Source organism: Pollutimonas bauzanensis (assembly GCF_900129885.1).
GTDB classification, from domain to species: domain Bacteria; phylum Pseudomonadota; class Gammaproteobacteria; order Burkholderiales; family Burkholderiaceae_B; genus Pollutimonas; species Pollutimonas bauzanensis.
In genome coordinates this window covers 1-112712 of sequence record NZ_FQXE01000004.1, presented here as the reverse complement: position 1 = coordinate 112712, position 112712 = coordinate 1, and the positions used below count along the sequence as shown (strand labels likewise).

The following is a 112712-nucleotide window of genomic DNA, read 5'->3' as shown; positions in this document are numbered from 1 at the left end:
ACAGGCCGGTCATTTCCCCCGCCGCATACAGGCCGGGTATGGTTTCTCCATCGGCATTCACGACCTCGCTGCGGGTGTTGACCTTGATGCCTCCAAAGGTAAAGCAGTTGCCGCAGATGACGGGGTAGGCGGAATAGGGCGCTTTATCGATGCGGCGCGCCCAATTGGATTTGGGGGGCGCGTAGCCGGCCGCGGTTGCCAGGGCGTCCACCGCCAGGGGGTCGAACTTGCCGGCCATGCATGCCGCGTTGTATTCGGCCAGGGTGGCCGCGAGCGCGGCCGCGTCCAGGCCCAGCTTGCCGGCCAGTTCCGGCAGCGTGGCGGCGCTGATGGGCGGCTGATCGGAGCGCACCGAGCGCTTCCAGTTGGGGACATCGTCTATCCTGGAGTCGAGGATGACCCAGGCGATGCCTTCCGGCTGCTTCAGTATCTGGCGCGTGATGTTTTCGTAGGTGGCGTCCACCGTGCTGGGGGCTTCGTCGATGAAGCGCCGGCCATGTTTGTTGACCAGGATGCCATAGCTGAACACCAGCACGATGGGCTCGGGCGCGCCGGAGCGGGGGTCCAGCGGTTCCGCATGGATCTGGCCATAGTCCCCCGCCGGCGCGGCGCCCGCGGCCAGGGCCATGCGTATGCCCTCGCCCTTGTTGTAATAGCCGCCGCGCGCAACGGGCCGCAAATAGCGCGCGTCGGTGCCCAGATAATGCGTCAGCATTTCCGGGTTGCCCTGGAATCCGCCGCTGGCCAGCACGACGGCCGGCGCGCGCAAGCGTATCCTGCGGTTGCCGGGACCGGCGGCTTCAAGGCCATGGACCGCGCCGTTGTCGTCCTGCAATAGCCGGCGCGCCGTCGTGCGATAGAAGAACCGCGCGCCTTTTTTCTCGGCCTCGGCCGCAAGGGCTTCGACCAGTGCCAGTCCGCCGCCGATGGGCGCCAGGCGGGTGGTGCAGGTGGTGATAAAGTAGCCAGGCAGGCTGTCGAAACGCACGCCGAACTTTTTCAGCCATTGCAGGGTCGGCCCGGCGCGATCGGAAAGCGTGGAAATCAATTCCGGGTCCGTGAAGTTCAGCACCTTGACGATGGACGACCAGTTTTCATAGTCGCCCGCCGCCTCGCTAATGAGTTCGGGGTCCAGGTAATGGCCGGCATTCTCGGCAAAATGGCTTTCCAGATCGTCGGCCACTTCGTCTTCGCTTTTCATGCGCATCATGGCTTCAGTCCAGCGGGTCTGGCCGCCCCGGTCGGCAAGATCGGAGCGCTCCAGGATGGCGACCTTCGCGCCATCTTCCAGGGCCGCCACCGCCGCGGACAGCCCGGCAATGCCGCAACCGACTACGACCACATCGAATTCCAGGGATTCTGCGTTTGTCATTATTGTCTCCTGCATCCTCTGGCGGCCCGCGTCAATAGCGGCGCACAAAGGGATTGGGCATGTCCAGGTCGGTGGAAATCCACACGCTCTTGGCCTCCATGTATTCTTTTACCGCCTCCATGCCGCCTTCGCGCCCAAGGCCGCTGTCCTTGTATCCCCCGAAGGGGGTGGTATAGCTGGTGGAGCGGTAGTTGTTGATCCATACTGTTCCGGCCTTGAGTTTCTCGGACAGCAGCATGGCGCGGTGCAGGCTCTTGGTCCATACGCCGGCGGCCAGGCCGAAACGGATGTCGTTGCCTATCCGTATGGCGTCTTCCTCATCCTTGAATTTGAGCACGGACAGGACCGGGCCGAACACTTCTTCCTGCGCAATGCGCATATCATTGCGCACGTCGACGAAGATAGTCGGCTCCACGAATTGCCCCGCGCCATATTCCGGTCCGGTCAATGCGCGGCCGCCGGCCACGCAACGGGCGCCTTCCTCCTTGGCGATATTGATGTAATTCATCACCTTTTCGAATTGCGGGCGGGTGGCCACCGGGCCTATCTGGGTGCCGCTCTCGGCGGGATTGCCGATCTTGGCGGCCTTGGTGATCTTCAGGATACGCTCAATGAATTCGTCGTGGATGGATTCCTGCAGCAGCAGGCGCGAGCCGGCCATGCAGGTCTGCCCGCCCGCGGAAAAGATGCCGGTGATGACGCCATTGGCGGCCTTGTCCAGGTCGGCGTCGTCGAAAATGATGTTGGGCGACTTGCCTCCCAGTTCCAGGGATACTTTCTTCAGATTTTCGGCCGCGGCCACATACACCTTGCGGCCCGCTTCGTCGCCGCCGGTAAAGGCGATGCGCGCCACCTTGGGGTGGCGGATCAGCGGGTCCCCGACTTCCTTGCCGAAGCCGCTGATCACATTCACCACGCCGGGCGGGAAGCCGGCCTCGGCGACCAGCGTGGCCAGTTCATAGAGCGATACCGAGGTGAATTCGGACGGCTTGCAAACAATGGTATTGCCCGCGCAAAGGGCGGTGCCCAGCTTCCAGGCGGTGAGCAGCAGCGATGAATTCCAGGGCGTGATGCTGGCGACCACGCCCATGGGCTCGTACCGGACCATATTGAATACGCCGGGCTTGTCGATGGGCACGATGGCCCCCTGGATTTTATCGGCCAGCCCGCCGTAATAGTAGAAGTATTTGGCCATGTACTTGACCTGGCCCAGCACTTCGCTCATCAGCTTGCCGTTGTCGCGGCTTTCGGCCACCGCCAGGCGCTGCGCGTCCCGCTCTACCAGAGCGCCCAGCTTGTACAGCAGCATGCCGCGGTCGCTCGCCGACAGCTTCGACCAGGGGCCATCGAAGGCGTCTGCGGCGGCGCTGACCGCTCGATCGACATCAACGGCATCGCCTTGTGGGACCTGCGCCCATGCTTCGCCAGAAAACGGGTCCAGGCTGTCGAACCAACGGCCCGAATTGGGATCGACCCATTCATTATTGATAAATAGCTGGTAACGAGACATGCGCTTTACTCCTCTGAAAACGGCGCGGCAAAATGACTGTCAAGTGGATTATGATGATCCACTAACAATGCGTAAACCGATTAAAAATCAGCAGTTGATGAGTTTTCGGAATTGATCGAAATGCCACTGATTGGGGGAGGCCGATGATAATGAGGCGCAAGATTCCCAGCACGAACACGCTGACGATATTCGAGGCGGCGGCGCGGCACGGCAGCTTTGCGCGCGCCGCCAGCGAGCTTTGCCTGACCGAGAGCGCGGTCAGTCGCCAGATCACGTCCCTGGAAAACTACCTGGACATCAAGCTGTTCGCGCGGGTAAAAAAACAGGTAGTGCTCAATGATGCGGGCCAGGCCTACATCAAGAACATCGCCAAAAGCCTGGCCGACATCGAGGCCCATACCCTGGCGCTCATGGCCAACAAGGGCGATGGCGGCGTGCTTGAATTGGCAGTGATTCCGACCTTCGCCAACCGCTGGCTGCTGCCGAGGCTGCAGGACTTCCGGCGCAAGCATCCGAACATCATGCTGAACCTGTCGGAAAAGCCGCAGCCCTTCATGTTCCGCGATACGATTTTCGACGCCGCGCTGCATTTCGATCACCCCGCCTGGACCGGCGTGGTCAAGGTCGATTTGTTCGAGGAAAGGCTGGTGCCGGTAATCAGCCCGAATTATTTCGACGTCGCCCAGTTGACATCGCCCCAGGCCTTGTTGAACATGCCCCTGTTGCATAAATCATCGCGGCCGAATGCCTGGCAGCACTGGTTCGAACTGGCCGGGTATGCCGATGGCATCAGTGCCCCGGGCATGCATTTCGATATGTACGGGATGGTGATCGAGGCCGCGCGCGCCGGCTTGGGCGCCGGCCTGGTTCCGCGCTTTTATGTCAACAATGAAATCCATCGCCATGACCTGATGGTGCCGTTCGACCTGGAGCTGCGGCACGAAAAGCGCTACTGCCTGGTTTATCCGGAATACAAGCAGGACTCGCCCGTCGTCCAGGCCTTCCGCGACTGGATAGTGGTGATCGAAAAAGAATTCACCGGCGGCAAGCCGGCCCCGGCGCTGCGGCTGCAATACGCCTGACATTTTCCCGCAAGCATCGCCGCGGCGATGCAAGGCCCGCGGCTATGCGCGTTCGTTCAAGTGGCTGATCACGCGGATGGCCACGGCGGATGTCTGCTGCATGTGCTCGACACAGGCCAGCCATGCTTCCTCTTCGTCGTTGGCGCGTATGGCTGCGCCGATTCTGGCCATCTCCTTGAGGGTATTCTTGATGCGGCCCGGGCTGAGGATGGATGTTGCGCGCAGGCGCGAAATCTTGCCGTGCAATGCTTCCAGGCTGCTTTTCAGCACCCGGTTATAACAGCCCTCCAATAAGGCCTCATAGAAACGCTCGATGGCGCTCAACTGATCGGCGACGGCCTTTTTTTCCACCGCCAGCGTCAGGTCCGACAAAGTCCGTTCCAGCTTCTCCCGCTGGGCCGGGGTCGCCATGTTGATGAAGTTCCTCGCCGCCAGGCCTTCGAGCACAGAGCGCACCTGATAGATGTCCGCCGCTTCCTGGACTTCCAGCACCGCCACCCTGACGCCGCGGTTGGGCTGATTGCTGACATAGCCTTCCTGCTCCAGCAATTGCAGCGCTTCCCGGACCGACGAGCGGCTGGCCTGCGTCAATTCGCACAAGGCTTTTTCGGTCAGGCGCTGGCCGGGGCGCAGGTTCCCGGCAAGAATTTCTTCTCTTACTTTTTTCGCGATCTGTGAGCGTTTCAGTGTCATGGTCTGGGCGTGTGGCGGGGAAGAAGACTGCGTATCGTCCGGCGGGTCCGTCCGAATGGCCTGCCGGCAAAGTATAGCCATCCTTGACGGGTTTTGTGTTATAAATTGTCCGACAATCTATATCACATTGCCTGTAATAATTGATGGAGCCGCAAGATGAGCCGCTGGAGAGACCCCAAATACGAAGTGCTTTCGAACGCCGAGATATCGGACGCGCTGGATTTCCTCGGGCTGCCGGGCAGCGCCCACGGGCTGTCGGCGGTGACGGGCGCCCATCGCATCATGGGTCCGGCCTTCACCGTGCGCTTCGCCCCGGTCGACCCGGGGGCGGTGGGCACCGTCGGCGATTTCATCGACGATGTCCAGGAGGGCGATGTGATCGTGCTGGACAATGCTGGGCGCAGCGATTGCACCGTATGGGGCGGCATACTCAGCCAGATCGCCAAGTCCAGGAATATCGCCGGCACGGTCATCAATGGCGTTTGCCGCGATTCGGACGAGGCATTCGAGTGCTCCTATCCCATATTCAGCCGCGGCGTCTTCATGCGCACCGGTAAAGACCGGGTGCAGGTCGAGGCCGTGGGCGGCAGCGTCTCGCTGGGCGACGTGCGCGTCAACCGCGGCGATATCGTCGTCGGCGATCGCGATGGCATCGTCGTCATACCCCTGGCCAGGGCTCAGGAAGTGCTCGACCGGGCGCTGCAGACCCATCTGGCGGAAAAGGCCATCCTCCAGTCGGTGATGCAAGGGTCGTCCCTGAAAGCCGCCCGCGAGAAGCTGGGCTACCACACACTACAACGGCGCAAGTGACGCCGGCACAACTTACCCATACCACACAGGAGATGACAATGAAAAAAGCCCTTCAGAAAAACAATAAAGCCACGCTGCTGGCCACCGCGCTGTTCGCGGCGCTGGCCCTGACGGCAGGCGGTTCGGCATGGGCCCAGAAGCTCGCCTGCCACAACGTGACGATAGTGTCGCCCTATCCGCCGGGCGGCACGACCGACATCCTGGCCCGCATGCTGGCCCCCAGCATGCAGCAGGAACTGGGCGTTCCCGTCATCGTGGACAACAAGCCGGGCGCCAGCAGCAACATCGGCACGGAATTCGTGGGACGCGCCAAGCCGGATGGCTGCACGCTGCTATTGGGCAACAATACCGGCGTCGTGATCAATCGCAATCTGTATAAATTGCGCCTGGATCCGGTCGAGAGCCTGGCGCCCATCGCCGAAGTGGCCGCCGTGCCGCTGGTGCTTTATGTCAACCCGTCCAAGGTGGCGGTCACCACGCCGGCCGAGCTGCTGCAAGAGCTGAAAAAAGACCCGCAGAAGTACAGCTTTGCCTCCGGCGGCAGCGGCAGCCCGCAGCACCTGGCCGGCGAGCTGATCAAGCAGAGCAAGTCGGTCGAAATGCTGCACATCCCTTACCGCGGACAAGGCCCCGCGCTAAGCGACGTGATCGCCGGGCATGTGCCGATCGCCTTTGAAACCACCACGGTGGTGTTGCCCCACGTCAAGTCGGGCGCCGTGCGCGCCCTGGCCACCACCAGCGCGACCCGGACCAAGGTCCTGCCCGATGTGCCGACCATGGTGGAATCCGGCTTCCCCGGCTTCGTCATTGAAAACTGGTATGGTGTATTTGCCCCGGCCAACACGCCGCAGCCCATCATCGAGCAGCTCAACAAGGCGGTGAACACTGCCCTGCGCGCGCCGAACGCCGTCGAAGCCCTCGACAAGATGGGCTCGTCGGACGTCGCCGGCCCGGCCGGGCAGTTTGCCGATTTCATCGCCAAGGAAGCGCCCGTGTGGACCGAAGTCGTCGAGAAGTCGGGCGCGAAAGTGGATTGATTCCAGATCGTCTGGACATATTTTTTGGAGAGAACAGTAATGGATCCTTTAGCCCAGTTGTTCGAGGGCGTGCCCTCGTCCATCATCAGCGACTCGATGCGCAGAATCGCCGGCGCACGCCACCTCGCGCCCCGGCATGCCAGCGGCGGGCTGGCGGGAAGCGCCTACACGGTCAGGGTGCGGTCCGGCGACAACTTGTACATCCATGACGCCCTGCGCAACATCAAGCCGGGCCAGGTGCTGGTGGTGGATGGCGAAGGCCACACCGAGCGCGCGCTGGTCGGCGAAATCATGATGAGCGCGGCCAGGATGCGCGGCGTGGCCGGTTTCGTCATCGATGGCGCCATTCGCGACAGCGATGCCTTCAAAATCCACAATTTTCCTTGCTACTCCAGGGGCGTGACCCATCAGGGGCCGCTCAAGAACGGGCCGGGCGAACAAGACGTGGCCGTGTCCATCGATGGCTGCGTCGTCCATCCCGGCGACATCGTGGTGGGCGACTGCGACGGCGTGGTCTTCATTCCGCGGGCGCGCGCCGAAGAAGTCGCCGCCCTCAGCCGCAAGAAAATCGACGCCGAGACCGAGGTGCTGGCCGGCATCGCCAAGGGCGTCTACGACGACGCCTGGATCGACGCCGCCTTGAAGGCGCAGCTGGTCTAAGCTTCAGGCGCCTGCACAGGCGCATCCATTTTCAGTGAATAAGGCAGTTTTATGACGAATCAATCAGTTTCCAGGCCATTCCAGCGCGTGTTCGCGGCCGCGGCGCTAGGCGCGGGCCTGTGCGCGGGGGCATCGCCCGCCGCGGCGGCAAGCTATCCCGAGCGCCCGATCAAGCTGGTGGTGCCCTGGGCGCCCGGCGGCGCCACCGACGTTCTCGGGCGCTTCATCGCCAAAGGCCTGAGCGAGCGCGTCGGCCAACCGGTTGTCGTGGAAAACCGCGGCGGCGCGGGAGGCAATATCGGCACCGCGGCATTCGTGCGCGAAAAGGCCGATGGCTATACCTTGCTGGTGGCCACCAGCTCCACCAATGCCGCCAACCCCTACCTCTACAAACAGCTGGGCTTCAAGCCGGAAAGCGACTTCGCCGCCGTGGCCTTCGTCGCTTCGATACCCAACCTGCTGGAAGTCAACAAGGACTCCAAATACAAGAGCTTCCAGGAACTGCTGGACGCGGCCAAGGCCCATCCCGGCGCCTTGAACTATGGCTCCGCGGGCGTGGGCTCGTCCCAGCATCTGGCCGCGTCGCTGCTGAAGCACCTGACCAAGATCGACATCGTCCACATTCCCTACAAAGGCAGCGGTCCCGCGGTGTCCGACCTGCTGGCCGGCCAGTTCGATTTCATGCTGGACACCGGCTCCGTCTCGCAGGTGAAGGGCGGCGCCTTGCGCGGCCTGGCCGTGGCCTCCGAAACCCGCCTGGCGACCCTGCCCGACGTTCCCACTTTCAAGGAACTGGGCCTGGACGGCATGAACGCTTCCGCCTGGTATGGCATTATGGCGCCGGCCGGAACGCCGGCCGATGTGCTGGCTTACCTGAACAAGGAAGTCAACGCCGTGGTGCAAAGTCCGGAAGTCAAGGCGCGCCTGGAGGGCATGGGCGCCCAGGTGCCCGCGGCGCAAAGCACCGAGGAGTTTTCAGCGTTCATGAGCAGCGAGCTCAAGCGCTATGGCGAACTGATCAAGCTGTCGGGCGCCAAGATGGAATAGCGGCCGCGGGCCGGGCGCGCGCGTCCGGCCTGTTCAGGGCGATGGACCAGCCGCGCCTCTGCCCATAGCGATGTCGTTTGCAGCGATATTGCGCAGTGTCACCAGCAGCATACCTATCGATCAGCAAAGACAGCGTGGCGACGCCGGGCCGGCCGGAGCGTCACGCTGTCTTTTGTCGTCTTTTAATGAAACGTTTCCATATTTCCTATGAAATCGCAGAATATTTGGCATTGGCAAACCTGATCCAGGCAGATTTCAAGGCGCGACAGATTGATTTTCGTCATTTGCGGTTACTACAATGGCTATGTATACTGCGGCTTTTCAGAATATATATCGCCGCGGCAACCCGGGCTTGCTCGAAGAGTCAATTGGAGTCTTTTTACGAATGGCAAAAATAACGTTTCATAATGAATGGTTGGCCGCTACCGGATGCTTGATCGACGGGCAGTGGATTTCTTCCCCCGTTCAGTTTGCGGTCCTTGATAAATTTTCAGGTCAAAAGGTCGCCGAGGTGGCTGCAGCGGACCGGGATATGGTCGCGCGCGCCGTGCGCACCGCGAAAGAGGCGGTCGATCGCGGCGCGCCGCCGCCCCACGAACGCGGAGTAGCGCTGCGCGAGGCTGGGCGCCTGCTGGAAAAGCACAGGGCGCGTTTTGTGGGGGCGATGGTCGCCGAGGCGGGCTTCGTTGTCTCCGACGCCAATGGCGAGGTGGACCGCGCCATCATCACTTTGAATCTTTCCGCGGAAGAAGCGACGCGCCTTACGGGCGACATGGTGCCGTTCGCGGCCAGCCCGGGCGCGCACAATCGCATTGGCTTCACGATGCGCTTTCCCATAGGCGTGGTGTGCGCCATCACGCCTTTCAACTCGCCGTTGAACACCGTGCTGCATAAAGTGGCTCCGGCCTACGCGGCGGGCAACTCGGTGGTGCTCAAGCCGTCGGCCTATACGCCTTTGACCGCGGCGCTGCTGGCGGAAGTATTGCTTGAAGCGGGCATGCCGCCGGCCTTCCTGGCTGTTTTGCAAGGCGAGGGCGACACGGTGGGAACCTGGCTGCTGCAAGAGCAGGACGTGGCGTTCTATACGTTCACCGGCAGCACCCGGGTCGGCCGCATCATCCAGCAGTCCGCCGGCCTGCGCCGCACCCAGATGGAGCTGGGCAGCATCGCCAGTACGATAGTCTGCGCCGGCACCGACCTCGACCGCGCCATTCCCAAGATAGCCAACGCCACATTCCGCAAGGCCGGCCAGGTTTGCACCTCTGTGCAGCGCTTGTATGTGGAACGGCGCATCGCCGGCGAGGTGGCCGAACGGCTGGTCGAATGCGCCGGCGGCCTGGCGGCCGGCGACCCGCGCGATCCCGCGACCCGCATCGGCCCGCTGATTACCGAAGCGGCTGCGATCCGCGCCGAAAGCTGGCTGCGCGATGCCCGCGCCCAGGGCGCCAAAGTATTGTGCGGCGGGCGGCGCGAGCAATCGGTCCTGACGCCCGCGGTGCTGGTCGACGTGCCCGATGAAGGCGATGTGTGGTGCCGGGAAGCTTTTGCTCCGCTGGCATCGATCCGCCCCTTTGATGATTTCGACGAGGCCATCGCCGGCGCCAACTCGACGCCGTTCGGCCTGTCCGCCGGGGTATTCAGCAAGGATATCGACCAATGCCTGAAAGCGGCTCGCAGCCTGCGCTTTGGAACCATACAGATCAATGAAACATCCAGCGCGCGGTCCGATGTGATGCCGTTCGGCGGGGTGAAGGACAGCGGCTTCGGCAAGGAAGGCCCATGGCATGCCATGAGGGAAATGACCGAGGAAAGGCTGATTACGTTCAATCCTTGATTACTTCGATGGTTGACAACAACTTGTAGGCACTAAAAGGGAATAAAAAGCTATGTGGAAGCACTCTATAAAAGCTGGGGCCGGCTTGCTGGCAGTCTTGGGGCTGATGGGGCAGCCCGCCGTTTCGGCCGAATGGCCCGCCAAGCCCATTACGCTGGTGGCTCCATTCACGCCGGGCGGCACGACCGACCTGATGGCGCGAGCCATCGCTCAGCAACTGCAGAATGAGCTGGGCCAGACTGTGGTGGTGGAAAACAAGCCGGGCGCGGGAGGCACGGTCGGCGCGGCCTACGTGGCGCGATCCGCCCCGGACGGCTACACGCTGCTGCTGGCCAATGTCGGGCATGCGGCGGCGGCCGCCTTGTATAAGACCTTGACGTACGACTTCCAGACCGACCTCGATTCGATAACCAGCGTGGCCTATGTTCCCAATGTGCTTATCGTCAACAAGTCGCTGCCCGTCAATACGGTCGCGGAGCTTGTCGAATACATCAGGCAAAGGCCGGGCGAAGTCAATTACGGCTCTGCCGGCATAGGCAGCACGCAGCATTTGTCCGGCGAATTGCTGAAGTCGTCGGCGAAACTGGATGCGGAGCATGTGCCATACAAGGGCGCGTCCCCCATGATGAGCGACCTGATCGGCGGGCGCCTGGCGTTCGCGCTGGATTCCGCCGGGTCCGCGGCGGCCCAGATCGCCGGCGGCAACGTCAAGGCCCTGGGCGTGACGACGCTCAAGCGCGCGTCGGCATTCCCGGACCTGCCCACGCTGGATGAAGCCGGCGTACCCGGCTATTCCATGACGACCTGGTATAGCCTGGCCGCGCCCAAAGGCCTGCCGCCGGAAGTGGAAACAAAAATATACCAGGCGGTGGTGAAAGCCATGAAGAATCCCGCCATGCAGAAGACGCTCGAAGGCATGGCTGCCGAGCCGGGCGGCACCCCGCCGGACGAATTCAAGAAATTCGTCGTGGACGAAAGCCGGCGATGGGTCGATCTGGTATCGAGCTCCGCTATCGCCAAGAACTAACGCTTGTGCAGCAGAGAACCTTTATGCAAATGACAGACGCCGCCACTTTCTTCTGCCCGACACGTATCCATATGGGGGTGGGCGCTCATGAAAAGATCGTCGATACGGTACGGCAATACAACTGCCAGTGTATTTTCGTGCTTCTGGACGCGGCATTGGAAGACAGTGATTTCTACGCCCGGATCAAAGCCCTTCTACTGAAGGAGGGCGTGGCGATCAGCACGTACACCGAGATCGAGCCGGATCCCAGCGCCCATACGGTGGCAAAGGCGTTCGAGGCATGCCGCGCCAGCAATGCGACAGTATTGCTGGCCATCGGCGGAGGCAGCACCATGGACGTGGCCAAGGCCGTGGGGATACTTGCGACCAACGGGGGCCGCATCCACGACTATGAAGGGATAGAGAAGTTCGTGATTCCCCCCCTGCCGCTGATTGCCATTCCGACCACGGCTGGAACCGGTTCCGAGGTTTCGGGGTCTTGCGTCATTACCGACACGGACAAGAACCTGAAAATGTCGATACGGCACGCGGCGCTCAACCCGGCGGATGTCGCCATCCTGGACCCGCTGGCGCTGCGCACCGTTCCCGGCCATGTGGCGGCGCATTCGGGCATGGACGCCTTCGTGCATGCTTTCGAATCTTATATTTCCAGGCAATCGAACCTGATTACCGATGCGATCAATTTGCAGGCCATGGAATTGATTGCGGGCAATATCCGGCAGTTCGCGGCTGACCGCGGCAACCTGGAGGCCGGGCTGAACATGCTTTGCGGTTCGGCCCTGGCCGGCATCACCTTTGGCCAGACCGGCCTCGGCAATGTGCATTGCATGGCTCGCTTCGTAGGGGCGCGCTTTCATTTGTCGCATGGCCTGTCCAATGCGGTCTGCCTGCCGCATGTGGCGGCGTTCAACATGCCGGCCAATCCCGCGAAGTTCGCGCGCATTGCGCAGGCGATGGGCCGGCATGTGCAGGGCCTGCCCATGCTGGATGCCGCGCACAGCGGCCTGTCGGCGATCGAGGCGCTGTGCGTCGACCTGGAGATTCCCGGCCGGCTGCGCGACGTGGGCGTCGATCCGGACGCCTTCGAGGAAATGGCTGCGCTTTGCACGCAAGCCAACTACAATCGCTGGAATCCCCGGCACACTACCACCCGAGATTTCCTGGCGCTGTTTCAAAAGGCCTTTTGAGCCTCAAGCGGCCGGTCCGCGCTGGTGGCGCGGCGCCGGATCGGCCCTCGAACCAGACAGCGACTACATGGCATTGAAAGAGCTAGCATCCGCATCGAACAAAAAAGCCAAGCGCGTCACCGTCCATGATGTCGCGCGCGTGGCAGGCGTGGCAATAGGGACGGTATCGCGCGTGGTCAACGGGGCTCCGTCCGTCACCGAAGAAGTCCGGTCCAGGGTGTTGAACGCCATTTCAGAATTGGGATGGACGCCCAACGTCGCAGCGCAGGGCATGCGCGGCGTGTCCGCGCGCATGATCGGCTTCATTTTTTCCGATATCCGCAATCCCCTGTATTCCGCAATGGTGAAGGGGGCGGAGGACGCCTTGACCGAGCATGGCTATATGCTGGTGGTCGCCAGCAGCAATAGCTCGCCGGAACGCGAGGTGGCGCTGGTGGAGCTGTTCACCCGCCGCCGGGCCGACGGCTTGTTGTTCACGGTCGAAGAAGAATCCGACGCCGGCATGCTGCAGGCCATACGGGACGCGCGCTTTCCCGTCGTATTGATCGAGCGTGAATTGGCCTTGCCTATCGATACCGTGGGCGCCGACCACTTCAACGGCACGCGCCAGGCGGCGGAATATCTACTGAGCCTCGGCCACCGCCGTATCGCCTTGATCAGCGGCGGCAAGACCAACCGTGTCGGGCGCGATCGCCTCGGGGGGTTTCTGCAGGCTCATCAGCGCGCCGGGGTGCCTGTGGACCGTGATCTCTTGCGTCTGGACAGCTTCGCCTCGGAATACGGCTTCAGGGAAACCCAGGTGCTGCTCGGGCGGGAGCGCCGTCCCACCGCCATCATTTCCTCAGGCATGCATTTATTGAGCGGCGTGCTGGAGGCGGTGCGCATGAAGGGCCTGGATATTCCCGGCGATATATCGCTGATCACTTCGAACGATACCGAATTGGCGCGGCTGGCCACGCCCGCCGTCAGCGTCATCCGTTACGATCCTTACGCGCTCGGGCGCGAAGCCGCCCTGCAATTGCTGCGCAGGATCGCCCGGGAAACCCCGCAAGACCCCATACGCATCGAAATACCCACGGAGTTCGTGCTGCGCCAGTCATGCTCGCCGCCGCGCATGATAGTAAAGTAGCGGTTGCTACGGGGCTGGCGGCGCCAGCCATTCATTGACGCGAGACAACGAGGTTTCTATGGATTTGCACTTGGCGGGAAAGAGCGCTCTGGTTTGCGGTTCGAGCAAGGGGCTGGGCTATGCCTGCGCCATGTCGCTGGCCCGCGAGGGCGTCGCCCTGACCCTGGTCGCCCGGACGGCGCCGGCGCTGGAACAGGCGGCCCAGGCCATCCGCCAGGCCACCGGCGCGCAAGTGGCCGTCGTCGCGGCGGACATCACCACCGCCGAGGGCCGCGCCCAGGCCTTGGCCGCGTCGGGCATGCCCGACATCCTGGTGACCAACAGCGGCGGGCCCAAGCCCGGCGATTTCCGCGATTGGTCCAAGGATGACTGGATGGCCGCGGTGAATGCCAACATGTACACGCCCATCGCGCTGATCCAGAATGTCATCGATCACATGATAGGCCGGCGCTACGGGCGCATCGTGAACATCACCTCGGCGGCGGTGAAAATGCCGATAGACATACTGGGCCTGTCCAATGGCGCGCGCAGCGGCTTGACGGGCTTTGTCGCCGGGCTGGCCCGGCAGGTCGTCGAGCACAATGTCACGATCAACAACCTGCTGCCCGGGCCCTTCGAAACCGACAGGCTCAAGGAAACCGCGCTGAAAGCCGCGCAGAATACCGGACAGACCCTGGAGCAGGTCATGCAGGCGCGCCTGGATTCCGTTCCCGCCAAGCGCTTCGGCCAGCCCCATGAGCTTGGCGATGCCTGCGCCTATTTGTGCAGCGCCCAGGCGGGATTCATCACGGGACAGAATCTGGTCCTGGACGGCGGCATTTATCCCGGCATGCTGTAGAGTCCCCCATCTTATAGCGGCCGCGGCAAGCTGAGGCAGGGAATCCGGGCGATCACACCGTCAGCATTACACACAGGCTGGCGGCCAGGTCTTTCATGGCCTGGGCGATAGGGCCTTCGAGCTGCTCGCGGCTGATGACGGAGCTGGTGCCGCCGCAATTCATGGCAATAACCTGTCTGCCATTTGGCGACACGATGGGTACGCCCAGCGCATTCACGTCAGGATGGTAGCGGCGCAGATTGAGCACGTAGCCATGATCGCGATACATCTGCACCGACTCTTCTATATACCGCCGGTTCGCCTCCCATTCGTCGGGATATGCCTTTTCGATCTGCTCCATCAGGCTTGCGCGCTCGGTTTCGCCGATGGCGGCCAGATAAGCGCAGCCTACGGCAGATCGCTCGATGCGCAAGGCGGTCCCAATGTGAAAGTTCAACTTTAAAACGGCGGAACCGGTTTCGCGCCCCATGATGAGCATTTGCAGCCCGTCGCGGGCGGCGATCGACAAGGAGCATTGGAACGTGTTGGCTATGCGCGCCATTTCAGGCGCCGCAACTTCAGCAATACCCCGCTGCGACAGAGACGCACACCCGAGGGCCAGCACGGCAGGCCCGACCCGCAATCGCTCCGGATCTTTGCCTGGCACCAGATAGCCGCCTTTTTGCAAGGTATGGCAAAGCCGCCAGACGGTCGATTGCGACAAGCCGACCAGGCGCGCGATATCGGTAGTGCCAAGCTCCATGTGCTCCGCCGTAAAGCAGCGCAGCACAGACAATCCGCGTGATAACGCGGTAACGAAATGACGGTCTTCCTTCATTGGGTCCCTATGTGCCCCAGCTGGCGAGGCGCAAGTCTTCATGCATACGACGATTGACAGCCCGATAGCCGTCACCCTATACTTACTCGCACAGTGCATTCAAGAACTGCAGTGCAAATTATAGGAGTATTCAATGCTTATGGCAAGCCGGCATTCCCGCAATGGCGATTCCGATTCTTCTTTCCCGGACCTGGCGCGCTTTTTCGCTCCCCGGGCGGTGGCGATGATTGGCGCCACGGAAGATCTGGGCAAGTTCGGCGGCCGTTGCATGCGGCAAATGATGGACTTCGGCTACAAGGGCGCCATCTATCCGGTCAATCCACGGCGCGACGAGATCTTCGGGCTTCGCTGTTTTGCATCCGTCGCTGCGCTGCCCGCCGCTCCCGATCATGTGGGCATCGTATTGCCGGCTCATCTTGTACCTGCCGCGTTGGAACAGTGCGCCGAACGCGGCGTGCCCTTCGTGACCGTGTTCTCGTCGGGCTTCGGCGAGGTCGGAAGCGCCCAGGGCGCGGCCGACCAGCAGCGCCTCGTCGACATCGCCCGGGCAGGCAACATCCGGCTCATGGGTCCCAATTGCAATGGAATGATCAACTTCGTCGACGGCTTCGCCCTCACGTCCACCGCCACCATTCAAGGCCCCCGGCGCGCCGCGGGCGATATCGGCGTCGTTTCCCAGTCCGGCGGCGCGGGACAGGTCAATATCATGTGGCGCGCGCAACAGTCCGGGCTGGGCATCAGTTATCAGGTCAGCTGCGGCAACGCGGCCGACCTCGACCTGGTCGACTACGCATCGTTCATGCTGGAAAGCGAGAAAACGAAAGTCGTATTAATGCTGGCGGAGAGCCTGGCGGATGGCGGCCGCTTGCGCATGCTGGCCCGCCGCGCCGCCGATCTGGACAAGCCCATCGTCATGGTGAAGGTCGGCCGCAGCGCAGCGGGCAGCAAGGCCGCCGCATCGCACACCGGCGCCATTACCGGCGCCGACGATGTGTGTGATGCCGCACTGCGGCAAATGGGGATTGTGCGGGTAAGCGATTGCAATGAGCTCTATGAAACGGCCATGCTATTGCGCCAGGCCCGCCGGCCTCGAGGCCATCGGGCGGCCGCGATGTCCATATCGGGCGGCAATCTTGTAATGGTCGCCGATCTGGGCGCCTCGGAAGGCATCGAATGGCCAGCCTATACCGGCGAAACGACGCAGAAACTCGCTGAATTGCTTCCAGGCTTCGGCGCAGCCACCAATCCGACGGATCTGACCGCCGCCGCGATTGGGCAGAAGAATGCATACAAGGACGCCGCGGAAACGATATTGGCTGACCCGAACGTAGACATCCTGATTCCAGTCCTGACTATCAACAGCGCGAACGATGTACGCGCAGTGGCGGAGGTGTCGGCTCGCAGCGACAAACCCATGGCCATTTTATGGACGGGCTGCGCCAGCGACGATGCTGCGCTGACACGAGAAGTCCTGGTGGCGGAAGGCCACGCCGTCTACCGCGATGCCTTGCCTTGCCTGAAAGCGGTCCAACGCACAATGCAATACGCCGAGTTTCGCCGCAGGCTAGCCGACGCGCCGGCGGCCAGGCCCGCGGGCATAGACGTGGAAGCAGCGAGATTGCTGCTGGAACAGGCGGATGGCCCGCTGAGCGAACATCGCTCCAAAGCGCTATTGCAACATTATGGATTGCCGGTCACGATGGAGCGGCTGACCAGCTCCGCGGAGGCGGCGTGGCAAGCGGCATCGCATATCGACGGCCCCGTGGCCTTGAAGATTCAGTCCCCCGATATCCTGCACAAGACCGAAGCAGGCGCCATCCGCCTTGGGGTCAGCGGCGAGCTCGCCGTCAAGGGCGCGTACGAAGAAGTCATTTCCGCTGCCAGGGCTTACCGGCCCGACGCCCGGATCGAAGGCGTGCTGGTCCAGGAAATGATCGCCGATGCGCACGAAATGCTTGTCGGGGTATCGCACGACGCCACCTTCGGTCCAGTATTGGCTCTGGGGCTGGGCGGCATCTATGTAGAAGTGCTGAAGGATGTCGTCTTTCGCCTGGCGCCGCTTACGGCCGATGAAGCGCAACGCGCTCTGGCGGAGCTGCGCACCTACAAGCTCCTGGAGGGTGTGCGCGGCAAAGCGCCCGCCGACATGGACGCGCTCATCGACGCCATCGTGCGCATCTCGTGGCTGACAGCCGATCTGGGCGACCGGATCGCCGAGCTGGACATCAACCCTTTGTGTGTGCTTCCCAAAGGGCGCGGCGCTCGCGTGGTTGACGCGCTGATCGTTCCGCGCCGTGCTGCCGGCTGATGCGAGGGCCATTCCGATGATCGATACCGTGGTGGACGCGAATGTGTGCTGGCTTACGATCACGCGGCCTCGCGCCGCCAATGCGCTGGACGCCGGAACGCATCAGGCCCTGGTCGCGGGACTGGGTTGTGCGTCTGGCGACGAGAACATACGGGCTGTCGTGTTGCGGGCAAGCGGCGAGCGGGCTTTCTGCGCCGGAGCGGACCTGAAGGAATTTGCCGAATTGCCGTCCGGCGTCGCGGCCCTGAAGCGCCGCGAGTTGTTGTTGGCTACTTTGCTTGCACTGCTCGAATTCCCCAAGCCTCTGCTCGCCGCCGTGCAGGCCCCGGCCATCGGCGCCGGCGCCATGCTGGCCCTGGCTTGCGATGAAGTGATCATGGCTGACACCGCCTGGCTGTCATTTCCGGAAATCACGCTGGGGCTGCCCACGCCGATGTCCGCGGCGCTTATTTCACCTCGGACGCAATGGCGAACGCTGCACCGCCTGGTCCAGTTGGGTGAACGCATGAACGCTCCGGACGCGCTGGCATCCGGAATGGTCGACAGGGTCGCGCCGCTCGCTGCGCTGGCGCCGGATTGCGCGGCGCGCGCAGCCGAACATGCCTTGCGCTCAGGCCACGCCTATGCAAGCAACAAGCGCTGGATGAATCGCGATGTGCGCCGGAACCTGGCGCAAGCGGCGGCCCTTGCCACCGAAAGTTCCCGCCATGCCTTTACCGCAGGCCAGGCACCTACCTATCGAGCTGACCAGAGATAAACGATGCAATTAGAAATCAATGCCGACCTGGCTGAAATGCGCGCCGCCGTGCGCCGATTCACGCAGGACCAATTGGAACCTATCGCCCACGAGATCGACCTGACCGGCGAAGTGCCGGAACGCACTGTGCCGCTGCTGCGTGAGCACGGCTACCTGGGCATGCGCATGCCCGCGGAGTTCGGGGGAGGCGATTTCGACCTGCCCACCTACTGTCTCGTTCTTGAAGAGTTCAGTCGATCACACCGCATATTCACCCTGATGCTCGATGCCACCAGCGGCCTCAACCCTATCGCCATCGCCCGCTTCGGCACTCGCGGGCAGCAGGAAAGATACCTGACCGGATTATGCACAGGAACCTTGCACGCGTCGTTTGCGCTCACCGAACCCGATGCCGGCTCCGATGCGCAGGCCATCAAGACCCGTGCCGAGCCAAGGGGAGACGGCTGGGTTCTAGATGGGCGCAAGCATTACATCAGCGGCGCGCATCTGGCCGATGTTGTGCTCGTCATGGCGGTCACGGATGCGAAGAAGCGCGGCCGCGGAGGGATTACCGCCTTTCTGGTGGACAAGAATACGCCCGGATTCAGCGTCACCCGGGTCGACACCACGATAGGGTCGGATCCCATCAAGCTTGCCGAGCTGTCTTTCGAAAACTGCGAGTTGTCATCGGCATCGGTGCTGGGCGAGGTAGGGCAGGGCTTCAAGGTCGCCATGGAATCGCTTACCAGCGGACGCATGGGAGTAGCCTGTTCCTGCGTAGGGGCCGCAGACCGTCTGCTGGAAATGTCGGCCGCGTATGCGAAAGAACGATATACCTTCGGCAAACCGTTGGCCGATAGGCAAGCCATACAGTGGATGCTTGCCGATTCGGCAACCGAACTGGCCACGGTGCGCGCGCTGGTCTACGAGACCCTGCGGCGCATAGACGCCGGGGAAGACGTCGGTTCGGCCGCCAGCATGTGCAAGTTGTCCGCTTCCGAAATGGTGGGACGGGTGGCCGACCGCGCCGTGCAGATCCACGGCGGCATGGGCCTGGTTCGCGGTTTCCCCGTGGAGCGTTTCTACCGCGATGTGCGTCATTATCGCGTGGGCGAAGGCTCATCCGAGATACAGCGCATGATGATTGCGCGAGAGGTGCTGCGATGAGCCGGCGGTCACCTCTTAGTGCCGTCATTGTGGGCATCGGCGAGAGCGCCGTAGGGCGTGTCCCGCACTTGGACGCGCTGGGCCTGCAGCGTATGGCGGCATTGCAGGCGCTCGATGACGCCGGCCTCTCCCTGTGCGACGTGGACGGCTTGCTGACAACTCCGGTACGGGTGGAAAACTGGGCTATGCCCTGCGGCGTCGTATCCGAGGGCCTGGGCCTTCGCCCCCGCTACCTCGCCACGCTGGATGTGGCGGGCGCATCCGGCACCGCCATGGCGCATCACGCAGCCATGGCGGTCGCAACGGGGCAATGCGAAACCGTGCTTTGCGTCGCGGGCCAGAACATGCTTTCTTTCAGCTCGCAAGGCGCGGCCGTACAGAAGCTCGCCGACGCCGGGTGGGCCCACCCGGAATTCGAAGCACCCTACGGCCCGCTGGTTCCCACACTTTACGCGCTCGTCGCGCAGCGCCATATGCATGAGTATGGCACCACGCTGGAGCAAATGGCCGAGGTAGCCGTAACGCTGCGCAAGCATGCCTCGCTGAATCCCAATGCGCACAAGAAGGAATTGCTCTCCATTGCCGATGTCATGCAATCGAAAACCATCACTTCGCCTTTGCGCATGCTGGATTGCGCGGTGGTATCGGACGGCGCCGCGGCGTTCATCGTAACGACGCCCGAGCGGGCGCGGGATTTGCGCCAGGCGCCGGTCCGGCTGCTGGGACATGGCTATGGTCATTCGCATACCTATATTGGCGATTACAAGAATGTGACCACGACGGGAGCAGTGCAGTCGGGGAAAGACGCCTTCGCCATGGCCGGCCTCGCTCCCGCGGATATCGATGTGGCCGAGCTTTATGACTGCTTTACGATTACGGTCATTGTCGAACTCGAGGACCTGGGCTTTTGCGCAAAAGGTGAGGGTGGACGCTATGTGGAAAACGGCGGCATCGGCCTGGGCGGCCATTTGCCGGTCACCACGCATGGCGGCCTCCTGTCGGGCGGACACCCTGGCCTGGCGGGAGGCATGTTTCATCTTCTGGAAGGTGTGCGCCAGGTCCGCCACCAGGCCGGCGCCCGGCAAGTGCCCGGCGCCGAAGTCGCACTTGTTCATGGCAACGGCGGCATCGTTGGCCTGCACAGCTCACTGATCATTGCCAAGGCGTAAATACTATGTCGATACAATCCTCCGATGCCGAAAGCGGCCGCTATTGGGATCGCGTGCGAGGCCTTGGATTTGCCTTGCCGTATTGCACGGACTGCGGACAATTTCACTTCTATCCGCGGCCTGCATGCCCGTTTTGCGGGGGGACCCGCATCGCCCCCGCCCGGGCCAGCGGCAAGGGCGAGGTGTACAGCTATTCGGTCGTTCACCGGGCTCCCAAACCGGCTTTCGCCGCCGGCATTCCTTATGCGATCGCCATCGTCGCTACCGATGAAGGCCCCCATTTGCTGACCCGCATTGTCAACGTGGACCCGGACAGCATCCGGATCGGAATGCGGGTCCGTGTGTGCGGACCGGCGGCGATGCCCGAGCCGCTGTTTGAGCCCGACGAGCCTCAAGTGCCCAAGGAGACCCCATGACTGATTCTGTTGTTACACACATTGAAGACGCCATCGCCTGGATAAGCCTCAACCGTCCCGATGCGTTGAATGCAATCAATGATGACATCCGGCAGGCCCTGCCCGCCGCCATCGACGCAGCCGATGCCAACCCGGAGGTGCGGGTCATCGTCCTGCGGGGTTCCGGTCCGCGCGCGTTCTGCGTCGGAGCCGACATAAAAGAATTTTCCGCCGTTGATGCTCCGGTCGCGTACAGGCAGCAACGGGCGCACGGCCACTGGATTGCCGCGTTCGATCGCGCCGTCAAGCCGGTGATTGCATCGATACATGGCTATTGTCTCGGTGGGGGGCTTGAAATCGCGCTGGCATGCGACATCCGTATCGCCGCGGCGGACGCCACCTTCGGTTTCCCGGAAACCGGCCATGGCATCATTCCAGCGGCCGGAGGCACCCAACGCATCAGCCGCATCATAGGGATGGGCGTAGCGCTCGATCTGATCCTTACCGGAGAACGCATAGCCGCGCAGCGCGCCTTGTCGATGGGCTTGGTGTCCCGTCTTGCCGAGCCCGATGCGCTGGATGGATTGGCGCGCGCCATGGCCGGCAGAATCGCATTGCTTCCGCCCCTGGCCGCGCAGTTCGCCAAAGAGGCCGTGCGGGCCGGCGCCGAGGTTCCGCTTTCTGTGGGTATGCGGCACGAAATAGACCTGTTCACCCACTTGCTCAACACAGAAGATCGTCTGGAAGCCGCCCAGGCTTTTCGTGAAAAACGCAGTCCCAGATTCACTGGCCGCTGACAGCCCCCGAATTTTAGATCCCTTACATTCAATACGGAGTTCCCATGACTGCAAAATCCATCTACCTCGTCCTGGACATGATGAACGATCTCGTTCATGCCGACGGCCCCAACGGCAAAGGCCCGCTGGGCGCCCAGGTGCAAGACCGGCAGGTCATCCAGAATACCGCCCGCGCCCTGGAGAAGGCCCGCGCTGCCGGCATGCTGATCGGCTATGTCCGGGTAGGCTTTTCCAGCGATTATCGCGAATGTCCTCCCTCATCGCCCATTTTTTCCAAGGCGCGCGAGAACGGGCTCTTCAAACTCGGAACATGGGGCACCGAAGTACATTCCGAACTCGCGCCCCATGCTCATGACTTCGACATCGTGAAACACCGGGTCAGCCCCTTCTATGGCACTAACCTGGAGCCCATTCTGCGCGCGCATGCGATACGGCACGTCTATCTGGGCGGGGTCTCATCCAATGCAGTGGTCCAGGCGACGGTGCGTGACGCTCACGATCGCGACTACGAATGCGTGGTGCTGGAGGATTGCTGCGCATCGTTTTCCAGCGAAGATCACGATCAGTCCATGGCCGCTGTATCGCGCTTCGCGACGCTCTCGACCTCCCGGGACGTCGACTTCCCGAACCAGTGAAGCAACAGCAATAACCCCACCGCAGAGAACAAGGAGACAAACCATGTATAAGACATTCCAGCCCTCCCGCCGGCCAGTGTTAGCCTGCCTCAGTGCGCTGGCGCTGGCGGCATCCAGCGTATCGTTGCCGTCCGCCGCCGCGGGCAGCTATCCCGACCGCCCCATCACGGTCGTCAATCCCTGGACGGCCGGGGGGCCGGCCGACACCGTGGCCAGGCCCATATTGCAGAAGCTGTCCGAATTGCTGAAGCAGCCTGTGGTGCTCGAAAACAAGGCCGGCGCCAACGGCACTATAGGCGCGGCCTTCGTCGCGCGGGCGATCCCCGATGGCTACACGCTGCTGTTTTCGCACGTCGGCCCCATCACCATCAGCCCGGCCATCCAGAAAAACATACCGTATGACTCCGTCAAAGACCTTGCGCCCATCACCCAGGTAGTATCGGCGCCCACGGTCCTGGTCGTCCGGCCCGACCTCCCTGTCCACAGTATCAAGGAGCTCGTCGAATACGCGCGCGCCCATCCCGGCGAGCTGACTTACGGCTCTGTGGGTCCCGGCAGCACTACCCATCTGGCCGGCGAGATCCTGGCCAATATGGCCGGCGTCAAGCTGCTCCATGTTCCCTACAAAGGGGCCGCGCCCGTCGTTACCGATTTGCTGGGCAAGCAGATCGATATGGCCTTCCTGAATATTGCCGGCGTGGTTCCTTATCTGAAGTCGGGCCAAATGCGCGGCATCGGCGTCAGCACGCTGAAGCGCTCGGCGCTGTTGCCAGATATGCCTGCGATTGCCGAAACCTACCCTGGCTTTGAGGTCAATTCCTGGTATGGCCTGATGGCGCCCGCAAAAACGCCGAGAGCCATTATCGACCTGCTACAGAAAAACGTAGCCCGGATCCTGAGGATGCCGGACATCGTCAAGATGCTCGAGTCCAATGGCCTGGCTCCGGAAGGCACGACGCCGGAACAATACGCCGCGCAGATCGACAAGGACTTGAAGCGCTGGAAACAAGTGGTTGAAACGGCAGGCATCGAGCGCCAGTGAGCCGCTGAAGCCGGATGGCGAAGGCGGCAAGGGCGGCAAGATGCCGCCCTTGCCAGCGGGGTTTCGAGCGGCGCCGGTTGAGCGCCGCCCGCGGGCCGGGCGGCATTTATCCCGGCATGCCATAGAACCCGTCTTTCTTATAGCGGCCGCTCCCCGGCTTCGCGCGCCAGCCGCAACACTTCATTCATCAGCGAATAGATGGCCTGGCTGGCCGCCAGGGACGTGCCATCGACCGTGGGAAGGGCCAGGCCGCTGTAGCCGTCGACCGCGCCCGAGGCGATGGGCGCGGCGATGCTGGCGGCGACTTCTTCCCAGGCCGGCAGCAGTGAAAAGCGGCGGCTGGCCAGGGCTATGGCCGCGGCTATCGCGTAAGCCCCCCAGTTCGAAACGGCCGCGGGAAGCAGGAAGTCCACTTGCGTCGCGTCCAGCAGTCCGCCAGGGCATAGGCAGTCGCAGCCGAAGCCATGGCCCGGATCGGCGTCAAGCTCGTCCCGGATCAGTCCAAAGCCGATCTCGTTGCCGCCGTCGCCCACCCCTATGGTCAGGGCGCCGCGCTTTTGCGCTTGTCCGGCGAGCAGATGCGCATGGGCGACCCAGTCGCTGTCCTTGGGCTTGCCGCTGCTGTTATGGAACACTCCCGCGGCGCCGGGACCGGGCTTCTCGATGAAGAAGGCCGCGGATACATCGGGCAGATCCGCCATCAGCTCGTCAATGAAGGGCGCCGCGGCGTCCGCGCCGGTGGGAAATTCCAGGCACAGCGCGCCATTGGGGCGTTGCAGCCACGCGTCGCGCTCCAGCAAAGGGGTGCCGGCGGCCTGGACCGATGCCATGACGCCGGGCAGGAACCGGGCTTCCGACAGCACGCAGCTGCGCACGCCCAGCGCCGAAAAGATCCGGGCCAGCACGGCGACGCCCGAAGGGCCGTCCGTTTCGCCGCGAGGCAGCCATACGGGATTGCCGGTGCCGGTCACCAGTATCACGGTGCTTCCAGGCAGCCGGGGCAACAAGGCCTGGGCGATCTGGCCGCAGAGCGCCGCATTGTTCTGTTTTTGCCGCGCGATCCGGTAGCGCAGCTCCGTGCCGCCTTGCTGCGCCGCCTTGTTCTTCAGTTCCAGGTTGGCGATCTGGTCCAGATAGTCGTAATACCAGGGGTTGAACGGCTGCCTACTCATCGTCGTATCCGAATTCGATATCCAGCCAGTTTTCCCAAAGCTTGGAAATGGATGCGTAGTCGAGGCGATCCAGTCCTTGGGATTGGGCGATCTCATACACGGTGTGCGATGCCTGCATGGTAAACAGCGGCACTCCCAGGTCGCGCGCCAACTCCAGGATAAGCATAGAGTCCTTGCGCGCATTGGCTGTCGGCATGCCCCCTTCGAAATCCTGGCGGCGTATGCGTTCGCCGACGCGGTGCGTAAGAGGCCTCATCAGGCCCGATTCCCGCTGCATCAGCGTGTAGAACACCTTCATGGGAACGCCGGCTTTTTTCGCGAGGGCCGCGCCCTCCATCAGCATGACCATGGTCGTATGGGCGATCGCGTTATTGACCAGTTTGGCGCGCATGCCGCTGCCTGGCAGGCCCAAGTGGAAAATTTCCTCGGCGGCCGCGTCGAGCACCGGCTTGGCGCGCGCATAGTCCGCGTCGGAGGCGCCCACCAGAAAGGTGGTCTTGCCTTCGCTCAGCTTGTGCACGCCGCCGACGATGGCCGAGTCCATGACGCTCGCGCCATGCTCCTCGGCAAAGGCCTGCAGCCACTGTATGTCGTCGGGCGCGACTGTGCTGGTTTCGATGATCAGGCGCCCGGCAAGGTCGCCTTGCGCCATTTCCCGGGCCGCGGCGCGCGAGGCGCCCGGCGTGGGCAGCGAAAGCAGCACGATCTCGCAGCGCGAAACCAGATCCTGCGCGCTGGCCGCCAATTGCACGCCGGCCTGGCGCGCTATGTCGTTGCGCCGCGCATCGCGGTCATAGCCTGCGACATCGAATTGCTTCAACAAGGGCGCGGCCAGGGCCATGCCGGCATTGCCGAGCCCGATCAGACCGATGACGGGTCTTGTTTGCTTCATATGTTGTCCTGTAGAAGGGGGATGAATCCGGGATGGGAAGAGAAAGCGGCCTCAACGCGCCTCGGGCTGGCGGGCGTCGTCATAGAGGCTGGGGTCGTGTTCCAGCCACCAGGTGGGAAAGAAGGCGACACGGCTGGCCACGACATCGGTCCAGCGCCCGGCGAGCTTGCGTTCCAGCAAGGCCACATGTTCATGCGCCCGCGACAGCACAAACTGTTTATGGCTGGGCAGCAGCGCGTCGATCTTCAGCGCGGCGAGCCGGCGGACCGAATCCAGATACGCCCGAAAATCGGTGCCGGCCGAGACGGTGCCGTGGCCGCCCTCGGCAAAGACGGTGTCTCCGCCGAACAAGACCTTTTGCGTCCCGAATTGCACCAAAAGCGAGATAGAGTCATTGCTGTGCCCGGGAGTATGGATGACTTTCAGGCGCAGGCCGCCCACGGTGATCTCATCGCCGTCTTCCAGGCTGCGCGCGACTGGCGCGCCTTCCGACGGAATGCCGTGCTTGGCAATGTGCGACTCGGCCCACAAGCCGCTTTCCACCGCCTCGCGCCCCAGGCGATGGGCGAGGATGGCCGCCCCGCTGCGGCGTTGCCACCACGCGCAGCCGCGCGCATGGTCCCAATGGGTGTGGGTCAGTATGATCTTGCGGATTCTTTCGGGGGCCAGGCCGTCCTTCTCGAGGTTGGCGCACATCCATTCGGGCTGGATGCCGCTGCCGGCGTCTATCATCGCCGCCTCATTGCCGCCGTCGATCACATAGATGTGGGCGTCGGTGGGGTGGGACACCCCCATGCCGCCCCCGCCTATCATGTAGATGGCATAGGGGCCTGAGCTCAGGATTTTCATCGCCTGTCCTTGGTCTTGTCGTTAATCTATGCGGGCGCCGGAATTCTTGATGACAACGGCCCACTTGTCGAGCTCGCGCCGGATATGGGCGGCGAATTCCTGCGGCGTGCCGCCCACCGGCGTCGCGCCCTGCGCGAGCAGCTTGGCGCTGACCTCGGGCATGCGGACGATTTCGGCAATGGCGGTGCTTACCTTGTCCACGATGGCCGGCGGTGTACCCGCTGGAAGCAGCACGCCGTACCATGAGCCCACTTCATATCCGGCCAGGCCGGTTTCCGCGATCGTGGGCAAATTCGGCAGGGACGGATCGCGCTTGGCGCTGGTGACGGCGAGCGCCTTGAGCTTGCCCGCCTTCACATGGGGCATGGCCGAGGGAAGCGTGTCGAACAGGACCTGGATCTGGCCGGAGATCAAATCCACCTGGGCCGCCGCGGTGCCGCGGTAGGGGATATGGGTTATTTGCGTACCGGCCAGGGAATTGAAGAGTTCGCCGGCCAGGTGATGGGAGCTGCCATTGCCCGAGGACCCGAAATTCAGCTGCCCCGGATGGGCCTTGGCGTAGGCGATCAGTTCGGGCACGGAATCGACCGGCACGGACGGATTGATCATCAGGACGCTGGGCGTGGAGGCCACCAGGCTGACCGGGGCGAAGTCCTTGACCGGGTCGAAGCTCAGCTTCTTGTACAGGCTCGCGTTAATGCCATGAGTCGCCACCGTTCCGAGCAGCATTGTGTAGCCGTCGGGCGCGGCATGCGACACGATATCCGAGCCGATATTGCCGCCCGCGCCAGGCCGGTTGTCGACGACGACCGCGACCTTGAATCGATTGTTCAGCTTCTCGGCCAGGATGCGGCCTACCGTATCGCTGGTCCCGCCAGCGGCAAATGGAACCACCAGCCGTATGGGACTGGATGGATACTGCTGAGCCTGGACGCTCGCGCCGGATACGGTAAAGCATGCCGCGGCGATGGCCATGCCGGCCTGTGCGATAAAGCGGGATTTCATATCTATATCTCCGATTGTTATAAGGTTCGGAGTTGAAGGCTCCGATATGTTCACATTGTGATTTAAATGCTTTCATTATTATGAAATTAATCAGCATATTACGTATAATGTGTTAGCTATACAATCGATATGGACAAATATGAGTTCACATTATGATCAATCCTTCCGATAAGGCCGCCGAAGACCCGGCGGCGCCGGCGCAGGTTCGCCGCGGCACACAAAGCATTCAGCGTGTGGTGGCTTTGCTGCGCGAACTGACCGCTCACAACAAGAAGGGGGCGTCATCGTCCCAGTTGGCGGCCAGCACCGGCATAGACCGCAGCACGGCGCATCGCATGCTGCAATGCCTGGTCGGCGAAGACCTGCTGGCCTTCGACAATGAGACGCGCAGGTATCGCTTCGGCCCGCTTGCCTACGACATCGGATTCGCCGCCTCCGAACGGCTGGATCTGACCCAGCTGTGCAAGCCCACGCTCGCCCGCATCGCGGACGACACGGGCGATACGGTGTTCCTGATGGTGCGCAGCGGCGATGACGCCGTCTGCGCCGACCGCGCCGTGGGCTCTTATCCCATCAAAACGTTCGTGGTGGATGTGGGCACGCGCCGTCCCCTGGGCGTCGGCACGGGCAATCTGGCGATACTCAGCGCGCTGCCTGAAGATGTGGCGGATCTGATCCTGGGGCATAACGCCGGCCGTATCGGCGCCTTTCCCGGCGTCGGGCTGGAGCGGGTGCGGGCCCTGATGGTCCATGCCCGCAAGATGGGCTATGTCGCCATGGACGTGGTGGGCGTGCAAGGCGTGCGCGCGGTGGGCGTGCCGGTATTTGTCGGCGGCAAGCCCGTCGCCGCGCTCAGCATCGCGGCGATCGCCGCCAGGATGACCCCGGAGCGCGAAGAAAAGCTGGTCAAGATACTGGGCCGCGAGTCCGAGGCGCTGGGGCTGGCGCTGGACCGCCGGGTTTCGAGCGACGCCGGTTGAGCGCTTCCCGCCATGTGTTGAGCGCTTCCCGCCATGTGTTGAGCGCTGCCCGCCATGTTATGGTAGCGAGGCGCCGGGCGCAAAAGCCCGCGCCGGAACGATATGCCGCAGCGGCTTCAGGGCCATGGCGGGGCAAGGCAAGGACAATATGAAGTACCTCGGAGGATATTCGCAGGACCTGCAGGACAAGGCCCGGCTGCTGGCCGAGCGCGGACAACTGGCCGAGGTATTGCGCGGTCGCTACCCGGCAGGGCACCTCATACGCACCGACAAGGCCTTGTACGACTACGTCGTGGACTTGAAGAATCTTTATATCCGCAATGGCGCGCCGATCAACAAAGTGGCCTTCGACAGCAAGATACAGGTGATGGCCCACGCGCTGGGGCTGCACACCACGATCTCGCGGGTGCAGGGCATGAAGCTCAAGGCCAAGCGCGAGATACGGATCGCCACGATATTCCGCGAGGCTCCCGAGCAGTTCCTGAAGATGATAGCCGTGCACGAGCTGGCGCACCTGAAGGAAAAGGAGCACGACAAGGCTTTCTATAATTTGTGCGAGCGCATGGAACCGAATTACCACCAGTATGAATTCGACCTGCGCCTGTACCTGACCCATCTGGACCAGCCCGGCTGCGGCGCCCTGTGGGGCGCCGGCCCGCGCTGAAAAGCGCTGGCGCGGCGCGGCATTGCGAGTGAGCTATTGCGGCTTCAACTTGGTGATTTCGGTCGCCGACGATGAAAAGAGGTCGTTCGCCTGGATAATCGATTGTGAGATTTCTTCGACGGTAATCCGCTTGGCCATTGCCTGCCTCCGAAGGATTTCGTAAGCTTCGGCTTCGCTGACGCCGTACATGCGCATCAGAATGGCTTTCGCTTCGGCAAGCTGCATGACGACTTTCAATTTGAACTCCAGCCGTTTGACGCGCTCCGCCTGGCGGCGGGACTCCCGGAAGCGCTGCACCGACACGGCAATGGCCGGCAACAGGCCGGCCGCCCGGATGGGCGTCATGATGACGGACTGGGCGCCCAGCTTCAGCGCATAGTCGATGAATATCGGGCTTTCATAGGTCAATACGGCTATCAAGGGGGTGGATTCGAGCAGACTCCAGCATTTATAGGGATCTTGCTTGTCCGGGAGGCAGGATAAAAATATCAAATCGGCAAAGGTGGGCGGGCTCTTGGGTATGGGCCAGCACACCTGCACTTGAAATCCCATGCGCTTCAAGTGATTGACCAGCGTTTCGCGGTCTTCATCGTCTGGAAGTATTACGACGGTCTTCAACTTCCTGGCAAGAATGGCGCCGGTGACGCTGTAGCTCGGCGTATTGTGGTCATCCTCCATCGGCATATCCCGCTGTCGTCAACTTGGTTACCCAATCGCCAAATGACTGGGTGGACATATAGGGATCGGGCGCTACCATTTCACGCGACTCGCGCAGTACGGTGAACTGGCCCGCCGCATCGGCGCGCCCGATGCGAGGATAGAGGCCGGTATGCTGGTTTTTCCGGTCTATCTTCACACGCCCTTGGGGGGCGGCGTATTCGCTGCCGAGCAATTCAAATTTCAATGGCGCGATGCTGTCCGAACCGGCGGCCGCGCAGGCATTGGCAAACAAGTGGAACTGGTAATAGCTGGCCTCCCAATTCATGTCGGCCGAGATGTCGCTTCCGTAGCGTTTTCGAAAGCCTTCCAGGGCGCGCTGGTTTTCAGCGGAATTGACTGCTTGGAAATACGGCGCCGACGTGTAGTGCCCGGCGCCGAATTCGACACCCATCGCGGCAAGCTCGGTTTCCGAAGTGTTCAGGCTGCCTATGGGTATTTTCATGGGATCCAGCCCGGCCCTTGCGTACGCCTGGTACAAATAGGAAATGGTTTGTCCGATTGCCGAGCTGAAAATGAAATCGGGCTGCTTTTTTATTACATCGTCGATGACCTGGACAAACTCTTCATAGGGCGCATCCAGGCCCAGGTAGCGTTCGCCGATCACCGCGCCATTCTCATTCTGCAAGATCAGCTCCTGCATGTTCCGGTTGCATTCGTAAGGGTATACATAACGCGAGCCAATCATATAAACCCTCGCCCCGAAATTGCCGGCCATGAACTCCGCCAGCTGCACGCCGTTCTGGTTGGGCGCCGCCCCGCCATAAATAATATGCTCGGAAAATTCGAAGCCCTCGTACAGTTGCGGGTAGAAAAGCAGGCGATTGTATTTCTCGACCACCGGAAGCATGATTTTCCTGGCGCTGGACCGGTATCCGCCGAAAATGACGTTGACCTTGTCGGCCAGGATAAGCCGCTCGGCGAACGATCGGAACAGCGCGTCCTGGGATTGCGGGTCGTACCGGACGGCAATGACTTCCCGCCCGTCGATGCCGCCGCTATCGTTGACTTCGTCGAGCGCCTGCATGGCGCCCCGCAATTGAGACGATTCCTGTAAACCCGTTACGCCGGAGCTGGAAAATAAAAAGCCGATTTTAAGTGGTTCGCTTGTGCTCATTCAGTCAGTTGCTCAAAAATCCGATTATGCCTGCCGCGCGGCGGCATGGGCTGCGCCGCGCGGATCTGCCGCGTGTGATTATTCTTGCAGATAATCCTTGCTGATCATCGCGCCCATGGTGTATTTGGGATCGACGAAATTGCCCAGCCTGACCTTGCCGCACTGGCTTAGCAGCATATAGGCATCCCACTGATCAAATCCGAAATCGCTGACCATCCAGCGTATCAGTTCGCGGTAGGCGATGCGGCCCGCGTCCTCGAGCGGGCGGGCGCTGCCTATGCCCATGATAGCGTGGGCATTCTCCATCCGCGGCCAGTCGATTTTCCAGTTCTTGATCAAGTCTACCTTTATCGTCGTCGTGCTCGCGTATTCGACGGCAGTGCCGCAGACCTCGCCGTCGCCCTGGCAGGCATGGGCGTCGCCGATGAACAAGCGCGCGCCGGGGCTTCTTACGGGTAGATAAGTGATGCTGCCCGGGCCGATATCCGGGACATCCATGTTTCCCCCATGATTGTCCGGTGTCAGCGCATTGATGGAGTCGATTTCCGGCGAAACGCTTAGCGTGCCGATATGCGGGCGATAGGGGAGCGTATGGCGCTTGCTCCAATATATGTGCTCGCCGTCGAGCCTTACGCGCTTGACCATTTCGGGCAAGGAGTCATTCAGCGTCGCGGTATATTCGGTGCCCGTCAGCGCGCCGAATTGCGGGATCAGGCAGCATATGCCGTGGGGATCATCGCCGCGCGGGACCATTTTCTCGATATAGACGGCTACGACATCGCCTTTTTCGGCCCCTTCGATCATGATGGGGCCATTCTGGGGATTCAGATAGGGCAGCGTCAGCAATTCGGACGGCTTGTCGGTTTCCGATTTGATGGCGCCTTCAAAGGCATCCCGGGTGTCGACGATCACTCGGTCGCCGGGCTTGATGGTCATCACGGGGTCGGAATACGGCCCTATGGTGTAGTGGAATTTCTTTTGTATTTCTTCGGTCAAATGATGAGTTACCGGATCCCGATCCGCGCCCACTCCGCGCTGCATCATGACGGAATTCTTGATCCATTCGATATACATATGCTTCTCCGTTCAGTTAACTACGTTTCGTGATCATCAAAGAGCCAGATAGCGTCGCATCAATGCCTCGTCCCCCAATTGCGCGCGAGTCAATTCATCGGTAATGCTGCCTTTGTCCATGACAAAGCAGCGGTCTGCGGCCCGTTCGATCATTGCAATATCTTGTTCCACCAGGATGACGGCGACGTTCAGTTCGCTTGCTATCCTGACCAGCGTGTCCGCAATGGCATGAACGATCGAAGGCTGCACGCCTTCGGACGGCTCATCGAGCAGCAGCACCTTCGGCGCGCCGACCAGGGCCCTGGCGATTGCCAGTTGCTGCTGTTCGCCGCCGCTCATCGTGCCGGCCTTTTGCGTCAGGCGTTCCCGCAAGATCGGAAAATAATCCAGCACCCGGCTCGACATCTCCGCGCTTTCCTGCGCCCGGCCGACTGCCGCCTGCGTGCCCACCTTCAGGTTTTCCGCCACCGTCAAGCCGCCGAAAATCTCGCGCCCCTGAGGAACATAGCCCAGGCCCAGCCGTGCCCGGGAATACGGCTCATGATGAGTGATGTCGGTGTCCTGGAGGCGTATGCTGCCTTTATCCACCCTTACGATGCCGATCAGCGAGCGCATGAAGGTGGTCTTGCCCACCCCGTTGCGCCCCATCAGCCCCACCACCTCGGCGGCGCCGACCTGCAGGCTTACGCCGTTGAGCACGCGGCCGCCCGAATATCCGCCGTATATTTCGGAAACGCGCAGCAAGGATTTTTCCATCAGCTTTTCCCCAGATAAATATCGGCGACATCTTCGCGGGATAGCACTTCGCCCGTCATGCCATCGGCGAAGACCCGGCCTCCATGCAACACCGTTACCCGGGTGGCGATTTGACGGACGAACTTCATGTCGTGCTCCACCACCATGATGGTCAGGCCGTCTTCCTGCATGCCCTTGATCAATTCGCCGGTGAGGAAAGTTTCTTCCATGGACAGTCCGGCTACCGGCTCGTCGAGCATCAATAATTTCGGGCTCAACGATACGGCCATGGCCATTTCCAGCCATTGTTTCTTGCCGTGGGATAAATTGACGGCGAGTCGATAGGCATCGTCGCGCAACTTGAACCGCTCGATCAGTTCATCGATATTGTCCCTGGAGTTTCTTCCTGTTTGGTACAGGGATAGTTCCAGATGCTGGTGCACCGTCAGCTCCGGAAAGATCCCGGGTATCTGGAACTTGATGCTCATCCCCTGGCGTATGCGCTGATAGGGCAGGTCATTGCGTATGCTTTTTCCCAGAAATAGGATCTCCCCCGCGGATGGCCGATGCTCTCCCGTCAGCAGTTTGAAAAAAGTGCTTTTGCCCGCCCCGTTGGGGCCGATGACGCACCGTATTTCGTGGTCCAGGATTTCCATATCGATATCATTGATCACCCTGGCGCCCCCGAAATGCTTGCTCAGGCCGCTGACCTTGATGATAGGGGGCGCGGCGCTGGCGGCGGGCAGGCCCTGCGCCATGTCTCGTGTGTCATGCAAGCTCACTTTATTGCCCCTCCGCGTTTCGATGCTTCTTTCCCAAATGCCTGCCGGCAAATGCAATGACCCAGGGGAACAGCCCCTCCGGCGCCGCAAGCACTACAAAAAGCAGGACGGCTCCCATCAGGATCAGGGCATATTCGCTGCCATAGATCGCCAGCCACTGCGAAAGCCAGACGAAGCCCACTGTCGCGATCACCACGCCGCCTATATTCTTGCGGCCTGCCGTCGCCACCCATATCACCGGCATCGCGGCGGCCGTCAGGCCCATGGACGAAGGAGTGATGTATGAGCCCCAGATCGTATATAAAGATCCGGAAAGCCCCGCCAGCACGCCGCCGAAGACGAATATCAATAATTGGTACTTTCGTATGTCGATACCCAGCATTTCCGCGCGGCGCGGATTCTCTTTTATCGACGTCAAGGTCAGGCCGAACGGCGACTTCAGCATGTACTGGGTCGCGAGGTAGACCAGGGCGAGCAGGATCACCAGCAAGCAGTAGAAGCCTGTGCCCTCCAGCGCCAGCACGGTTCCGTCGAGCCACGGGATGGCAAGCGGCGGCATGCCCGACATGCCGTTGTAGCCGTTGAGCCGGGCGTCGCCGATTACCCATTGCGGGCCCGCGGTCTGGGCCATGAAGGTTTCAAATACCAGGGTGATGGAAAGCGTGATGATCCCGATGAAGATACCGGTTACGCCGCCATAGAAGATCATATAGCCAAGAAATGCCGCGAAGGCGCCGGCAATCAGCATCGAACCGAGCAGGCCCGCCCAGGTGACCATCACGCTATCGCCGAAGTTGATGGTCAGCACTCCATAGGCATACCCCGCCAGGCCGAAGAAGGCGGACTGGCCGAACGATAAGATGCCGGCATGGCCCCACATCGCGGCCAGTCCGATGCCGCAAAAGGTCCACAGCAAATAATATGAGAAATCGTCGATGGTGGAGCCATCGAACAGCAGCGGCAGGCCCAGGGCGATAAGCAGGATGACGGCCACCCGGATTATTTCCTTTCGGAAAGGCTCTTTAATATGGTCCGGCGAGGCGAGGGGGGAGTCTTGGGTGGGCATGGCGACGTTTCCTTATCGGCCTTTTGAAAAGAGACTGCCGACGCCTTGCGGCAATAGCCTGATGACGATAATGGCGGTCAATAAAAGGCCGATCTGGCCTATCAGCTGGCCGTACCAGGAAGTCAGCCCGGTCTGGATAAAGCCGAGAATGGCCGCCGCCGGAAGGGTGCCCACAAGAACGTTGGCGCCGCCGACGACCACCGCCACGAAGGCCTGGACAATAAAGCCATTGCCCATGGTCGGCACGACGGTCATGGTGGGCGCGTACAGCGCGCCGGCCAGGCCGGCCAGCCCCGCCCCCAAGGCAAACGTCAGCGTATAGACGCGATTCGTCTGCAGCCCCAGGCATGAAGCCATGCGGGCGTTCTGTATGGTCGCGCGCGCGCAGACGCCGTAGTTTGTGCGGAAAAACAGCCAGTACAGCAGCGCCAATACGCCGATGGCGATGAGCGGCAACAGGGCGCGATAGACGGAAAAGGAATAGATGCCGATGGAGAACGAACCAAAGGGCGTCGACAGGCCTTCCAGCGAAGGGCCCGCTATCAGCAGCATGGATTGCTGCGTGATCAGGCTGATCGCCCAGGTCGCGACAACCGAATCGAATAATCGATCGTATAGATGCCTGATGACCAGCCGTTCGATCAATACCCCGGCTATTGCCGCCGCCACGACCCCCAAAAGCATTGCGATCGGCAAGGGCAGGCCGGCTTTTCCACAGATAATGGTGACATATGCCCCGCACATGATGAACTCGCCATGCGCCAGGTTGATCACGCCCATCATCCCGAAGATGACGGCCAGCCCCAGCGCCGCCAGGACAAGGTATGCGAAGTTATTGCCGAACTGATAAACCATCGAATAAAGCAGGGACAGTATCGCCATCATTAATGCCTGGTTATTTCCATCTGGATGAATAAGCCGCGTTGGGCGCAATGGGAATCGCGGTGCGCGGCTCCCATTGCAGGCCCCGGGGATTATTTAGTGGGCGGGTTCGACGGCGTGTATTGCTTTTTATCCGCCTTGGCCGGCAGGTTGCAGCCGGCGTCGCCTAGCCAGTACGGCTGGATGTCATTCCACACCTTGGGGATCTCGATGGAATGATCGGCTTTCACATGGACCAGGTAGATGGTGTGCGAGGTATGGTGGCTTTTCGGGTCGATGCATACTTTGCCCGACGGGCCTGTGGTGCAAATGCCGCCCGCCTCCAATGCCTTGCGCACCTCGGGGATGTCCGCGGTCTTTGCTTTCTCGACGGCCGCCTTGTATAGATATACCGCATCGTAGGCATTTGCCGCTTCCTGGTTGATATAAGGCTCGTTCGGAAACATTGCATGGAATCTCTTTACAAAGTCGGCGCTTTCGGGAGAGTCCACTTCTTCTATGTAGTTGACGGTCACGTACATGTCTTTCAACGCAGGCGCCTTGAAACGCTTGTGTTCATACCCTTGCCCGACGTTCACCGAGCTGGCCATGGGCCGATTCAGCTTGGCCGCCGCTTGCTGCTCGTAATAAGACGCCTGATTGTTGCCGACCAGCAGGGTCACGACGAAGTCCGGCTTGGCTTTCTGGATATTCTGGATGGTTTGGCCAAACTGGGAAACGCTCAGCGGGATGAATTCCTCTCCCGCCATCGTGCCGCCATTTTCCTTGACAATATTGCGGACCCATTCGGCGGAGAGCTGTCCGAAATTGTAATCAGCGGCGATCGTATATACGTTCTTTCCGAATTTCTCCATCATCCATGGAATCAGCGTCGAGAACTGCTGTTCCGGCACGGCGCCGGTGACGAATGTATTCGTATCGCAGACGCCTCCTTCGTATTGATTGTTATACCAATACATCATTTTCGCGCGGTCCATGATGGGCCTGATTGCTTCCCGGGATGCGCTGGAGAACCCGCCGAATATGACGTCGACCTTGTCATTCTGGATCAGGCGCCTGGCCATTTGCTGGAAACGGGTATTGTCCGACTGGGTATCGTAATGGACGAGCTTCAATGGCCTTCCAAGGACGCCGCCCTTATCGTTTATCTCCTTGATCGCCAGTTCGGTGGCATGAATCTTGGGTATGACAGGCAATGCGAAGTCGCCGGAGTTATCCTCCAGCAAGCCGATTTTTATGGGCTCTTCGGCCGCGATTGAAATCCCCGGCAATGCGACGACCGTAGCCAGCCCAATCGCTATCAAGCTACTCTTTATGTTCATCTTTGCTACTCCCATTACTTTGCGTTTTGAAAGCAAAAAACAAAAGAGCCCCTGACAAAGTAAAAACTTTGTCAGGGGCTCTTTTGCCAAGTCCAGTTGCCGGCGCCGTTGCCGTTCCACTGGTGATGGGAAACGATGTTAAAGAAGCATATCCGGGGTGTCAATTTGGTATAAACCCGCGTACCGCAGCCCTGGATCGGCCAGCGCGCTGGGATGAGGATTTGTAAAGCTTCCCCCAAATAATTCTCTGTTGTCCCCCAGGAAGATACTCCCTAGACTGAAACGCCTTCGCTTCGCTGCCTTGCCGCATCCTCGCGCAAGGCCGCCCGGCCGGGCCGATAAAAATCAAATCCAGGAGATCTTCTTGAAAAGACGCACATTCATTACCGCGATGGCGGCCATGGCCGCCGCGCCGCTCGTCAAGGCGCAGACGCTGCCGCGCGGCTCCGTCAAAATCATCGTCGGCTTTCCGCCCGGCGGCGGCACCGATGTCATGGCGCGCGTCATCGCGCAAAAGCTGGGTATCCTGTGGGACATGCCGGTGGTGGTCGAGAACAAGGCCGGCGCCGCGGGGGTCATCGCCGCCGGCTATGTGGCCAAGCAGCCCAACGACGGCAGCACGCTTCTGATGACCAATATCAGCAACCACGCCATCGCGCCCAGCCTGTATCCGGCCCTGGGCTACGACGTCGAGCGGGACTTCACTTCCATCATGCTGGTGGGCGTCACGCCGAATTTGCTGATAGGCAACCAGAACCAGGAGGCCAGCACGGTCGGCGAACTGGTCGAGCTCTGCCGCAAGCGCCCGGGCGAGATCTCCTTCGGGTCGGCGGGCGTGGGCGCGGCCCAGCATCTGGCGCTGGAGATGTTCAAGCTGCGCGCGAAGATCAGCGCGCTGCATGTGCCGTACCGCGGGTCGGGCCCCATGGTCACCGATCTGCTCGGAGGGCAGATCAACTATAGCTTCGAGACCATGACCTCGGCCACGCCGCTGGTGCATGGCGGCAAGGTCAAGGTCCTGGCGCAAACGCGCAACAAGCGCGCCAAAAGCTTTCCCGACGTGCCCACGGTGGCCGAGCAGGGCTATCCGGGATTCGACGCGAGCACGTGGTACGGCATGGTCGGGCCCGCGGGCATGGACGCCGGCCTGGTCAAGCGGATGAACGAAGATTTCAACAGCGTCATTGCCATGCCGGAAGTCGCGCAAAAGCTCGAGAGCTTTGGCGCGGAGGACGGCGGCGATTCGCCGGAGAAATTCTCGGCCTTCATCGGCGCGGAGATCAAGAAGTGGGCCCAGGTCATACGCGAAGCGAAAGTGCAGCCGGCCTGACCCGCGGGACGGCCGGCATCCGGCGCCTGCCCGGGCTAGCGGCCGGGCGCGCGGACCGCCCGCGCCGCGCTACGCAAGCTGCGAAATGACGCGCTTGTCCACGGCGGCTATGGACGTCGCGCCGCAGAATGCCATGGTCAGGTCCAGTTCCTTGTGGAGTATCTGCAGGGCCTGGAAGACCCCCGCCTCGCCGCCGGCGCCCAGGCCATAGAGCATGGCCCGCCCTATATAGGCGCCTTTCGCGCCCAGCGCAATGGCTTTGAGCACGTCCTGGCCCGAACGGATGCCGCCGTCCATGTGCACCTCTATCTGCGCGCCCACGGCGTCGACGATGGCTGGCAGGCAGGCAATGGAAGAGGGGGCGCCGTCGAGCTGGCGTCCGCCGTGGTTGGAAACGATGATGGCGTCGGCGCCCGCATTGACGGCAAGCCGCGCATCCTCCACATCCTGTATGCCCTTGAGGATCAGCTTTCCGCCCCATTTGCGCTTGATCCAGGCCACGTCGTCCCAGCTCAGGCAGGGGTCGAACTGCCTGGCCGTCCATTCCGCCAGCGATCCCAGTTCCTCCACGCCCTGGACATGCCCGAAGATATTGCCCAGCGTGCGCCGCGGCGTGCCCGCCATGCCCAGCAGCCAGCGCGGCTTGCTGGCGATGTTGAGGATGTTGCGCAAAGTGATCTTGGGCGGCGCCGACAAGCCATTCTTCAGATCCTTGTGGCGCTGGCCGCTGATCTGCAGGTCCAGCGTCAGCACCAGGGCCGAACAGCCGGCCGCCCTGGCCCTGTCGATCAGGCGTTCGACGAAGGACCGGTCGCGCATGACGTAGAGCTGGAACCAGAAGGGATGCCCGCCGGTCGCCTCGGCCACGTCTTCAATGGAACAAATGCTCATGGTCGAGAGAGTGAAAGGAATGCCGAAGCGCTTTGCCGCCCGGGCCGCGAGGATTTCGCCGTCGGCGTGCTGCATGCCGGTCAAGCCCGTGGGGGCGATGGCCACGGGCATGGCGACCTTCTGGCCCGCCATATGGGTCCTGGTGCTGCGGCTCGCCAAGTCTATGGCGACGCGCTGCCGCAGCAGGATTTTCTGGAAGTCGCTCTGGTTGGCGCGGTAGGTGGATTCCGTCCACGAGCCGGAATCCGCATAGTCGTAGAACATTCGCGGTACGCGCTTCTTCGCCAGGATGCGGAGATCTTCGATATTGGTGATCATCGGTTTGCCTAGTAGAACCAGCGCGCTGGCGTGGTGATCAATTGCGGGAACAGCACGAAAAGGAAAAGCAGCGCGGTCAGCGACAGCAGGAACGGCCACACGCCCCGGATCACGCTGTCCAGGCTGTGGCGCGATACGCCGGCGACCACATTGAGCACCGATCCGACCGGCGGCGTGAGCAGGCCGATCGCATTGTTCATGATGAACATCACGCCGAAGTAGACCGGGTCTATGCCCGCTTGCGTGATGATGGGCATGAGGATGGGCGTCATGATCATGACGGTGGGAATGAGGTCCAGCGCCGTGCCGACGGCGATGACCAGGGCCATGATCATGAACATCAATAATATCGGGTCGTGCATGAAGGGCGCGAGCAGGCCGGCGACCTGTTCGGGGATCTCCGCGATGGTGATCAGCCAGGCCGACACCAGCGCGCAAGCCACCAGAAACAGCACCGTGCTGGAAACCTTGCTGGCCGCCAGCATGACGCGCGGCAGGTCCGAGATCTTGAGTTCGCGGTGCACGAACAGTCCGACCACCAGGGCATAGACCACGGCGACGACCGCGGCTTCCGTGGGGGTAAAGAAGCCGAACTTCATGCCGCCGATGATGACTACCGGCAGGAACAGCGCCCAGACGCCATTGGTCAGCGCGCTCGCCAGTTCCGGCGCATGGAAGCGCTTCGCGGCCGCCGCGGGCTCCTTCCTGGCGCAGATCCACCAGGTGGCCGACAGGGTGAGCGCCATCATCAGCCCGGGCGCGATGCCCGCCATGAAAAGCTTGGTGATGGACACCTGCGCGGCCACGCCGAAGATGACAATGGCGATGGAGGGCGGGATGATGGGAGCGATGATGCCGCCGGCCGCGATCAGGCCCGCGGAGCGCGGCACGTTGTATCCGGCATTGCGCATCATGGGGATGAGCAGGGCGGCGACCGCCGCCGAATCCGCCACCGCCGAGCCCGAAATGCTGGCCACGATGGTCGCCGCCAGGATGGCGACATACCCCAGGCCGCCGCGCACGTGGCCGACCATGGCGTTGGCCACGCGCACTATGCGGGTCGACAGGCCGCCGGCATTCATCAGCTCGCCGGCCAGCATGAAGAAAGGCACGGCCATCAGAGGATAATTGTTGACGCCTTCGAGCAGGTTCTGCGCAAGAATCTGGGTATCGAAGTTATCCAGTTGCACCATCAGGGCGATGCCGCAAATCAGCAGCGAGAAGGCAATGGGCATGCCGATCAGCATGGCGCCCAGCAGCGAGACGACGAATACGGTGATAGTCATGGGGCCGCTCCGCTATTCGCCCGCCGTCGAGTCGCTGGCCAGCAGCTCGTCGGCGCGCATTTGCCCCGTGATCTGGCGCCACAGGGAATGCAGCAGCAAGAGGCTCATGCCAACGCTGCAGACCAGCAGCGACGAGTAGACCAGTCCCATGGAGACTCCCGTGACCGGCGCCTGTTCGTCCATGGCGATCGCCACCAGTTTCCAGGCGCCGTCGGTCAGCAGGCCGCAGCAGGCCAGCGCCGCGAGATCGCTCGCGAAACGCAGAATCCTTTGGCCTCCCACTCCCATGCGCGCCACCAGCAGGGACATGCCCAGGTGGGCGCGGTCTTTCATGACCAGCAGCGCGCCGATCAGGGTCAGCCACATGAACAGGAAGCGCGAAACTTCTTCGGAAAACACCAGGCCGGAATTGAAGAGGTAGCGCAGGGCGACGTTGCCGAAGACCAGAATGATCATCAGCCCCAGCATGAGCACCAGCAGGTATTCGGTGCCGCGGACAAGTAGGCGAATCAAGGTTTTTCTCCTGGGAGGCGGCGGGCGCGGGCTAGGCCGCGATCCGGTAGAAGCGCATGGCGTTGTCGTGCCAGATGGCCGACTGGGCCGCGGCGGGCAGGTGCGCAATGGCCCGGCAGACGGTGTCGACCAGCGTGGGAAAATCGGCCCGCAGGCCGGATACCGGCAGATTGCTCGCGAACATGCAGCGCTGCCAGCCGAAGATGGCTACCGTATCGCGGATAATGCGGGCGTTTTCGGCGGCGTCCCAGCTTTGCCCGCGCAGGCCGAACTCCGACAGCTTTACGTACACGGCTTCATTGCGCGCCAGCGCCTGCATGCCCCGGCGCCACGCCGCGAGGCCGGATTCGGAGCGGTCCCACGGCAGGCCGGCGTGATTCAGCGCTATGGGCAGCGCCGGCAGTTGGCCCGCGACCTCGGCGGCTTCGTCCAGGTGCCAGAACGGTATGCGCAGGTCCCAGGACAGCCCATGGCGCTCCAGCAAGGCCAGGCCGCGCAGCCATTGCTCGTCCTGCATCGAGCCCGGCAGCCCCCGCGCGCTGGCGCCAGGAGCGGGGCCGGTCGCCGGCTTGCAGCGGATCCCGCGCACCAGCGGATGGGCGGCGTGCTGCCGCAGCGCCAGTTCTATGCCGGGCGCGGCCAGATCCGCATAGGCCACGACGGCATTGGGAAAGCCGGACTCGCCGCTGGTCTGATGCACCCATTCGGTTTCGGCGAGCGCTTGCGGGCGCGCCCGCTCGGCCTCGATGTGCACCGTCGCGGCGATGGGAAAGCCCGCCGTGCGCCTGCGGTACTCGGAGGGATCGAAATCCTGGCGCAAGGCGGCGTAGTCCCCCAGAAAGAAAGCTTGCGGATCGTAGTCGTCCTGCAGCCAGGGATAGTGGCCGCTCTCCAGCTTCCACAGGTGGTGGTGGGCGTCGACGATGGCAAGCGGATAGTTGTCCGGGGGCGAATCGCTGGGCCGCATGTCAGCGCTGCGCATCGATGGCTTTGAGCAGGTCGTCGCCATGCTTGTCGGAAAACTGCTTGCGCACCGGGTCCCTGACTATCTTGCGTATGCTTTCGATATCTGGATGCTCATTGATCCGCATGCCGTGCGATTTCAGTTCGGCGAGCGCCGAGGTTTCGTTCCTGGCATTGAGTTCGCGCTGGAAATGCGCTGTCTTGACGGCTTCCTCCATGATGATCTGCTGATGCGCGGGGCTCAATTGCTCGAACTTGCGCTTGTTCATGAACACGATCAGAGGCGTATAGGCATGCCGGGTCAGGGAGAGGTATTTCTGCACTTCATACATCTTGGACGACAGCATCAGCGTGGGCGGGTTCTCGTTGCCGTCGACCGCGCCCGACTCCAGCGCATTGAACACTTCGCCGAAGGGCATGGGCTGAGGGTTGGCGCCGAGCAGCTGGAACGCATACAGATGCGCGGGATTGGGCGTCGTGCGTATCTTCAGCCCCTTGATGTCGGCGGCCGTGTTCACCGCCAGCTTGCTGTTGGCCAGGCTGCGAAAGCCTATCTCCCAGAAGGCGAGCCCTTTCATCTGGTGATGGTCCAGGTCATCCAGCAAGGCGCGGCCGGTCTTGCCGTCCAGCACCTTGTAGGCATGTTCGGCGCTGTCGAACTGGTAAGGCAGGTCCAGGGCGCTCAGCCTGGGCGAGATGCCCGTGAGGAAAGGGTTGCCGGTGGCGCCGATGTCTATCGTGCCGCTGCGCACGCCCGTTACCAGCGTGCCGTCGTTGCCCAGCTGGCCGCTGGCGTAGACGCGTATGTCGATTGCGCCGTCGCTGCGCGCCTTCACGTTTTTGGCGAACTCCAGCGCCGCCTGATGTTGCGAATCGGTTTCGGGCACGGTGTGGCCGAAACGCAGCTTGACCGGCTTGGTCTGGGATAGCGCGACGCCGCTGGCCAGGGCCATGGCGGCTGCAAGCAGCAAGGCTGACAGGTTTTTCATTGTTTTGTCTCCTGAATGGAATAGTTATATTGCGGCGTCGTTCCGCCCGCATCGGCGCGCCGCGCCCGCCGGCGGCGCATGGGACGGAATGGAGGCAGTCTAAGAGCCCGGTTCGGCGCCAGCAAGGCATATTTATTTGAAAGCACCTCAAGAAAAATTCACAGCTCCGCTGCCTTAGTTTTTCTTGAAGCAACCCCGAAAGTTTTTCGTTAGGAGGATGACGGCCCCGCATCTAGAATTCCTGCATCCATCATTTTTTCGCGAGCCGAATATCCATGTCAGAGTTCATTCAAGTTACAAGAGACCAGCGTATCGCCACAGTGACCTTCAATCGGCCGGACAAGATGAACGCGCTGGATCTTGGCGCCTGGGAATGCCTGACAGAAACGATGAAGGCCCTGTCCGACGACGACGGGCTGCGCTGCGTCGTGCTTCGGGGCGCTGGCGAAAAGGCCTTCTCCGCCGGCGCCGACATCGAGGAATTCCCGACCCGCCGCATGAACGCGCAGCAGGCCGAAGCGTACGGCAGGCTCACGCAGCGTTCTATGCAGGCCATCGCCGATTGCCGCCACCCCACGGTGGCGCTGATCATGGGCGTATGCGTCGGCGGCGGTCTGGAAATGGCCACCATGTGCGATATGCGCATCTGCGGGTCCTCCAGCAAATTCGGCGTCCCGGTCAACCGCCTGGGCCTGGTGATGTCGTACGGCGAGCTGGGCGGGCTGATCGCCCTGGCCGGCACCGCCGTGGCATTGGAGATCGTGCTGGAGGGCCGTGTCTTCGATGCGCGGGAAGCGCTGGAAAAGCGCCTGGTCAACCGCGTGGTCGATGACGCCAGCGTCGCCGAGGAAGTGGGCGCCGCGACCCGGCGCATCAGCGCGGGCGCGCCCCTGGTGGCCCGATGGCACAAGCAGTTTGCGCGCCGCCTGGCCGTTCCCACGCCCATCTCCGAAGAAGAATGGCGCGAGGCATACGCCTGCTTCGGTACGGAAGACTTCCGCATCGGCTATCAATCATTCCTGAACAAGACCAGGCCGGATTTCGTCGGCCGCTAGTGCGGAAAGCGCGTATATCGGACAGCTGGCCGGCAAGCTGGACATCAACAACAAGTAGGCATGTGATCAAGAATGAATCTTCCTTTAGCCAATATCAGAGTACTGGACGTCAGCCAGGTCATGGCCGGCCCTTTTTGTTGCATGCTGCTCGGGGACATGGGCGCCGACGTCATCAAGATAGAACCGCCCGGAACCGGCGACCAGACCCGGGCCGCGATGGGGTTTCGCCTGAAAGGCGCGGACAGCGGCGGCTTTCTCGCCCTCAACCGCAACAAGCGCAGCGTGGAAATCAACCTCAAGTCCGAGGCCGGGCTCGAGGCCTTTTATGAACTGGTCAAGACCGCCGACGTGCTGGTCGAGAACAACCGGCCGGGGGTGGTCGAGCGGCTGAAGATCGACTATCCCACCTTGAAAGCGATCAATCCGCGCCTGGTCTATGCAAGCATCTCCGGGTTCGGCCAGACCGGGCCCTGGTCGGGCAGGCCCGGCTTCGACCTGATCGCGCAGGCCATGGCGGGGGTGATGAGCGTCATGGGACACCCCAATGCCGACCCGGTGAAGTCCAGCGTGCCGGTGGCCGACCTGGGCGCCGGGCTGTTTGCCGCGTATGGCATCCTGAGCGCCCTGCTCGGGCGCCAGCATAGCAATGAGGGGCAGCATGTCGACGCTTCGCTGTTCGAAACGGCGCTGGGCCTTTCGGTCTGGGAAACGGCGGAATACTGGGGCACGGGCCGCTTGCCCACGCCCATCGGCAGCGCGAACCGCATGAGCGCGCCTTACCAGGCCGTGCGCGCCGCCGACCGGCATTTTGTGCTGGGGGCCGCCAACCAGAAACTCTGGACGGCGCTGTGCGCCCTGATCGAGCGGCAGGACCTCGCGCAGGACCCGCGCTTCGCCACCAATGTCGACCGACTGCGGAATCGCGAGGTCCTGATCCAGGAGCTCGAGCTGGTTTTCGCCACGCGGCCGGCCCGGGAATGGGTCGAAGGCCTGCAGGCTGTCGGCATCCCCGCCGCGCTGATTCTGGATTATGCTGAAGCCTTATGCAGCGAACAGGCGGTGGCCAGGAATATGGTGCTCGAAGTCCCTCATCCGGTGGAAGGCAATATCAAAGTCCTGGGGTTTCCCGTCAAGCTGGGCTCGACGCCCCAGCAGATACGCCGGCCGCCGCCCTTGCTGGGCGAACATACCCGCGAAGTCCTGAAAGAAGCCGGGCTGGACGACGCCGCCGTCGCGGGCCTGCGCACACGGGGCGCCTTCAGCCCCGCGCGCGCGGAGCAAACATGAACCGTCCGCGTGCCGGGCTGGTTTTACGAAACCCGCGACGCGTCGGGCCTTTTATCGATGCGCATCAGCATTTCTGGCAGCTTGGCGCCAACCCCTATCCCTGGCTGCAGGACGAGCCGGTGGCGGATTTCCGCTATGGCGATTATTCGGCGCTCAAGCGCGATTATCTGCCGGCCGATCTCGCGCGCGACACGCGCGGCCACGCGCCGGCGGCGACCGTGCATATCGAGGCCGAGTGGGATCGCGCGGCGCCCGTTGCCGAAACGCGCTGGCTCAGCGAGCTGGCGGACCGGACCGGCCTGCCTTCGGTCATCGTGGCGCATGCCGCCCTGGGGCGGGCCGACGCGAAAGAAGTCCTGGCCGCGCAGGCGGGCTACCCGCGCACCCGCGGCATCCGCTGCAAGCCCGTGTCGGCGCCCGCCCCGGAGCAGGCGCGGCGCGGCCTGCCCGGATCCATGGACGACATCGGCTGGCGCGATGGCTATGCCCGGCTGGCCGTTCACGGGTTTTCCTTCGACCTGCAAGCCCCCTGGTGGAACCTGGACCAGGCCGCCGCGCTGGCCGCCGATTTCCCGCGGATCCCGCTGATCATCAACCATACCGGGCTGCCGGTGGACCGCAGTCCCGCGGGCCTGGCGGCCTGGCGCCGGGCGCTCGAGAGCGTCGCCCGGGCCGGCAATGCCGCCATCAAGATTTCCGGGCTGGGCCAGCTGGGCGTGCGCTGGAGCGAGGCCGCCAACGTACCCGTCATGCGCGACGCCATATCGATTTTCGGCGTCGAGCGCTGCATGTTCGCAAGCAATTTTCCCGTCGATAGCCTGGTGGCCAGCTACGGCGAGATCCTTGCCGGCTACCTGGCCGCGATCTCGCCCTGGCCGCCAGAGCAGCAGCGCCTGCTTTTGCACGACAACGCCAAGCGCATCTACCGGATCTGACGGGGGCGCGCGGTTCGCGTCAGGCGGATGCCTCGTCGTGGGCGACTTCGCTGCGGACCCAGTTGACGAAGGTGCTGATGCGGGGATCGTCGCCGCGCTCTTCGGGATAGGCGATGAAATAGCCGAACTCGACGGGAATGCTGGCCTCGAATGGCCTGATCAATTTCCCTTGCGCCAGCTCGTTGGTGACCCAGTTTTTCTTGGCGAGCGCCACGCCCAGGCCGTCCAGGGCGGCGTTGATGACCAGATGGCTGGGCCAGAACGACGGGCCGCGCGTCGCGTCGATATCGGTGGCGCCCACATGCTTGAGCCACATGGCCCAGTCCGGGTTGCTCGCGTCGGTGTAGGTGCTGTCGTCATGCAGCAGTGTGTGGAACTTCAGGTCCTCGGGGTGATGCAGCGGATGCGGACCTTGCATGAGCGCCGGGCTGCATACGGGGAAGACCTCCACCGACAGGCATTGTTCGGTGTGCATGCCGGGGTAGACGCCGCGGCCGTAATGGATGGCCAGGTCCAGGTCTTCGCGGCTGAAATCGACGATCTGGGCCGAAGTGGATACCTTCAGGTCTATCGTCGGATTGGCGGCCATGAAGCGCGCCATGCGGGGGATCAGCCACTTGACCGCGAACGTCGGCGGCGTGTTGATCTTCAGCACCGAAAGATGATGCGTATGCAGCCGCTGGGTGGCGGCGGCTATCTGCTTGAACGCGCGCTGGACTTCGGGCAGATAGGCCTGCCCGGCCGACGTAAGCACCAGCGACTTGGCCTGCCGTATGAACAGCGCTACGCCCAGGCTGTCCTCCAGCACCTTGATCTGGTGGCTGACCGCGGAAGGGGTGACGAAGAGTTCTTCTCCGGCCTTGGTGAAGCTCAGCAGCCTGGCTGCGACCTCGAAGGCGCGCAAAGGATTGAGAGGGGGTATCTGGCGGGCCATTAGTCTGCCTCCTGCAGCTTCTGTTCCATTCTTCCCGCCACGCCGCGCCCTCTTGTATTTATATTGGATGGCGGTATCGCCGTCAAAGGGGCCGAAGGCAAGCGGGAGAACGTTCTCGGACGCGCCGGAACGTTCCGGGCGTTTTGATTGTACGTCATCATGGTTGAGGATAATCCGAATCGGGGCCTGGAAACGACCGCAGGAATAATTGCGCCGCCGGCGACAGCACGGCGCCGCGGCGCGTAACCAGCTGGTAGGGTTCGCTGCGCGATTTCAGGCGCAGCGGAAGGATACGCATAATCCCCAGCGAAGCGAAAAACTCCGCCACATCCATGGCCAGCAGCGCGACAATGTCCGGCTGCCGCCGCAGCAGCGCCAGCGTGGCGAACGTCGATGTGGTTTCGAACAATTGATGCGGGAAGCGCAGCCCGGCTTCGTGGAATTCGCGCTCCAGCAGGCGCCGCATAGGCATATTGGCCGAGTACACCACCCACCGGGACGCGCCCAGGTCGGCCAGTTCCAGGCGCTCGCGGGCGGCCATGGGGTGGTCTATGCTGCCGACCACCGCCAGCGTCTCGTGGTGGATATCGACGCTTTCGTAAAGATGCGGCTGCGCGCCGACGGAACTGCGGCAGATGGCGGCATCCAGCCGGCCCTGCTCGAGCAATTGCAGCAGCCTGGCGCTGGTGTCTTCCACGATCCCGATGGCGATGTCGGGATACTGCGCCAGCAGCCGCGTCAATTCCTCCGCAAGCAAGGGCACCGCGCCCATGATGACGCCGATATTCAGCCGCCCTCCCTGCCCCTGAAGCATGTCTTCGAGTTCGTCGTGCAGTTGCGCCAGATCGGTCTGGATGAGCCGCGCATAGCGGATGGCGCAGTGCCCCTCCGCGGTGGCGACCAGGCCCCGCGGAGTGCGGGCAAACAGCGGCATGCCGAATATGGACTCGACTTCCTGCAGGGCCTTGCTGGCCCCGGGCTGCGTGAGCGACACTTTTTCCGCCGCCTTGAGCAGCGACCCATGGTCGGCCAGGGCGCTGAGCAGATGCAATTGCTTGAGCCTGAGGCGCGACATCATTTTGGCCAGAGTGGGAAGCTTGTCCATGAAGAAAAGTTATACCTGTATGCGTGCCCGTCAATTTTCAAGGGGCGCGAATTGACGTAAATTACCCAAGGAGCAACAAAATAGCGCCTTTCGGCTGCCTGTGCAAGGGCATCCTGCTCTCGTGCTGTAAGGGTTTTATCAATATATAACGAAAAGCGATGCATACATGGCAATTATCAACTACATCACCCAGGTTCAGTTCGGCTATGACGCGCTGGCTTCATTGCAGCAGGAATGCGATCGGGTAGGCATACGGCATCCGATGATAGTCACGGATGCGGGCGTCAGGAAGGCGGGTCTGGTCGACCGGGTGCTCGCCCAGCTGGACAAGCCGGGCGACGCGGCGATTTTCGACGGCACCCCTTCGAACCCGAACGAGGCGGCGGTGCTCGCCGCCGTCCGCGTGTTCCGCGATGGCGGGTTCGACGGCATCATCGCCGTCGGGGGCGGCTCTTCCATCGACCTGGCAAAAGGCGTGGCGGTTTGCGGAACCCACGAAGGCGAGCTGAAGACTTTCGCCGTGATCGAGGGCGGCGCCGGGCGCATTACCGCCGCTACCGCGCCTGTCATCGCCATTCCCACCACCGCCGGGACAGGCAGCGAAGTCGGCCGCGGCGCCATCCTGATCCTGAACGACGGACGCAAGGTAGGCGTGCTGTCGCCGCACCTGGTGCCCAAGTCGGCCATCTGTGATCCATCCATGACACTGGGCCTTCCAGCCATGCTGACCGCCGCGACAGGCATGGATGCCATCGCCCATTGCCTGGAAACTTTCATGTCGCCGGCATTCAACCCTCCTGCGGACGGCATTGCGCTGGACGGCTTGCGCCGCGCATGGCTGCATATAGAGCGGGCCACGCGCAATCCCCAGGACCGCGAGGCCCGCCTGAACATGATGAGCGCGTCCATGCAGGGCGCCATGGCTTTCCAGAAAGGGCTGGGCTGCGTACACAGCCTCAGCCACTCATTGGGCGGCATCAACCCCAAACTGCACCATGGCACGCTGAATGCTGTCTTCCTGCCTGCGGTCATCGAGTTCAATGCCGCATCGCCTTCCCTGCAGCAAGAGCAGAAGCTGGAACGCATGGCGCAGGCCATGGGGCTTGAAAATTCCGGCGCCGAGGCTATCGGCGCCGCCATTCAGGACCTGAGCAAGCGGCTGGGGCTGCCGGCAGGCCTGGCGGAAATGGGCGTATCGCGCGATTTGTTTCCGCGCATAGTCCATGGCGCGCTGGCCGACCACAGCCACAAGACGAATCCCCGCGAAGCATCCGACGCCGACTACGTATGGATGCTGGAACGGTCCATGTAACTTTTTTTTGGAACGCATCTAATGAATGACATCGTCAGCGCCCCGGTTCTGGGGCACAACTACATCGGCGGACAACGCAGCGCGCGCGGCGCGACTGCGCAGCAAAGCATCGGCGCCGACAGCGGGCTGGCCTATCCCGTTTCTTTCCACCAGGCGACGCCGGAAGAAATCGACGAGGCGGTCCTGGCGGCAAGCCGCGCCTATCGCGAATACCGGACGCTTTCCATCGAGCGCCGGGCGGATTTCCTGGATCAGATAGCCGAAGAAATCGACGCGCTGGGCGACGACTTCATCGCCGAGGTGTCGGATGAAACCGCGCTGCCGGCGGGCCGGCTGCAAGGTGAAAAGCTGCGCACCAGCAATCAAATGCGTCTCTTTGCCCGCGTGCTGAGGCGCGGGGATTTCCACGGCGCGCGCATCGATACCGCGCTGCCGCAGCGGCAGCCTATGCCCCGTCCCGACATAAGGCTGTGCCGGATGGGCATGGGGCCGGTGGCGGTTTTCGGAGCCAGCAATTTTCCTCTGGCCTTTTCCGTGGCGGGCGGCGATACGGCGGCGGCGCTGGCCGCGGGCTGCCCGGTCGTGGTCAAGGCCCATACAGGCCATATGGTGACCTCCGAACGGGTCGCCGATGCGATAGAACGGGCGCGCGAGCGTTGCGGGATTCCGGCCGGCGTATTCAACATGATTTACGGCACGGGCGTGGGCGCAAGGCTGGTGCAAGCGCCGGGCATCAAGGCGGTGGGCTTCACCGGCTCGCTGAAAGGCGGCCGCGCGCTATGCGACCTGGCCGCCGCGCGCCCCGATCCCATCCCTGTGTTTGCGGAGATGTCCAGTATCAACCCTATCGTATTGCTCCCCGGCGCGCTGCAGGAGCGCGGCGCCGCGGTGGCCCGCGACCTGGCCGCATCCGTGTCCATGGGATGCGGCCAACTATGCACCAGCCCCGGCCTGATTCTGGGCGTGCAGTCGCCCGAGCTGAGCGCCTTCGCCGAACAATTGGCTGGCGCGTTCGGCGCCATGCCCGCCCAGACCATGCTCAACCGCGGCGCGCTCGACAGCTATGAAGCCGGGCTGGATCGCCTGAAGTCCCTGAACGGCGCGGAAATCCTGGCCAGCGGCGCGACGGCGGCCGGCAAGGCCACTGCCCACGTGTTCAAGGCAAAACCCGCGCTGCTTCTGGATAATGCCGATGCGCCGCTGGAAGAGGAGGTTTTCGGGCCGTCCACCGTGCTCGTCAGCTTCGACAGCATGGCGCAGATGGCCGCATTCCTGGCTGGCATGCACGGGCAGTTGACCGCGACCATTATCGCCACCGAGACCGAAGTCGCCGGACAGCAGGCGCTGGTGTCCATCCTGGAGGAAAAGGCCGGCCGCCTGTTGCTGAATGGCTTTCCCACCGGCGTCGAGGTGTGCGACGCCATGGTCCACGGCGGCCCCTATCCCGCCACGTCGGATGCGCGCGGCACATCGGTCGGCAGCCTGGCCATAGACCGCTATCTGCGCCCGGTGTGCTACCAGAACTATCCGGATGCGCTGCTGCCGCCCGCGCTGCAGAACGCGAATCCGCTGGGCATACTGCGATTGGTGAACGGCGAACCCACCAGGGACCCGGTTTAGCCCGGGCGGGCGGACGCGGGCCTGCCCCCGTCCGTCATCCGGTACCACAGCATCCCCACCCACTCGTGTATCGCTGTATTGGCCATGCTCAAGTAATCCGCCTGGGGAATGAAGTTCATGATGCCTTGCACCGGCTCGACATGGAAAACGGTGGGGGCGGGGACGACGGTGAAGCCCGCCCGTTCAAAAGCCTGCCTGGCCCGCGGCATATGCCAGGCCTGTGTAAGCAGCGCGATGGTATGGACGCCTTCCGGCCCGAGGATCTCCCAGGAGAATTCCGCGTTTTCCGCCGTGTTCACGGACTTCGTTTCCACCCAGTGCACGGGCACATCGAATAGCGTTTCGAGTTCGCGCTTCATCACCCAGCCGTCCGCCTCGCCGCCCGTGGAGTTTCCGCCGGTCACGAGTATGGGCAGCTCGTGTTGGCGATACAGGAAAGCGGCATAGCGTATGCGCGCCAGGCTGGCGCTGTTGGCGGTGTCGGCCGCATATTCCGGCTGGCTCGGGTCGATGCCGCCTCCCAGCACGACGATGGCCTGGGCCTGGGCCAGAAGGCCGGGTTCGACCGGAGAGCGCTGTTCCAGCGTATGCATCATTTTCTGAGCCGTGAACGGCATGCTCAGGACGCCCAGGCCGCCTATCCCGACAAGGAGCAGCGTCCAGCCCGAGCGGCGCCAGCGGACTGCCAGCAAAAGGCAGCCCGCGGCCATCAGCAGCAACAGGCTGGTCGGCAGCAGGACGATCTGTGAAATTATCGCGTTGGTGGTTGAGGTCATGGCTTCAGCTTGAGGGGGGGGGATTTGTTTATCGAGCATATACGGGGATGCGCGGCCTGCGGGGACGGGGCCATCTCTGGCTGCCAGGACAAGAACCAAAGCCATCGCCGCCCGCCGGCAGGCGCAGTGGGCCGCCGAGTGGATATAATCGCCTGTTCAAGCCGCAGTATCAATCATCAATCATATTAATTTCTGGCCTATGTCCTTCAATACCATCGGAAAGACCCTGAACTGGTCAGTGAAAGCGCTCAAACAGCTCGCGTCCAGGCGCTCGCGTTTCGTTGTCGCGCGGCCGCCGTTCATTGCCAGGCAAGTCCTGTACGACAAGAAGACCCGGTCCAGAATCATGGTCAATACGCGCGACAAAATCGATCGCGCGGTCATCAAGCAAATTTTCGTGGAAGAAGACTATGGCCTGAGGGTGTTCGACCGCCATCAGGACATCAGCGCAAGGTATGAAGAAATCTGCGCATCGGGGCGTGTGCCGCTGATCATTGACGCCGGCGCCAATATCGGGGCCTCATGCCTTTACTTTGCGAATGAATTCCCCAGGGCGCATGTCATCGGCATCGAGCCCGAACCCAACAACTTCCACGTGGCCAGCGAAAACTGCCGGAACACTTCCAATATACAGTTGCTTCATGCGGGCCTTGCCAGCGCCGCGGGCCGCGCGAACATCCATAACCCCACGGCCGACAACTGGGCCTTCCAGACCAGAGTCGATACGCAGGGCGACCTGGCTCTGGTATCCATCAACGAATTGGTGGCCGGCGCGGAAAAGAATAATCAGATCCCGTTTCTGGTGAAGATAGACGTCGAGGGCTTCGAAGAAAACATCTTTGCCGCCAATACCGAATGGGTCGACCAGTTCTATGTATTGATCATAGAGCTGCACGACTGGATGCTGCCCAGGCAGGCCAATTCCCGCCATTTCCTGGAATGCATCGCGCCGCTGGGGCGGGATTTCGTATACAGGGCGGAGAACGTGTTCAGCATCAAGAACTAGACGTTCCCGCGCAATCGCTGGAAGCGCCTAGCGGCTTTGCTGCCTGACGACGATTCGCCCGGGAAGCAGGCGCTGGAGCGGTACTTCGAGCCGGCGCTTGCTGCAACTGACAAATCCGTCCACCCGTAATCGCCGATCTATCGTTTTTTCACTCCTGTGCCTACAGTGGTCGTTCCTTGCCAACCCAGGGACGGCCAAAATGGTTTCTCCTCCACGCAAGCGCTCGACCATAAAGCCTCCACCCGACAAGCCGGCCAAGCAAAGGCCGGCCGCTAAACGCGCGCCTGCCGGGGCCGGCCGCCATCATACGAGCGGCGCTGATGGCGATAACTCTTCGACCCTCAATACCGTCCGCAACGACTACGACTCGCCCTGGAAAGACGCCCTGGAACAGTACTTCGAGCCGGCGCTGGCCCTGCTGATGCCCGAGCTGCATGCCATCATAGACTGGTCCCATCCGCCGCAATTTCTGGACAAGGAGTTCCAGGCCGTTTCACACAGTCTGCGCCGCGGGCGGCGCCAGGCGGATAAATTGGTCAAGGTCAGGACCGTGCTTGAACGACCCGCATGGCTGCTTGTGCATGTGGAGGCTCAAGGCGGCGGCGCCGGGCCTCGGGCGTTGGCCGGCCTTGCTCTGCGCATGCAAATCTATTGTTATCGGATAGTGGATCGCAATCATATTGACCACGAGCCTAAGCGCAAGCCTCGCCCTTCAGGGCGAGGTCAAGCGAGGCAAGACCAATGCGGCGCCGAAGGCGCCCCTGCGTTGTGGCGGAGAAGCTCCGGCCGACAGGCCGGAGTTCTTCACTTTGCCCAAGGCTCACTGGGGTTTGCCAGCTTTGCGATCCTGACCAACAGCCGTGGCGGGCCGCCGCAACTGGACCACAGGCTGGAATTCCAGGGCAGCGCAGAGCCCTTGGGTAGCGGCATGCAGTTCCGCTGCCCGGTGATACACCTGGGGCAGTGGTGGTCGCGCTGGGCGGAACTCGAGGCCCGAGCCCGATCCAATCCCTTTGCCGTGATCGTCATCGCGCAACTCCAGGCCCATGCGCATCACCGGGACGGCCCCGGGCGGCTGGCTGCCAAGATCGGTTTAATGGAGCTGCTCTATCGCCACGAATATGGCCGCGACGATATAATCAGCCTGTATCGTCTGGTCGACTGGATATTGATATTGCCGCCGGCACTGGAGCCGGCATTCGAACAAGCGCTGGAAGCGATAGAAAAGGAGCATAACGTGGCTTATGTGACGAGTATTGAGCGGCGGGCCGAAAAGCGTGGCATGGAACTGGGGCTGGAGCGTGGACTAGAGCGGGGCGAACTGCGCGGCAAGCTGATGACTTTGCAACAGCAAATGGTCTTGAAATTCGGCCCCTTGCCGTCCTGGGCGAAAGCGCGGCTGGAGGCAGCCGATGAGGCCGCGCTATCCGATTGGACGGGCCGCATCCTGGTGGCCGGTTCGCTGGAAGATCTGCTTGGCGCCATAGACGAGAGCTGATCTGACAGATTTCAAAATGCGCCAGCCGCCTGGCGGCTACGTCCACTGATTCGCGGGTTCACAACGACAAAGGCATCATGCTCGAATTCATTTATCTCTCGGTGCTGATAGGCGGCGGCGCGACGGCGTTGCTTGATATCTGGGCCCGATTGCTCAAGGCGGCCTTTGGATTGCCCACGCCCAACTGGGGGCTGGTCGGCCGCTGGTTCGCCTACCTGCCTAGAGGCCGGCTGGTGCATGGCGGCGGTATCGCACGCTCCGCAGCAGTGCCTGGCGAACTTCTTGTCGGATGGATCATGCACTACGTCGTAGGCATGGTTTTTGCCGCCGCGCTGCTTGCCATCTGGGGCTTGGGCTGGGCCCGCGCCCCCAGTTTTAACGCCGCATTGATCGTCGGCCTGGTTACCGTGGGCGCGGGCTGGTTCATCCTGCAGCCGGGCATGGGCGCCGGCATCGCCTGTTCAAAAGCAGCCAACCCAGCGCGCGCCAGGATGCTCAACATTGCCGGCCACGTCGTGTTCGCGATCGGACTGTACGGCACGGCCTTGCTGGTCAACTGGCAGGGCTGAGCGGGCGTCCCCTTAAATCATCAGCACGACATTTCCCAATACCTTGCCGGATTCCACCGCCTCGTGGGCGGCGACGATATGATCAGCCTGTTTCGTCTGATCGGCCGGATATTGATCCTGCCGCCGGCGCGCATATGAAGTGCAGGACTACCGGCCCGCCGCCCGGGCGTAGCCCGGAGCCCACGGGTATTCCATCGCCAGCGCTACGATCGCGGCGGTATGGCGGTCATATCGGGAGGCGATGCGCGCCAGCTCGCGATCCATCGTCATCGCCGGCGCATCGGAAGGCGGCGGCGCGAGCATGTCGTCCACGGCGGCGCTCTCGATCGGCCGGTCCGGGCGTATCGTCAGGCCGTGTCTGCTGCGGACTGCCTCGCCCTTGTTCCCGACTGTCATCACCCGGGCCAGTTCGCTGCGCGAATAGGCTTCCAGCGTCAGGCCCAGGGCGATTTCATCCACGTTCCCGGCCACGGGGACCCCGATGGTTTCATGGCGCCAGAACGAGAGCTTGTTGCGCACGAACGTCTTCTTGTGCTCGCCGGTGAGCTGAAATGCCGACGAGCGATGGCGCGCGTCCCAGCCTGCCGCGCCGATCTCGCCGGCCACGTGCTCGGCGGCATCACGGCCGCCTATCGCCTCCACGAGGGCCAGCATCAACGGGATGTTGGCGGAAACGCCTGTCGATGTCGTAATGCCATTGTCGGTGACATAGCGCCTGTCCCCCAGCCATTGTATGGCCGGGTGCGCCTTGCGCAATTGGCGAACGGAATACCAGTGCGCGGTGGCGCGCCGGCCGTCGAGCAATCCGGCGGCGGCGAGAGTCCTGGCCCCGTTGCAGATCGAGACGATCTTGGCGCCTTTGCGCAACTGGGCAGAGATCCAGTCCATGACGAAGGGGTCGTTTTCCGGATCCATCGCCGGGACCACGATATAGTCGGCGCCCTCGGGATAGCGCTCATCGAAAGCGTGGATTGCCGCTTCCGGCTCGATGCTGATCTTCGGCGGATAGAGCCGGACCGGCGCGGCCCGCTGCGCGACCACGGTCACATCGGCCACATCGGCGCGCCGGAGAATGCCATACGCGACCAGCAAGTCGGCCACTTCGGTCGCGTCGTTGAGGGTGATGATCGCAATCGCCGGCCGCGCGCGTTTTGGCGGCCGCATAGCGTCGATCATGCGGGCCTGCTCGGCGGGATCGAGCGCGGCGGCGGGAAGCGTGTCCGCCGGCTCCCGGCCAGGCGCCAGGACGATAGGCGCCACCAGCAGCGGCAAGGCCAACACGCCTGCAAGGGTGATCAAGATCCATTTTCCGCGCATGGGATCCTCCTGTGATATGTCTTCAGCCTCGCGTTCGCCGCCCACGGAACGGATTTCCAGCCATGCAGTCACGGCGTCGCTTCCTTCACCAGCGATGTCATATCGATCACGAAGCGGCAGCGCACATCGGCGCGCTTCATTCTTTCGAAAGCCTCATTGATCTGATCCGTGCGGATCATCTCGCAATCGGGCAGAATGCCCTTCCAGGCGCAAAAGTCCAGCATCTCCTGGGCTTGGCGCTCCTTGACTTCAGGGATGCGAATGCAGCTTCATACTGCTCGCTATGCCTTTGCAGGTCAAGGGCCTGGCAGGCGGCTTGCCCTGTCTGCTTTAAAGCAGCTTGCGCCCGGCCTCGCTATCCGCCGCGGCTTGCGCCAAGGCCGGATACGTTGCTTTATAGCCTGCGATGCTGCAAAGTACGCCATTGTAAGATGATCGGCATTTCCGCCATTTAAGAGCCGTTATGAACATAAAGTTTTCGGAAAGCCCGGTTCCCCGCTATCTTCAATTGTCGGAATTGATGCGCCAGCGCATCGTCCGGGGCGATTGGCCCGAGGGCCATAAGCTTCCTTCGCTGGAGCAGTTGCTTGCTGAATTTGGCGTCGCCCGGGTAACCGTAAGGCAAGCTGTCGACGTGCTGGCCCGCGAGGGCCTGGTTTCCCGCCAACAGGGTCGGGGCACGTTCGTCACGAACCGCCCCAAGAGCAATCGGTGGATCAAGGTGGTGACCACTCTTGAGGCCCTAGCGAACGTGTACCGGGACACCAATCCGACTATCGTGAATATCGACGAGGCGAGCCGGCCGCCGCCCATACTGCCCGAAGAGGGTGTCGCGGCGGCGCAATATGTGTTCATGCGGCGCGTCCATTCCCGCGGCGGCCAGCCATACTGCATTATCAATATTTACTTGGACGAGGAGCTCTTTCGCCAGCAGCCTGAACGGTTTCGCAACGAAACGGTCATTCCCTTGCTTGCGTCCATGAACAAGGTAGCGGATGCCCACCAGGCCTTGACCATCGGCACCGCGGACATGGAAGTGGCGCAGCTCTTGAATCTTTCCATCAATGCCCCGGTAGCGGAGGTCCGGCGCATTTTCAAGGACGCGCAAGGAAAAATCATATATTTGGCGGAAGTGACTTATCGGGGCGACTCCGTAAGAGTCGAGATGGATCTTATGCCCTAAGCTAAGGCCGTCAGAAGAGTGGAGCCGCAGGCGGAATCCATGGTCTTTCCATTGTTATTGCTGGTTTATTGTCTTAACGTATGGTCTATAGTACTATTTGCTGCAAACAGACAAGCCAGCCGGCATCGATAACTATTGAGAGAGACAATATGAAACTGAAATGTTTTGCCGCGGGGCTTATCGCCGCATGCTTCACGACGGCGCCCGTCTGGGCGGCGGACTATCCCGCCAAGCCCCTGCACGTGGTAGTGCCATGGCCGGCAGGCGGGCTCGTGGATCTGCCCGCCCGGCTGGTCGCGGAGAAGCTGCAGAAAAGCCTGGGAGTCGCTGTAATCGTCGAAAACAAGCCCGGGGCCGGAGGGATGATAGGCGCGGCGGAGGTCGCCAGATCGGCGCCCGATGGCTACACCATCATGCTGACGACCAGCGCAATGAATATGAATGCCGCAATACGTTCGAATATGCCATTCGACGTCAACAAAGATTTCGAGCCCATTGCTGGCGCCGCCTATACGTCCCTGATTCTGGTCGCCGCCCCGGAAGGGCCGCAATCATTGGCGCAGATCATTGCCGCCGCCAGAAAATCCCCGGGAAAACTCAGCTACGCTTCCGCCGGCGCGGGGACGCCGGGGAATTTCGCCGGGGAAATGTTGAAAACGGCGGAAAAGCTGGACATTGTCCATGTGCCGTACAAGGGAGGCCCGCCCGCGATGATCGACCAGATGTCGGGGCTGGTCGATTTTCACTTTGCCAATGCCGCGGTGGCTTTGCCGCAGATCAGCGCCAACAAGGTGAAGGCGCTGGCGGTGGCAAGCGCGAAACGCATGCCCCAGCTGCCGCAAGTTCCGACCATGGCGGAGGCGGGGGTCGGCGATTTCGACCTCGATCAATGGATAGGATATTTGGCCCCCGCCGGCACGCCCGCGGAAATCATAGGCCGGTTGAACAAGGCGATCACCGCCGCCATAGGCGACAAGGAACTGCAAGCCACCCTGGAACGCAGCGGGATGACGGCCGCCACGGGCGCATCCGCCCAGGACTTCAAGTCCTATGTACAGCAGGATTTCAGCAAATGGGCGAAAGTCGCTCAATCGGCCAACATCAAACTGGATTAAGTAATGCGTACAATTTTCGTACTATTTGACTCCCTGGTTCGCAATGCATTGGAATGCTATGGCGGCACATCCATCGAAACCCCCAATTTCCAGCGGTTTTCCGAAAGGGCGGTCACTTTCGACAACCATTTCGCGGGTAGTCTGCCATGCATGCCGGCCCGCAGGGATATGCATACCGGGCGCTTGAATTTTCTGCATCGGAGCTGGGGGCCGCTGGAACCCTTCGATCAATCGTTCTCCGAATTATTGCGCGCCGGCGATGTCTACACCCACCTGGTATCGGACCATTATCACTACTGGGAGGACGGCGGCGCCACCTACCATAATCGCTATTCATCCTGGGATTTTGTGCGCGGGCAGGAATGGGACAAATGGAAGGCCATGGTCCAGCCCCCGCTTGAGCGGTTCCAGTCCATGTACCACCCCATGCAGCAGCCCCAGGGCAAACAGGACGGCCGCACCCAGGCCATGGTGAACCGCGAGTTCATGCGGGATGAAAGTGATTTTTGCTGCCCGCGCTCTTTCGCCTCGGCGTTCGAGTTCCTGGACTTGAATCGCGCGGCCGACGACTGGCTGCTGCACCTCGAATGTTTCGACCCGCACGAGCCCTTTTTCGCCCCCGCGCGCTTCCGGGAAAAGTACCCCACCGGCTACCAGGGCCCCATTCTGGATTGGCCCCGCTACAAGCGCCTGGAGGAAAGCGGAACCGAAGTGCAAGAGCTGCGCGCGAATTATGCCGCGCTGCTGACCATGTGCGACGCTTATTTCGGGAAATTGCTCGACTATATGGACGAACACGGCATGTGGCGCGACACGGCCGTCGTGCTGACGACGGATCATGGTTTCCTGCTGGCCGAGCACGATTGGTGGGGCAAGAACAGGATGCCTTTCTTCAACGAGATAGCGCACATCCCCTTGATGATTCACCACCCGGATTACGCAAGCCAGGCGGGAACGCGCAGGAAAGCATTGACCCAGACCATAGACATCATGCCGACCCTGCTGGACTGCCATGGGCAGACGCCGCCGGGGACTGTCGAAGGCCATTCCTTGCTGCCGCTCCTGGCCCGGGACCAGCCCGTACGCGAAGCCGCGCTTTATGGGATGTTCGGCGCGGGCACCAATATCACCGACGGGCGCTACACCTATTTCCGCTATCCCGAAGACATGGCGAAACAATCGCTATACGAATATACCCTGATGCCCATGCACCTCAAGAGCATGTTTCACGTCGACGATCTGCGCGCGGCGGAACTGACATCGCCGTTCGGCTTCTCGCAAGGCGTGCCGCTCCTGAAAGTGCCGGCTCGTCGCAACGCGAAGGGGCAGCCGACGGGCCACCAGGGGCAGGGCGGCGGATACGAGGATACGACCACCGTGCTTTACGATCTTGAAACCGACCCGGAGCAGCAACATCCTTTTCGCGATGAAGCGATAGAAAACCGGCTGCTGGAATCCATGTCGAATATCATGCAGGCAAACGAAGCGCCCGCGGAGGCTTTCATCCGCCTGGGCATACCCGGCCCACGGCAGTAGCCCGCCGACAGCCCGCGCTCAGGCAAGGCGGGCCAGGGCCGGCCGAAGCCGCCCGCGCCCGCTAATCGAGAGAATAACTGGTAAGACGATGTCCGTAAAAAACGAATATGACTATATTGTTATCGGCGCCGGATCCGCGGGCTGCGTGCTGGCAAACCGGCTTAGCGCCAATCCCGCGCATCGGGTTTTATTGCTCGAGGCCGGCGGATCCGAGCGCAACTTCTGGCTGAAGCTGCCGGTGGGCTATTTCCGGACCATTTATGATCCCCGCTACTCCTGGCAGTTCGATACCGCGCCTCAGCCCGAAACGGGAAACCGGCGGATAGTCTGGCCACGCGGCCGGGGCCTGGGCGGATCCAGCTCGATCAACGGGCTGCTGTATATACGAGGACAGCATGCCGACTATGACGACTGGGCCGCGTCCGGCGCCACGGGCTGGAGCTACGACGAAGTCCTGCCTTTCTTCAGGCGTTCGGAGCGCTACGACGGGGGCGAGAGCAAATACCATGGCGCCGGCGGCGAACTCTGCGTATCGGAATTGCGCAATCACCATCCGTATTGCGACGCCTGGCTGCAAGCGGGAACGCAAATGGGCTTCCCGCGCTCTTCGGACTTCAACGGCGCGAACGACAGCGGCCTGGGCTCGTATCAACTCACGCTGCGGGGGCATTGGCGCTGCGATGCTTCCACGGCGTTCCTGCGCCCCGCAAGGCGGCGGCCGAACCTGGCAATCAAGACCGGCGCCCTGGTTACGCGCATATTGATCAGCCAGGGGAAAGCCTATGGCGTCGAATGGCGGGAAGATGGCAAGCTGCTCCAGGCCCATGCGGGGGCGGAAGTGCTTCTGTGCGCCGGCGCCATACAATCGCCGCAAATCCTGCAGTTGTCCGGCATCGGCCCGGCCGAGCTCCTGCGGCAACATGATATTTCCGTGCATGTCGATGCGCCGGAAGTGGGAAAGAACCTGCAAGACCACTACCAGGCCCGCGTAATCGTAAAGCTCAAGAAAAAGATGTCGCTCAACGACGACGTGCGCAACCCGGTCAAGCTGGCGAAAATGGGCGCGCAGTGGCTATTCCAGAAACGCGGCCCCTTGACGGTCGGAGCCGGCCAGGTAGGCGGCATGGTGTGCAGCGAACACGCCCGGAACGGCCGCGCCGACGTGCTCCTGAATGTCATGCCTTTGTCGGTCGACAAGCCGGGCGATCCGCTGCATTCGTTCTCGGGCTTCTCCGCCTCCGCAACGCAATGCCGGCCGGAGTCCGCGGGCGAAGTCCGGATTTCCTCGGCCGACCCCGCCGCCCCTCCGCGCATCCTTACCAACTACCTCACTGAACGCAAGGACATCGACGTCTTGACGTCCGGCCTGGAGATACTGCGGGAAATTTATCGGCAACCCGCTTTCCGCGACCTGGTCACGCCCGAGGAATACCTGCCGGGAAACGCCGTCCGCGATCGCGCGGACCTCGCCGCCTTTGCGAGGAACAAGGGAGGCACCGTCTTTCACCCCACGAGCACATGCCGCATGGGCGGCGACAGCCGGTCAGTGGTCGACCCGGACCTTCGGCTGCGGGGAATCCAGAACCTTCGCGTGGTCGATGCCTCGGTCATGCCCCGGATCGTCTCGACCAACACCAACGCCGCCGCCATCATGATAGGCGAGAAAGCCGCCAGCCTCATACTGGGCGACAGCCCCGCGTGAGGCGCGGCGCCTCGGTGCTTCCGCGGCGTGCCAGATCTCCACGATAGGGCTGCGTATGCTGGTCCTCGGGAATCCGGATGCCGGCTTTGCGGCAGCAACGTATGGGAATGGTGCGAGGACTGGTTCACGCCCGCCTACCATGCGCTGACAGGCGCGGACAGTCCAAGATATGCCGAAGATACAGGCAGGCGCTCGATGCGCGGAAGCTCCTTTTTTTGCCATGATTCCTACTGCAACCGCTACCGGGTGGCAGCCAGGAATTCGAACACGCCATCCAGTTCCGCCAGCAATCGCGGATTCCGCGTCGCGGCGGGCGTGGGGGCGGGGTAAGGGCCGCGCAGCTCTCCGATGCCGCGCGCCGCTTCCTCACACCGGAGTTCGCGAACAAATCGCCATTCGAGCGCGGCTTGGCGCGGCTAGTGGATAGTCCTGCCCTGGAGCGCCTGCGGCGCCTCGAAGCCTTGGCGTTGGATGAACTCGTTCTTATTTTGCAACTGTAGACCGCTTTGCCCTCCCATAAGGGCCCAATCAAACCGCGGGTCCGCAACAAAATACGCCTTGACACTAAACATCCTATCGCTATAATTATGTTCACCAAATGAATATTTGGTTCGCCAGGAGGTTATACCAACTGACGAACAATTACCGATCTGACATTCACGGCGCGGTCAATAATTACACGAGGCAAACAATGGGTGAAAAATTCGACGCAATTATCGTAGGGGGAGGACCCGCCGGATGCGCGGTAGGGGCGCTATTGTCGAAGCGCGGCTACAAGGTAGCGTTGCTGGAAAAGGAAGCTTCAGTAGGTGGCCGAGCATCATCGTTCCAGCATGAGGGCTACACCATCGATACAGGCTCTCATTTCGCGGCCGCCTTCGAAGCCAGTGGCATGAAGGCAATTTTCGAAGAAGTTGGCGCGGAAATGAATATGGTTCCCGTGACGCCCACCCTGATGAGCTTCGATCTCGAAACCCGACGCTATGGGCCGCTTACCTCCAAAGAGAAGCTGGGCGAGGATGCACGCGACGATTATCGCGCTGTACGCAAGATCATCAAGGAAATGACGCGGGAGGAGCTCGAAAAACGGGAATATCATGAGATATCGGCCAATGAGTGGATCAGCCGAGTCACCAGCAATCCGAAGGTGCACGATACATTCCGCCGCGCCACTGGTTTTGCTGGCGCATCGATGTCCGAGGTCTCGGCCGGCGCTTTTATTGAAACCATGCACGATGCATGGAACTCCACACATGTTGTCAACTATCCCGCCAAGGGCGGCTGTCTCAGCTTTTCGCAAGCGCTGGCCGATCGAATTCTCGCCAACGGCGGCGCAGTCTATACCGAGACGGCCGTCAAACAGGTTGTAATCGAAAACGGCCGGGTCACTGGCGTAAAGGCAATCAAAACCTATTCTGCCGGGTTGACGGTAACCAAGATCGATTTCGACGCAGAACTGGTCATTTGCGCCGTGCCCGGCTCGCAACTCTTTAGTATTGTCGAAAAAAAGGCACTACTTCCGGATCTGGTTTCCAAGGTGGAAGCCATTATCGCCGAAGGCACGATTTATTGCGGCTTGCTTGTCGGCGTCAAAGAGGAATTGTTTGATGGCTTCGGCGATGGCCAGCAGTTCTTCCAGTTTACGGTTGGCCTGGCGTCCGAGCATTGGCATGGCCTGGTCACTGTACCTACGTATATCGATCGCTCGCTCGCCCCGCCTGGGCGTCATTACCTGATCTGCAATTCTCACGGCAGGTTGCCGCTGAATCGGCGGAATGAATCTGCCGCACTGCACGAAAAATGTCTGAGCGCCTTGCGCGGTATCTGGCCGGGCAAGTTTGACGAGAACGTTGAATGGCTGCTGCGCGCCGAATACATGAATGTCTTGTACCCACCGCGGATCGGCCGTAGCGGCCCATTCCGCCCATCGCTGGCACCGACTGGCGTACATGGACTGAGAATCGCAGGTGATTATTCTTATCCTTGCGGATCAGGCTACGGCAGCGCGCTGAAAAGCGCGCGCGATTGCGTGAGCCTGATCGACTCCAGCGCAACACAAACCGCATAGCGTCATGGACCTCATCTCTTGCAGGCAGTGGACGCTTGGCCAATTGCTGGATCAGCGCGCACAGACATCGCCCGACAAAATTGCCTATCAGACTGAACACGATACGATTACCTATGGCGAACTGATGCGGCGCGCCAATAATCTGGCCTATGGATTATCGAGCCTGGGCGTGCTTCAGGGGGACCGTGTGGTCATGTCGATACCTAACGGTATCGACATGATTTGCCTGTATTTCGCAGTAGCCAAGCTCGGGGCTATTAATGTTTTCATGAACCCCGATTATGACGCCGACCTCTTGAATAGTTTGATCGACAGGTTGCAGCCGGCAGTGGTCATATTGGATGAGGCCAACATGGCCAAACTGCGTCTTCCCACGCAAGGCAGCATCAAAGCGAAGATATGCTGGCCCTATAACGACAGGATAGCCGCGAAAAACGTGGACGAATGGGATTTCCAAGACCTGCTGTCACACAACGACAAGAAACCCCCAGCGACGCGGGTGGCTTCCTCGGATGTAGTGCAACTGATCTTTACCTCGGGAACCACTGGGCTGCCGAAGGCTTGCTGTCTTAGTCACTCCGCTCGTATTTCGGTAAGTGCGCACATCAACCATTGCCTTGGCGTGTCGAGAGACGACCGCTACTTTGCCTGCCTGCCGAATTATCATGGCAATCTTTTTTTGGGACTTGTCGGCGCCTTGCTGGCCGGCGCCAGTTGCTTCGTCGCCGAACGCTTCAGCGTCAGTCGTTATTGGAGCCAAGTGAGCCGCTGCCAGGCAACCATACTGGTGCTACACGCAGTTCCTCTGAACATGCTCTTGGCCAACGCCACGGATGGTGCTGTTTCAACCACCACTGCGCGCGCAGTGGTGACAGTTGGAGGCAAATATGTGGAGTTCATCGAGCGCTTCTCCTTGTCTCATGCGGTGCTGGGCTATGGAAGTACTGAAGCGGGTGGCTTGACAGCGCTAGGCCGGGTCAGCCGCGACGAAGCTGGCGCCTTCCCTGTTGGCTATGCGGGTCGTGTACGAGGAGACCTGGAAGTCATCGTGGCGGATGCCGAAGGCCGGGAGCTTCCGAAAGGCCAGAAGGGAGAAATCCTCGTGCGATCAATTGTGCCGCATGTAATGTTTAGCGGCTACTACGGATTGCCGGACGCGACCGCAAAGGCTTTTCGGGGCTCTTGGTACTGCAGTGGCGACTACGGCTACATTGACGAAAACAATGATCTCTACTTCGTTGGTCGCTCCAACGATACAGTACGTGTCAAGGGGGAATCAATACCGGTGGAATATCTGGAAGGGCTGATCCGGCAATGCGATGGCGTTGAGGACTGTGCGGTGCTGGGCGTCGACTCTAGCCTAGGCGATGACGAATTACAGGTCTTCATCCAGCGTCGAGAGCTAGCCGCAATGACTACTGAGGACGTGATCGATTTTCTGCGTCCGCGAGTACCAAAGTATATGATCCCGGCAGCCGTCGTCTTCGTTGCCTCATTTCCCCGCTCCCCCGCCACGATGAAGATACTGAAGCGCAAGCTGCGCGAAAAATCACTGTGAGGCACCGATGAACACTAGCTATGAAACGATAGAAATTCGCAAGGAGGGCAAAATCGGCTGGCTGCTCCTGAACAGACCTCAGGTGAAGAATGCCCTTAGCGCGCTTACTTTCCAAGAAATACATCGCGGAATCGACGATCTGGTGGCTGAGCCCGATATAGTGGTGATAGTGCTCAGCGGCAATGGTGGTGTATTTTCCAGCGGTCGCGACTTTAACGATCGAGATATACCGCCAGACTTCGAGGATCAACGCTCACGCGCGTTTGCCGCCGTCGAATATTGTCCTAAACCGACGATTGCCGCAGTGGCAGGCTATGCGATCACTGGCGGCCTGACACTGGCGATAAGTTGCGACATGATTATCGCGGCACAAGACTCAATTTTCCAAGATACGCACGCCAAACTCGGTGTTATCACCCTTCGAGCGAGCCGTCTATACGAAGTCCTGGGTCCGATGAAAACCAAGGAACTGCTGTTCACCTCCCGCCGAATCAGCTCCCACGAGGCGCTGGCCATGGGTCTGATCAACCAAGTGGTGCCTGCGGCAGAACTGGAGCAAGCGGCAAGGGCGCTAGCCGAAGAAATCAGTCGAAACAAACCTGAGGCATTGTTGGCCATCAAGCAAGTGGTGAACCAGATCATCCGGCGGGATCAAGCCCAGCTGATTGAACTCGAAGAACTTGCCAAACGGCGGTACAGCGATCTCTATTCGGAACAGCATTCACTCGATGCCTCATTGAAACCGGATGCAGCTCGCAGCACGCCGTAACGGCGACAAAAACTTTTTCACTGCCTGAGCCTCAGTCCAGCCTTCGGACAGCACATTGACCGATAGCGCGGCTACTACGTTCCGATCATCATCCCGCACGGGCACCGACAAACCGGAAACGTCTGGATCGAGTTCCCTGTCGACCCACGCGTAGCCTTGCTCTCGGACTTCGGAAAGCAGCGTGACAAGCGCGGACTTCTCCACAATGGTGCGCTCGGTATAGGCCTTCAAATGAGCCTTATCGAAATATACATCGACCTCGGATGGGTCCAGGTTCGCCAGCAGCACCCGCCCGGGAGATGTTGCGTAGGCGGGTAGCCGGCTGCCTATGACCAGGTTCGGAGATAGGACCTTGCGCGACGGAATTCTTTGGATGAATACGATCTCGGTCGTATCCATGACCGCCATGGCGCAAGATTCATCTATTTCTGAGGAAATTTCAATCAGCGCCTGCTGAGCATGTGCGAAATAAGGCAAGGATGTCAAATACGACAGGCCGAGTGTAAGAACACGCGGCGTAAGCCGGAATTCCCGGCCTTCGACACGCGCATAGCCTAGTTCGCAAAGCGTGGCCAGGATACGACGGGCAACGGCGCGGGGCAGCTCGGTTAGTTCTGCAACTGAGGCGATGGAGTGATGCCCAGGCTTGCGCCCCAGCGCGGAAATAACGGTTAGGCCACGCGCGAAGGAACGGACAAATCGATCGTTTTCAGGGGTGCTCATAACTTCGAATGGAACTTCAAGAGTAGAAAAAATGTTCTCTTAGAATACCATATGTTCGCCTAGAAGATATTAAGACACCTTATTTGTTCTTTGATCCGTTCAATAATTCAAATATAGGCAGCGATATCTCGGGCGACGCCACTTCAAAAGCGACTCGGACGTGCGCGCCAATATGCAAGTCAGACAAGTCCGATGTGACTACCTGGCCCATCATCCGCACACCCTCTTCGAGGTCGATGATGGCCACGGCGTAGGGAGTCTTGTTGCTCATATGCAGGCTGGCGGCGCGGCGGTTGATTGTGAACGTATAGATCGTGCCGCGCCCGTGGCTTTCCTGCCAATCCATATCATCAGACAAACAAGCCAAGCAGAGCAGGCGCGGATAGAACTGCAGCTTCCCGCAGGCCTTGCATCGCTGTATGAGCAGTCGGCCTTGCCTGGCGGCATCCCAGAAAGGTTGAGTGATACGCGTAGGGGCTGGCAGGGGCCGTTTGGCATCCGGCATAGTCATTTTCCAAGAATCAAGGTTGTGTTACCTGAAAATACGAGGCCAGGCGCATGGCACAAGGCACGTTCGGCCCGTTTCAACTGGCGCAGCCCGCATTCGCCACGCAACTGACGCACGGCTTCGATCACCAGGAAAATCCCGAACATGCCAGGATGCCCGTAAGATAATCCACCGCCCGAGGTATTGATAGGGAAATCGCCGCCGGGCGCGAGACGCCCTTCCTTGACAAAATCCTTGCCTTCACCACGAGTGCAAAAGCCCAGCTCCTCGAGTGATTGCATGACGCCGATAGTGAAATGGTCATAAATCTGCACCACATCGATGTCCTCACGGGTAATCCCCGCCTGGCGCATAGCCTCGTCCGCCGTGGCCCTTACGCCGGTTTCCAACCAGTCGGGAATATCGAATGGCGTGTAGTGGTGAGAAAATGTCTCAGCGACTCCTTCAATATAGATAGGCGGTTTGCTCCAGGCATGCGCCGTGTGCGCGCGCGTCATCACCAGCGCACCTCCGCCGTCTGTGACAAGACAGCAGTCGCGCACCCGCAAAGGGTCGGCGATCATCGGTGAAGAGAGCACGTCATCGATCGTGAGTGGTTCCCGCTTATAGGCCTTGGGATTCATCGCTGCCCATTTACGCGCAGCGACCGCAATTTCGGCCAAATCGGCCGATTGCGTCCCATAGCAATGCATATGGCGTTGCGCCACCATGGCGTAATAGCCAATCGGGCTGAGGTGCCCGTGCGGTACTATAAACTGCCCGCGCGGCGAACGTGGATCTTCAGCCAGCCCGGTCAATAAGCGCGCGCCATCCGAAAGCTGGGTGCTGCCGTAAGTGATCAGCGCCACCTCGCACATACCCGCATCGATAGCAGCGGCTGCGTGCCGAATATGCGATATGTTAGACATGCCGCCCACATTGGTGGTGTCAGTATAGCGGGGCCGGACTCCCAGATATTCCGCCAGCAACACACTGGGGAATCGGTCATCCGTATGGGCGAATATGCCATCGACCTCACGTAAAGTCAGGCCCGCGTCTTGCAGCGCCGTGCGCGCGGCCTGCGCCTGCAGTTCGAGGGCGGTCAGGTCAGGCACTTTGCCAAGTTCGGATTCGGCCACGCCCACGATGGCGGGCCGGCCTTGTCGGGTTACACGAGGTGTATCAAACATCAACGAGTATCCTTTATTGTGGCATTGCCATGGGTAATTACGGCCACGTTGCGTTCAACGGAAAAGCCGCAGAACGATATTTTTTCCCCATGCCGCCAAAGCTTTATCAGTAAGGTCTCTCCTGGGAAAAATGGCGCGGCGAAGCGTAAGGCCAGGCCACTGAGCCGCTCGGGCCGATAGTCGCAACAGCTTTCAATTAATGCCTTGGCGGCCAGTCCATATAGACATAGGCCATGCAATATGGGTTTTTCGAAACCCACTTCGCGCGCCATTCCCGGGTCGGCGTGAATGGGATTGAAATCGCCGTTAAGCCGATACAGCAGGGCGGAAGATGGCCGCGTTTTTTGCTCGACATGCTGGTCCGCAGGTGTTTCAGGGCTGGGGGGCAGAGGCGGCGGCGCTTCGTCGGAATGAGCCAGCCCGCCATCGGCCCGACAGAACGATGTATGCTCGATGGTGGCCAGTAATGTCCCATCGGCTTCATCGGACACTTGCCGCTCTGTCACTACCAGCGCGCCTTTTTCACTGCCCTTGTCCACCACCCGCGAAATGCGCGTACGGCTGCGCAGGATGCCTTCGGGCTTGATGATGCCATGCACTTCGATGCGATGCTCTCCATGCAGGATGCGCTGCCAAGTGATGCCCGTACGTGGATCCGTCGCCCAGGCGCCCGGCGCACCCAGAACAGTCAGCAAAGTTGGCAGCACTTTATGATCACGCTCGAAAACAAAGGCAAGCTCGCGAGCGTCAAGCGGGTCGGTTCCGTAACCTAGACTCAATGCATAGAGAATGCTGTCCCTGGCAGAATAAGCTGTGATTTGGTCCTCAAACTTCCAATGTTTCAGAGCGTGATAATCGAGGGCCATTTACTTATCCTGAATGCCGATGTCGTGTATCACTTTGCCCCATTTGGCCGAGTCGTTTGTGATTAGCGTGGCCAACTTATCCGGCGGTCCTCCTATCGGGATATAGCCGAGGGTACTCATGCGGCTGGAGACGTCGGGCAACTCAAGCGCGCTGGATATCGCGTCGTTGATACGTGTCACAATGGCCGCTGGCGTGCTGGCGGGCATCAATAGCCCATGCCAGGCGGAGGCTTCGAATCCACGATAGCCCGACTCCGCTATCGTGGGTACATCCGGCAGGGCGCCAAAGCGGGTGTCCGTGGTAATTGCCAGCGCCTTTAGCCGTCCACTTTCCAGGTGGCTCTGAACTGTCCCGACCGAGCTGAACGTGATGCTTATACGCCCGGCAAGAACATCACGCAATGCCTCGGCTTGGCCGGTATATGGGACATGCATGATCTTCACGCCAGCGGTCGAATTGAACAACTCCAACACCAAGTGGCTGGATGACCCGTTGCCAGAGGATGAGCCAGTGAGATCGCCTGGATGTTTCTTTGCCAGTGCAACCAGCTCTTGTATAGTGTTCACCCCTAGCTTGGGATTAACCACCAGAACAAGTGGAACACGCGCGATCAAGCTGACCGGCACGAAGTCCTTCATGGGATCGAACTGCAGCTTGCGCAGGTGAGAATTGATAGTGAAGGGGGGGTCCGAACCGAAAGTCCAGGTATAGCCGTCCGGCTTGGCCCGGGCCCCGATCGCTGTGCCTATCGCCCCTCCAGCCCCACCGTGGTTTTCCACGACGATGGATTGACCGAGCGATTCGGAAAGTTTCATAGCCAGCAGTCGTGCCACCGTATCGCTTCCGGCCCCCGGTGTGTAGGGCACGATCCAATGTATTTGGCGACTCGGATACTGCGGCAACTGCGTCTGAGCCCCTGCGGGAACCGCTGCAACATAAAGGAAGGCCAGCAAAAGGCCAAGCCGGCGTAGCGTGACGAGCATAATCATGTGAGTCTCCTTAGTTTTATTAGAATCAGAATCGCAGCATGTCTTGCCGCGAAGTGCAGCGGGAAAATCGTCGGGAATCAGAATTTTTCCTGCGCGTCAGGCGCGCTGGAAAAATATCTCTCGAATTTGGACGGTTGGTCGCGATACGCATCGGCGTCAGGCGGGTGCTCGCGTTTATGGGTAATGGACGGCCACGTCGCCGAAAATTCCGCATTGATCGGCAGCCATTTATCAGCCAACGGATCAGTATCTGGCACGATTGCCGACACTGGGCATTGGGGCGCACAGGCGCCACAGTCGATGCATTTGTCGGGGCTGATGACAAGCATTACTTCACCGCAAAAAAAGCAATCGACCGGACAGACCTCGACGCAATTGGTATAGAGGCATCGGATGCATGCATCGGTAACTACAAAAGGCATAGTTTTACTCCGCGTGATGTCACAAGGCTTTCTGTCAGGGACGTCCGCCGCCGCAAATAACAGTCTGACCTGAGATGTAATTGGATTCGGGTAGGCAAAATAGATAGACTGCGCCGGCGGCTTCTTCAACGGTGCCCGCGCGACCCATAGGGATGGCGGCGAGCATGCGGGTTCGCGCATCCCCACCGGTCCCGATCTTTACCATGTGCCCGTCGATTTCCGTCATGCCTTCGGCGGTGGCTGGCTCGTCGGTAAGCCGGGTTGATATCAGACCGAACGCTACGCTGTTGACATTGACTTTATAACGAGCCCACTCCTTGGCTAGCGCGCGCGTCAAGCCGGCGATACCGGCTTTGGCGGCGCTATAGTTGGCTTGGCCCGCATTGCCCATAATTCCTGAAGTCGATGAAATATTGACCACCTTTCGGTAAATATCCTGGCCGGCTTGATTTTCCTGGCGCGATGCCTCCCGGATGAAATTGGCGGCTGCCCGCAGTACGCGAAACGGCGCCGTGATGTGCACGTCAAGCATGGCTTGCCACTGTTCGTCACTCATCTTCTGAATCACCCCATCCCAGGTATAACCCGCGTTATTGATGATGATGTCCAGTCCGCCAAAGCAGTCTATAGCCTTGTCGACCAAGCGCTGGCCAAAAGACTCCTCTACCACACTACCTACGAAAGCCTCGGCAACCCCTCCTGCCGCGCGTATTTCGTCCACCGTCTGCTGAGCGAATGCTGCATCCAGGTCATTAACAATGACCCTGGCCCCATGGGATGCCAGCTTCTTTGCGATTGCACAACCTATACCGCGGCCTGAACCGGTCACCACGGCGACTTTGTCTTTTAGTGTTTGCATGTTGCTCCTATTTGGTCTGGCCTAAGAATGTACTCCTGGCGAACATATTTATCATTATGCGAACATAATAATATTAAGCCCAATCGCCTGTCAAGCAGCGTATGGTCGTTCAAGATAAGAGCCCTCCCGCTGCCAAATCCGAAGGATGCGCAGCATCGCGCCGGCGGGTTTTCAACGTAAAATCCGCTAGTCACCGCGCTGCATCGGCGCGATATATTCAAATTCGGGATGTACGTCGATCTACTCACGCTTTACCTCCTTGCCGTCGGAACGCTACTCGTCGGCGCCGGGATGATGTTCTGGGAGCACAGGGCCCATCCCAAGCGCAGCAAGGGGTTGCGGCTTCTGGCGGCCGGGTTCGCGATGCTCGCGATCGGCTGCGCAGCGGCGCTGTTGCGCCGCGACCTGCCCGGTGCAATCGGCTCCGCCATCAGCCATCTCGCCATTCTCGGCGGCTATCTCCTGGTCCTCGGCGGCGTCGCATCATTGAGCGGCCGACAGTACCGCGCGGGTTCAGCCGGCTTGCTGATCGTGATGGCGCTGGTGTGGGCGGCCTGGGGCGTGCGATGGCAAGACGTCCTGTGGAACTATGTCAGCTCGGTTCCGATCGCTGTCGTGAGCGCCATGACGGCTCGGGAGATGCTGCGATGCGACGGGATGAGATCGCTGCGTTCGCGGCATATCGTCGTGGCGGTGACGGGCGTCCACGCTCTGTTATATGCCGTCAGAGCATTCATCCTGCCCTGGTTGGTGACAGTGTACGGGCAGGCGATACAGCCGGTCGCCAGCAAGATCACGATATACGAGGGTGTGCTGTATTCGGTCATATTGCCGATGGCCTTGCTGAAGCTCATCCGCGAGGAGGCTCACGGCCAGCTCTTGCGGGAATCCCGGACGGACTATCTGACCCGCCTTGGCAATCGGAGATGGTTTTTTGAACAGGGGGCGCGCATCATCGACGGCGGGGAAGGAAACGGGCCCATTTCCGTGCTCGCGTTCGATCTTGATCGCTTCAAATCGATCAATGATGTATACGGTCACCACACGGGTGACAAAGTGCTGAAGTCGTTCGCGGAAATAGTCCAGAGCGTGTTGGGGCCCGATGCGATTCTGGCGCGTATCGGCGGGGAAGAGTTCGCCGCGCTGCTGTCCGGCGACGACGCGCTCCGCGCCAAGGCGCTGGGCGAGACCGTCGCGAGACGTTTCGCCGAGACGATCTCCAACTCGACAGACAGCATCGGAATACCGGCAACAGTCAGCATCGGCCTTGCGCAATTCGAAAACGACATGTCCGCGCTTGTCGATGGGCTTGCCGCCGCGGACCAAGCGTTGTACCGCGCGAAATCGCTGGGCGGCAATCGACTCGAATTGGCGCCGATAGCCACGCGCCCTGCCGCAACCTGATTGTCGGCCGGGAATCGGCCGGCGCGCATCGACTTCAGCAATTTCTATCGCCGCGCTTCGGTCGCCATCTTGACAGCGAGACTGGCAAGCACTGTTCCCATGACCCAGCGCTGGATCACGGCGAAGCTCGGGCGGCGGGTGAGGAACACCGCGATCGAAGCAGCGGACATGGCGATCAGCGTATTGACCAGGATGCTGATGACGATCTGCGTCGTTCCGAGGACAAGGGCTTGGCCCAGCATGCTGCCGCTCGCCGGGTCGATGAACTGCGGCAGCAACGACAGGTACATGATGGCGATCTTGGGGTTCAACAGGTTGGTCAGGAAGCCCATGAAGAAGAGCTTGCGCGGCCCGTCCTCGGGCAGCTTCTTCACCTCGAAGGGCGAACGGCCGCCCGGCCGCAGCGCTTGCCACGCAAGCCACAACAGGTAGAGGGCGCCGGCATAGCGGATAGTGTCGTAGGCAAACGGCACCGCCATCACAAGCGCAGTGATGCCGAACGCGGCGCACAGCATGTAGAAAACAAAGCCGAGCGCGACCCCGCCAAGCGAGATCAGTCCAGCAGCCCTGCCCTGGCAGATCGATCGCGAGATCAGATAGACCATGTTCGGGCCGGGGGTCAGGACCATGCCCAGCGCAATGGCGGCGAAGGCCAGGAGATTGCTTGGTTCCGGCATTTGTCTACTCTCCCATAGCGGCACCGGCTGATCCGGGCTCAATTAAATTTACCATGAATCGCGATGCATATAGGCCTGAAAGTCAGCCGCGTGGAATGGAGCGGGGCGCAGGCGTGGCTCGGGACTCCGGGCCGAGCTACGCGGAAGCGCGCTTTTGGCTGCGGCTGTCCTGAGCCTGAAGAATCCGGGGGAGGCTGGCTTCAATCCAGTCCGCTAGCCCTCTGACTTTTTCAGCCGCCTCGCGGCCAAGTGGCGTCAGCCGGTATTCCACATGCGGCGGGACCACGTCGTAGGCAATTCGGTCGACCAATCCGTCGCTCGCCAGCCATTGCAGGGTCTGCGCAAGCATTCTTTCGCTGACGCCGCCTATCGCGCGCCGCAATTCACTGAAGCGATGAACGCGGGTCTCCAGCACGAGGAGGACCAGTACGCCCCATCGGCTGGTGACGTGCTTGAGCACTTCACGCGACGGACACGCTTCGACGAGCAGCTCTCCACGGCGCATTCTATTCAACAAGGTCGGCTTATCGTCGACGCGCTGCTGCCCATTGCTTTCGACACTTACGTTCATGTATGTACTTCCAAAAAATTAGTGTCAACATCATACTGCTAGCTCCATCGATCACCGAATCAGGAAAAACCATGAAAATCGCAATCACCGGCGCCTCCGGCCATCTGGGTTGCCTCGTCATCGAACGGTTAGGCGCCAAAGTGCCGGCCGGCGACATCGTCGCGCTGGCGCGCACCCCCTCCAAGGCCGCCGGCCTGGGCGTGGAGGTGCGCGAGGCAGACTACACCCGGCCCGACACCCTGGACAAAGCGCTCGCCGGGGTCGACACGCTCTTGATGATTTCGGGCAGCGAAATCGGCCAGCGCGTGGCCCAGCATCGCAATATCATCGAGGCCGCCAAAAAGGCCGGCGTCAAGCGCGTGGCCTACACAAGCCTGCTACACGCAGAGCGCTCCACATTGAGCCTGGCGCCCGAGCATGCCGAAACCGAAGCGCTCCTGAAAGCCTCCGGGTTGAGTGTCACTTTGCTGCGCAACGGGTGGTACACCGAAAACTACACCGCCTCCGTCGGGCCCGCCGTGGCGCACGGCGCGTTCATCGGAAGCGCAGGGCAAGGAAAGATTGCTTCAGCCGCGCGCGCCGATTTTGCCGATGCGGCGGTGGCGGTGTTGACGACCGCCGGCCACGAGGGCAAAACCTATGAGCTGGCCGGGGACTCGGCATACACCTTGGCTGAACTGGCCGCCGAAATCTCGCGCCAAACAGGCAGGAACATCCCTTATAAGGACCTGCCTCCCGCCGACTACGCGGCGGCACTCACCGCGGCAGGCCTTCCCGCGCCCTGGCCTGAGGCGCTGGCCTCGTTCGACGCCGAAGCCGCCAAGGGCGCCTTGTTTGACGACTCCCGCCAACTATCGAAACTTATCGGCCGACCGACCACGCCGCTGAAAGACTCCATCGCCGCCGCGCTTGCGCCAGCATGAGTGCGCGGATTGTCCCATCCCTGCGCCTGAAGAGGTGGCCATGTCCGGACGGGCCGGCCACCTGGCAGCCGACGCGCTGCGGATGATGACCGGGCACATAATTCAAAGGGTAGGGCATCGGGAGCATTTCTTCAAAGGGTAGGGCATCGGAAGCATTTCAGCGCGGTTCGCGAATACCGTGGCCATGGCATTGGGCAGGCCTGCCGCGGTAAGCCTCTTGGAATTCCTCTGCGGGCGATGTAAGCTGGTCAGTGTTTATCCGAGCAGCAACTGCGATGGGGTTTGCTCTGAATCTGGTTTGGCGTCAAAGGTATCCTGAAATGGCGGAAACAGAAGCATCTACATTCAAGACAAAACTGCTTCGTCCGGCGAACCCCGGCAAGGACGGCGCATGGGCGTTCCTTGTCCTGCCAAAATCCGCCAGCGACACGTTGCCGAGGCGTGGCAGGACGTCGGTAGAAGGAACCATCAATGGGCACCCTTTTCAAGCCACGCTTGAACCGGATGGCCAACTCGGCCACTGGCTCAAGGTGAGCGAGGAGCTCCAGGAGGCTGCCGCTGCGTCGCTTGGCGACATGGTCGCCGTTCAAGTTGCTCCGTCCGACCCGGAACCGGAACCGCAGGTGCCCGATGACCTGCAGGAAGCTCTTGCCACGTCTCCGGCGGCTCAAACTACCTGGGAAGACACGACGACCATCGCACGGCTTGACTGGATCCATTGGATCGAGTCCGCAAAACAGGCCGAGACTCGAAAACGCAGGGTCGACAATGCCTGCGAGATGCTTGCTTCAGGCAAGAAGCGCGTCTGCTGCTTCGACCAGTCGGGCTACTATAGCAAGAGCCTCAGCGCACCCAAGGCGAAAGATTAGCGGTATGGCACCGCATCCGTGCAACGAATCACTGCATCAATCTCGGAGGTGGCTTCATGCGGCAGTTGAACCTGAGCAAGGCGTTTACGCTGATGGAATCGGGGCCCGTGGTTCTCGTGACTACCCATGACGGGGGAAAAGACAACATCATGACCATCTCCTGGACCATGGTGATGGATTTCACTCCAGTATTTGCCATCACCACGGGTGAATGGAATTACTCCTTCGCCGCGTTGCGAAAAAATCTGGAATGCGTCATTGCCATCCCCACCGTCGACTTGCTGGACAAGGTGGTTGGCATAGGGACGTGCTCCGGGGCGGATACAGACAAGTTTTCCAAGTTCGAGCTCACACCCGTACGCGCCAAGCTCATCAGGCCACCCCTGATCAAGGAATGCCTTGCCAATATCGAGTGCAAGGTCACCGACATCATCAAGAAGCACAACATTGTCGTGCTGGAGGCGGTTGCCGCATACATCAATCCCGCAAGCAAGGAGAAGCGTACGGTTCACGCCGTCGGCGACGGCACCTTCATCGTCGACGGAGAAAAGATGGACCGGAAGAAGATGATGGCCTCCAAGCTCCCGCCCGGCATCTAGCGTTCATTGGCCGGTCCACCGGCTCAGGTCTCAAAAGCGGTAATTCATCCCGCCCTGCAGTGTTTGCGCCGAGACATTGCCGGTTTTGAGCAATGCGTCGTAGCTGACATAGAGGCTCAACGACTTGCCTATAGACATGTTAGCCCCCAGGCCTGCGGTCAGCATACCGCGCGAGTCGGTTGCTCCAGGGATGACAAAGCCTGTTCCATCCGCCGATGTCACCGCCATATTGCGGCCTATGCCCAGGGTTTCGTAGGCATAGCCCAGGCGGGCCTGGACCAGGGCCGGCTTGGTCCCGCTGGTATTGAACGGATAGTCTAGCGTGATGCCCGCATAGGGTTGCAGACTGCGCAGGTTTTGTGTGTCGACGCTCAGGTTCTGGCTGGTCGGCCCGCTTTCATCAAAGCTATTGCCGTGGAAATACTGATAGCGCACTCCCAGGCGGGGAGTGACAACCACCGGGCCCGCAGGCAGCGGCGCGCTGGCCTGCAAGCCGGCATGCAGTTCCTGGCCATGGCTGTCGCCTTTGGCGCTGCCCAGCGATCCGAACGGACGATTCGATGACAGGAAGTCATAGGCGTAACCGACGGTGGCGGCCAGGTTCAGCGGGCCAAGAGGACGTGCGCCATAGCCGGCGACACGCAGCGTATCGATCTTGCCTCTGGCATTGGAGCCGCTTTCAGTGACATCGGAATGGCTATAGCCGCCGGCCACGCCGACCGTCCAGTCGCCCCACCCGCGGTCCGTTCCCGCCAGAAAACCGTAGCGCCGGTCGCGATAGTCCGGAGCGTTGTCATTGCCGTCGACGCGAGTATCGGTGCCGCTGACCTGCATCCAGGTCTGGCGCTGGGTTTGAATGCAGCTGCTGCTTGGCGACAGCGGCGAGTCGCATTCGCGGCCCAGGCGATTGAGCAATACGTCATTGACCCGCTGTCCCTCGCGCAAGGCTACCGAGCCCATGGCGCCAAATATTGTCGCATTGGTGGGGCGCACGATGATAGGGCCAAGCCTGCCTGATCCGGTGATTTCCAGATTCAGGAAGTCGGCGCCGGTCTGCCTGGCCAGATTCAATCCTTCCGGCGCATTGTCGATTACCGTGGTGAAGTTGCCGACCACATTACCGGCGCTAAGCAAATGATAGGTCTGGGCGGTATAAGTACCCGGTCCGTACAACAAGGACAAGGTGCCGGCCAGGGTGGCCGTGCCCGTCACATTCAGCTTGGAGGCCGTGGTGGGGCTGATGTCGAACATGAGCGTACCCTGTTCGCTTTGGGTATAGTCGCCGACGATGGTCAGTGTTCCGATCGATCCGCCGGGGCGGACTGTGCCGTTGTTGACGACGCTGCCGCCCACTGTGCCGTGTCCGCGCAATGTGCCAGCCGGGTTGACTTGCACATTCCCGACGATGGACGCCGTGGGGGTGTCGAGGTCGCCGATCTCCAGCGTGCCGCCATCCACCGTGGTCAGGCCCGTGTAGGTATTTACGCCATTCAGGATCATCAGGCCAGTGCCGGCCTTGACCAGGCTGCCGGCGGCGCCCGGGCCGCCGTCGGCGATAATGCCGTTGAAGGTTTCATCCTTGTTCAGGCCGCCCAGGGTCAGGGTGTTGCCTCCCAGGAGTACCGAGCCCGCGCCGGACAGCGAGCCGATGCTCACGCCTCCATTATTGTGCGAACGGATATCGATTACGCCATTGGCGGCATTGATGAAGGTCGCCTGGCCCGCGGTAGAATTGCCTGCGATGACTGCCGACGCGTTATTGGCGATGCGGGCGTCGCCCAGGCTTGCGTCGGCGTTGAATGACAGGGCGCCGTCATTGGTGATGGCAGCGTTGCCAGCGGTGGCCTGATCGTTAAAGAGCGTGTTGCCGCCGGCCTGGTTGTGAATGGCCAGCCCCGCGGCGCTGGATGTATTGCCAAAGGCCAGCGTACCGCCGGCAACGGCTACAGGTCCGCTGCCCAGGCTGCCTGCGCCAGCGGATGCAACTTGCACAAGGCCTTTGCCTACCGTAGTGCCGCCCTGGTAGGTATTATTAGTGCCCGCCAGCGTCAGCGTACCGTCGCCGGTTTTGGTCAGTCCGCCCGGCCCGGCGATTGCGCCGTTCAACGTGAGCTGATCGTCGCTGTGGGGGATATCGATAGTGCCTGAGCCGGACGCCAGCGCGATATTGCGCTCCATGGTGATATTGGTGGCTGGCATTGCCACAAAGCCTAAGGCCGGGGCCAGGATTTTCAGCGTACCGCCATCAAACGTCAGGTCGGTATTGTTACCCGATGCCGCACCCAGGCTAGCGTCGCTTCGGATTGCCAGCGTGCCTTCCGAGATTGTCCAGGCGGTAGCGGGTGTGGATGTGGTGGGTATCATTGTAAAAATATTGTCTTCCGGCTCTCCGCCCAAGTTCCACGTGCCGCTGCCTGTCTTCTGGTATTTCGAAAACCCTTGGTAAACGTTGTTGATGCCTATGTATCCGGTATTAAAGGAAGCATTACTAGCGTCGCCGCCCAAAATCAGTGTATTGGTTCCCGTATTGGCGTTGACGATACCGGTTGTGCCGTGGAGGATGCCATTGTTGCCCCGAATTTCCAACGAATTGACGCCGCCGGTGAACTCGATGGCCGCTCCTTGAAAGTAGCCAGAGCCGCCTGAAATAGAGCCGCTATTGATGATGGCAATGTTGGAGCCGATGATGCCGGCAGCGCCATAGTCATCCGAGCTATAGCCGCCAGTGATGGTGCCGTCGGCGTTATTGATGATGGTGCCGCCGGCATCAAGCTGTACGCCCGCTCCACCTGTGACGCCGCTGCTGCCCTGAATTGTGCCGGAGTTATTGACCGTAACTGCACTGCCCGAACCGATGATGCCGGCAGCGCCATAGTCATCCCAGCTATCGCCGCCAGCGATGGCGCCGTCGGCGTGATTGATGATGGTGCCGCCGGCCTCAAGTTGCACACCCGCTCCGCCTTTGGTGCCACTGCTACCCAGGATAAGCCCGGAGTTATCGACAGTAACTGCGCTGCCCGAACCGATAATGCCGGCATTGCCGCTTTCGGTCGGTGCGCTAAAAAGGCACAGGCTAAAGCACGGATTGATGGGTTCTCCGGTGATGGACGCACCGGCGTGATTGGTGACACTGCCGCCATTCTGAAGCTGTACGCCCGCACCGCCCCGGCCACTCTGTCCAGCCGAAATCTCGCCAAAATTGATAACAGCTGTACTGGCTGAAGCCATGATTCCGGAGCTGCTTTGATTCGAGGAATCGCTATTGCCGCCCTCAATAGAGGCCTCGACGTTATTGACGACCGTACCCCCGCCAACAAGCTGCACACCGGCACCGCCTTTGTTGCCGCTGCCGCCCTGGATCATTCCGGAGTTGGTAATGAAAACCGCACCGCCCGAACCGCTAATGCCCGCGCCGCCATTTCCTTGAATTCCGTTGCTGCCATCGTAGGAGACGCCGCCATTACCCCCTGCGCCACCCCAGATGAAACCGTTATTGGTTATGCTGCCGCCTTTGACGAGTTCTACGCCCGCGCCACCGTCACCGCCGTCGCCGCCGTTGGCGGTCGAGGGTGGCGCTATGAATGGACTGAAACCCGGAGGGCCGCCTGTGCCGCCGCCGTCGCCGCCTTTTCCTCCTTGGAGCGTCGCATTATTTATAAAAGAACTGGTGTCTGTCAGTAGAACTCCTCCACCGCCTTCACCACCGCCACCACCTCCTGCGCTGCTAAACGAGTCCAGTATGCCCTGCCCACCGTTTCCGCCGTCGCCGCCAGTAATATCCAGCGAGCTGATGATTTGTTGCGTGCCGGTAAGAACAAGGCCAAACCCGCCGCCGCCACCGCCGCTGGCGCCTACCTGTTTAGACTGGTCGAAGTTTTTCCCGGCGCCGCCATCACCGCCAACGATAGGATCGCTGCTGATTACAAGGGCGCCAACGGTTCCACCTGCGCCACCTGCGTTATCTTCAAGGAAGCCATCGCTGCCTTTTCCGCCGCTCCCGCCCGTCCCATCGATTCGGCTGACGCTGCCTCCGCCGGCCCCGGCATACGCTTCTGCACCAGGGTCTCCGCCGTTATTCGTGACGATTCCACCGGTTGGCGCAGTGGGCGTGCCGCCGCTGCCGCCGGACACGGGGCTGCCGTTTAAAGAACCATTGCCGCCATTGCCGCCATTCGCCCAGACGGGAGTGCCGGCCAGACCCATGATGGCCAGCGCACAGGCCGTGATCATGGTGCCGGCGCATTGCCGTTTGCGCGCAATGCTTGCGGGTGTCGCGGCTTGTGGTGTGTTGAGAGGGGATGGGCAAACCAGAAGATCGAGGTGATTCATGCTATGCGGTCCGGGACCAGTGAGCCCCTGCCAGAGCAGGAGGGGGATTGTTTAGGTTTGAAACAAAACGACATTGCATTCTACAGATTGCAATAAAAATATCAGTTTCTTTTACTTATTCTTTTGTAACGCAGGGGCGGGTGTTGTAAACGCGCATTGCCTGGGTAATCCACCATCAGACTCTCCGCTTATAACGCCGTTATAGCCAACGCAACACCGGGTCTGAACGTCAGTTGTGTGGAATGGAGCGTGGCGCAATTGAAACGCGATCTGGCCGGGGCGCCGGAGATCTCACTCAAGAAGTACCGGCCTGGGTTCGCGGAGGAGCGCGCGCGGCATGGGACAAGGACCGGCCGTTCAATGTTTTCCTTATGACAAAGTAGTGCACTTGCGGCTATGGCCTTTGGCGTAAAAGTTTACGCTCGGATTGCAGGGGCATGAAAGCTTCTAAAAAAATGATTACCGTGTATTTTGTGGGTACAATAATAATGAATTATGAACATGACCCCAGAAAGCTGGCTGCCAATGTTTATCACCATGGGATTTGGTTTTCAGAAGCGGAGTTTTTTGAGTGGGAAACCGCTACGATTACCGTTGACGCTCGCAATCACTACGCTGAAACCCGTTTCCAGGCGATAGGCTATATCGGCAGACGTCTTTTTGTATTGGTTTTCTGTTTTCGTCTGACGAGCATCCGTATCATCAGCTTGCGCAAGGCGAACGCCCGGGAGTTGAATCGCTATGCCAAAACTTAAGCCCAATACTATTTTTCCCACGCCGCAAGAGGAAGCGGCCATCAATGCGGGAATAGCCGCTGATCCGGATGCGCATGAATGGACGGAGGATGACTTCAAGAAGGCGCGGCCTGCGCATGAGGTCTTGCCTGCGTTGATTGGAGCGCGGGCCGCCGGACAAATGCTTGAACGGCGTGGCCGGCCCAAATTGGAAACGACCAAGGTTCACTTGAATTTGCGTCTCGATGCTGATGTGGTGGAAGCATTCAAGGCGGGCGGGCCAGGCTGGCAGACGCGAATGAACGACGCGCTGAAAGCGTGGGTCCGTACGCATGGGGCTGCTTGATCGGTTGCGCCGGCGCGCCTGCACGGGTGGCGGCATGGTGATCATCTCGGCAGTACCTATCCGGATCGTTTCGCGGCGGTCGCCAGTGTTCGCGTCCAATCAGTGACGCTTAGCGGCCCGGCTTAATTTTGAGGGTGGTTGAAGGTCTGCTCTTCAGTTGCTTGGACAAACCGCTTAGGGTCTTGGCAGCCAGTGGTTCAGGAGCCGTGCAGCGCGAACTGGCCACACTGACCAATAGCGGCCTGGTTACCGTGAAGGCGGTTGGCAACCAAAAACACTATCAAGCCAATCCGGACTCGCCCATTTTCACTGAGCTATGTGCAATCGCCTTCGTTTCTAACTCGTGTAATGGAACAACCCAAAATCTGGATCATAGGGGGACGCAATGACCTCGGCATTTGAAAACCTGTGCGGTCCAGGAAAGCCCTTGCGAGCTGAGCCGATTCGACCTAGCCTATAACGCGGCGCATGCGCTTTGTCTGGCTGCTTTGCGCTGGCATGGCTACCGGTCAATTTGGGCGAATACGAAGGCGATTTGAATGTCGATGATCGTATCGTTACCGATTTATTGGCCGCAAGTCAGATCGTTGCCGACAAAGTTGCTACATTGCCATAATGGCAGCATGAATCGCGGCGAATATACGCCCCGTTCCATGCCACGCTTTTCGGCCCGCCGCTCAATACTCGTCACGCGACATTCATAAGTCCATCCCAACAAGGAGCGCACATGGATATCAGGAAATGCGGCTCGCAGCCGTCCGCAGCAGGACCTGCTGAATATTTCACAGGAACTGTACGAATCGACGCCCCGTTTGCCGGCGAGGAGCCGGCGCGGATCAGCGGTGCGACTGTCACCTTTGAGCCGGGTGCGCGCACGGCTTGGCATACCCACCCGCTTGGACAGACTTTGATCATAACCTTCGGCCTTGGCTGGGTGCAGCTGGAAGGCGGTCCGGTCGAGGAAATCAGGCCAGGCGATATCGTCTGGATCGCGCCGGGAGAAAAGCACTGGCACGGTGCTACTTCCACCACCGCCATGACGCACATCGCCATCGCTGAAAAGCTCGACGGTAGCGCTGTGGACTGGATGGAGAAGGTGACCGATAACCAGTACCTGTCCAAAGCAGGCACGCAGAAATCAACCTGAATACGGAAGAAACCAAATGCTGGGCACCATGCTGTAAGGCACTCGCGACGTACGTTGCGAAGATGTATGCCTGTTTGCGCCTCGCCCCCTTCAGGAATCGAACGTATCTAGAGATTCTCCAATATGATGAATATTCTCATGGCCACCGACCTGTCCTCTGAAGCGGAGCTGGCGCAACGGCGGGCGCGGCTTTTGGCTCAATTCGTTCACGGAAAATTGCACATTGTGCATGTCGCCGAGGATGGCGATGTTCCTGCGCCCCCCGAGCCCCGCCATGAAAATCCGCCTGGGTTTTCCCCCGAATGCGGCACAGTAAAGAGTATCCCAGGGGATCCGTGCGCAGTCATCCCGGATCTGGCCCGAAGCGCCGATCTGCTCGTGCTTGGCGAGCCCCGCCGCCGCAGCGCGGGCAAGCTCTTTACCGGTACGACGGGCGAACGGATCATACGCCGCTCTCCTGTCCCGGTCCTGGTGGTGCGGACCGAGGCGCATAGTCACTATCGCCGTGTTTTGCTGGCGGTCGATCTCTCGCCCCAATCCATAGAAATCATGCGAACGAGCAAGGCACTAGGGTTGGCTCCGGCGGGTTGCAGAGTCATATACGCCTACGAGGCTCCGCAGGTGAACCTCATGGTTGAAGCATCGACGTATTCGATCGACAAGGTTCGCGAGCACATCGCACATCAGCAACGAGACTTCGACAAAAAGCTAAGCGACCAAATGAGGAAGGCCGGATTGATAGGCCTGGCTGATGCGGTCCCAACGGAATCCAGCCCGGCATCGGCCATCCTCGCCTTCGCGCAACGTATCCAGGCCGATCTCATCGTTCTAGGCAGCAGGCGACGTTCGAACCTCGCCGCCTTTGTGCTGGGAAGTGTGGCGGCACAAGTCTTGAGTCATTCAACAACAGACGTTCTCATCGTGCCTCCCGTCAAAGCCGGAAAAATCGAGAGGTAACGTGAGCCGAGGGAGAATGCCTGATGACGAACGAACCAGGCCATTGGTTTTCACACATGCCGCCACCCGCGCCGGGCGCATCAGTCTGCGCCAATAACCGCACATCGGTCTCGGTGTAGCGCCGGTAAAACCCCGCTACGGGAGGCTTGCGCCGCCCCAGGGGCGCGTGCCACAAACCGGCCTATCAGTCGAACCAAGTGCTGGCGCGAATAGCCGCTGGTGTGTTGAAGACAACGCACGACCACGCCTTTATGCCCGAGTGAGAGCCTGGCGTAGTTCAACCGGGTCAACACCCGACGCACATGGGACCGACGGCTTGGCCCCGAATGCTTCAGACTCATCTCATGCTGGAAACACGAGGCTCCGCTCAGACTCATGTCATATTGCAAGAGACCAAGCCTTGCACTGGTATATCACATGATATATACTTCGAATTGACTCCATCTGCAAGAGGTCCACGCCATGCAAACTGCCAAACTATTCATGAACGGCCGTAGCCAGGCCGTGCGTCTACCCGCCGAATTTCGTTTCGACGACAGCGAAGTTTTCATCCGCCGTGACCCGCTGACGGGCGATGTGGTGCTCTCCAGCCGCAAGGGATGGACGTCGTGGGACGAATTCCTTACCCAGCGCGACCTATCCGCCGTTCCCAGCGATTTCTTGACCGAGCGCAATCAACCGTCCGCGCAAACTCGCAGTGCACTGGAGGCTCCGCCCGACAAGGCAACACATCAGCCATGACCCCGCGTTTCATGCTGGACACCAACATCGTCAGCTACCTGCTGCGCGGGCGTCACCCTGTGCTGGAAAACCATCTGCGCAGGCATCCGGTGCATGAGATTTGCATCTCAGCCATCACCCGAGCTGAATTGCGCTACGGGGTAGCGCGGCTACCCCAGGCCGCGCGCCTGGGACATGAGGTGGACCGCTTCCTTCGAGGCGTTACCGTGCTGGCTTGGGGAGATGCTGCCGCCGACGCCTATGGCATCGTGCGCGCCATTCTGGAAGGCAAGGGCCAGCCCATCGGGGCTCTGGACACCATGATTGCCGCTCACGCACTGGTCGCGGACACGACGCTGGTCAGCAACAACCTGCGTGAATTTCAGCGCGTGCCAGGCCTGCGCCTGGACAACTGGGCCGAATTATAGACACATCATTCACTCGTGCGTGACATCCTCCACGCCATAAATCGCCAACATCGCCAGCAGCTAGGCCACGCTTGGGGTCGGCGGCGATAGCGTCGTAAGCGGGTGCGACCTCAATGAAGCAGGCGGGTAGAGATAGACCCTATCACGCATCTGGTCGCGACAGGTAGGCATACCAAGTCACAGCCTCGAAGCTTGCGATCAAAGCCGAGTTTGAAAAGAGCAAGCTCTTTGGTGTGCGATGCTGCATGATCTTGCCCTTGTTCCAAGGAGTGCGTGTCAACGCGGTGAAGGTAGCATCCATCATGGCCCTCCTGAAGCGGAGGGCGATAGTGCCCTCCCACCCGAGGGCGGCCTGGGGAATCCCTGAGCCTGCGGCGGATCCATGCGTTAGTATGAGCATACTGCAGCTGCCGCGGTCGTTTACCGGCCAGGAGCGGAGGGTGGATAGCCGAGGATACAATTGCGCACCGCCATCGAGATAGGTACAGATATGTCCGAATCAACCGCCAAACTCCGTCCGTTCTCTTTCGTGCTTGCGGTTCCCGATCTGGAGCGAAGCGCATCATATTTTCGTGACGCGCTCGGCTTTCGCCTTGAATGGCCTGAAGGCTCCGGCTGGCAGCTTGTATCCAGAGGCGATGTGCGCATCATGATTGGCCATTGCCCCGAAGCCATGCTGCCTTCGGTGACCGGCGATCACAGCTATTTCGGCTACCTCAATGTCGATGATGCCGATGCACTTCACAGTGAGTTGGTCAACAGGGGCGCCATCATACTCCAGCCTCCGACCGACAGACCTCATGGCATGCGAGAGTTCGTCATAGGGACACCAGATGGGCATCGAATGATGGTGGGCCAGGAGTGGCCCGCGGCTAATTAAGCAAATTCACTAGCGCTGTTGCTTTGGCTATTGCAAGTGGCGGCTTAGGGCCGCATGAAACCGTCGGTGATAGACTTCCTTCGACCAGAAGCTGTCGCTGGCGAAAGACTGCTTCGGAATCAAGAGCGACAAGGGACTCGCCATTGGACGCCAAGGCCGCTGCGGTTGTTACGGCAACCGTTTCGTAAGCGTCTTTTTAACCAGACCTTAGCCGCTTAATTTGGTAACCCGGCTTCGACCCGCCGCATAGCGGCGACAATTCGCGATGAGTCGCGTGCCGGCGAGAGGCCGAATGTCCGAGCATACTCACGACTGAATTGGGTCGGACTTTCGTAGCCGACTTCGAAAGCTGCGGCAGTAACGCTCTTGCCACCTGACGTCAAAAGCGTGCGCGCTTGCAGCAGACGAATGCGTTTCTGGTACTGCAATGGACTCATGGCAGTGACGGCCTTGAAATGGCGATGGAAAGCCGATACGCTCATCATCGCTTTCTCCGCCAGCGACTCGACTGGAAGCGGCGCGGCGAAATCCCGTCTAATCAACTTAATGGCTCGACTCACTCGAGCCATTGCCGTGTCTGGCGTCGCAATCCCGCGCAGCATAGCGCCATGCGGCCCCTGCAATACTCTGAACAGAATCTCTCGTTCGTAGGCTGGCGCCAAAGCCGGAATGTCCGCCGGCTTGTCCATTAGTCGAAGCATGCGTACCCACGCATCCATTAACTCGTCGGTCACCGCTGCTACGGAAAAGCCGGCTACTGCAGGTTTGCTATGAGCAGTTTCAGGCAAATCGGCAAGCAGGCTGGCAACGATGGCTGGATTCAAGGTCAAGGCGACTGCAAGATAGGGCTCGCCGGAAGCGGCAGGCCAGATTGTGCCCATTGCTGGCAGGTCGATGGACATGACGAAGTAGTTCGCCGGGCAGTAATGCAGGACGCGATCACCCACCGTCATTGATTTGCTGCCCCGCAGGATCAGGTTCACCATGGGTTCGTACACAGCGGACAGTTCATGTTCTGGAATGGCACCTTGCACCATCGCCACACGAGGGATACCGGTGTCCGTCCGGCGATTTTCCGCCCCTGCTGCCAAGGCTCTGAGTTCGTTTAATTGATTTTCCATAACAGTCATCTAACCGCAACGCGAGCCAAGCCGCAAGAAAAAAGCAGAAATAGGCAAGTCTGAGGCAGGAAAGGGCAGGCTTGTGTTGGCTCAAGTCCCTATGATCCATTCATAGCTTTTATCCACCCTATTGAATGGAGCCACAACGTGAGCATCATCATAATCACCGGCGGCAGCCGAGGCATTGGAGCCAGCGCAGCAAAGCAGTGCGCAGCAAAAGGCATGGGCATCATCCTCACCTATAACAGCCATCCGGCGGGCGCAGAATCAGTTGTGCGACAGATCAATGCTGTAGGTGGCAAAGCGGTCGCGCTGGCGCTCGATGTCACGAAGGTCCGCTCGTTTGCCGCATTTCGAGATGATGTAGCCAAAGCACTTAAGTCGACATGGGGCAAAGATCACATCGACGGCCTGGTCAACAATGCCGGCTACGGCAACTTCAATGCAATCGAAGCAGTATCAGAAGCCGAGTTCGACGGTTTGTTGAATGTGCATCTTAAAGGACCGTTCTTCCTGACGCAGGCATTATTGCCATTAATGGCTGCTGGCGGGCACATCATCAACATGACGAGCGCAACAACACGCGTCGCGACACCTGGCGCTGCGCCCTATGCCGCGTTCAAAGGCGGTCTGGAAGTCCTGACGCGTTACATGGCCAAGGAGTTCGGTCCGCGCAAGATTCGCGCAAATGCGATCTCTCCTGGCGCCATCCGTACCGACATGACTAGCAAAGCATTCGATCAAAGCCCCGAGTTCGTCACCCTGCTTGCAGGCCAAACAGCGCTTGGAAAAATCGGTGAAGCCGACGACGTGGGCCGGGTGATTGCCAGCCTTTTGTCGGAGGACAATGGTTGGGTGAACGCGCAGACGATTGAAGTCGGCGGCGGCTACAACATTTAAACGAACGGAGAACATTCATGCTGGACCATGTCTTTATTTCAGTGAGCGACATCAATCGATCCCTTGCGTTTTATACCGCAGTCTTCAAGCCGTTGGGGATCCTGAACCGGGTCGATTACGATGGCAAAGATGGACCGCCGGGGCATCCCGACCTGAAGGGTTTTGGCGCTGACGGCCGGATATTTTTCTGGCTCCGCGAAGGAACTGTGGAAGGTAGAGCCGCCCATATCGGTTTCGTTGCCAAGAACACCGACGAGGTTGATGCAGCCTACAACGCTGCGATCGCTGCTGGCGCCACTGACAATGGCGGGCCCAGCGCCCGTCTTTACTACGATCCTCGCTACTATGCCGCCAACTTCCTAGATCCCGACGGTTACAGCATTGAGATCGTTTACAAAAGCTGGCAGCATCCGCAGGCCTGAATCTAAACGCATTACCGCGTTTTGAACGAATTTCCGCTTTGGGTCCAAACTGCTGGCTGGCTTGTCCCAGCCAAGCCCCGGCAGCATCCGGTTCGACGGCCAGGCGTTCATACGACGGATTTATTCGGACAAAACGGAAGGACGATTGCCAGCGGGTTGACGTGGCGGGCCGCCTTTCCAGCGGCGCACAATTCGCTGGAACACCAGAGCATTGGGTATCTGCAAGAGCGCCCCTGGATGCTCTTCCGTGCTGTCCCGCAGGGTGACGTAAAGCAGGCTGATATCCACCACTTCGCCCCTGGCGCCCGGCTTCTCGGCCGTGTCCAGAATTTCGACGTGATCACCCAGGCGAAACGGACGCGCGGTGAAGATCAGCATGGCGCAGAAAATGTTCGAGAGCACGCTCCAGGCGGCGAAAAAAGCCACGGCGCCTACCGCCGCAAAACCCGTAAATGCCGTCCACAGCACCGTCCCCGAAACGCCCAGCCGGCCAAGCACCAGCAGCGTGGCCGCCATCACGATGATCCAGCGCGTAATGGATGCGGTGGGCTTCATCAAATGCACCGGCAGGTCGTAGCGCGCGCTCGCCCGGCGCAAAATGCGCCGCAAGCCGCGCTGCAAGAGCCAGGCGCCGATCACGATGATCAGCAACTGGATGACCAGCAGCAGGGAATCCAGCCATTCGTGGGCCCAGGCAGGGAAATAAGGTGTCAAGGTGGCAAGCATGGAAAGGCTCCGGGAAGAACTGGCTCGGGCAGGAACGTTATTCTTGCCGTTGAAACTGAAGAGCACATTAAGGCCGCACAACGTGTGTCGGCTGAGACGAAGTTTATGCCAGGAGCAGGCGGCAGCGGCTGAGCGGGTCGCCGATCATCCAGGCAATCGGCTTAACGAACTGTTGCCCCAACCGCCCAATCGCGCCGTATGATTGAAATGCCTGCCCCCCCGCCCCGTGGCCGGCCAGGCGGACGACACATCGTAAAGTAAAGCGGCGTCAGGCGATGCCGGCCCGCGTGGAATGGAGCGTGGCGCAATTACAATTGAAACGCGATCTGGCCGGGGAGCCGGAGAGTTTGCTTAATTTGGATAAACCCGGATCAGCATTGATCTGCGGCGCCCAGCAGATCTTCGAGCGAACCGGTAAACAGGATGCGGCCTGTCCAGTCGGATAACGCCGCCTCATCGGCCGCCTCCAGGCGCGCCTTCGCCCAGGACGGCAATGGGCCGAAATCCATGCCGGTCGTTCAAACACAGTCCTGACCTTGGCCAATTTATTTGCCTGGCGCCGCCCGCGGCGAGAAGACGTCATTCACGAAGTCCACTTTAAGGAAACTCGGTTCACGGCAAGATCGGTGATTCAAGGCTGATTGTCTGGATCGATCAGGGGTTCAAGGCTTGCTGCAATAGAGCCAACATCTGTTTTTGCACCGCCTGCGGGCAGTCTTTCAGCAACTCGCTGGCCACCTGATGCTGTAAATCACGCAGTTGAGCAAAAAGCTGCCGGCCTTGCCCGCTTAAGTGGAGGCAACGCACACGCTTGTCGCTTTCGCTGGCAATTCGCTCTAGCCAGCCTCTGTCTTCGAGGTGAGCAAGCATCCGTGCCATTTGCGCTTTGTCCGCATGACTGTGGTCAATCAAATCCTTTTGAGTTATGCCAGGATTGCGACCCGTGTGCATTAGGATGCGCATTCCATTGAATGTTAGTTCCGGGTGTATGGCCTCCATGCGATTTCGCATCCGCGTACGAAAAAGGTGCGATAACTCATGCAGGCTGTCAAATATTTCTACGGGTAAGGATGATGTCATGTCGTCTCGAGAAAGGTTGACTAAGTCTACCTTACAATTGATAATTGTTGACTTTATCAACTTTATGTCAATTATGCCTATACCTTCGCCATCCAGCGCGCACTGCGCTTCTTCACGGCTACTTCATTTTGAAGGCAAACATCAACAGGATCGAATATGAAGCCTTCCGATTTAAAAACCGCTTCCGCCCGCCGTAAGCTGCATCGGCGCTACACCCCTTTTGTTTTTGCTTTTTACATGGCTTTAATAATGGGACTCTTAATGAGCGCGACAATCGTGGCTGTGCACAGCGGTTTCGATTCCGGGTATTGGCTTAATGTTCTGAGGGCTTACCTTTTGGCAACGCCGGTGGCTTTCTGCTGCGTGATAGTTGTTCGCCCATTTGTGATGCGGCTGGTTGCGCTCACAGTGAATATTTAAACCAACTGGCAAAGAGCGGGGGCAGAAGGCAGCTATGGACCGAACGGCGACGGTGACCGACGCCAAGTTTCGGCCAGAAACGGACGGTGGACAGCCGAAGATACAATTGCGCACCACCATCGAATTAAGCACTGACATGTCCGAATCAATCGCCAAACTCCGTTCGTTCTCTTTCGTGCTTGCGGTACCCGATCTAAAGCGAAGCGCATCATATTTTCATGACGCGCTCGGTTTTCGCCTTGAATGGCCTGAAGGCTCCGGCTGGCAGCTTGTATCCAGAGGCGATGTGCGCATCATGATTGGCCATTGCCCCGACGCCATGCTGCCTTCTGCGACCGGCGATCACAGCTATTTTGGTTACCTCAATGTCGACGATGCCGATGCATTCCACAGTGAGTTAGTCAACAGGGGCGCCATCATACTTCAGCCTCCCACCGACAGAGCTCATGGCATGCGAGAGTTCGTCATAGGGACACCAGATGGTCATCGGATGATGGTCGGTCAGGAATTGTCTGCGGCTAACTAAGCAGACTCACTGTCGCTTTGGCTATTGCAAATGACGGCTTTGGGTCGAGGCTATGTGAAAGCGCACTAAATGCACATTTCCACGGAAGCGGCCATGAGCAGGCGTGCTGAAATACGCCACACAATCGGAGATGCGTAGCGTATTCCTCCCGTCGAGCTAACACTTCTACTCGCTCTGATCGAACCATTCAACTGCGTCGGCTCCTGCTGGAACGCGGAATGCAGTCGTACCGCTTTGCACAACATTCCAGACAGCTTCTGCGACATCAGTCGAGTGTGTGACTAAGCCGTCATAATTCTGAAATCCAGAGAGCACTGAGTCCATGGTGGCAGCGTAGTCTTGGGGAAAGGTCTGAGCGATTCTTGCATGTGCGTTGCTAGCAAAAGCGGTTTCCGGAGCCATACCTGGCAGGACCACGCCGACCTGAATGTTGAAATCCTGCAGCTCTAGCGCCAAGGACCCCGTGAACGCTACTACCGCTGCCTTGCTGGCGGTGTAGACGGGAAGCAGTGGTAACGCTTTTAGCGTTACGCTCGAAGCTACATTGACGATAGCGCCAGCTCGACGGGCCCGAAACTGGGGTAGAAATGCCTGGGTCATGGACATCGTGCCGAACGTATTCGTTTCGAACACCTCGCGTACCGCATCCATCGAAGTACTTTCGAATGGTCCCAGCATACCGACACCAGCGTTGTTCACCAACACATCGACCTGTCCAGCTTCCTTGACTGCATGTCGGATGCTCTCTGCATCAGTAACGTCCAATTTCAGGATGCGCAAATGCTCTGATTTCGGCAAAACATCCTCGCGCGGCGTACGCATTGTGGCGATGACTTTCCAATTGCGTTCCAAAAAGTATTTGGCGGTTTCCAGTCCAAATCCGGAAGAGCAGCCAGTGATTAAAACGGTTTTCATGTGAATCCTCACAACGTTAGGGAAACACAACGATAGTCCGCTCAAAGCAAACCATCTACAATCAATAATCCTAATTTTGTTCGCGAGAGTCCGGCGTGGTCGACCCTCTTACGTCCGTTGTAACCCTCCTCCAGCCAAAGATGGCGTACTCGAAAATTGTGACCGGCGCCGGACGCTGGGGCCTGCGTGGCAAATTCGATGAAGCGCCATTGTTTTGCTGCGTCATCATGGAAGGGAGGATGCGTTACACGGTTGATGGGACTCAACTGGTCGTTGAAGCTGGCGATTTCGTGTTGATTCCTTCGATGTCAGAATTTTCGGTGACCAGTTACGAAATCCCGTCCGACCATGAGTGGCAGTCGGAACCTACACTGCTGGAAAACGGGGAACACCGCAGCGGCTTGCTCTCGGCCGATGCAGATGTACGAACGCTAGTTGGCGTTTGCCGACTGACATCCCCAGACTCCGCTTTGCTCTTGACGCTGCTGCCGAAGCTGGTACATATCAGGGGCGACTTTCGACTGTCTGCGCTGGTTCAATTAGTTATTGATGAATCGCGCTCGCAGCGACCCGCGAAGGACGTTGTCCTTGAGCGTCTGCTGGAGGTTCTCTTGATAGAAGCCTTACGCTCTTCGAACAATGCGGTAACGTCGCAGGGACTGCTACGCGCACTCACCGATACCCGATTAGCAAGCGCAATACGACTTATCCATGAAAGCCCAGAAGAGCCATGGACCGTTGAGCGTCTAGCGAAAGCATCGGCGCTATCTCGTTCTACATTTTTTGAGAGATTCAACTTGGCTGTGGGTGTCACGCCAATGGAATACTTGCTGTCGTGGCGGATGGCACTGGCAAGAGATTATCTACAGCGGGAAAAGACGATTTCCGAGGTAGCGGCTCTGGTGGGATACAGTTCATCGAGCACTTTCACAGTAGCCTTCACCCGGAACACCGGCATGCCACCTGGCCAATATGCCAAAACTCGCCACAATGCACGCGCACGGAACGCCGCTTAGTTGACTGCAACATCATGCGCACTTCATCCATGTCCGCTCAGGATCGAACGGCGACCGTGACCGACGTCAAATTTCGGCCAGAAGCCGACTGTGGCGTTAAGCTTTCTTTGGTCAGAAATAAAAAAAAATCAGCCAGTTAGAAGATATTAAAAGAGCCAAGGCCCGAGACAGGAATGTCTACCTGTTCTGGGACGAGGCTGCTGGAATCCGTGAGGGGTTGAGCGTCTTTGCGGGCCTTGGCGCGATACACCGAATCTGTACTTACACCGCCGATACCGCCCAGAGGCCAGCAGTCCGCAGTGCCGAAGGACGCGCCTCCCGCGCATTCCGCCTGGATGGGGACAACGATTTGAATAAACCCGGATCAGCCTTGATCGGCGGCGCCCAGCAGATCTTCCAGCGAACCGACGACCAGGATGCGGCCCGTCCAGTCGGATAACGCGGCCTCGTCGGCAGCCTTCAGCCTGGCCTTCGCCCAGGACGGCAAGGGGCCGAATTTCAGAACCATCAACTGCTGCAATGTCATCAGCTTGCCGCGCAGTTCGCCCTGTTCTATTCCGCGTTCCATGCCACGCTCTTCGGCCCGCCGCTCAATACTCGTCACATAAGCCACGTTATGCTCCTTTTCTATTGCTTCCAGCGCTTGTTCGAATGCCGGCTCCAGTGCCGGCGGTAATATCAATATCCAGTCGACCAGACGTTTTTTGGTATATTCATGGCGATAGAGCAGCGCCATTAAACGGGTCTTGGCAGCCAGCCGCCCGGCGCCGTCCCGGTGATGCGCATGGGCCTGCAGTTGCGCCATGACGATCACGGCAAAAGGATTGGACTGCGCCTTGGCTTCGAGTTCCCGCCAGCGCGGCCACCACTGCCCCAGGTGTATCACCGGGCAACGGAACTGCATGCCGCCGCTCTGGAATTCTGCGCTGCCCAAGGATTCCGCAGCGCCGAGGAATTCCAGCTTGTGACTTAGCTGTGGCGGCCCGCCACGGCTGTTGGTCAGGATCGCAAAGCTGGCAAACCCCAGCGAGCCTTTGGCAAACTCAATATGGTGGCGGTCCAGTATCCGCTGACAATAGATTTGCATGCGCAGGGCGAGCCCTGCCAGCGCCCGAGGCCCTGCGCCGCCGCTTGTGTGAAACGGCCTGGAACTCCTTGTCCAGGAATTGGGGTGGGTGCGACCAGTCTATGATGGCATGCAGCTCGGGCATCAGCAGAGCCAGCGCCGGCTCGAAGTACTGTTCCAGGGCGTCTTTCCAGGGCGAGTCGTAGTCGTTGCGGGAGGAGGCATTGGGAGCCGAGCGATTGCGTGGCGCGAAAGCCATCTTGGGTCGTTCCTGAGATTGCACGAAACGCACTGTAGGCATGCTCTGAAAATAGCGGTAGATCGGCAATTACGGGGGGGATGGATTTGTCGGGGCAAGGGCAGCTAAGCGTCGGCCGCGCGGACTCGTGCCGACATGACATGGACCTTTGGAATTGGCAGTCAATACGTGTTGCGATGCCATATGGCATCGGCGAAAAAAGCTAGGCGTTAAACGAACTGTGATGGACATCATCACATTCTTTTCAGAAGGCCTTAATACATCCCTAACGGATATCAATTGGGTATAGTATCTGCACAACTGTCGCTACACACTGTCAAAATTCCAAGGTAGCGCAACAGCAAATTAACTAAACGCTGTAGAGCCATCCGACATAAAGCGCGCTTGGATTGGTGAAAGCAGGAGAGCAAATTGTCCGTGAAAAACTTACGCGATTTTTCAACTCTGGTTCGCTGGTTTCAAGAGGCTTACGACGCCGAATCCATGGATCAGAGGTGGATGAAGCTTAGCCAGGACGTGCAGCAGTTCTGGGTTAACAAAATATTGGTATCGGATAGTGCACCGATTCCGGATGCCGATTGCGACAATGTTATCCGAATTCTGGACAGAAACGGTAAGGGAAATAGCAAGGATACAGAGGCTGTGGCGCGGGCAATGATTCCTCAGGGCGCATGGCAGCGCTTACTAAATGAATTCCACTCGAACCAAGCGTTGGGTCAACTGGTGTATAGCCTCTTGATCGAGAAAGACGTGCGTCAGAAGGCCGCACTCATCGACGAGTTGTATGTGTTCAACAGTGATCAGAAAAACTACCTAACGGGTAAGAGTGGGAATGCGATTAATGCCTTCCTTTCTGCCTACGACCCGAATGGGAATCTATCAATCATCTCATTAAACGATCGACGCACGATAATTGATTTCCTAGGACTGTCGCTACCGTTTGATTGGGATTCGGCATCGATCGGAACGAAGATAACCGTTTCCAACCGGTTGATCATGGACGCAGCCCGACATTTTGGGCTCGCTGGGTCGGCCCGCACAGTATCGCGGTTTTTTTATTTCGAGCCAGTAAAGGCGCTTTGGAAAGGCGAACATACCGTTAAAACGGCAACTGGTGAAGTCAGCGTTACCGTACCTACGGAGTCTGATGAAGAAGAAGCGACGGAAGATCCTGATTCCATTCGGGAGTCGATGCAAATCCAGGCGATTCTCGCTAGGATTGGCACAGAAATGGGATTCACAATTTGGCTGCCGAAATCTGATCGCAGTCGAGTGTTGAAAGTGTGGCAGGCTCAGCCCGGCGAACTGTTGGATGAGCTTCCACTCGGTTACGACCCTACCACCATCGCCACCATCGAGCAGATCGATGTTCTATGGCTGCGCAGACGCTCTATTGTGAGAGCGTTTGAAGTTGAGCATACTACGTCGATTTATTCCGGTCTCCTGAGAATGGCCGACTTGGTAGCAATGCAGCCAAACTTAAACATCAAACTTCACATCGTTGCACCAGTGGAGCGGCGTGAGAAGGTAATGAAGGAGATCAAGCGCCCAGTCTTTTCATTGCTTGAGGGACGAGCTTTGTCAGAAATTTGCACATATCTATCTTTTGATTCCATGCGAGAGGTCAACGAGCTCAAGCATCTTTCCCGCATGTCGGACGAGATAATTGAGGACTACGAGGAAACCGCTGGAGACGTCGCTTAAAAAATTCGAGATGAATTTTGGATCCTGTCGCACAATGGTTTTAAAACGGCTCAACTTACATTTTTGGTCGCATGACGATGTTGTCGAAACCTAACGACACCAAGTTCAATTCATCGATGAATGCATCGATTATGCGCACCGGATTGTCGTCAGCGATAAAGTCATCCAGGCACTCAGGCCAGTCGCATCTACGGCGCCATGATTTGACCTCTTTTTTTCAGGGCTGATATGCTGACTCCTTCTAAATATTGGCGCGTCCCATGTGAACTTGACGCGACTGAGCCCGAACCCGCGAAGGAATTCATACTTCCCCAATCCCTTGTTCAACAGGCATCACCTCCGACCAAGGGGCATGGAGTCGCCGTTGCCGCTTATGACGACGCAGAAAAAACAGGCATGCTTAGATGGCTCGGTATTATCACAGGTGGCACAGGCGCTACCAGAATCATTGAATGGAAGCCAACCACGGCTCAAATCTGGGTAGATACTCCTTCTGGGCGCGGCTTTTGGAAGGCGGGAGCCTTCGGCTTTGCCAAAGCAAAAATCGCTGACTATGGCCTGCACGAATTGTGGCAAGAGCAGTTTGACGGGATGGAGCTTCGTGATCATGTCCCAGCTGAGAGGAGACCTACAAGGTTGTGGTCAACTCGAAGCCGCATTGCTCCCGAGCGTCTCAACCCTATCGAAGTTGTTGGAGAGCCCACCAAGGGGCCTCGCGCCGGCGTAGTCTACATTCTTAAATCTGCATATGGCTACAAAGTAGGAAGAATACGAAACGTGCCAGCGAGGATGAGAGCTTTTGGCGTTCAGCTTCCTATCATCTATAGCATCCCACTCTGTGCATGGTTTGACGACTGCCATCAAGCCGAGAGGCGATACCACCACCTTTTTGCTAACAAGCGAATCAACGGAGAATGGTTTGATCTCAATGAAGCCGACATTCAGCAGATTCGCTTGAGAGCTTGCTGAAGTTTCACTTTTGATCTGTTTACGTTATAAGCTTCAGTCGGGGAAAAGTGAAAATTTCTTGAAGCCTGCCTCAGCAAGAGGAATTACATAAGTCAAAAACGCGTCTACCAATAAACCATAAATGATAAAAATGATTTTCAGTGTTAGCCGTCACAGTATGCTCTTCACTGATCGTCAGCGCCTTGACTCAGGTCCGAAGACAAATCGCGAATGGACACCAATTCGAGACGCTGTCAGGTTCAAGGGTTCAAAGTACGGCAAACTGGACAAGCCACTCTTGGTAGCTGTTAACTTCGGCTCCTTGCATCTCGCGCGGCTAGACGAGATGCAAGCACTTTACGGGCAGGAGCAGTTCATGTTCTCAGTTGACGAGCCAGATAAGGAGCCAAGGCTTGAGCGGGCGCCAAATGGCGTATGGCGAGGCAGGACAGGACCTCAAGCCACGCGTGTTAGCGGTGCTTGGCTGTTCAATGACCTCACGCCGTACACAGTTGCATCACGCCGCCATACGATTTACTTCAATCCATGGCCGCGAGCCCGCTTCCTGAAGTACTAAAGATATTGCCTCATGCTATCGCGCAGGGCGGTAGGATGCAATGGCACCCTGGTGCACAGCTACGAGACATCTTGGAGCTGCCGGAAGGTTGGCCTGAATGACGAATATCCCTTCGGTCGAGAGGAGACCTCATAAACTGCGCTTGGATATCCGTTGGCTTTCTTCAGAGCATGAGGTTCTGCGTAAGATTGCGGGCAACCGCCAGTCCTTATCCAATACGATTCATTTTGCTTTGGATGCGGCATTTCCATACCCTGAACATGCTTTTGGACAAGATATATTGGTAGGTATTAACATTAATAGGGAACGGCTTGGCTTGCCATTAGACCGGCAGCCCGGTGATATAGATTACCTAATTGTCCCAATCCGAAATGGATCGATGCTTGCTGACCGAAGCATTGCCATCGAAGCTAAAGTACTTCGGCCCACAATCTCGAATCCAGGAAGAAACGTAAATAAAATGGGCGGCACACAAGTCCGTGGACTTATCCGTGATGGGTTTCCATTCGTTGGACTACTCCATATTTCAGTGCCCGAAAGCCTACCCGTAGAGCTCCACTGGGGAGTAAAGGAACTTACTGGACGGATTCTTGCTGACGGAGCGTTAGAGGAAAAAAGGGAAGTCAGAAAAATTGATCTTTTCCCATTGCTGAGTGCGCGAAGACAATATGGCCGAGTCTCTGCTATTGGACTTCCTGATGAGATAGGTTACAGCGTAATTGGATTTAGTTTATCTTTGGACGGGCAACAATTCATCGGAAATACCATTGGAGATAATCGGCGGCCTACTCGCAACCCAGCGACATCGGAACGGCTCATTGAGTCGATAAACAGCCTTGTGAAGACAGAACCAAGCATGTTCTCGCTAGTTGAGTGGTATCCATCTAATGGCTAATATAGCGTTCTGCTCGGCTGTCCGCCCCGGGTCGGCGTAACGCTTGTCTCGGTGGAAGGCCTTCCGCATAGTGGTGCCTTGCAATATCACGAAGAACGATGTGGCCGGATGAACGCAAGGACGGGTGGTGGCACAACCTCGGAAGACGGCGGGCGGCAGGGCTGTGAGATGGATTTACTATTGCGATATTGAACAACTGATCTTGAGTGCGTTGGCTCTCGCGCCAGGAGCGACAGCCCTCAAGCACAAAATAAATGGCGCTCAATGGAGGCCTGATGTCCGAAGTTTTAGGAATAGCTGGATAGGGAGCCAATGCACTGGCGCTAACGACCAGTATGAAAGCATTGAGTTCGCGGATGTTCATCGGGACGTACTTCACTTTTCCCTTTACAAGCATACGCGTCACTTTTCGAGCCGCGTCATTGCATCCCTGGCAGCAGTGATCGAGGAACCGATGCCAAGGCCGGTGAGTTCTGCGTAGGCGCTTCCATCCTCACCAGTGCCGAGCAATATCGGAAGGTCATGCGCTTTGATCTCCAATGTTCTTGATGCCCACTCAACAAGCTTTAAAGGATAGCGTTGACCATACATGGTTGACTCGGCAAGCACTGAGCGGGCTATACGCTGCAAGCCAGAAAATGCCTCAAGCGCTGCGTCGTGTTCTTGGATGAGGCGAGGAGTAGCCACTCTTTCCCAGGCGTTTCGTTCTTGCAGAGCAGTTGGCATAGTGTCAAGGGCTTCTTGATATTCATCATGGTTTTTCAATAAGGACGCAGCCGGAAGTAGCTTGAGAAAGTAGTAATCCAGAATTGGAATGCTGTGCTGCGAGGCTGCTTGCGCTGCAGCCGCGTCCAATTGGGCAAGACGGATTTTCTTGGCTTTGCTGTCCGCGTCTATTCCCGCCCAGAGCGCAAGCATAACAACGGCGAACTGTGCAACGTGATGAAGCCGAATCGCACGTATGACGGGTTGGATCTTGGCGGCCTTGGCGGCCGCCAAGATCTCCTTGTAGAGTGAACAGAGAAGGGCTACTAGGGCCACAGCCGTAGTTAAGTAGGGGAGCATATTTTTGGTGGTGCCTAACAGCGTTGGAGGTGACCTGTTTGTGTTTGCGGAAGGAGCGAACGTGGCATGGAACAAGGACCGGACGTTCAAGATGCAACGTGGCTTCGCAGTCCTGGATCTTGATGGGTGGATTTGAATACACCCGGATTCAGCCTTGATCGGCGGCGCCCAGCAGATCTTCCAGCGAACCGGCGACCAGGATACGGCCCGTCCAGTCGGATAGCTCCGCCTCGTCGGCTGCCTCCAGCCGCGCTTTCGCCCAGGACGGCAAGGGGCCGAATTTCAAGACCATTTGCTGTTGCAAAGTCATCAGCTTGCCCAGCTCCATGCCGCGCTTTTCGGCCCGCCGCTCAATACTTGTCACATAAGCCACGTTATGCTCCTTTTCGATTGCTTCCAGCGCTTGTTCGAATGCCGGCTCCAGCGCCGGCGGTAGTATCAATATCCAGTCGACCAGACGATACAGGCTGATTATATCGTCGTGGCCGTATTCATGGCGATAGAGCAGCTTCATTAAACGGGTCTTGGCAGCCAGCCGCCCGGCGCCGTCCCGGTGATGCGCATGGGCCTGCAGTTGCGCCATGACGATCACGGCAAAAGGATTGAACTGCGCCTTGGCTTCGAGCTCCCGCCAGCGCGGCCACCACTGCCCCAGGTGTATCACCGGGCAGCGGAATTGCATGCCGCCGCTTTGGAATTCTGCGCTGCCCAAGGATTCCGCAGCGCCGAGGAATTCCAGCTTGTGACTTAGCTGTGGCGGCCCGCCACGGCTGTTGGTCAGGATCGCAAAGCTGGCAAACCCCAGCGAACCCTTGGCAATGTGAAGGACTCCGGCCCATCGGCCGGAGCTTCTCCGCCACAATGCAGGGGCGCCTTCGGCGCCGCATTGGTCTTGCCTCGCTTGACCTCGCCCTGAAGGGCGAGGCTTGCGCGTAGGCTCGTGGTCAATATGGTAACGGTCCAGTATCCGGTGGCAATAGATCTGCATGCGCAGGGCCAGCCCTGCCAGCGCCCGAGGCCCGGCGCCGCCGCCCTGAGCCTCCGCATGCACGAGCAGCCATGGGGGTCGTTCAAGCACAGTCCTGACCCTGGCCAATTTATCCGCCTGGCGCCGCCCGCAGCGCAGCTTGTGCGAAATGGCCTGGAACTCCTTGTCCAGGAATTCTGGCGGATGGGACCAGTCTATGATGGCATGCAGTTCGGGCATCAGCAGAGCCAGCGCCGGCTCGAAGTACTGTTCCAGGGCTTCTTTCCAGGGCGAGCCGTAGTCATTGCGGGCCGAGCGATTGCGTGGGGCGAAAGCCATCTCTGTAGCGTTCCTGAGCTTGCAAGAAACGCCACTGTAGGCGTGCCCGGACAATAGCGGTAGCTCGGCAATTACGGGGGGGGATGGATTTGTCAGGGCAAGGGCGGCCAGGCGTCGATATTGCCCTCGCTCCGCGTATGCCGGCTAACAGGCGGAGGGCTGACCCTAGTATCCCAACAGTGCCTCGGGCGTTGTAGTGCATATCCGTGAGGACAATTCCCTCCTCGCGCGCCTTTGCGCGCAGCTCATATCCAGGCGGGATTCAGCATCATGCTGATTTCTCGCCCCAGCCGAGGTCATTCTGTTCAAAAATAGCCGTGATCCATTCCACAAACACTTTGGTCGCCGCACTCGAGTTTCGGCCGCTCGGATAAACAATAGAAATGGGTACTGGCGAACATCTTGCGCTTGCCAGAATTTCTTTCAAACGCCCCGTTTGGAGATACGGCGCGGCCACAAACTCCGACAGCTGGATAAGCCCCAATCCCTCCAGGCCGCATTGCAAATAGGCATCTGTTTCATTGACGGCCAAGCGGCTTTGCATCGTCATGGCGAGATTATCGCCCTCGACGTTGAAGCGCCAGTCTAGCGGTCTGCCTGTCGCATTCGATATGTAATTGACGGTCTGGTGGGCGCCGAGCGCAGCCACGGTCTCAGGCTCGCCGTGTTCCTTCAGATAGCGCGGTGACGCACACGTAATCCAGCGAAGCTGCCCCAGCCGACGCGCAATCAATGTTGAATCCGCCAGTATGCCGCTGCGGATGACACAATCAATACCGTCGTAAATCAGGTCCGCAGGCCGGTCGCTAAGGCCGAGCACGAGCTCGATGTCGGGAAAGCGTTGCGCGAATTCGCGCAGCCTCGGCAGTACCAATGCCCGGCCGATCACGCCCGGCATGTCCGCTCGTACGCGCCCGCGCGGAGTCGTAGCGTCTGTCGCCAGTTCGTTTTCAGCCTGCGCAATGCCAGACAAGATGGCGCGGCATGACGCATAGTAGCGCTCGCCCGCATCGGTCAGGCTGAGGGTGCGTGTGCTGCGCCGGAGCAGAGCTGTGCCTAGATGACGTTCCAGCCTCTTGATCATGGTCGTGACCGATGAACGCGGCATGGACAGGGTCTCCGCCGCCTTGCTAAAGCTTTGAGCCTCAACAATGCGCACGAAGGTTGCCATCGCTTGAAGTTTGTCCATGAGCGGAATACCTATGAGGTTCGCACGTTGCCATCCGGCAGCGGCGCGTAAGAGAAATCCATCTTAATTGATCTCTGGTTCGCCCAGATCGGGCGGATTTGTTGTGCCGCCCCGCCAAGGCCGAATCGTTCGATCTGACCGCGTTCTAAATTCCGTTGCGACGAACAATGCTCCCGGCCCGCGCACCTATACTTCAGATCTTCCAGTTGACTTGCACTCGCAGCAACACCAAAGCGTCGCGCCGGCGATGGCGGGTCGCGCCAGCGAACGCTTCCGGAGCTCATCTTAAACTTTGACGAAAAGGCCACGCATATGTCACAAGGAAATTCCATTCTGGTCCTCGGCGCCGGCGAACTCGGCATGGCCGTACTGCGCAACCTGGCCCGTCGAACTGCATCTGTGTCAGGAGTTTCGCTCTCGGTTTTCCTGCGTCAGTCGAGCATTGATTCCCGCGATGCGGATAAGCAGAAAGACATTGCCGAACTGCGCTCTTTTGGCATCGAACTGGTAGCTGGCGACTTGGCCATTCAGTCGGAGGCATCGCTTGCCGCTGCTTTCCGACGCTTCGACACCGTTATCTCATGCACAGGATTTGTCGGCGGAGCAGGCGTGCAGCTCAAGATCACCCACGCGGTGCTCGATGCAGGCGTCAAGCGATATATCCCTTGGCAATTCGGCGTAGATTATGACGTCATTGGCCGGGGAAGCGCGCAGAGTCTGTTTGACGAGCAACTCGATGTGCGCGACCTTCTACGATCGCAAAATCAGACGGAATGGGTCATCGTGTCGACAGGCATGTTCACCAGTTTTCTATTCGAGCCATCTTTCGGCGTGGTGGATCTGAGTCAAAACACGGTGCATGCACTGGGTAGCTGGGACAACGCCGTGACGGTGACCACGGCCAATGACATTGGCATGCTGACGGCGGAGATCTTGTTCGCCGAGCCGCGGATTGCCGATCAGGTCGTGTACGTCGCGGGGGACACCATTACCTATCGACAACTGGCGGATACAGTCAATGCAACGCTAGGCTTGAACGTCAGCCGCGTCGAATGGAGCGTGGCCCAATTGAAACGCGATTTGGCCGGAGAGCCGGAGAGTTCGCTCAAGAAGTACCGGCTTGTGTTCGCGGAAGGAGCGGGCGTGGCATGGGACAAGGAACGGACGTTCAATATGCAACATGGCTACGCGGTCATGGATCTTGAGGGGTGGATGCGTGAAAACTTTTGTATCGGCGGAGTCGCTTCGAAAACGGCTTGATGGGGCATGATCATTGGCTTGACACCAGGTGGCCATGGTCGCAGCCACCACCGGAACGTCGGAGGACACCTATGCGCCGGATGGCATAGACGGCAGCATACTGTCCGTCCTTTGGCCCATTCACAATGGCCTGCTTCGCTACTCCGGGTTTGACGTGTTGTGACCGTTCGTCGCTTATATGCCTGGCCGGCAAAGCGAGGCAGGCAGGGCGCGGCGGCTTGGTTCATACCGTCAAAGACTTGAATCTCTTGAATCTACGCCAAAGTTGTTCTTTCATCTGGCTGAAGATTATGGTCTTGATGAAAGATTGAAGCCAGGCATAATCGCCCGGTCGGACGCGCAAAGAAATATTCAGTGAATTATTCGTCATTGTTTGTCTTTTGCGGAAAGTGGCTGCTTAGAGTATCTTCTGCCTGTCACGATAGACAACTATCGGCAAAAAGCGGACGTCCGACTGCCTGATCGAAAGCCGATGCTAACTTTGCCATTTTGAGATTGAGCCTGACAAGATCAAACACGGAGGATGGTAGTGGCATTAGCGGGAAACCAATATCTTGAATCACGATTTCCATGGATTCCTAACCATGGATATGTGCTTACGCTTAAAGCTGATCGTTTAGAAGAACTTGAAAGAGACTTAGCAGGAAACAGTATTTGCAGCCAGGCGATTCCGAAAATTCCTATGGCGATGCGACGCAAGCCGATGCTGTGCTTCCTCAGTACGAAAAAGGGATACCTAACGCATGTAGCGCGCAGCGTTGTTTATTACGCTGCGGAATCCGGAAAAGATAAGCTTGAGATATGGAATCTAATTCTGTTCGCTAAACCTGTAAGTATTGCGCGCATTAGGAGCAAAATTGAGGGTAGACAGGGGTGGCGTGCAAGAAAGGCAATTACGGGAGGTCATGTTTCCTCTGTGGCGTTCGATCTCATCATGGCGGCACTACTTCAGGTTGATCCTGAAGCTGCCAAATTTGCGGAAGGACTGATAAATAGAAGCTCGCCGCCTTCCGACACAACACCCAATAATGCAAAAATAAACTGGGCTTATCAGCGTGATGCGGTTATCACGTCACTTGAAATTGCTGGAATACCTAAAGAGCAATTGAAAATTAAATCGCAACTAGACGAGAATTCTTCAGATGAATTAACTTCAATTTTTGATATCAACGAGACCGTAACAACGATTGAAGATTTGGCAATCCTTCAGGATCTTGATAACACAAATGAAGATTGGGTTTTTGTAAAGCGACAACATTATCCTGCAAAGACCTTCGTAAATGGAGAGGCCAAGCTTACTGTGATTTTGGCAAATAAGCTACCGCTCGAAATGCAGCTTGGAGTTGATCTCATCTATGTCAACGAGACTATGAAGTCCGTCGTCTTTGTGCAATATAAGATGTTTGCCGGTACTGATGGTGAGGACGGCTATCGGCCCAATGATCAACTCGCCATAGAGATTGAACGTATGCATGAGGCTGCTGCGACACTTGCAGGAGTAGCCACCGACGAAAGTTGTGATGGGTATCGATTTGGTAGTGATCCATTTTTCCTTAAGTTTTGCAGTAAGCTCTTGTCCCACGAGACCGGCAGTCATGTGCCGGGCATTTATGTTCCAGTTGGCTATTGGAAGCGCCTACTCAAGGCTGTTACCCGACAGGGGGTGAGAGGCGGCACTGTCGTGCATGCAGAGACGTTTGGTAAGCGATACTTTACGCCAACGCACTTCATTGATATGGTCGCTCGTGGATGGGCTGGCACGTCTGCATTGCAGACCGATGTTCTTGCTCCATATTTGAGGGATATGCTGGCGGGCAAGAAGGGGGTTGTCTTGGCGATAAAGTCGCCGCTCCCAGCTAATCCTATGGATGAGGACGAAGGCCTCCCTACTCATCACCGAGTCGTCAAGCCTAAAAAGCCAAGATATCCCGGAAGAAAGCCGAAGACTGTCGAAATCTAATGGCGCACAGTTTAAATGCCAGACCAAGTCGAAGGTAGCCTTGATATCAAAAATGATGACTAGCTGGTCGTTCCGCCGGATGGCCCCCTGTCGCCTATAAACGCAAGCTTTTAACATCCATTTGCATAGACCTCGACTGTCCGAAATGGGTCGAGGGTGTGTGAAAACCCTCATTTTCAGGGCAATCAGTTTCCGATAGAGTTCATAGGCATGTTGAATGGGGATTCAATATGTCTAGATATATCATTGGCCAAGACAGACAGCAGATCACGCTACTGCCAGAGTGCTTGGATGACTTCATCGGTGAAGATAACCCGATACGAGTGGTAGAAGCCTTCGTTGACGAGTTGGACTTAGCATCGATGGGCTTTCACGGCGCAACGCCAGCTGCCACAGGTCGTCCTTCCTACCATCCGCGCGTTCTCCTGAAAATATACATCTACGGTTATCTCAATCGCATCCAGTCGAGTCGACGACTGGAGCGCGAATGCCAGCGCAACGTCGAGTTGATGTGGTTGACGGGGCGTTTGTTCCCTGACTTCAAGACAATTGCCGATTTCCGCCGAGATAATGGCGTTGGCATACGCAATGCATGCCGTCAATTCGTGGTGTTGTGTCGGGAACTTAAGTTGTTTAGCCAGGCACTGGTTGCGATCGACGGCAGCAAGTTCAAAGCAGTGAACACACGTGATTGCAACTTCACCCTGGGCAAGGTTGACAAGCGTCAGCGGCAGATCGAGCAAAGCATTGAGCGCTATCTCAATGCACTGGAGACGGCCGACCGCATTCAACCAGCCGAACTAGAGGCTAAAACGGCCAGGCTGCAGGACAAGATCGCTCAACTGCGTCAACAGATGCGTGTGCTCGATGACGTCAAGGAGCCGCTTAAAAATGATCCAAGCGGGCAGATCTCTTTGACCGATCCTAATGCGCGATCCATGGCTACCAGTAGCAAGGGGTCGGGCATGGTGGGGTACAACGTACAGGTGGCAGTAGATGCCAAGCATCACCTCATCGTGGCGCATGACGTAACCAACGCTGGCAGCGACAGAGCACAGCTCTGTCCGATGGCCACAGCGGCTTGTGAGGCCATGGGCACGAAGAAGCTACGGGCCATTGCGGATCGTGGTTACTACAGCGGGCCACAGATCAAGGCGTGCGAAGATGCGGGCATCTCAGCCGTGCTGCCTAAACCGACAACACGGTACTGGGCGGGTGCTTACGCAAATCAGGCCGATCGCCATAGGAAAATCGAACTGGATGTTCGCGGGTTCCTTGCGCGCCGGAAAACGGGCGGCCGCCGTCATGAGCCTGATCCAGTCGGCCAAGTAAAACGGCCACGATCCGTATGCCTATCTGAAAGATGTGCTCACGCGTCTGCCAACCCACAAGGCCAGCCAGATCGACGAATTGCTGCCGCATAACTGGCAACCCCATACCTGACAAATGACGGCGCACGCTCGCGGCGTGCGTGTCAACCTGTGTACCCCGCGCGCTTACAGCAGATTCGCTTGAGAGCTTAATTCGACTTCGGGTGTTAGGGTCTCTTGGACTGTTATCCGGAACGGTGGAGGCGCGTTAGGGCTTTAGGTTGCTGCCCTGATTGGGGTATGTGATAGGTTGATGTTATATAGCGTGGCTCTACATCCAAATGGCCTGGTAGACAACGTCGCGAATTACTTTGATTTTCGCCTCTCCGATGTAGTCGATCTTGTCAAGATCTGCATCAGTGGCGTTGGCAAGTTGCCCCACGGTTTTCATGCCGGCAGCATCGAGGCGTTGGATGACGGCAGCCGTAAGCCCATAGGGGTAAGCTGCAGATCTGCCGAGCACATCGATCCCCTTGTTGAAGATCGCCAGACCGTGCTCCTCTGGTAGCTGAGGTAATTTGATCGCCTGAAAGGCTGTTCCAGAGACGTGTAGCTCAGCAGCTTCGGAACTTCCCTGCAGCCACTCTTCAATCATTTCGAAGGTCAAGCGCCTAGTTGGCGTTGCTTCAAGAAGGCTGCATAGATTGATCGCAAAGATCGGGCCCCTACCGCCAGATTTGAGCGCGCGCGAAGCTTCACGTTTCGCGACGAAGCCAAGGTACTCGAGAATCTCGAAAACCTTGAGGTACTGGCTGACTATCTGGCGATGAATTAGGACTCTGTCTTGAGCAATGCTTCTGCTGCCGCTTTTGACCGGCTTAGTCGTGTTATCTACAATTGTCTCAACGACTTCTCTCGCCGGATCGATGAGGACTTCGTAGATGCCAAGCTTAGGCGCCACCTCTTCCATTAGAGGCCAAAAATAGTCGGACGCCATATCGAGTAAGCACTGTGTGACCTCAGGAATACCGATCTTATCCTTGCTGTCGAATCGATTGCAGGCCAAGATGAATCCACGAAGGTTGCCGACCACAGCGCGGCCCAGAAGGTTGGCAAATTGTGCGGGGGCTAGTCGGTCAGAAAACGCAGAGCGCTCCGCCAGTCGAGGGTACCGAGCCTTCACGACTTCTGGAAAAAATTCGGGTGCTGAGGTGATGTCAGACCGACCAATATCGATCACCGTCGAGTCATTAAATACGTCAAACCGAACGCCGAACTTTGTCACGCCGGGATAAATCGAGGCTTTGCAGGAGGTCAGGCTGCTCGACAAAGTACGGAACAAGTCAAAGAAGACCTCCAGTGGTTTCTCGCGACCAATGTGCGCTGCGTCATCGAACAACAGCACGATTCTCATATTCAGGGCCTGAGCCAAAGCGGTCAGTCCGAACTGAAGCGAGACTTGGTCAGTCGATACGGTGAACTCTTGTTCGAGACGGCGTTCTTTAAGCTCCTGCTGAATAGCTTGCGAGAGAAGGACGCAGAAGTGACCAATGTACTCTTGACCATCGGATTGTAGCAACGGAAGGTAGCGCAGGCTGACGTAAACGGGAAATACACTCGTAGACGCTCTCATGCGACGAAAGGCTTCGATCAGCAGAGCACTCTTCCCGCTACCCCGTCCTCCACGCACAAGAACAGGCCCATGAGCGCTCAATTTTCGGATGATTACTGCGTCGTACGATGAGAAACTGTGGTACTTGCCAAATTGGTTTGGCGGGCATTCTTCAGCAGCAAGTATGAGTCCAGAGTCCAAATCAGTAGTGTCGGTGGTATTCACGGTACGAGCCTTCTAATAGCCTTGTAGCAACTAACTGCCTTAACAGGATCGAGGGAGGCGTAGGCGGTGTGCACGAAATGAGATGTCAAGCCGAGATTTGCCACGAGCAGGAAAGTGTCTCGGATCGCGCTCTTGATAGTCGCCTCATCAAACAGCAATGCACTTGTGAAGAATTCCCAATGGACGCCCTTAGACAAAGTCGAATAGAGTTGCGCGCTTCGACCTCGGGCCTCATTAATGAAACGATCTGGGTCAATGTTGACCACATCAGCCAGCAACGGATCCTGTTCAAGGGTAGAAACATAGTCGAGCATTCGATTCAATGCAGGTTTCCAAAAGAAGTGATCAAAATGTTTTGAGAACAGTGCACGACTAATCCTAGGCAGATCATGGTCGACGCTCCATAATGCTTGGTGAGACTTCTCATCAGGTATAACATCTCCAGACCACGCGAAAGCTGACTTTGCTCGCTTTCCTGGCTCATATTCCGGCTGAGCTTGGAATTCGCTCAAGTAGAGCATACGGAACGAGTCGAGGCGGCCCACAAGTGCTGCGCAACCATTCTCAAGAAGAACGCGTGCGCAGAAGGGACCGAAGTTCAATGCTTCGTCCGTTATATCGTTGGCCAAGAACTGTACTGCCCGATCGGAGAACCCTTGAATTGAACTCGCAAGTTGGTCGAGCGCGATCTTTGCGGTCCCTTCCGATCTATCGCCGCATAGAAGAAGTGCAGTGTCGTTCATTGGCTTATATTCGCCCAGATTTACGCTCGCGGGATTGCAGGCGAAAAGACGTCCACCCACAGTCATGGAAATATGTATTTGAAGACGCAGATACCAGGAGCGTGGGACGGTACCAGTCTAACCTAAAAAAATGGTCGATAGCGTCCATCCACCCAAGTCGCGGGCTGTCGACTAACAGGCTGTATGGAGGACGACCTGAGAAATTGCTGACTTTCCGTCCAAGTCCGAAGCTCCTAAGGAGTCGAACAACCGGAGAATGAGTATTCCTTGCCGGCAGCGAAGCCTCGACGATTGGGTTCGCTGCAGAGCCGGCATTCCGACGTGACGAGCATGGGCGACTATGGGTCCCTAGTGTTGAAAAACTCCATTTGAAACCGAAAAAATAGGCTTGTCCACGTTGCATCAACTTGATCGTTTTTGACATTCTCCGATGACATCGGAGATTCGGCCACTCAGATGTCTTCAGACGGGTATTTCTTTTCCATTTTGCCATCACCCATCAATCACTTCGCCATACGTCTTAGGTTTCGTACGGTTGTCACCAACAAGAACTAGTCTTGTGCCTTCGAGAGGCCCCGCAATCGCAAGCGATTCAACTTTAAGATGGGTTTAAGTTGACCAAACACGAAGCAGCGGTCGACGCGGCTGGCATCCGCGCTATTATGCAGACCGACGGCTAATATAGCTATTCGATAAACTCACTATTTTCTAGATATCGCTGACTCCAGCCGGCCTGGACCAGTTGGCCGTCTCAGCCAAGTGTTTATCTCGGGATCCGTTGATGTAAGATACGAAGTGCTGAATTGTTAGTCTTAATTGCTGCGTAAAGTGGCAGCGCACAATCAAAAGATAGAGCAAAGAATGCGCGGCCTGCAGGCCAGAGGTATCCGATGCAAGAAGGGCGGGCGCCGGTTATGCAGCAATCTGTCTTCTGGTAACCGGTTGGACGGCGAACACGAAAGGTGACGTAGCAATGCTGCTAGCTCGAATCCAGCGCGATTTATTTGATTTCACCAGCCAAGAAGGCCCTGACGACTTTGGGCCACTATTGAATTTTTGGTATCGTGCGAATACTCCAGCTCTTTCAGCTGCTCTTACTGCACATCCTGGATTGAAACTCATAATTGATGCGCCGAGTGTTCGTGCCCTTGAGCACATGTCGAAAAAACTCTTTCTGCTAGCGGATACCGTCGTCCTACGCGGGCTATCGCCCGAGCCACCTCGCCACCCGGTGCTACTAGAGCCTGGATATTTAACGCCTACCTCTCACTACAAGCCGGGCTATATCGAAGAAGTCATTTCACAGTTGGAGAAGTTGCAACCGTCTCCGCTCACTCTGATGGGCCCCGACCCGTATTGGACGTCTACATCCAAGACCTTGAAAAACGGGCTTCATGCTGCATACGCTATGGATATGCACGGAGGCACGCCACGAGAGATCGTGCAGTGGATATCTGGCCCCGGTAGAAAGCTTCTTGAATCTGGGCGGCTCGCGTATGCGCCGTTCATTCCTTCGCTTGAGATGGAGCATGAATTCATTCGCAATAAGGTAGATCTTTCGGCGTATTTCAATACTTCGCCCTGCTTCCATCACTCTGTGGACTGGCTGACAAAACAGCAACTTGATGTTTTATTTTCCCTGCAATTCCCATGCTTGGATGGCCTCGACCTAGAGACTCTGGCGCAAGTGAAGAATGACTACCATGACGAGTTTGAGTCATTTAGTCGCTTAATGCTGAATTCGCTTGATATCGTTAAAGCAACAGTCGATACGGAGCAGTTCGCTTCAGAAGTACGTAACGTTCAACGCAACTTAATAGATGCGGGTGTGAGCGATGTGGAAAGGACCTTTAAGAGGATTTCTGCCCTTTCTTCGTTGCGCAGGAAGGGGATGGTTGTCGGGCTGCTTGGGTTGAACGCAGCGGCCTATTTTGGGGCGCCAGAGCTTTTTCTCGTATCGGGCCTCGCGGCCAGCGGAGTCAAGATGGTCGTAGACAAGATCGACGAACTCAAAGAGCAAAGTCAATTGAAGGAATTCAGGCACTATTTTCTTTGGAAAGTTAGTCATGAGGTAAAGCGTGCTTCTTAGCCTCGCATGAGACTACGCTGACAGACTTTCTGTTGCATCCGATACCACGGGTATGGCTAAATGCGAGTCCTTCTCCCTGCGGATGATCTTAAAGCAGCATCCGGTCGCTTCGGGATTTCATCAGGTTCACGGACTAGTCCCGAAGCAAAATCATTTCTCGTAGATTGCGCCGATCGATGCGGCGACCGCGCCTGCGACGGCGATACCGGCAAGTATGCGCCGATCCTTAATCATGGATTGCAAACCCGCGACTGCACTGAGGCCACCTTCATAGTCTTTGGCGATGACCTGCGCGATCTTCTCGTCATTAGATTTCACGAAATCCCAGGCGGTATGAGCGCTGTCCCTTGCGATGAGGATCAGCGACAGTGCAACGCTCTCAGCGCTATTTCTGACTTCTTTTGTAAGCGCATCGAGTCGTATTTCAAAGTCCTTTTTCGTTGTGGACTCCCAGATCACAGTAGCCAATACCTTGAGTACTGCCCCCTCTTTTGGTTCAATAATTCCTGCTTCGACCAAGACATTAATCAGAATGCCTAACCCTTCAGGGGAACTCGGCGACGATTCCCCGAGCTTGCTACGCAGTGCGCGCACTGCTGTTGAGTGATATTTTCCGGAATTGTATGCGTTGAAAAAATCGTCAAGCGCTCCGCTGCCTTGAGCAGAAACGGCTGTTGGAACCACGCCAGCGGCAATGGTAGAAGCGACAAATTTCCGGCGTCCTTGATCGTGTTGATGTTAGCGCCGATGTAATACTGACCCACTGCGCCGGAGTAAAACTGACCCACTTGGGCGAATATGGTGGTTTTTTGGCCGCCGACTATGTTGACCCAGGAGCAAGCAGTGGAAATCAAGGTGTTAATGCGGCATGGCGCCGGTATTCGAGAGATGGCGCGCGAGCTGGGGTGCTCACGCAATACGATCAGGCGGTATCTACGAGAGACGGCAGCCGAGCAATACAGTCCCAGAACGGCACGGCCGACCAAGCTGGATCCGTATAAGGGCTATTTGCTAGAACGTATCGAAGCGGCACGGCCACACTGGATCCCAGGCGTGGTGTTGCTACGCGAGAT

114 protein-coding genes and 2 pseudogenes (1 of these 116 running past the window's edge) are annotated in these 112712 nt (G+C 59.3%); 65 read left to right on the top strand and 51 right to left on the bottom strand.

Going from position 1 to position 112712, the window contains the following annotated elements:
• Both tcuA and BUB23_RS09085 read right to left on the bottom strand, forming a co-directional pair.
• Window positions 1-1372, bottom strand: partial view of an FAD-dependent tricarballylate dehydrogenase TcuA gene (gene tcuA / locus BUB23_RS09090; RefSeq protein WP_073102799.1) — the 5' portion only. Its footprint begins 113 nt before the window's first position; only the first 1372 of its 1485 coding nucleotides appear in the window; its start codon is at window positions 1370-1372; the stop codon falls past the left edge of the window.
• 31 nt (window positions 1373-1403) lie between these two features.
• On the bottom strand, window positions 1404-2882 hold the full coding sequence (locus BUB23_RS09085; protein WP_073102798.1) for an aldehyde dehydrogenase: 1479 nt from the start codon (window positions 2880-2882) through the stop codon (window positions 1404-1406).
• A 149-nt stretch (window positions 2883-3031) separates the two neighbouring features.
• Here BUB23_RS09085 and BUB23_RS09080 point away from each other — a divergent pair, with 149 nt between their 5' ends.
• A complete protein-coding gene (locus tag BUB23_RS09080) occupies window positions 3032-3964 on the top strand; it encodes a LysR family transcriptional regulator (RefSeq protein ID WP_073103088.1) in 933 nt (310 codons plus the stop codon).
• Window positions 3965-4006: 42 nt separating this feature from the next.
• Here BUB23_RS09080 and BUB23_RS09075 read toward each other — a convergent pair whose 3' ends face one another.
• Window positions 4007-4657: a GntR family transcriptional regulator gene (locus BUB23_RS09075; protein ID WP_073102797.1), complete on the bottom strand. Its 651-nt coding sequence runs from the start codon at window positions 4655-4657 to the stop codon at window positions 4007-4009.
• A gap of 156 nt (window positions 4658-4813) precedes the next feature.
• Here BUB23_RS09075 and BUB23_RS09070 point away from each other — a divergent pair, with 156 nt between their 5' ends.
• From BUB23_RS09070 to BUB23_RS09030, 9 genes are all read left to right on the top strand, one after another.
• The gene (locus BUB23_RS09070; protein ID WP_073102796.1) at window positions 4814-5467 is read left to right on the top strand and encodes an RraA family protein; all 654 of its coding nucleotides are present in this window, start codon (window positions 4814-4816) and stop codon (window positions 5465-5467) included.
• A 38-nt stretch (window positions 5468-5505) separates the two neighbouring features.
• On the top strand, window positions 5506-6504 hold the full coding sequence (locus BUB23_RS09065) for a Bug family tripartite tricarboxylate transporter substrate binding protein (RefSeq protein WP_073102795.1): 999 nt from the start codon (window positions 5506-5508) through the stop codon (window positions 6502-6504).
• Window positions 6505-6543: 39 nt separating this feature from the next.
• On the top strand, window positions 6544-7164 hold the full coding sequence (locus BUB23_RS09060) for an RraA family protein (RefSeq protein ID WP_073102794.1): 621 nt from the start codon (window positions 6544-6546) through the stop codon (window positions 7162-7164).
• Between the two features lie 51 nt (window positions 7165-7215).
• Complete coding sequence (locus BUB23_RS09055; protein ID WP_073102793.1) at window positions 7216-8211, top strand: Bug family tripartite tricarboxylate transporter substrate binding protein; 996 nt, start codon at window positions 7216-7218, stop codon at window positions 8209-8211.
• 385 nt (window positions 8212-8596) lie between these two features.
• Entirely contained in the window at window positions 8597-10045 is a 1449-nt protein-coding gene (locus BUB23_RS09050) for an aldehyde dehydrogenase family protein (protein WP_073102792.1), read from the top strand.
• Between the two features lie 85 nt (window positions 10046-10130).
• Window positions 10131-11072 carry a Bug family tripartite tricarboxylate transporter substrate binding protein gene (locus BUB23_RS09045; RefSeq protein ID WP_245801220.1) on the top strand — a complete coding sequence of 314 codons (942 nt, stop codon included), beginning with the start codon at window positions 10131-10133 and terminating at the stop codon, window positions 11070-11072.
• Window positions 11073-11095: 23 nt separating this feature from the next.
• The gene (locus BUB23_RS09040) at window positions 11096-12259 is read left to right on the top strand and encodes an iron-containing alcohol dehydrogenase (RefSeq protein WP_245801219.1); all 1164 of its coding nucleotides are present in this window, start codon (window positions 11096-11098) and stop codon (window positions 12257-12259) included.
• 67 nt (window positions 12260-12326) lie between these two features.
• Entirely contained in the window at window positions 12327-13388 is a 1062-nt protein-coding gene (locus BUB23_RS09035; RefSeq protein WP_073102790.1) for a LacI family DNA-binding transcriptional regulator, read from the top strand.
• A gap of 58 nt (window positions 13389-13446) precedes the next feature.
• Window positions 13447-14226, top strand: a complete 780-nt coding sequence (locus tag BUB23_RS09030) for an SDR family oxidoreductase (protein ID WP_073102789.1) — start codon at window positions 13447-13449, stop codon at window positions 14224-14226.
• Window positions 14227-14278: 52 nt separating this feature from the next.
• On the opposite strand, the gene BUB23_RS09025 is transcribed toward BUB23_RS09030, so the two are convergent.
• Entirely contained in the window at window positions 14279-15043 is a 765-nt protein-coding gene (locus BUB23_RS09025; RefSeq protein WP_178372293.1) for an IclR family transcriptional regulator, read from the bottom strand.
• Between the two features lie 133 nt (window positions 15044-15176).
• Here BUB23_RS09025 and BUB23_RS09020 point away from each other — a divergent pair, with 133 nt between their 5' ends.
• Genes BUB23_RS09020 through BUB23_RS08985 form a run of 8 tightly spaced genes read left to right on the top strand, consistent with a single transcriptional unit; the run spans window position 15177 to window position 23292 of the window.
• Entirely contained in the window at window positions 15177-17351 is a 2175-nt protein-coding gene (locus tag BUB23_RS09020) for an acetate--CoA ligase family protein (protein WP_073102787.1), read from the top strand.
• A 16-nt stretch (window positions 17352-17367) separates the two neighbouring features.
• Entirely contained in the window at window positions 17368-18108 is a 741-nt protein-coding gene (locus BUB23_RS09015) for an enoyl-CoA hydratase/isomerase family protein (RefSeq protein WP_073102786.1), read from the top strand.
• A 3-nt stretch (window positions 18109-18111) separates the two neighbouring features.
• On the top strand, window positions 18112-19254 hold the full coding sequence (locus tag BUB23_RS09010; protein ID WP_073102785.1) for an acyl-CoA dehydrogenase family protein: 1143 nt from the start codon (window positions 18112-18114) through the stop codon (window positions 19252-19254).
• A complete protein-coding gene (locus tag BUB23_RS09005; protein WP_073102784.1) occupies window positions 19251-20423 on the top strand; it encodes a thiolase C-terminal domain-containing protein in 1173 nt (390 codons plus the stop codon). The genes BUB23_RS09010 and BUB23_RS09005 overlap by 4 nt, the downstream gene beginning before the upstream one ends.
• A gap of 5 nt (window positions 20424-20428) precedes the next feature.
• Window positions 20429-20839, top strand: a complete 411-nt coding sequence (locus BUB23_RS09000; RefSeq protein WP_073102783.1) for a Zn-ribbon domain-containing OB-fold protein — start codon at window positions 20429-20431, stop codon at window positions 20837-20839.
• Window positions 20836-21615 carry an enoyl-CoA hydratase/isomerase family protein gene (locus tag BUB23_RS08995; RefSeq protein ID WP_073102782.1) on the top strand — a complete coding sequence of 260 codons (780 nt, stop codon included), beginning with the start codon at window positions 20836-20838 and terminating at the stop codon, window positions 21613-21615. Before BUB23_RS09000 ends, BUB23_RS08995 begins: the two co-directional genes overlap by 4 nt.
• A 44-nt stretch (window positions 21616-21659) precedes the next feature.
• On the top strand, window positions 21660-22250 hold the full coding sequence (locus BUB23_RS08990; protein WP_073102781.1) for a cysteine hydrolase family protein: 591 nt from the start codon (window positions 21660-21662) through the stop codon (window positions 22248-22250).
• A 43-nt stretch (window positions 22251-22293) separates the two neighbouring features.
• A complete protein-coding gene (locus BUB23_RS08985; protein ID WP_073102780.1) occupies window positions 22294-23292 on the top strand; it encodes a Bug family tripartite tricarboxylate transporter substrate binding protein in 999 nt (332 codons plus the stop codon).
• 137 nt (window positions 23293-23429) lie between these two features.
• Here the strand turns inward: BUB23_RS08985 and BUB23_RS08980 are convergent, their stop codons facing one another.
• The 4 genes from BUB23_RS08980 to BUB23_RS08965 are packed head-to-tail and all read right to left on the bottom strand — an operon-like array spanning window position 23430 to window position 27210.
• A complete protein-coding gene (locus BUB23_RS08980) occupies window positions 23430-24464 on the bottom strand; it encodes a glutamate cyclase domain-containing protein (protein ID WP_073102779.1) in 1035 nt (344 codons plus the stop codon).
• Window positions 24457-25356: an NAD(P)-dependent oxidoreductase gene (locus BUB23_RS08975; RefSeq protein WP_073102778.1), complete on the bottom strand. Its 900-nt coding sequence runs from the start codon at window positions 25354-25356 to the stop codon at window positions 24457-24459. Before BUB23_RS08975 ends, BUB23_RS08980 begins: the two co-directional genes overlap by 8 nt.
• Window positions 25357-25407: 51 nt before the next feature.
• The gene (locus BUB23_RS08970; protein WP_073102777.1) at window positions 25408-26205 is read right to left on the bottom strand and encodes an MBL fold metallo-hydrolase; all 798 of its coding nucleotides are present in this window, start codon (window positions 26203-26205) and stop codon (window positions 25408-25410) included.
• Window positions 26206-26226: 21 nt separating this feature from the next.
• A complete protein-coding gene (locus BUB23_RS08965) occupies window positions 26227-27210 on the bottom strand; it encodes a Bug family tripartite tricarboxylate transporter substrate binding protein (RefSeq protein ID WP_073102776.1) in 984 nt (327 codons plus the stop codon).
• A 152-nt stretch (window positions 27211-27362) separates the two neighbouring features.
• On the opposite strand from BUB23_RS08965, the gene BUB23_RS08960 reads away from it, so the two are divergent.
• Window positions 27363-28190 carry an IclR family transcriptional regulator gene (locus BUB23_RS08960; RefSeq protein ID WP_073102775.1) on the top strand — a complete coding sequence of 276 codons (828 nt, stop codon included), beginning with the start codon at window positions 27363-27365 and terminating at the stop codon, window positions 28188-28190.
• A gap of 148 nt (window positions 28191-28338) precedes the next feature.
• The gene (locus tag BUB23_RS08955) at window positions 28339-28854 is read left to right on the top strand and encodes a M48 metallopeptidase family protein (RefSeq protein ID WP_084135948.1); all 516 of its coding nucleotides are present in this window, start codon (window positions 28339-28341) and stop codon (window positions 28852-28854) included.
• Between the two features lie 33 nt (window positions 28855-28887).
• On the opposite strand, the gene BUB23_RS08950 is transcribed toward BUB23_RS08955, so the two are convergent.
• The 8 genes from BUB23_RS08950 to BUB23_RS08915 all read right to left on the bottom strand — a co-directional run bounded on the left by BUB23_RS08950 (window position 28888) and on the right by BUB23_RS08915 (window position 36549).
• Window positions 28888-29532: an ANTAR domain-containing response regulator gene (locus BUB23_RS08950; RefSeq protein WP_073103086.1), complete on the bottom strand. Its 645-nt coding sequence runs from the start codon at window positions 29530-29532 to the stop codon at window positions 28888-28890.
• Window positions 29522-30688 carry a transporter substrate-binding domain-containing protein gene (locus BUB23_RS08945; protein ID WP_073102773.1) on the bottom strand — a complete coding sequence of 389 codons (1167 nt, stop codon included), beginning with the start codon at window positions 30686-30688 and terminating at the stop codon, window positions 29522-29524. The genes BUB23_RS08950 and BUB23_RS08945 overlap by 11 nt, the downstream gene beginning before the upstream one ends.
• 78 nt (window positions 30689-30766) lie before the next feature.
• Entirely contained in the window at window positions 30767-31762 is a 996-nt protein-coding gene (locus BUB23_RS08940; RefSeq protein WP_425439535.1) for an acetamidase/formamidase family protein, read from the bottom strand.
• Window positions 31763-31798: 36 nt separating this feature from the next.
• Entirely contained in the window at window positions 31799-32518 is a 720-nt protein-coding gene (locus BUB23_RS08935) for an ABC transporter ATP-binding protein (protein ID WP_073102772.1), read from the bottom strand.
• On the bottom strand, window positions 32518-33279 hold the full coding sequence (locus BUB23_RS08930; protein ID WP_245801217.1) for an ABC transporter ATP-binding protein: 762 nt from the start codon (window positions 33277-33279) through the stop codon (window positions 32518-32520). Before BUB23_RS08930 ends, BUB23_RS08935 begins: the two co-directional genes overlap by 1 nt.
• 1 nt (window position 33280) lies before the next feature.
• On the bottom strand, window positions 33281-34345 hold the full coding sequence (locus BUB23_RS08925) for a branched-chain amino acid ABC transporter permease (RefSeq protein WP_084135911.1): 1065 nt from the start codon (window positions 34343-34345) through the stop codon (window positions 33281-33283).
• Window positions 34346-34357: 12 nt separating this feature from the next.
• Window positions 34358-35227, bottom strand: a complete 870-nt coding sequence (locus tag BUB23_RS08920; RefSeq protein WP_073103083.1) for an ABC transporter permease subunit — start codon at window positions 35225-35227, stop codon at window positions 34358-34360.
• Between the two features lie 92 nt (window positions 35228-35319).
• Window positions 35320-36549 (bottom strand): urea ABC transporter substrate-binding protein, encoded by a 1230-nt coding sequence (locus tag BUB23_RS08915; protein WP_073102770.1) that lies wholly within the window; start codon window positions 36547-36549, stop codon window positions 35320-35322.
• 364 nt (window positions 36550-36913) lie between these two features.
• Between BUB23_RS08915 and BUB23_RS08910 the strand changes: the two genes are divergently transcribed.
• Complete coding sequence (locus BUB23_RS08910; protein WP_073102769.1) at window positions 36914-37879, top strand: Bug family tripartite tricarboxylate transporter substrate binding protein; 966 nt, start codon at window positions 36914-36916, stop codon at window positions 37877-37879.
• Between the two features lie 69 nt (window positions 37880-37948).
• Here the strand turns inward: BUB23_RS08910 and BUB23_RS08905 are convergent, their stop codons facing one another.
• The 5 genes from BUB23_RS08905 to BUB23_RS08885 are packed head-to-tail and all read right to left on the bottom strand — an operon-like array spanning window position 37949 to window position 42839.
• On the bottom strand, window positions 37949-39088 hold the full coding sequence (locus tag BUB23_RS08905; RefSeq protein WP_073102768.1) for an alpha-hydroxy acid oxidase: 1140 nt from the start codon (window positions 39086-39088) through the stop codon (window positions 37949-37951).
• Window positions 39089-39096: 8 nt separating this feature from the next.
• Window positions 39097-40374 (bottom strand): TRAP transporter large permease subunit, encoded by a 1278-nt coding sequence (locus BUB23_RS08900; RefSeq protein WP_073102767.1) that lies wholly within the window; start codon window positions 40372-40374, stop codon window positions 39097-39099.
• Between the two features lie 12 nt (window positions 40375-40386).
• A complete protein-coding gene (locus BUB23_RS08895) occupies window positions 40387-40887 on the bottom strand; it encodes a TRAP transporter small permease (RefSeq protein ID WP_073102766.1) in 501 nt (166 codons plus the stop codon).
• Between the two features lie 31 nt (window positions 40888-40918).
• Entirely contained in the window at window positions 40919-41854 is a 936-nt protein-coding gene (locus BUB23_RS08890; RefSeq protein WP_073103082.1) for an amidohydrolase family protein, read from the bottom strand.
• A 1-nt stretch (window position 41855) separates the two neighbouring features.
• Window positions 41856-42839, bottom strand: a complete 984-nt coding sequence (locus tag BUB23_RS08885; RefSeq protein ID WP_073102765.1) for a TRAP transporter substrate-binding protein — start codon at window positions 42837-42839, stop codon at window positions 41856-41858.
• 275 nt (window positions 42840-43114) lie between these two features.
• Here BUB23_RS08885 and BUB23_RS08880 point away from each other — a divergent pair, with 275 nt between their 5' ends.
• From BUB23_RS08880 to BUB23_RS08870, 3 genes are all read left to right on the top strand, one after another.
• Window positions 43115-43894: an enoyl-CoA hydratase/isomerase family protein gene (locus BUB23_RS08880; RefSeq protein ID WP_073102764.1), complete on the top strand. Its 780-nt coding sequence runs from the start codon at window positions 43115-43117 to the stop codon at window positions 43892-43894.
• Between the two features lie 72 nt (window positions 43895-43966).
• On the top strand, window positions 43967-45181 hold the full coding sequence (locus BUB23_RS08875; protein ID WP_073102763.1) for a CaiB/BaiF CoA transferase family protein: 1215 nt from the start codon (window positions 43967-43969) through the stop codon (window positions 45179-45181).
• A complete protein-coding gene (locus tag BUB23_RS08870) occupies window positions 45178-46116 on the top strand; it encodes an amidohydrolase family protein (RefSeq protein WP_073102762.1) in 939 nt (312 codons plus the stop codon). Before BUB23_RS08875 ends, BUB23_RS08870 begins: the two co-directional genes overlap by 4 nt.
• A gap of 19 nt (window positions 46117-46135) precedes the next feature.
• On the opposite strand, the gene gcvA is transcribed toward BUB23_RS08870, so the two are convergent.
• Both gcvA and BUB23_RS08860 read right to left on the bottom strand, forming a co-directional pair.
• Window positions 46136-47050, bottom strand: a complete 915-nt coding sequence (gene gcvA, locus BUB23_RS08865; protein ID WP_073102761.1) for a transcriptional regulator GcvA — start codon at window positions 47048-47050, stop codon at window positions 46136-46138.
• A 157-nt stretch (window positions 47051-47207) separates the two neighbouring features.
• Complete coding sequence (locus tag BUB23_RS08860; protein WP_073102760.1) at window positions 47208-48155, bottom strand: LysR family transcriptional regulator; 948 nt, start codon at window positions 48153-48155, stop codon at window positions 47208-47210.
• 166 nt (window positions 48156-48321) lie between these two features.
• On the opposite strand from BUB23_RS08860, the gene BUB23_RS08855 reads away from it, so the two are divergent.
• Together BUB23_RS08855 and BUB23_RS08850 are read left to right on the top strand one after the other, a co-directional pair.
• Window positions 48322-49467: an iron-containing alcohol dehydrogenase gene (locus tag BUB23_RS08855; RefSeq protein WP_073102759.1), complete on the top strand. Its 1146-nt coding sequence runs from the start codon at window positions 48322-48324 to the stop codon at window positions 49465-49467.
• A gap of 21 nt (window positions 49468-49488) precedes the next feature.
• Window positions 49489-51087, top strand: coding sequence for an aldehyde dehydrogenase (NADP(+)) (locus BUB23_RS08850; protein WP_073102758.1), 1599 nt, complete (start codon window positions 49489-49491; stop codon window positions 51085-51087).
• Here the strand turns inward: BUB23_RS08850 and BUB23_RS08845 are convergent.
• A complete protein-coding gene (locus BUB23_RS08845; RefSeq protein ID WP_073102757.1) occupies window positions 51084-51863 on the bottom strand; it encodes a YdcF family protein in 780 nt (259 codons plus the stop codon). The genes BUB23_RS08850 and BUB23_RS08845 overlap by 4 nt on opposite strands.
• A gap of 199 nt (window positions 51864-52062) precedes the next feature.
• Here BUB23_RS08845 and BUB23_RS08840 point away from each other — a divergent pair, with 199 nt between their 5' ends.
• The 3 genes from BUB23_RS08840 to BUB23_RS08830 all read left to right on the top strand — a co-directional run bounded on the left by BUB23_RS08840 (window position 52063) and on the right by BUB23_RS08830 (window position 54936).
• Window positions 52063-52869: an FkbM family methyltransferase gene (locus BUB23_RS08840; protein ID WP_073102756.1), complete on the top strand. Its 807-nt coding sequence runs from the start codon at window positions 52063-52065 to the stop codon at window positions 52867-52869.
• Window positions 52870-53068: 199 nt separating this feature from the next.
• Window positions 53069-54367 (top strand): hypothetical protein, encoded by a 1299-nt coding sequence (locus tag BUB23_RS08835; RefSeq protein ID WP_073102755.1) that lies wholly within the window; start codon window positions 53069-53071, stop codon window positions 54365-54367.
• Between the two features lie 77 nt (window positions 54368-54444).
• Window positions 54445-54936, top strand: a complete 492-nt coding sequence (locus BUB23_RS08830; RefSeq protein WP_073102754.1) for a DUF2938 domain-containing protein — start codon at window positions 54445-54447, stop codon at window positions 54934-54936.
• 147 nt (window positions 54937-55083) lie between these two features.
• Here the strand turns inward: BUB23_RS08830 and BUB23_RS08825 are convergent, their stop codons facing one another.
• Complete coding sequence (locus tag BUB23_RS08825; protein WP_084135909.1) at window positions 55084-56325, bottom strand: DJ-1/PfpI family protein; 1242 nt, start codon at window positions 56323-56325, stop codon at window positions 55084-55086.
• Window positions 56322-56477, bottom strand: a complete 156-nt coding sequence (locus BUB23_RS26665; RefSeq protein WP_425439534.1) for a hypothetical protein — start codon at window positions 56475-56477, stop codon at window positions 56322-56324. The genes BUB23_RS08825 and BUB23_RS26665 overlap by 4 nt, the downstream gene beginning before the upstream one ends.
• A gap of 239 nt (window positions 56478-56716) precedes the next feature.
• On the opposite strand from BUB23_RS26665, the gene BUB23_RS08820 reads away from it, so the two are divergent.
• The 8 genes from BUB23_RS08820 to BUB23_RS08785 all read left to right on the top strand — a co-directional run bounded on the left by BUB23_RS08820 (window position 56717) and on the right by BUB23_RS08785 (window position 66184).
• Window positions 56717-57436, top strand: a complete 720-nt coding sequence (locus BUB23_RS08820; RefSeq protein WP_073102753.1) for a GntR family transcriptional regulator — start codon at window positions 56717-56719, stop codon at window positions 57434-57436.
• A gap of 149 nt (window positions 57437-57585) precedes the next feature.
• Window positions 57586-58551 (top strand): Bug family tripartite tricarboxylate transporter substrate binding protein, encoded by a 966-nt coding sequence (locus BUB23_RS08815; protein WP_073102752.1) that lies wholly within the window; start codon window positions 57586-57588, stop codon window positions 58549-58551.
• Between the two features lie 3 nt (window positions 58552-58554).
• Entirely contained in the window at window positions 58555-60087 is a 1533-nt protein-coding gene (locus tag BUB23_RS08810; protein WP_073102751.1) for a sulfatase, read from the top strand.
• 88 nt (window positions 60088-60175) lie between these two features.
• Window positions 60176-61789, top strand: a complete 1614-nt coding sequence (locus BUB23_RS08805) for a GMC family oxidoreductase (protein WP_073102750.1) — start codon at window positions 60176-60178, stop codon at window positions 61787-61789.
• A gap of 27 nt (window positions 61790-61816) precedes the next feature.
• Window positions 61817-62119, top strand: coding sequence for a formylglycine-generating enzyme family protein (locus BUB23_RS27800; protein ID WP_084135907.1), 303 nt, complete (start codon window positions 61817-61819; stop codon window positions 62117-62119).
• Between the two features lie 361 nt (window positions 62120-62480).
• On the top strand, window positions 62481-63857 hold the full coding sequence (locus BUB23_RS08795; protein ID WP_073102749.1) for a phytoene desaturase family protein: 1377 nt from the start codon (window positions 62481-62483) through the stop codon (window positions 63855-63857).
• A 4-nt stretch (window positions 63858-63861) separates the two neighbouring features.
• Window positions 63862-65415 (top strand): class I adenylate-forming enzyme family protein, encoded by a 1554-nt coding sequence (locus BUB23_RS08790; protein ID WP_073102748.1) that lies wholly within the window; start codon window positions 63862-63864, stop codon window positions 65413-65415.
• Between the two features lie 7 nt (window positions 65416-65422).
• The gene (locus BUB23_RS08785; RefSeq protein WP_073102747.1) at window positions 65423-66184 is read left to right on the top strand and encodes an enoyl-CoA hydratase/isomerase family protein; all 762 of its coding nucleotides are present in this window, start codon (window positions 65423-65425) and stop codon (window positions 66182-66184) included.
• Here BUB23_RS08785 and BUB23_RS08780 read toward each other — a convergent pair.
• The 7 genes from BUB23_RS08780 to BUB23_RS08750 form a co-directional block, all read right to left on the bottom strand.
• Complete coding sequence (locus BUB23_RS08780) at window positions 66149-66907, bottom strand: IclR family transcriptional regulator domain-containing protein (RefSeq protein ID WP_073102746.1); 759 nt, start codon at window positions 66905-66907, stop codon at window positions 66149-66151. The genes BUB23_RS08785 and BUB23_RS08780 overlap by 36 nt on opposite strands.
• 79 nt (window positions 66908-66986) lie before the next feature.
• Window positions 66987-67412, bottom strand: a complete 426-nt coding sequence (locus BUB23_RS08775; protein ID WP_073102745.1) for a Zn-ribbon domain-containing OB-fold protein — start codon at window positions 67410-67412, stop codon at window positions 66987-66989.
• Window positions 67413-67414: 2 nt separating this feature from the next.
• Window positions 67415-68584, bottom strand: a complete 1170-nt coding sequence (locus tag BUB23_RS08770) for an acetyl-CoA acetyltransferase (RefSeq protein ID WP_073102744.1) — start codon at window positions 68582-68584, stop codon at window positions 67415-67417.
• Window positions 68584-69450, bottom strand: coding sequence for a MaoC/PaaZ C-terminal domain-containing protein (locus BUB23_RS08765; protein ID WP_073102743.1), 867 nt, complete (start codon window positions 69448-69450; stop codon window positions 68584-68586). Before BUB23_RS08765 ends, BUB23_RS08770 begins: the two co-directional genes overlap by 1 nt.
• Entirely contained in the window at window positions 69451-70440 is a 990-nt protein-coding gene (locus BUB23_RS08760; protein WP_073102742.1) for a Bug family tripartite tricarboxylate transporter substrate binding protein, read from the bottom strand. It lies immediately after the preceding gene.
• Between the two features lie 77 nt (window positions 70441-70517).
• Window positions 70518-70862, bottom strand: a complete 345-nt coding sequence (fdxA, locus tag BUB23_RS08755; protein WP_073102741.1) for a ferredoxin FdxA — start codon at window positions 70860-70862, stop codon at window positions 70518-70520.
• Between the two features lie 34 nt (window positions 70863-70896).
• On the bottom strand, window positions 70897-71721 hold the full coding sequence (locus tag BUB23_RS08750) for an SDR family NAD(P)-dependent oxidoreductase (RefSeq protein WP_073102740.1): 825 nt from the start codon (window positions 71719-71721) through the stop codon (window positions 70897-70899).
• 228 nt (window positions 71722-71949) lie between these two features.
• Here BUB23_RS08750 and BUB23_RS08745 point away from each other — a divergent pair, with 228 nt between their 5' ends.
• Entirely contained in the window at window positions 71950-73125 is a 1176-nt protein-coding gene (locus BUB23_RS08745) for a GGDEF domain-containing protein (RefSeq protein ID WP_073102739.1), read from the top strand.
• A 44-nt stretch (window positions 73126-73169) separates the two neighbouring features.
• Here the strand turns inward: BUB23_RS08745 and BUB23_RS08740 are convergent, their stop codons facing one another.
• Together BUB23_RS08740 and BUB23_RS08735 are read right to left on the bottom strand one after the other, a co-directional pair.
• Window positions 73170-73802 (bottom strand): LysE family translocator, encoded by a 633-nt coding sequence (locus tag BUB23_RS08740; protein WP_073102738.1) that lies wholly within the window; start codon window positions 73800-73802, stop codon window positions 73170-73172.
• A 136-nt stretch (window positions 73803-73938) separates the two neighbouring features.
• Window positions 73939-74373, bottom strand: a complete 435-nt coding sequence (locus tag BUB23_RS08735; RefSeq protein ID WP_245801215.1) for a winged helix-turn-helix transcriptional regulator — start codon at window positions 74371-74373, stop codon at window positions 73939-73941.
• Between the two features lie 71 nt (window positions 74374-74444).
• Here BUB23_RS08735 and BUB23_RS08730 point away from each other — a divergent pair, with 71 nt between their 5' ends.
• The 3 genes from BUB23_RS08730 to BUB23_RS08720 all read left to right on the top strand — a co-directional run bounded on the left by BUB23_RS08730 (window position 74445) and on the right by BUB23_RS08720 (window position 76764).
• A complete protein-coding gene (locus BUB23_RS08730) occupies window positions 74445-75296 on the top strand; it encodes an SDR family oxidoreductase (protein ID WP_073102737.1) in 852 nt (283 codons plus the stop codon).
• A gap of 320 nt (window positions 75297-75616) precedes the next feature.
• Window positions 75617-76165: a YdeI/OmpD-associated family protein gene (locus tag BUB23_RS08725; RefSeq protein ID WP_073103079.1), complete on the top strand. Its 549-nt coding sequence runs from the start codon at window positions 75617-75619 to the stop codon at window positions 76163-76165.
• A 56-nt stretch (window positions 76166-76221) separates the two neighbouring features.
• Window positions 76222-76764, top strand: coding sequence for a flavin reductase family protein (locus BUB23_RS08720; RefSeq protein ID WP_073102736.1), 543 nt, complete (start codon window positions 76222-76224; stop codon window positions 76762-76764).
• 30 nt (window positions 76765-76794) lie between these two features.
• On the opposite strand, the gene BUB23_RS08715 is transcribed toward BUB23_RS08720, so the two are convergent.
• Window positions 76795-79713: an autotransporter outer membrane beta-barrel domain-containing protein gene (locus BUB23_RS08715; RefSeq protein ID WP_073102735.1), complete on the bottom strand. Its 2919-nt coding sequence runs from the start codon at window positions 79711-79713 to the stop codon at window positions 76795-76797.
• Between BUB23_RS08715 and BUB23_RS27025 the strand changes: the two genes are divergently transcribed.
• The 9 genes from BUB23_RS27025 to BUB23_RS08670 all read left to right on the top strand — a co-directional run bounded on the left by BUB23_RS27025 (window position 79678) and on the right by BUB23_RS08670 (window position 85425).
• Window positions 79678-79986, top strand: a complete 309-nt coding sequence (locus tag BUB23_RS27025; protein WP_178372292.1) for a hypothetical protein — start codon at window positions 79678-79680, stop codon at window positions 79984-79986. The genes BUB23_RS08715 and BUB23_RS27025 overlap by 36 nt on opposite strands.
• 21 nt (window positions 79987-80007) lie before the next feature.
• Complete coding sequence (locus tag BUB23_RS27020) at window positions 80008-80445, top strand: hypothetical protein (RefSeq protein ID WP_073102734.1); 438 nt, start codon at window positions 80008-80010, stop codon at window positions 80443-80445.
• A gap of 117 nt (window positions 80446-80562) precedes the next feature.
• Window positions 80563-80910 (top strand): hypothetical protein, encoded by a 348-nt coding sequence (locus BUB23_RS27015; RefSeq protein ID WP_073102733.1) that lies wholly within the window; start codon window positions 80563-80565, stop codon window positions 80908-80910.
• A 620-nt stretch (window positions 80911-81530) separates the two neighbouring features.
• Window positions 81531-81848, top strand: a complete 318-nt coding sequence (locus tag BUB23_RS08700) for a BrnT family toxin (protein ID WP_245801214.1) — start codon at window positions 81531-81533, stop codon at window positions 81846-81848.
• Window positions 81835-82173 (top strand): BrnA antitoxin family protein, encoded by a 339-nt coding sequence (locus tag BUB23_RS08695; RefSeq protein WP_073102732.1) that lies wholly within the window; start codon window positions 81835-81837, stop codon window positions 82171-82173. Before BUB23_RS08700 ends, BUB23_RS08695 begins: the two co-directional genes overlap by 14 nt.
• Before the next feature lie 727 nt (window positions 82174-82900).
• Window positions 82901-83320 (top strand): (R)-mandelonitrile lyase, encoded by a 420-nt coding sequence (locus BUB23_RS08685; RefSeq protein WP_073102731.1) that lies wholly within the window; start codon window positions 82901-82903, stop codon window positions 83318-83320.
• A gap of 123 nt (window positions 83321-83443) precedes the next feature.
• Window positions 83444-84277 carry a universal stress protein gene (locus BUB23_RS08680; protein WP_073102730.1) on the top strand — a complete coding sequence of 278 codons (834 nt, stop codon included), beginning with the start codon at window positions 83444-83446 and terminating at the stop codon, window positions 84275-84277.
• Between the two features lie 462 nt (window positions 84278-84739).
• Window positions 84740-85018: an antitoxin gene (locus tag BUB23_RS08675; protein ID WP_073102729.1), complete on the top strand. Its 279-nt coding sequence runs from the start codon at window positions 84740-84742 to the stop codon at window positions 85016-85018.
• Window positions 85015-85425 carry a type II toxin-antitoxin system VapC family toxin gene (locus BUB23_RS08670; RefSeq protein ID WP_073102728.1) on the top strand — a complete coding sequence of 137 codons (411 nt, stop codon included), beginning with the start codon at window positions 85015-85017 and terminating at the stop codon, window positions 85423-85425. The genes BUB23_RS08675 and BUB23_RS08670 overlap by 4 nt, the downstream gene beginning before the upstream one ends.
• Before the next feature lie 142 nt (window positions 85426-85567).
• Here BUB23_RS08670 and BUB23_RS27325 read toward each other — a convergent pair whose 3' ends face one another.
• Complete coding sequence (locus BUB23_RS27325) at window positions 85568-85729, bottom strand: hypothetical protein (RefSeq protein WP_245801213.1); 162 nt, start codon at window positions 85727-85729, stop codon at window positions 85568-85570.
• Window positions 85730-85885: 156 nt separating this feature from the next.
• Here BUB23_RS27325 and BUB23_RS08660 point away from each other — a divergent pair, with 156 nt between their 5' ends.
• A complete protein-coding gene (locus tag BUB23_RS08660) occupies window positions 85886-86305 on the top strand; it encodes a VOC family protein (RefSeq protein WP_245801212.1) in 420 nt (139 codons plus the stop codon).
• Window positions 86306-86520: 215 nt separating this feature from the next.
• Here BUB23_RS08660 and BUB23_RS08655 read toward each other — a convergent pair whose 3' ends face one another.
• Complete coding sequence (locus BUB23_RS08655) at window positions 86521-87426, bottom strand: AraC family transcriptional regulator (protein ID WP_073103076.1); 906 nt, start codon at window positions 87424-87426, stop codon at window positions 86521-86523.
• Window positions 87427-87573: 147 nt separating this feature from the next.
• On the opposite strand from BUB23_RS08655, the gene BUB23_RS08650 reads away from it, so the two are divergent.
• On the top strand, window positions 87574-88326 hold the full coding sequence (locus BUB23_RS08650) for an SDR family NAD(P)-dependent oxidoreductase (RefSeq protein WP_073102726.1): 753 nt from the start codon (window positions 87574-87576) through the stop codon (window positions 88324-88326).
• A gap of 17 nt (window positions 88327-88343) precedes the next feature.
• Complete coding sequence (locus BUB23_RS08645) at window positions 88344-88748, top strand: VOC family protein (protein ID WP_073102725.1); 405 nt, start codon at window positions 88344-88346, stop codon at window positions 88746-88748.
• A 120-nt stretch (window positions 88749-88868) separates the two neighbouring features.
• Here the strand turns inward: BUB23_RS08645 and BUB23_RS08640 are convergent, their stop codons facing one another.
• The 3 genes from BUB23_RS08640 to BUB23_RS08635 form a co-directional block, all read right to left on the bottom strand.
• The gene (locus BUB23_RS08640) at window positions 88869-89474 is read right to left on the bottom strand and encodes a mechanosensitive ion channel domain-containing protein (RefSeq protein WP_073102724.1); all 606 of its coding nucleotides are present in this window, start codon (window positions 89472-89474) and stop codon (window positions 88869-88871) included.
• Between the two features lie 371 nt (window positions 89475-89845).
• Window positions 89846-89983 carry a hypothetical protein gene (locus BUB23_RS27010; RefSeq protein ID WP_178372291.1) on the bottom strand — a complete coding sequence of 46 codons (138 nt, stop codon included), beginning with the start codon at window positions 89981-89983 and terminating at the stop codon, window positions 89846-89848.
• A gap of 145 nt (window positions 89984-90128) precedes the next feature.
• Window positions 90129-90554 (bottom strand): MarR family winged helix-turn-helix transcriptional regulator, encoded by a 426-nt coding sequence (locus BUB23_RS08635; protein ID WP_073103075.1) that lies wholly within the window; start codon window positions 90552-90554, stop codon window positions 90129-90131.
• A gap of 156 nt (window positions 90555-90710) precedes the next feature.
• Here BUB23_RS08635 and BUB23_RS08630 point away from each other — a divergent pair, with 156 nt between their 5' ends.
• On the top strand, window positions 90711-90974 hold the full coding sequence (locus BUB23_RS08630; RefSeq protein ID WP_073102723.1) for a DUF2798 domain-containing protein: 264 nt from the start codon (window positions 90711-90713) through the stop codon (window positions 90972-90974).
• Window positions 90975-91008: 34 nt separating this feature from the next.
• Entirely contained in the window at window positions 91009-91500 is a 492-nt protein-coding gene (locus BUB23_RS08625) for a VOC family protein (protein WP_245801211.1), read from the top strand.
• 165 nt (window positions 91501-91665) lie between these two features.
• Here the strand turns inward: BUB23_RS08625 and BUB23_RS08620 are convergent, their stop codons facing one another.
• Complete coding sequence (locus tag BUB23_RS08620; RefSeq protein WP_073102722.1) at window positions 91666-92415, bottom strand: SDR family oxidoreductase; 750 nt, start codon at window positions 92413-92415, stop codon at window positions 91666-91668.
• Between the two features lie 140 nt (window positions 92416-92555).
• On the opposite strand from BUB23_RS08620, the gene BUB23_RS08615 reads away from it, so the two are divergent.
• On the top strand, window positions 92556-93431 hold the full coding sequence (locus tag BUB23_RS08615) for an AraC family transcriptional regulator (RefSeq protein WP_245801210.1): 876 nt from the start codon (window positions 92556-92558) through the stop codon (window positions 93429-93431).
• A 364-nt stretch (window positions 93432-93795) separates the two neighbouring features.
• Here the strand turns inward: BUB23_RS08615 and BUB23_RS08610 are convergent, their stop codons facing one another.
• Both BUB23_RS08610 and BUB23_RS26655 read right to left on the bottom strand, forming a co-directional pair.
• Complete coding sequence (locus BUB23_RS08610) at window positions 93796-94518, bottom strand: RpnC/YadD family protein (protein ID WP_073102720.1); 723 nt, start codon at window positions 94516-94518, stop codon at window positions 93796-93798.
• Entirely contained in the window at window positions 94475-94756 is a 282-nt protein-coding gene (locus tag BUB23_RS26655; RefSeq protein ID WP_143160930.1) for a hypothetical protein, read from the bottom strand. Before BUB23_RS26655 ends, BUB23_RS08610 begins: the two co-directional genes overlap by 44 nt.
• A 417-nt stretch (window positions 94757-95173) precedes the next feature.
• On the opposite strand from BUB23_RS26655, the gene BUB23_RS08605 reads away from it, so the two are divergent.
• The 3 genes from BUB23_RS08605 (at window position 95174) to BUB23_RS08585 (ending at window position 98880) form a co-directional block, all read left to right on the top strand.
• The gene (locus BUB23_RS08605) at window positions 95174-96460 is read left to right on the top strand and encodes a hypothetical protein (protein WP_143160929.1); all 1287 of its coding nucleotides are present in this window, start codon (window positions 95174-95176) and stop codon (window positions 96458-96460) included.
• 228 nt (window positions 96461-96688) lie between these two features.
• Window positions 96689-97429, top strand: a complete 741-nt coding sequence (locus tag BUB23_RS08595; protein ID WP_084135904.1) for a GIY-YIG nuclease family protein — start codon at window positions 96689-96691, stop codon at window positions 97427-97429.
• 653 nt (window positions 97430-98082) lie between these two features.
• On the top strand, window positions 98083-98880 hold the full coding sequence (locus BUB23_RS08585; protein ID WP_073102716.1) for a hypothetical protein: 798 nt from the start codon (window positions 98083-98085) through the stop codon (window positions 98878-98880).
• Between the two features lie 402 nt (window positions 98881-99282).
• Here BUB23_RS08585 and BUB23_RS08580 read toward each other — a convergent pair whose 3' ends face one another.
• The 3 genes from BUB23_RS08580 to BUB23_RS08570 form a co-directional block, all read right to left on the bottom strand.
• Window positions 99283-99879, bottom strand: coding sequence for a hypothetical protein (locus BUB23_RS08580; RefSeq protein WP_143160928.1), 597 nt, complete (start codon window positions 99877-99879; stop codon window positions 99283-99285).
• 214 nt (window positions 99880-100093) lie between these two features.
• Window positions 100094-101251, bottom strand: coding sequence for a hypothetical protein (locus tag BUB23_RS08575; protein WP_073102714.1), 1158 nt, complete (start codon window positions 101249-101251; stop codon window positions 100094-100096).
• 268 nt (window positions 101252-101519) lie between these two features.
• On the bottom strand, window positions 101520-102440 hold the full coding sequence (locus BUB23_RS08570; RefSeq protein ID WP_073102713.1) for a LysR family transcriptional regulator: 921 nt from the start codon (window positions 102438-102440) through the stop codon (window positions 101520-101522).
• A 312-nt stretch (window positions 102441-102752) separates the two neighbouring features.
• Between BUB23_RS08570 and BUB23_RS08565 the strand changes: the two genes are divergently transcribed.
• Window positions 102753-103700 carry an aromatic alcohol reductase gene (locus BUB23_RS08565; RefSeq protein WP_073102712.1) on the top strand — a complete coding sequence of 316 codons (948 nt, stop codon included), beginning with the start codon at window positions 102753-102755 and terminating at the stop codon, window positions 103698-103700.
• Between the two features lie 416 nt (window positions 103701-104116).
• On the opposite strand, the gene BUB23_RS27005 is transcribed toward BUB23_RS08565, so the two are convergent.
• On the bottom strand, window positions 104117-104272 hold the full coding sequence (locus tag BUB23_RS27005; RefSeq protein WP_178372290.1) for a hypothetical protein: 156 nt from the start codon (window positions 104270-104272) through the stop codon (window positions 104117-104119).
• Between the two features lie 20 nt (window positions 104273-104292).
• On the opposite strand from BUB23_RS27005, the gene BUB23_RS08555 reads away from it, so the two are divergent.
• From BUB23_RS08555 to BUB23_RS08545, 3 genes and pseudogenes are all read left to right on the top strand, one after another.
• The gene (locus BUB23_RS08555) at window positions 104293-105660 is read left to right on the top strand and encodes a hypothetical protein (protein WP_143160927.1); all 1368 of its coding nucleotides are present in this window, start codon (window positions 104293-104295) and stop codon (window positions 105658-105660) included.
• Window positions 105661-105890: 230 nt separating this feature from the next.
• Window positions 105891-106862: pseudogene (locus BUB23_RS08550) on the top strand (IS1182 family transposase); the annotation flags it as partial.
• A 13-nt stretch (window positions 106863-106875) separates the two neighbouring features.
• A pseudogene (locus BUB23_RS08545) lies at window positions 106876-107103 on the top strand (transposase domain-containing protein); the annotation flags it as partial.
• 198 nt (window positions 107104-107301) lie between these two features.
• On the opposite strand, the gene BUB23_RS08540 reads toward BUB23_RS08545, so the two are convergent.
• Both BUB23_RS08540 and BUB23_RS08535 read right to left on the bottom strand, forming a co-directional pair.
• Complete coding sequence (locus BUB23_RS08540; protein WP_143160926.1) at window positions 107302-108807, bottom strand: hypothetical protein; 1506 nt, start codon at window positions 108805-108807, stop codon at window positions 107302-107304.
• Complete coding sequence (locus BUB23_RS08535; protein ID WP_073102709.1) at window positions 108804-109550, bottom strand: hypothetical protein; 747 nt, start codon at window positions 109548-109550, stop codon at window positions 108804-108806. Before BUB23_RS08535 ends, BUB23_RS08540 begins: the two co-directional genes overlap by 4 nt.
• Before the next feature lie 973 nt (window positions 109551-110523).
• Here BUB23_RS08535 and BUB23_RS08530 point away from each other — a divergent pair.
• Window positions 110524-111639, top strand: a complete 1116-nt coding sequence (locus BUB23_RS08530) for a hypothetical protein (RefSeq protein WP_143160925.1) — start codon at window positions 110524-110526, stop codon at window positions 111637-111639.
• 150 nt (window positions 111640-111789) lie between these two features.
• Here the strand turns inward: BUB23_RS08530 and BUB23_RS08525 are convergent, their stop codons facing one another.
• Window positions 111790-112323, bottom strand: coding sequence for a hypothetical protein (locus tag BUB23_RS08525; protein WP_143160924.1), 534 nt, complete (start codon window positions 112321-112323; stop codon window positions 111790-111792).
• A 138-nt stretch (window positions 112324-112461) separates the two neighbouring features.
• On the opposite strand from BUB23_RS08525, the gene BUB23_RS08520 reads away from it, so the two are divergent.
• Window positions 112462-112712 (top strand): helix-turn-helix domain-containing protein (locus BUB23_RS08520; RefSeq protein WP_143160923.1); only part of this gene is annotated, 251 nt, incomplete at its 3' end.

What these genes read in the sequence shown, in the direction of transcription:
- BUB23_RS09085 (WP_073102798.1), bottom strand. Translation starts at nt 2,882, where the DNA reads ATGTCTCGTTACCAGCTATTTATCAATAATGAATGGGTCGATCCCAAT.
- BUB23_RS09080 (WP_073103088.1), top strand. Translation starts at nt 3,032, where the DNA reads ATGAGGCGCAAGATTCCCAGCACGAACACGCTGACGATATTCGAGGCG.
- BUB23_RS09075 (WP_073102797.1), bottom strand. Translation starts at nt 4,657, where the DNA reads ATGACACTGAAACGCTCACAGATCGCGAAAAAAGTAAGAGAAGAAATT.
- BUB23_RS09070 (WP_073102796.1), top strand. Translation starts at nt 4,814, where the DNA reads ATGAGCCGCTGGAGAGACCCCAAATACGAAGTGCTTTCGAACGCCGAG.
- BUB23_RS09065 (WP_073102795.1), top strand. Translation starts at nt 5,506, where the DNA reads ATGAAAAAAGCCCTTCAGAAAAACAATAAAGCCACGCTGCTGGCCACC.
- BUB23_RS09060 (WP_073102794.1), top strand. Translation starts at nt 6,544, where the DNA reads ATGGATCCTTTAGCCCAGTTGTTCGAGGGCGTGCCCTCGTCCATCATC.
- BUB23_RS09055 (WP_073102793.1), top strand. Translation starts at nt 7,216, where the DNA reads ATGACGAATCAATCAGTTTCCAGGCCATTCCAGCGCGTGTTCGCGGCC.
- BUB23_RS09050 (WP_073102792.1), top strand. Translation starts at nt 8,597, where the DNA reads ATGGCAAAAATAACGTTTCATAATGAATGGTTGGCCGCTACCGGATGC.
- BUB23_RS09040 (WP_245801219.1), top strand. Translation starts at nt 11,096, where the DNA reads ATGCAAATGACAGACGCCGCCACTTTCTTCTGCCCGACACGTATCCAT.
- BUB23_RS09035 (WP_073102790.1), top strand. Translation starts at nt 12,327, where the DNA reads ATGGCATTGAAAGAGCTAGCATCCGCATCGAACAAAAAAGCCAAGCGC.
- BUB23_RS09030 (WP_073102789.1), top strand. Translation starts at nt 13,447, where the DNA reads ATGGATTTGCACTTGGCGGGAAAGAGCGCTCTGGTTTGCGGTTCGAGC.
- BUB23_RS09025 (WP_178372293.1), bottom strand. Translation starts at nt 15,043, where the DNA reads ATGAAGGAAGACCGTCATTTCGTTACCGCGTTATCACGCGGATTGTCT.
- BUB23_RS09020 (WP_073102787.1), top strand. Translation starts at nt 15,177, where the DNA reads ATGCTTATGGCAAGCCGGCATTCCCGCAATGGCGATTCCGATTCTTCT.
- BUB23_RS09015 (WP_073102786.1), top strand. Translation starts at nt 17,368, where the DNA reads ATGATCGATACCGTGGTGGACGCGAATGTGTGCTGGCTTACGATCACG.
- BUB23_RS09010 (WP_073102785.1), top strand. Translation starts at nt 18,112, where the DNA reads ATGCAATTAGAAATCAATGCCGACCTGGCTGAAATGCGCGCCGCCGTG.
- BUB23_RS09005 (WP_073102784.1), top strand. Translation starts at nt 19,251, where the DNA reads ATGAGCCGGCGGTCACCTCTTAGTGCCGTCATTGTGGGCATCGGCGAG.
- BUB23_RS09000 (WP_073102783.1), top strand. Translation starts at nt 20,429, where the DNA reads ATGTCGATACAATCCTCCGATGCCGAAAGCGGCCGCTATTGGGATCGC.
- BUB23_RS08995 (WP_073102782.1), top strand. Translation starts at nt 20,836, where the DNA reads ATGACTGATTCTGTTGTTACACACATTGAAGACGCCATCGCCTGGATA.
- BUB23_RS08990 (WP_073102781.1), top strand. Translation starts at nt 21,660, where the DNA reads ATGACTGCAAAATCCATCTACCTCGTCCTGGACATGATGAACGATCTC.
- BUB23_RS08985 (WP_073102780.1), top strand. Translation starts at nt 22,294, where the DNA reads ATGTATAAGACATTCCAGCCCTCCCGCCGGCCAGTGTTAGCCTGCCTC.
- BUB23_RS08980 (WP_073102779.1), bottom strand. Translation starts at nt 24,464, where the DNA reads ATGAGTAGGCAGCCGTTCAACCCCTGGTATTACGACTATCTGGACCAG.
- BUB23_RS08975 (WP_073102778.1), bottom strand. Translation starts at nt 25,356, where the DNA reads ATGAAGCAAACAAGACCCGTCATCGGTCTGATCGGGCTCGGCAATGCC.
- BUB23_RS08970 (WP_073102777.1), bottom strand. Translation starts at nt 26,205, where the DNA reads ATGAAAATCCTGAGCTCAGGCCCCTATGCCATCTACATGATAGGCGGG.
- BUB23_RS08965 (WP_073102776.1), bottom strand. Translation starts at nt 27,210, where the DNA reads ATGAAATCCCGCTTTATCGCACAGGCCGGCATGGCCATCGCCGCGGCA.
- BUB23_RS08960 (WP_073102775.1), top strand. Translation starts at nt 27,363, where the DNA reads ATGATCAATCCTTCCGATAAGGCCGCCGAAGACCCGGCGGCGCCGGCG.
- BUB23_RS08955 (WP_084135948.1), top strand. Translation starts at nt 28,339, where the DNA reads ATGAAGTACCTCGGAGGATATTCGCAGGACCTGCAGGACAAGGCCCGG.
- BUB23_RS08950 (WP_073103086.1), bottom strand. Translation starts at nt 29,532, where the DNA reads ATGGAGGATGACCACAATACGCCGAGCTACAGCGTCACCGGCGCCATT.
- BUB23_RS08945 (WP_073102773.1), bottom strand. Translation starts at nt 30,688, where the DNA reads ATGAGCACAAGCGAACCACTTAAAATCGGCTTTTTATTTTCCAGCTCC.
- BUB23_RS08940 (WP_425439535.1), bottom strand. Translation starts at nt 31,762, where the DNA reads ATGTATATCGAATGGATCAAGAATTCCGTCATGATGCAGCGCGGAGTG.
- BUB23_RS08935 (WP_073102772.1), bottom strand. Translation starts at nt 32,518, where the DNA reads ATGGAAAAATCCTTGCTGCGCGTTTCCGAAATATACGGCGGATATTCG.
- BUB23_RS08925 (WP_084135911.1), bottom strand. Translation starts at nt 34,345, where the DNA reads ATGCCCACCCAAGACTCCCCCCTCGCCTCGCCGGACCATATTAAAGAG.
- BUB23_RS08920 (WP_073103083.1), bottom strand. Translation starts at nt 35,227, where the DNA reads ATGGCGATACTGTCCCTGCTTTATTCGATGGTTTATCAGTTCGGCAAT.
- BUB23_RS08915 (WP_073102770.1), bottom strand. Translation starts at nt 36,549, where the DNA reads ATGAACATAAAGAGTAGCTTGATAGCGATTGGGCTGGCTACGGTCGTC.
- BUB23_RS08905 (WP_073102768.1), bottom strand. Translation starts at nt 39,088, where the DNA reads ATGATCACCAATATCGAAGATCTCCGCATCCTGGCGAAGAAGCGCGTA.
- BUB23_RS08900 (WP_073102767.1), bottom strand. Translation starts at nt 40,374, where the DNA reads ATGACTATCACCGTATTCGTCGTCTCGCTGCTGGGCGCCATGCTGATC.
- BUB23_RS08890 (WP_073103082.1), bottom strand. Translation starts at nt 41,854, where the DNA reads ATGCGGCCCAGCGATTCGCCCCCGGACAACTATCCGCTTGCCATCGTC.
- BUB23_RS08885 (WP_073102765.1), bottom strand. Translation starts at nt 42,839, where the DNA reads ATGAAAAACCTGTCAGCCTTGCTGCTTGCAGCCGCCATGGCCCTGGCC.
- BUB23_RS08880 (WP_073102764.1), top strand. Translation starts at nt 43,115, where the DNA reads ATGTCAGAGTTCATTCAAGTTACAAGAGACCAGCGTATCGCCACAGTG.
- BUB23_RS08875 (WP_073102763.1), top strand. Translation starts at nt 43,967, where the DNA reads ATGAATCTTCCTTTAGCCAATATCAGAGTACTGGACGTCAGCCAGGTC.
- BUB23_RS08870 (WP_073102762.1), top strand. Translation starts at nt 45,178, where the DNA reads ATGAACCGTCCGCGTGCCGGGCTGGTTTTACGAAACCCGCGACGCGTC.
- gcvA (WP_073102761.1), bottom strand. Translation starts at nt 47,050, where the DNA reads ATGGCCCGCCAGATACCCCCTCTCAATCCTTTGCGCGCCTTCGAGGTC.
- BUB23_RS08860 (WP_073102760.1), bottom strand. Translation starts at nt 48,155, where the DNA reads ATGGACAAGCTTCCCACTCTGGCCAAAATGATGTCGCGCCTCAGGCTC.
- BUB23_RS08855 (WP_073102759.1), top strand. Translation starts at nt 48,322, where the DNA reads ATGGCAATTATCAACTACATCACCCAGGTTCAGTTCGGCTATGACGCG.
- BUB23_RS08850 (WP_073102758.1), top strand. Translation starts at nt 49,489, where the DNA reads ATGAATGACATCGTCAGCGCCCCGGTTCTGGGGCACAACTACATCGGC.
- BUB23_RS08845 (WP_073102757.1), bottom strand. Translation starts at nt 51,863, where the DNA reads ATGACCTCAACCACCAACGCGATAATTTCACAGATCGTCCTGCTGCCG.
- BUB23_RS08840 (WP_073102756.1), top strand. Translation starts at nt 52,063, where the DNA reads ATGTCCTTCAATACCATCGGAAAGACCCTGAACTGGTCAGTGAAAGCG.
- BUB23_RS08835 (WP_073102755.1), top strand. Translation starts at nt 53,069, where the DNA reads ATGGTTTCTCCTCCACGCAAGCGCTCGACCATAAAGCCTCCACCCGAC.
- BUB23_RS08830 (WP_073102754.1), top strand. Translation starts at nt 54,445, where the DNA reads ATGCTCGAATTCATTTATCTCTCGGTGCTGATAGGCGGCGGCGCGACG.
- BUB23_RS26665 (WP_425439534.1), bottom strand. Translation starts at nt 56,477, where the DNA reads ATGCTGGACTTTTGCGCCTGGAAGGGCATTCTGCCCGATTGCGAGATG.
- BUB23_RS08820 (WP_073102753.1), top strand. Translation starts at nt 56,717, where the DNA reads ATGAACATAAAGTTTTCGGAAAGCCCGGTTCCCCGCTATCTTCAATTG.
- BUB23_RS08815 (WP_073102752.1), top strand. Translation starts at nt 57,586, where the DNA reads ATGAAACTGAAATGTTTTGCCGCGGGGCTTATCGCCGCATGCTTCACG.
- BUB23_RS08810 (WP_073102751.1), top strand. Translation starts at nt 58,555, where the DNA reads ATGCGTACAATTTTCGTACTATTTGACTCCCTGGTTCGCAATGCATTG.
- BUB23_RS08805 (WP_073102750.1), top strand. Translation starts at nt 60,176, where the DNA reads ATGTCCGTAAAAAACGAATATGACTATATTGTTATCGGCGCCGGATCC.
- BUB23_RS08795 (WP_073102749.1), top strand. Translation starts at nt 62,481, where the DNA reads ATGGGTGAAAAATTCGACGCAATTATCGTAGGGGGAGGACCCGCCGGA.
- BUB23_RS08790 (WP_073102748.1), top strand. Translation starts at nt 63,862, where the DNA reads ATGGACCTCATCTCTTGCAGGCAGTGGACGCTTGGCCAATTGCTGGAT.
- BUB23_RS08785 (WP_073102747.1), top strand. Translation starts at nt 65,423, where the DNA reads ATGAACACTAGCTATGAAACGATAGAAATTCGCAAGGAGGGCAAAATC.
- BUB23_RS08780 (WP_073102746.1), bottom strand. Translation starts at nt 66,907, where the DNA reads ATGAGCACCCCTGAAAACGATCGATTTGTCCGTTCCTTCGCGCGTGGC.
- BUB23_RS08775 (WP_073102745.1), bottom strand. Translation starts at nt 67,412, where the DNA reads ATGCCGGATGCCAAACGGCCCCTGCCAGCCCCTACGCGTATCACTCAA.
- BUB23_RS08770 (WP_073102744.1), bottom strand. Translation starts at nt 68,584, where the DNA reads ATGTTTGATACACCTCGTGTAACCCGACAAGGCCGGCCCGCCATCGTG.
- BUB23_RS08765 (WP_073102743.1), bottom strand. Translation starts at nt 69,450, where the DNA reads ATGGCCCTCGATTATCACGCTCTGAAACATTGGAAGTTTGAGGACCAA.
- BUB23_RS08760 (WP_073102742.1), bottom strand. Translation starts at nt 70,440, where the DNA reads ATGATTATGCTCGTCACGCTACGCCGGCTTGGCCTTTTGCTGGCCTTC.
- fdxA (WP_073102741.1), bottom strand. Translation starts at nt 70,862, where the DNA reads ATGCCTTTTGTAGTTACCGATGCATGCATCCGATGCCTCTATACCAAT.
- BUB23_RS08750 (WP_073102740.1), bottom strand. Translation starts at nt 71,721, where the DNA reads ATGCAAACACTAAAAGACAAAGTCGCCGTGGTGACCGGTTCAGGCCGC.
- BUB23_RS08745 (WP_073102739.1), top strand. Translation starts at nt 71,950, where the DNA reads ATGTACGTCGATCTACTCACGCTTTACCTCCTTGCCGTCGGAACGCTA.
- BUB23_RS08740 (WP_073102738.1), bottom strand. Translation starts at nt 73,802, where the DNA reads ATGCCGGAACCAAGCAATCTCCTGGCCTTCGCCGCCATTGCGCTGGGC.
- BUB23_RS08735 (WP_245801215.1), bottom strand. Translation starts at nt 74,373, where the DNA reads ATGAACGTAAGTGTCGAAAGCAATGGGCAGCAGCGCGTCGACGATAAG.
- BUB23_RS08730 (WP_073102737.1), top strand. Translation starts at nt 74,445, where the DNA reads ATGAAAATCGCAATCACCGGCGCCTCCGGCCATCTGGGTTGCCTCGTC.
- BUB23_RS08725 (WP_073103079.1), top strand. Translation starts at nt 75,617, where the DNA reads ATGGCGGAAACAGAAGCATCTACATTCAAGACAAAACTGCTTCGTCCG.
- BUB23_RS08720 (WP_073102736.1), top strand. Translation starts at nt 76,222, where the DNA reads ATGCGGCAGTTGAACCTGAGCAAGGCGTTTACGCTGATGGAATCGGGG.
- BUB23_RS08700 (WP_245801214.1), top strand. Translation starts at nt 81,531, where the DNA reads ATGAAAGCTTCTAAAAAAATGATTACCGTGTATTTTGTGGGTACAATA.
- BUB23_RS08695 (WP_073102732.1), top strand. Translation starts at nt 81,835, where the DNA reads ATGCCAAAACTTAAGCCCAATACTATTTTTCCCACGCCGCAAGAGGAA.
- BUB23_RS08685 (WP_073102731.1), top strand. Translation starts at nt 82,901, where the DNA reads ATGGATATCAGGAAATGCGGCTCGCAGCCGTCCGCAGCAGGACCTGCT.
- BUB23_RS08680 (WP_073102730.1), top strand. Translation starts at nt 83,444, where the DNA reads ATGATGAATATTCTCATGGCCACCGACCTGTCCTCTGAAGCGGAGCTG.
- BUB23_RS08675 (WP_073102729.1), top strand. Translation starts at nt 84,740, where the DNA reads ATGCAAACTGCCAAACTATTCATGAACGGCCGTAGCCAGGCCGTGCGT.
- BUB23_RS08670 (WP_073102728.1), top strand. Translation starts at nt 85,015, where the DNA reads ATGACCCCGCGTTTCATGCTGGACACCAACATCGTCAGCTACCTGCTG.
- BUB23_RS27325 (WP_245801213.1), bottom strand. Translation starts at nt 85,729, where the DNA reads ATGATGGATGCTACCTTCACCGCGTTGACACGCACTCCTTGGAACAAG.
- BUB23_RS08655 (WP_073103076.1), bottom strand. Translation starts at nt 87,426, where the DNA reads ATGGAAAATCAATTAAACGAACTCAGAGCCTTGGCAGCAGGGGCGGAA.
- BUB23_RS08645 (WP_073102725.1), top strand. Translation starts at nt 88,344, where the DNA reads ATGCTGGACCATGTCTTTATTTCAGTGAGCGACATCAATCGATCCCTT.
- BUB23_RS08640 (WP_073102724.1), bottom strand. Translation starts at nt 89,474, where the DNA reads ATGCTTGCCACCTTGACACCTTATTTCCCTGCCTGGGCCCACGAATGG.
- BUB23_RS27010 (WP_178372291.1), bottom strand. Translation starts at nt 89,983, where the DNA reads ATGGATTTCGGCCCATTGCCGTCCTGGGCGAAGGCGCGCCTGGAGGCG.
- BUB23_RS08635 (WP_073103075.1), bottom strand. Translation starts at nt 90,554, where the DNA reads ATGACATCATCCTTACCCGTAGAAATATTTGACAGCCTGCATGAGTTA.
- BUB23_RS08630 (WP_073102723.1), top strand. Translation starts at nt 90,711, where the DNA reads ATGAAGCCTTCCGATTTAAAAACCGCTTCCGCCCGCCGTAAGCTGCAT.
- BUB23_RS08625 (WP_245801211.1), top strand. Translation starts at nt 91,009, where the DNA reads ATGGACCGAACGGCGACGGTGACCGACGCCAAGTTTCGGCCAGAAACG.
- BUB23_RS08620 (WP_073102722.1), bottom strand. Translation starts at nt 92,415, where the DNA reads ATGAAAACCGTTTTAATCACTGGCTGCTCTTCCGGATTTGGACTGGAA.
- BUB23_RS08615 (WP_245801210.1), top strand. Translation starts at nt 92,556, where the DNA reads ATGGCGTACTCGAAAATTGTGACCGGCGCCGGACGCTGGGGCCTGCGT.
- BUB23_RS08610 (WP_073102720.1), bottom strand. Translation starts at nt 94,518, where the DNA reads ATGCAAATCTATTGTCAGCGGATACTGGACCGCCACCATATTGAGTTT.
- BUB23_RS26655 (WP_143160930.1), bottom strand. Translation starts at nt 94,756, where the DNA reads ATGGCTTTCGCGCCACGCAATCGCTCGGCTCCCAATGCCTCCTCCCGC.
- BUB23_RS08595 (WP_084135904.1), top strand. Translation starts at nt 96,689, where the DNA reads ATGCTGACTCCTTCTAAATATTGGCGCGTCCCATGTGAACTTGACGCG.
- BUB23_RS08585 (WP_073102716.1), top strand. Translation starts at nt 98,083, where the DNA reads ATGACGAATATCCCTTCGGTCGAGAGGAGACCTCATAAACTGCGCTTG.
- BUB23_RS08575 (WP_073102714.1), bottom strand. Translation starts at nt 101,251, where the DNA reads ATGGCTTTCGCCCCACGCAATCGCTCGGCCCGCAATGACTACGGCTCG.
- BUB23_RS08570 (WP_073102713.1), bottom strand. Translation starts at nt 102,440, where the DNA reads ATGGACAAACTTCAAGCGATGGCAACCTTCGTGCGCATTGTTGAGGCT.
- BUB23_RS08565 (WP_073102712.1), top strand. Translation starts at nt 102,753, where the DNA reads ATGTCACAAGGAAATTCCATTCTGGTCCTCGGCGCCGGCGAACTCGGC.
- BUB23_RS27005 (WP_178372290.1), bottom strand. Translation starts at nt 104,272, where the DNA reads ATGGAAATCGTGATTCAAGATATTGGTTTCCCGCTAATGCCACTACCA.
- BUB23_RS08535 (WP_073102709.1), bottom strand. Translation starts at nt 109,550, where the DNA reads ATGAACGACACTGCACTTCTTCTATGCGGCGATAGATCGGAAGGGACC.
- BUB23_RS08530 (WP_143160925.1), top strand. Translation starts at nt 110,524, where the DNA reads ATGCTGCTAGCTCGAATCCAGCGCGATTTATTTGATTTCACCAGCCAA.